The 113,774-nt window shown below is 72.9% G+C and carries 103 protein-coding genes, 1 tRNA gene and 3 pseudogenes (1 of these 107 running past the window's edge); 61 read left to right on the top strand and 46 right to left on the bottom strand.

The window, feature by feature from the left end:
• Nucleotides 1-1,150, bottom strand: partial view of a substrate-binding domain-containing protein gene (locus ACGFRF_RS00535; RefSeq protein ID WP_393735701.1) — the 5' portion only. The gene continues 560 nt to the left of window position 1, outside the view; the window shows 1,150 of its 1,710 coding nt (coding positions 1-1,150); it begins with the start codon at nt 1,148-1,150; its stop codon lies off the left edge, out of view.
• On the bottom strand, nt 1,150-2,331 hold the full coding sequence (locus ACGFRF_RS00530) for an FAD-dependent monooxygenase (RefSeq protein WP_393735699.1): 1,182 nt from the start codon (nt 2,329-2,331) through the stop codon (nt 1,150-1,152). Before ACGFRF_RS00530 ends, ACGFRF_RS00535 begins: the two co-directional genes overlap by 1 nt.
• 930 nt (nt 2,332-3,261) lie before the next feature.
• Here ACGFRF_RS00530 and ACGFRF_RS00525 point away from each other — a divergent pair.
• Both ACGFRF_RS00525 and ACGFRF_RS00520 read left to right on the top strand, forming a co-directional pair.
• Nucleotides 3,262-4,215, top strand: coding sequence for a LysR family transcriptional regulator (locus ACGFRF_RS00525; protein WP_393735697.1), 954 nt, complete (start codon nt 3,262-3,264; stop codon nt 4,213-4,215).
• Nucleotides 4,216-4,364: 149 nt separating this feature from the next.
• Nucleotides 4,365-6,320, top strand: a complete 1,956-nt coding sequence (locus ACGFRF_RS00520; protein ID WP_393735695.1) for a collagenase — start codon at nt 4,365-4,367, stop codon at nt 6,318-6,320.
• 73 nt (nt 6,321-6,393) lie between these two features.
• On the opposite strand, the gene ACGFRF_RS00515 is transcribed toward ACGFRF_RS00520, so the two are convergent.
• Nucleotides 6,394-7,848: a glyceraldehyde-3-phosphate dehydrogenase gene (locus ACGFRF_RS00515; RefSeq protein ID WP_393735693.1), complete on the bottom strand. Its 1,455-nt coding sequence runs from the start codon at nt 7,846-7,848 to the stop codon at nt 6,394-6,396.
• A 242-nt stretch (nt 7,849-8,090) separates the two neighbouring features.
• Here ACGFRF_RS00515 and ACGFRF_RS00510 point away from each other — a divergent pair, with 242 nt between their 5' ends.
• From ACGFRF_RS00510 to ACGFRF_RS00495, 4 genes are all read left to right on the top strand, one after another.
• The gene (locus tag ACGFRF_RS00510) at nt 8,091-9,299 is read left to right on the top strand and encodes a hypothetical protein (protein WP_393735691.1); all 1,209 of its coding nucleotides are present in this window, start codon (nt 8,091-8,093) and stop codon (nt 9,297-9,299) included.
• An 86-nt stretch (nt 9,300-9,385) separates the two neighbouring features.
• Nucleotides 9,386-9,706, top strand: a complete 321-nt coding sequence (locus tag ACGFRF_RS00505) for a hypothetical protein (protein WP_393735689.1) — start codon at nt 9,386-9,388, stop codon at nt 9,704-9,706.
• A 121-nt stretch (nt 9,707-9,827) separates the two neighbouring features.
• Entirely contained in the window at nt 9,828-10,670 is an 843-nt protein-coding gene (locus tag ACGFRF_RS00500) for a PP2C family protein-serine/threonine phosphatase (protein WP_393735687.1), read from the top strand.
• A gap of 60 nt (nt 10,671-10,730) precedes the next feature.
• Nucleotides 10,731-11,750, top strand: a complete 1,020-nt coding sequence (locus tag ACGFRF_RS00495) for an MASE1 domain-containing protein (protein WP_393735685.1) — start codon at nt 10,731-10,733, stop codon at nt 11,748-11,750.
• A 453-nt stretch (nt 11,751-12,203) separates the two neighbouring features.
• Here the strand turns inward: ACGFRF_RS00495 and ACGFRF_RS00490 are convergent, their stop codons facing one another.
• On the bottom strand, nt 12,204-12,485 hold the full coding sequence (locus ACGFRF_RS00490; RefSeq protein ID WP_393735683.1) for a hypothetical protein: 282 nt from the start codon (nt 12,483-12,485) through the stop codon (nt 12,204-12,206).
• Between the two features lie 131 nt (nt 12,486-12,616).
• Here ACGFRF_RS00490 and selA point away from each other — a divergent pair, with 131 nt between their 5' ends.
• Nucleotides 12,617-14,128: an L-seryl-tRNA(Sec) selenium transferase gene (gene selA, locus ACGFRF_RS00485; protein WP_393735681.1), complete on the top strand. Its 1,512-nt coding sequence runs from the start codon at nt 12,617-12,619 to the stop codon at nt 14,126-14,128.
• A gap of 5 nt (nt 14,129-14,133) precedes the next feature.
• Nucleotides 14,134-15,876 (top strand): annotated as a pseudogene (locus ACGFRF_RS00480) (SelB C-terminal domain-containing protein); the annotation flags it as partial.
• Between the two features lie 35 nt (nt 15,877-15,911).
• On the opposite strand, the gene ACGFRF_RS00475 reads toward ACGFRF_RS00480, so the two are convergent.
• A tRNA-Sec gene (locus tag ACGFRF_RS00475) sits at nt 15,912-16,004 on the bottom strand.
• 34 nt (nt 16,005-16,038) lie between these two features.
• On the opposite strand from ACGFRF_RS00475, the gene selD reads away from it, so the two are divergent.
• Nucleotides 16,039-17,046, top strand: coding sequence for a selenide, water dikinase SelD (selD, locus tag ACGFRF_RS00470; protein ID WP_393735679.1), 1,008 nt, complete (start codon nt 16,039-16,041; stop codon nt 17,044-17,046).
• Between the two features lie 6 nt (nt 17,047-17,052).
• Here the strand turns inward: selD and fdh are convergent, their stop codons facing one another.
• Nucleotides 17,053-20,313, bottom strand: coding sequence for a formate dehydrogenase (gene fdh / locus ACGFRF_RS00465; RefSeq protein WP_393735677.1), 3,261 nt, complete (start codon nt 20,311-20,313; stop codon nt 17,053-17,055).
• A 27-nt stretch (nt 20,314-20,340) separates the two neighbouring features.
• On the opposite strand from fdh, the gene ACGFRF_RS00460 reads away from it, so the two are divergent.
• Entirely contained in the window at nt 20,341-20,859 is a 519-nt protein-coding gene (locus ACGFRF_RS00460; protein ID WP_393735676.1) for a cbb3-type cytochrome c oxidase subunit I, read from the top strand.
• A gap of 247 nt (nt 20,860-21,106) precedes the next feature.
• Here ACGFRF_RS00460 and nrfD read toward each other — a convergent pair whose 3' ends face one another.
• The 4 genes and pseudogenes from nrfD to ACGFRF_RS00440 form a co-directional block, all read right to left on the bottom strand.
• Nucleotides 21,107-22,126, bottom strand: coding sequence for an NrfD/PsrC family molybdoenzyme membrane anchor subunit (gene nrfD / locus ACGFRF_RS00455; RefSeq protein WP_393735675.1), 1,020 nt, complete (start codon nt 22,124-22,126; stop codon nt 21,107-21,109).
• A 40-nt stretch (nt 22,127-22,166) separates the two neighbouring features.
• A complete protein-coding gene (locus ACGFRF_RS00450; RefSeq protein WP_393735674.1) occupies nt 22,167-23,192 on the bottom strand; it encodes a 4Fe-4S dicluster domain-containing protein in 1,026 nt (341 codons plus the stop codon).
• A gap of 15 nt (nt 23,193-23,207) precedes the next feature.
• Nucleotides 23,208-23,576 (bottom strand): hypothetical protein, encoded by a 369-nt coding sequence (locus ACGFRF_RS00445; protein ID WP_393735672.1) that lies wholly within the window; start codon nt 23,574-23,576, stop codon nt 23,208-23,210.
• A gap of 176 nt (nt 23,577-23,752) precedes the next feature.
• A pseudogene (locus ACGFRF_RS00440) lies at nt 23,753-24,014 on the bottom strand (ubiquinol-cytochrome c reductase cytochrome b subunit); the annotation flags it as partial.
• Between the two features lie 228 nt (nt 24,015-24,242).
• Here ACGFRF_RS00440 and ACGFRF_RS00435 point away from each other — a divergent pair.
• The 4 genes from ACGFRF_RS00435 to ACGFRF_RS00420 all read left to right on the top strand — a co-directional run bounded on the left by ACGFRF_RS00435 (nt 24,243) and on the right by ACGFRF_RS00420 (nt 32,098).
• Nucleotides 24,243-24,821, top strand: a complete 579-nt coding sequence (locus ACGFRF_RS00435) for a thiamine pyrophosphate-dependent enzyme (protein ID WP_393735670.1) — start codon at nt 24,243-24,245, stop codon at nt 24,819-24,821.
• Nucleotides 24,791-25,135, top strand: a complete 345-nt coding sequence (locus ACGFRF_RS00430) for a hypothetical protein (RefSeq protein ID WP_393735668.1) — start codon at nt 24,791-24,793, stop codon at nt 25,133-25,135. Before ACGFRF_RS00435 ends, ACGFRF_RS00430 begins: the two co-directional genes overlap by 31 nt.
• Nucleotides 25,136-25,362: 227 nt before the next feature.
• Nucleotides 25,363-29,625 (top strand): HAMP domain-containing protein, encoded by a 4,263-nt coding sequence (locus tag ACGFRF_RS00425; protein ID WP_393735666.1) that lies wholly within the window; start codon nt 25,363-25,365, stop codon nt 29,623-29,625.
• Nucleotides 29,626-29,674: 49 nt separating this feature from the next.
• Nucleotides 29,675-32,098 carry a SpoIIE family protein phosphatase gene (locus ACGFRF_RS00420; protein WP_393735664.1) on the top strand — a complete coding sequence of 808 codons (2,424 nt, stop codon included), beginning with the start codon at nt 29,675-29,677 and terminating at the stop codon, nt 32,096-32,098.
• Between the two features lie 19 nt (nt 32,099-32,117).
• On the opposite strand, the gene ACGFRF_RS00415 is transcribed toward ACGFRF_RS00420, so the two are convergent.
• Both ACGFRF_RS00415 and ACGFRF_RS00410 read right to left on the bottom strand, forming a co-directional pair.
• Nucleotides 32,118-32,567, bottom strand: a complete 450-nt coding sequence (locus ACGFRF_RS00415) for an ATP-binding protein (RefSeq protein ID WP_393735662.1) — start codon at nt 32,565-32,567, stop codon at nt 32,118-32,120.
• A 314-nt stretch (nt 32,568-32,881) separates the two neighbouring features.
• Nucleotides 32,882-33,055 carry a CsbD family protein gene (locus tag ACGFRF_RS00410; RefSeq protein WP_393735660.1) on the bottom strand — a complete coding sequence of 58 codons (174 nt, stop codon included), beginning with the start codon at nt 33,053-33,055 and terminating at the stop codon, nt 32,882-32,884.
• 155 nt (nt 33,056-33,210) lie between these two features.
• Here ACGFRF_RS00410 and ACGFRF_RS00405 point away from each other — a divergent pair, with 155 nt between their 5' ends.
• The gene (locus ACGFRF_RS00405; RefSeq protein WP_393735658.1) at nt 33,211-33,381 is read left to right on the top strand and encodes a hydrophobic protein; all 171 of its coding nucleotides are present in this window, start codon (nt 33,211-33,213) and stop codon (nt 33,379-33,381) included.
• A gap of 111 nt (nt 33,382-33,492) precedes the next feature.
• Here the strand turns inward: ACGFRF_RS00405 and ACGFRF_RS00400 are convergent, their stop codons facing one another.
• The 5 genes from ACGFRF_RS00400 to mgrA form a co-directional block, all read right to left on the bottom strand.
• Nucleotides 33,493-34,110, bottom strand: coding sequence for a DedA family protein (locus ACGFRF_RS00400; RefSeq protein WP_393735656.1), 618 nt, complete (start codon nt 34,108-34,110; stop codon nt 33,493-33,495).
• A 39-nt stretch (nt 34,111-34,149) separates the two neighbouring features.
• The gene (locus ACGFRF_RS00395) at nt 34,150-35,403 is read right to left on the bottom strand and encodes a cation:proton antiporter (RefSeq protein WP_393735654.1); all 1,254 of its coding nucleotides are present in this window, start codon (nt 35,401-35,403) and stop codon (nt 34,150-34,152) included.
• 4 nt (nt 35,404-35,407) lie between these two features.
• Nucleotides 35,408-35,893 (bottom strand): cation:proton antiporter regulatory subunit, encoded by a 486-nt coding sequence (locus ACGFRF_RS00390; RefSeq protein WP_393735653.1) that lies wholly within the window; start codon nt 35,891-35,893, stop codon nt 35,408-35,410.
• A gap of 141 nt (nt 35,894-36,034) precedes the next feature.
• A complete protein-coding gene (locus ACGFRF_RS00385; RefSeq protein ID WP_393735651.1) occupies nt 36,035-36,217 on the bottom strand; it encodes a hypothetical protein in 183 nt (60 codons plus the stop codon).
• 108 nt (nt 36,218-36,325) lie between these two features.
• Nucleotides 36,326-37,369, bottom strand: a complete 1,044-nt coding sequence (gene mgrA, locus ACGFRF_RS00380) for an L-glyceraldehyde 3-phosphate reductase (RefSeq protein ID WP_393735649.1) — start codon at nt 37,367-37,369, stop codon at nt 36,326-36,328.
• A 230-nt stretch (nt 37,370-37,599) separates the two neighbouring features.
• On the opposite strand from mgrA, the gene ACGFRF_RS00375 reads away from it, so the two are divergent.
• The 3 genes from ACGFRF_RS00375 (at nt 37,600) to pgm (ending at nt 41,959) form a co-directional block, all read left to right on the top strand.
• Nucleotides 37,600-39,108 (top strand): MFS transporter, encoded by a 1,509-nt coding sequence (locus tag ACGFRF_RS00375; RefSeq protein WP_393737077.1) that lies wholly within the window; start codon nt 37,600-37,602, stop codon nt 39,106-39,108.
• Between the two features lie 146 nt (nt 39,109-39,254).
• Nucleotides 39,255-40,103 carry a chitosanase gene (locus tag ACGFRF_RS00370; protein ID WP_393735647.1) on the top strand — a complete coding sequence of 283 codons (849 nt, stop codon included), beginning with the start codon at nt 39,255-39,257 and terminating at the stop codon, nt 40,101-40,103.
• Between the two features lie 215 nt (nt 40,104-40,318).
• Nucleotides 40,319-41,959 carry a phosphoglucomutase (alpha-D-glucose-1,6-bisphosphate-dependent) gene (gene pgm, locus ACGFRF_RS00365; RefSeq protein ID WP_393735645.1) on the top strand — a complete coding sequence of 547 codons (1,641 nt, stop codon included), beginning with the start codon at nt 40,319-40,321 and terminating at the stop codon, nt 41,957-41,959.
• Between the two features lie 94 nt (nt 41,960-42,053).
• On the opposite strand, the gene ACGFRF_RS00360 is transcribed toward pgm, so the two are convergent.
• Nucleotides 42,054-42,971, bottom strand: coding sequence for an SGNH/GDSL hydrolase family protein (locus tag ACGFRF_RS00360; RefSeq protein WP_393735643.1), 918 nt, complete (start codon nt 42,969-42,971; stop codon nt 42,054-42,056).
• 220 nt (nt 42,972-43,191) lie between these two features.
• Nucleotides 43,192-43,449, bottom strand: a complete 258-nt coding sequence (locus tag ACGFRF_RS00355; RefSeq protein WP_393735642.1) for a DUF5133 domain-containing protein — start codon at nt 43,447-43,449, stop codon at nt 43,192-43,194.
• A 389-nt stretch (nt 43,450-43,838) separates the two neighbouring features.
• Between ACGFRF_RS00355 and ACGFRF_RS00350 the strand changes: the two genes are divergently transcribed.
• The 4 genes from ACGFRF_RS00350 (at nt 43,839) to ACGFRF_RS00335 (ending at nt 49,380) form a co-directional block, all read left to right on the top strand.
• Nucleotides 43,839-45,455, top strand: coding sequence for an adenosine deaminase (locus tag ACGFRF_RS00350; protein WP_393735640.1), 1,617 nt, complete (start codon nt 43,839-43,841; stop codon nt 45,453-45,455).
• 164 nt (nt 45,456-45,619) lie between these two features.
• Complete coding sequence (locus ACGFRF_RS00345) at nt 45,620-46,273, top strand: 1,4-alpha-glucan branching protein (RefSeq protein ID WP_393737076.1); 654 nt, start codon at nt 45,620-45,622, stop codon at nt 46,271-46,273.
• A gap of 264 nt (nt 46,274-46,537) precedes the next feature.
• Entirely contained in the window at nt 46,538-48,394 is a 1,857-nt protein-coding gene (locus ACGFRF_RS00340) for a M1 family aminopeptidase (RefSeq protein WP_393735638.1), read from the top strand.
• Nucleotides 48,395-48,531: 137 nt separating this feature from the next.
• Nucleotides 48,532-49,380, top strand: coding sequence for a lysozyme (locus ACGFRF_RS00335; RefSeq protein WP_393735636.1), 849 nt, complete (start codon nt 48,532-48,534; stop codon nt 49,378-49,380).
• Nucleotides 49,381-49,444: 64 nt separating this feature from the next.
• Here ACGFRF_RS00335 and ACGFRF_RS00330 read toward each other — a convergent pair whose 3' ends face one another.
• Nucleotides 49,445-49,729 (bottom strand): DUF6234 family protein, encoded by a 285-nt coding sequence (locus ACGFRF_RS00330; protein WP_393737075.1) that lies wholly within the window; start codon nt 49,727-49,729, stop codon nt 49,445-49,447.
• Nucleotides 49,730-49,754: 25 nt separating this feature from the next.
• On the opposite strand from ACGFRF_RS00330, the gene ACGFRF_RS00325 reads away from it, so the two are divergent.
• Together ACGFRF_RS00325 and ACGFRF_RS00320 are read left to right on the top strand one after the other, a co-directional pair.
• Nucleotides 49,755-50,270 carry a molybdenum cofactor biosysynthesis protein gene (locus tag ACGFRF_RS00325; RefSeq protein WP_393735634.1) on the top strand — a complete coding sequence of 172 codons (516 nt, stop codon included), beginning with the start codon at nt 49,755-49,757 and terminating at the stop codon, nt 50,268-50,270.
• A gap of 71 nt (nt 50,271-50,341) precedes the next feature.
• On the top strand, nt 50,342-50,998 hold the full coding sequence (locus tag ACGFRF_RS00320) for a hypothetical protein (protein ID WP_393735632.1): 657 nt from the start codon (nt 50,342-50,344) through the stop codon (nt 50,996-50,998).
• A gap of 28 nt (nt 50,999-51,026) precedes the next feature.
• On the opposite strand, the gene ACGFRF_RS00315 is transcribed toward ACGFRF_RS00320, so the two are convergent.
• The 3 genes from ACGFRF_RS00315 to ACGFRF_RS00305 form a co-directional block, all read right to left on the bottom strand.
• On the bottom strand, nt 51,027-52,130 hold the full coding sequence (locus ACGFRF_RS00315) for an aromatic acid exporter family protein (protein WP_393737074.1): 1,104 nt from the start codon (nt 52,128-52,130) through the stop codon (nt 51,027-51,029).
• Nucleotides 52,131-52,455: 325 nt separating this feature from the next.
• Nucleotides 52,456-52,923, bottom strand: a complete 468-nt coding sequence (locus tag ACGFRF_RS00310; protein ID WP_393735630.1) for a GNAT family N-acetyltransferase — start codon at nt 52,921-52,923, stop codon at nt 52,456-52,458.
• A 184-nt stretch (nt 52,924-53,107) separates the two neighbouring features.
• Nucleotides 53,108-54,325, bottom strand: a complete 1,218-nt coding sequence (locus tag ACGFRF_RS00305; RefSeq protein WP_393735628.1) for an AI-2E family transporter — start codon at nt 54,323-54,325, stop codon at nt 53,108-53,110.
• Nucleotides 54,326-54,567: 242 nt separating this feature from the next.
• Here ACGFRF_RS00305 and ACGFRF_RS00300 point away from each other — a divergent pair, with 242 nt between their 5' ends.
• Complete coding sequence (locus tag ACGFRF_RS00300; protein ID WP_393735626.1) at nt 54,568-54,717, top strand: hypothetical protein; 150 nt, start codon at nt 54,568-54,570, stop codon at nt 54,715-54,717.
• Here ACGFRF_RS00300 and ACGFRF_RS00295 read toward each other — a convergent pair.
• From ACGFRF_RS00295 to ACGFRF_RS00285, 3 genes are all read right to left on the bottom strand, one after another.
• Complete coding sequence (locus ACGFRF_RS00295; RefSeq protein WP_393735624.1) at nt 54,711-55,079, bottom strand: ANTAR domain-containing protein; 369 nt, start codon at nt 55,077-55,079, stop codon at nt 54,711-54,713. The genes ACGFRF_RS00300 and ACGFRF_RS00295 overlap by 7 nt on opposite strands.
• A gap of 140 nt (nt 55,080-55,219) precedes the next feature.
• On the bottom strand, nt 55,220-55,651 hold the full coding sequence (locus ACGFRF_RS00290) for a DUF2267 domain-containing protein (protein ID WP_393735622.1): 432 nt from the start codon (nt 55,649-55,651) through the stop codon (nt 55,220-55,222).
• 222 nt (nt 55,652-55,873) lie between these two features.
• Complete coding sequence (locus ACGFRF_RS00285) at nt 55,874-56,365, bottom strand: DUF1360 domain-containing protein (protein ID WP_393735620.1); 492 nt, start codon at nt 56,363-56,365, stop codon at nt 55,874-55,876.
• Nucleotides 56,366-56,733: 368 nt separating this feature from the next.
• Here ACGFRF_RS00285 and ACGFRF_RS00280 point away from each other — a divergent pair, with 368 nt between their 5' ends.
• The 8 genes from ACGFRF_RS00280 to hypE all read left to right on the top strand — a co-directional run bounded on the left by ACGFRF_RS00280 (nt 56,734) and on the right by hypE (nt 65,619).
• Nucleotides 56,734-57,261, top strand: coding sequence for a hypothetical protein (locus ACGFRF_RS00280; RefSeq protein WP_393735618.1), 528 nt, complete (start codon nt 56,734-56,736; stop codon nt 57,259-57,261).
• Nucleotides 57,262-57,689: 428 nt separating this feature from the next.
• Nucleotides 57,690-59,405 (top strand): hydrogenase maturation protein, encoded by a 1,716-nt coding sequence (locus ACGFRF_RS00275; protein WP_393735616.1) that lies wholly within the window; start codon nt 57,690-57,692, stop codon nt 59,403-59,405.
• Nucleotides 59,402-59,980 (top strand): hydrogenase maturation protease, encoded by a 579-nt coding sequence (locus tag ACGFRF_RS00270; RefSeq protein WP_393735614.1) that lies wholly within the window; start codon nt 59,402-59,404, stop codon nt 59,978-59,980. Before ACGFRF_RS00275 ends, ACGFRF_RS00270 begins: the two co-directional genes overlap by 4 nt.
• A 60-nt stretch (nt 59,981-60,040) precedes the next feature.
• Nucleotides 60,041-60,766 carry a hydrogenase nickel incorporation protein HypB gene (gene hypB, locus ACGFRF_RS00265; protein WP_393735612.1) on the top strand — a complete coding sequence of 242 codons (726 nt, stop codon included), beginning with the start codon at nt 60,041-60,043 and terminating at the stop codon, nt 60,764-60,766.
• Entirely contained in the window at nt 60,763-63,117 is a 2,355-nt protein-coding gene (hypF, locus tag ACGFRF_RS00260) for a carbamoyltransferase HypF (protein WP_393735610.1), read from the top strand. Before hypB ends, hypF begins: the two co-directional genes overlap by 4 nt.
• A 3-nt stretch (nt 63,118-63,120) precedes the next feature.
• Nucleotides 63,121-63,411, top strand: a complete 291-nt coding sequence (locus ACGFRF_RS00255; protein WP_393735608.1) for a HypC/HybG/HupF family hydrogenase formation chaperone — start codon at nt 63,121-63,123, stop codon at nt 63,409-63,411.
• Nucleotides 63,408-64,550 carry a hydrogenase formation protein HypD gene (gene hypD, locus ACGFRF_RS00250; protein WP_393735606.1) on the top strand — a complete coding sequence of 381 codons (1,143 nt, stop codon included), beginning with the start codon at nt 63,408-63,410 and terminating at the stop codon, nt 64,548-64,550. Before ACGFRF_RS00255 ends, hypD begins: the two co-directional genes overlap by 4 nt.
• Nucleotides 64,543-65,619: a hydrogenase expression/formation protein HypE gene (gene hypE / locus ACGFRF_RS00245; protein ID WP_393735604.1), complete on the top strand. Its 1,077-nt coding sequence runs from the start codon at nt 64,543-64,545 to the stop codon at nt 65,617-65,619. Before hypD ends, hypE begins: the two co-directional genes overlap by 8 nt.
• 20 nt (nt 65,620-65,639) lie before the next feature.
• Here the strand turns inward: hypE and hypA are convergent, their stop codons facing one another.
• The 9 genes from hypA to ACGFRF_RS00200 all read right to left on the bottom strand — a co-directional run bounded on the left by hypA (nt 65,640) and on the right by ACGFRF_RS00200 (nt 72,603).
• Complete coding sequence (hypA, locus tag ACGFRF_RS00240; RefSeq protein WP_393735602.1) at nt 65,640-65,996, bottom strand: hydrogenase maturation nickel metallochaperone HypA; 357 nt, start codon at nt 65,994-65,996, stop codon at nt 65,640-65,642.
• A gap of 8 nt (nt 65,997-66,004) precedes the next feature.
• Nucleotides 66,005-66,187 carry a hypothetical protein gene (locus tag ACGFRF_RS00235; protein ID WP_393735600.1) on the bottom strand — a complete coding sequence of 61 codons (183 nt, stop codon included), beginning with the start codon at nt 66,185-66,187 and terminating at the stop codon, nt 66,005-66,007.
• Nucleotides 66,188-66,204: 17 nt separating this feature from the next.
• Nucleotides 66,205-66,411, bottom strand: a complete 207-nt coding sequence (locus ACGFRF_RS00230; RefSeq protein ID WP_393735598.1) for a hypothetical protein — start codon at nt 66,409-66,411, stop codon at nt 66,205-66,207.
• Between the two features lie 21 nt (nt 66,412-66,432).
• Nucleotides 66,433-67,029, bottom strand: coding sequence for a DUF5947 family protein (locus ACGFRF_RS00225; protein WP_393735596.1), 597 nt, complete (start codon nt 67,027-67,029; stop codon nt 66,433-66,435).
• Entirely contained in the window at nt 67,026-67,592 is a 567-nt protein-coding gene (locus ACGFRF_RS00220; RefSeq protein WP_393735594.1) for a NifU family protein, read from the bottom strand. Before ACGFRF_RS00220 ends, ACGFRF_RS00225 begins: the two co-directional genes overlap by 4 nt.
• Nucleotides 67,585-69,378 (bottom strand): nickel-dependent hydrogenase large subunit, encoded by a 1,794-nt coding sequence (locus tag ACGFRF_RS00215; RefSeq protein ID WP_393735592.1) that lies wholly within the window; start codon nt 69,376-69,378, stop codon nt 67,585-67,587. The genes ACGFRF_RS00220 and ACGFRF_RS00215 overlap by 8 nt, the downstream gene beginning before the upstream one ends.
• Before the next feature lie 63 nt (nt 69,379-69,441).
• Entirely contained in the window at nt 69,442-70,530 is a 1,089-nt protein-coding gene (locus tag ACGFRF_RS00210; protein ID WP_393735590.1) for a hydrogenase expression protein HypE, read from the bottom strand.
• Nucleotides 70,527-71,072, bottom strand: coding sequence for a hemerythrin domain-containing protein (locus ACGFRF_RS00205; protein ID WP_393735588.1), 546 nt, complete (start codon nt 71,070-71,072; stop codon nt 70,527-70,529). The genes ACGFRF_RS00210 and ACGFRF_RS00205 overlap by 4 nt, the downstream gene beginning before the upstream one ends.
• Nucleotides 71,059-72,603: a hypothetical protein gene (locus ACGFRF_RS00200; RefSeq protein ID WP_393735586.1), complete on the bottom strand. Its 1,545-nt coding sequence runs from the start codon at nt 72,601-72,603 to the stop codon at nt 71,059-71,061. The genes ACGFRF_RS00205 and ACGFRF_RS00200 overlap by 14 nt, the downstream gene beginning before the upstream one ends.
• Nucleotides 72,604-73,092: 489 nt before the next feature.
• On the opposite strand from ACGFRF_RS00200, the gene ACGFRF_RS00195 reads away from it, so the two are divergent.
• The 17 genes from ACGFRF_RS00195 to ACGFRF_RS00115 all read left to right on the top strand — a co-directional run bounded on the left by ACGFRF_RS00195 (nt 73,093) and on the right by ACGFRF_RS00115 (nt 94,616).
• A complete protein-coding gene (locus tag ACGFRF_RS00195) occupies nt 73,093-74,667 on the top strand; it encodes a hypothetical protein (RefSeq protein WP_393735584.1) in 1,575 nt (524 codons plus the stop codon).
• Between the two features lie 164 nt (nt 74,668-74,831).
• Nucleotides 74,832-76,013 (top strand): ROK family protein, encoded by a 1,182-nt coding sequence (locus tag ACGFRF_RS00190; protein WP_393735582.1) that lies wholly within the window; start codon nt 74,832-74,834, stop codon nt 76,011-76,013.
• A gap of 257 nt (nt 76,014-76,270) precedes the next feature.
• A complete protein-coding gene (locus ACGFRF_RS00185) occupies nt 76,271-77,788 on the top strand; it encodes a sugar ABC transporter ATP-binding protein (RefSeq protein ID WP_393735580.1) in 1,518 nt (505 codons plus the stop codon).
• A complete protein-coding gene (locus ACGFRF_RS00180) occupies nt 77,785-78,804 on the top strand; it encodes an ABC transporter permease (RefSeq protein WP_393735578.1) in 1,020 nt (339 codons plus the stop codon). The genes ACGFRF_RS00185 and ACGFRF_RS00180 overlap by 4 nt, the downstream gene beginning before the upstream one ends.
• Before the next feature lie 17 nt (nt 78,805-78,821).
• Nucleotides 78,822-79,862 carry a substrate-binding domain-containing protein gene (locus ACGFRF_RS00175; RefSeq protein WP_393735576.1) on the top strand — a complete coding sequence of 347 codons (1,041 nt, stop codon included), beginning with the start codon at nt 78,822-78,824 and terminating at the stop codon, nt 79,860-79,862.
• Between the two features lie 76 nt (nt 79,863-79,938).
• Nucleotides 79,939-81,159, top strand: a complete 1,221-nt coding sequence (locus tag ACGFRF_RS00170; RefSeq protein WP_393735574.1) for a Gfo/Idh/MocA family protein — start codon at nt 79,939-79,941, stop codon at nt 81,157-81,159.
• Nucleotides 81,160-81,171: 12 nt separating this feature from the next.
• Nucleotides 81,172-82,170 carry a sugar phosphate isomerase/epimerase family protein gene (locus ACGFRF_RS00165; RefSeq protein ID WP_393735572.1) on the top strand — a complete coding sequence of 333 codons (999 nt, stop codon included), beginning with the start codon at nt 81,172-81,174 and terminating at the stop codon, nt 82,168-82,170.
• 95 nt (nt 82,171-82,265) lie between these two features.
• Complete coding sequence (locus ACGFRF_RS00160) at nt 82,266-84,752, top strand: PQQ-dependent sugar dehydrogenase (RefSeq protein WP_393735570.1); 2,487 nt, start codon at nt 82,266-82,268, stop codon at nt 84,750-84,752.
• Nucleotides 84,753-84,764: 12 nt separating this feature from the next.
• Complete coding sequence (locus ACGFRF_RS00155) at nt 84,765-86,084, top strand: ThuA domain-containing protein (protein WP_393735568.1); 1,320 nt, start codon at nt 84,765-84,767, stop codon at nt 86,082-86,084.
• Between the two features lie 137 nt (nt 86,085-86,221).
• The gene (locus ACGFRF_RS00150; RefSeq protein ID WP_393735566.1) at nt 86,222-87,346 is read left to right on the top strand and encodes an inositol-3-phosphate synthase; all 1,125 of its coding nucleotides are present in this window, start codon (nt 86,222-86,224) and stop codon (nt 87,344-87,346) included.
• The gene (locus ACGFRF_RS00145; protein WP_393735564.1) at nt 87,343-88,185 is read left to right on the top strand and encodes an SCO3242 family prenyltransferase; all 843 of its coding nucleotides are present in this window, start codon (nt 87,343-87,345) and stop codon (nt 88,183-88,185) included. Before ACGFRF_RS00150 ends, ACGFRF_RS00145 begins: the two co-directional genes overlap by 4 nt.
• Nucleotides 88,182-89,063: a sugar phosphate isomerase/epimerase family protein gene (locus tag ACGFRF_RS00140; protein WP_393735562.1), complete on the top strand. Its 882-nt coding sequence runs from the start codon at nt 88,182-88,184 to the stop codon at nt 89,061-89,063. The genes ACGFRF_RS00145 and ACGFRF_RS00140 overlap by 4 nt, the downstream gene beginning before the upstream one ends.
• 376 nt (nt 89,064-89,439) lie before the next feature.
• Nucleotides 89,440-90,054 (top strand): EboA domain-containing protein, encoded by a 615-nt coding sequence (locus ACGFRF_RS00135; protein ID WP_393737073.1) that lies wholly within the window; start codon nt 89,440-89,442, stop codon nt 90,052-90,054.
• Nucleotides 90,054-90,902: a TatD family hydrolase gene (locus ACGFRF_RS00130; protein WP_393735560.1), complete on the top strand. Its 849-nt coding sequence runs from the start codon at nt 90,054-90,056 to the stop codon at nt 90,900-90,902. Before ACGFRF_RS00135 ends, ACGFRF_RS00130 begins: the two co-directional genes overlap by 1 nt.
• Nucleotides 90,903-90,904: 2 nt before the next feature.
• Nucleotides 90,905-92,074 carry a metabolite traffic protein EboE gene (gene eboE, locus ACGFRF_RS00125; protein WP_393735558.1) on the top strand — a complete coding sequence of 390 codons (1,170 nt, stop codon included), beginning with the start codon at nt 90,905-90,907 and terminating at the stop codon, nt 92,072-92,074.
• On the top strand, nt 92,071-93,480 hold the full coding sequence (locus ACGFRF_RS00120; protein WP_393735556.1) for an alkaline phosphatase family protein: 1,410 nt from the start codon (nt 92,071-92,073) through the stop codon (nt 93,478-93,480). The genes eboE and ACGFRF_RS00120 overlap by 4 nt, the downstream gene beginning before the upstream one ends.
• Nucleotides 93,477-94,616, top strand: coding sequence for a sugar phosphate isomerase/epimerase family protein (locus ACGFRF_RS00115; RefSeq protein WP_393735554.1), 1,140 nt, complete (start codon nt 93,477-93,479; stop codon nt 94,614-94,616). Before ACGFRF_RS00120 ends, ACGFRF_RS00115 begins: the two co-directional genes overlap by 4 nt.
• Nucleotides 94,617-94,677: 61 nt before the next feature.
• On the opposite strand, the gene ACGFRF_RS00110 is transcribed toward ACGFRF_RS00115, so the two are convergent.
• Nucleotides 94,678-94,878: a hypothetical protein gene (locus tag ACGFRF_RS00110; RefSeq protein ID WP_393735552.1), complete on the bottom strand. Its 201-nt coding sequence runs from the start codon at nt 94,876-94,878 to the stop codon at nt 94,678-94,680.
• Between the two features lie 111 nt (nt 94,879-94,989).
• Between ACGFRF_RS00110 and ACGFRF_RS00105 the strand changes: the two genes are divergently transcribed.
• Together ACGFRF_RS00105 and ACGFRF_RS00100 are read left to right on the top strand one after the other, a co-directional pair.
• Complete coding sequence (locus ACGFRF_RS00105; protein WP_393735550.1) at nt 94,990-97,383, top strand: molybdopterin oxidoreductase family protein; 2,394 nt, start codon at nt 94,990-94,992, stop codon at nt 97,381-97,383.
• A complete protein-coding gene (locus ACGFRF_RS00100) occupies nt 97,380-97,871 on the top strand; it encodes a hypothetical protein (RefSeq protein WP_393735548.1) in 492 nt (163 codons plus the stop codon). Before ACGFRF_RS00105 ends, ACGFRF_RS00100 begins: the two co-directional genes overlap by 4 nt.
• A gap of 17 nt (nt 97,872-97,888) precedes the next feature.
• Here ACGFRF_RS00100 and ACGFRF_RS00095 read toward each other — a convergent pair whose 3' ends face one another.
• The 3 genes from ACGFRF_RS00095 to ACGFRF_RS00085 form a co-directional block, all read right to left on the bottom strand.
• The gene (locus tag ACGFRF_RS00095; protein WP_393735546.1) at nt 97,889-98,971 is read right to left on the bottom strand and encodes a type I phosphomannose isomerase catalytic subunit; all 1,083 of its coding nucleotides are present in this window, start codon (nt 98,969-98,971) and stop codon (nt 97,889-97,891) included.
• A gap of 1 nt (nt 98,972) precedes the next feature.
• Complete coding sequence (locus ACGFRF_RS00090) at nt 98,973-99,386, bottom strand: SRPBCC family protein (protein WP_393735544.1); 414 nt, start codon at nt 99,384-99,386, stop codon at nt 98,973-98,975.
• Between the two features lie 193 nt (nt 99,387-99,579).
• Nucleotides 99,580-100,398 (bottom strand): serine hydrolase, encoded by an 819-nt coding sequence (locus ACGFRF_RS00085; RefSeq protein ID WP_393735542.1) that lies wholly within the window; start codon nt 100,396-100,398, stop codon nt 99,580-99,582.
• A gap of 194 nt (nt 100,399-100,592) precedes the next feature.
• Here ACGFRF_RS00085 and ACGFRF_RS00080 point away from each other — a divergent pair, with 194 nt between their 5' ends.
• The 5 genes and pseudogenes from ACGFRF_RS00080 to ACGFRF_RS00060 all read left to right on the top strand — a co-directional run bounded on the left by ACGFRF_RS00080 (nt 100,593) and on the right by ACGFRF_RS00060 (nt 104,338).
• Nucleotides 100,593-101,630, top strand: a complete 1,038-nt coding sequence (locus ACGFRF_RS00080) for a permease (protein ID WP_393735540.1) — start codon at nt 100,593-100,595, stop codon at nt 101,628-101,630.
• Complete coding sequence (locus ACGFRF_RS00075; RefSeq protein WP_393735538.1) at nt 101,627-102,364, top strand: TIGR03943 family putative permease subunit; 738 nt, start codon at nt 101,627-101,629, stop codon at nt 102,362-102,364. Before ACGFRF_RS00080 ends, ACGFRF_RS00075 begins: the two co-directional genes overlap by 4 nt.
• 147 nt (nt 102,365-102,511) lie before the next feature.
• The gene (locus ACGFRF_RS00070) at nt 102,512-102,976 is read left to right on the top strand and encodes a universal stress protein (RefSeq protein ID WP_393735536.1); all 465 of its coding nucleotides are present in this window, start codon (nt 102,512-102,514) and stop codon (nt 102,974-102,976) included.
• 546 nt (nt 102,977-103,522) lie between these two features.
• Nucleotides 103,523-103,705 (top strand): annotated as a pseudogene (locus ACGFRF_RS00065) (BON domain-containing protein); the annotation flags it as partial.
• A gap of 36 nt (nt 103,706-103,741) precedes the next feature.
• Nucleotides 103,742-104,338, top strand: coding sequence for a hypothetical protein (locus tag ACGFRF_RS00060; RefSeq protein ID WP_393735534.1), 597 nt, complete (start codon nt 103,742-103,744; stop codon nt 104,336-104,338).
• Between the two features lie 68 nt (nt 104,339-104,406).
• On the opposite strand, the gene ACGFRF_RS00055 is transcribed toward ACGFRF_RS00060, so the two are convergent.
• Nucleotides 104,407-104,640 carry a hypothetical protein gene (locus tag ACGFRF_RS00055; protein ID WP_393735533.1) on the bottom strand — a complete coding sequence of 78 codons (234 nt, stop codon included), beginning with the start codon at nt 104,638-104,640 and terminating at the stop codon, nt 104,407-104,409.
• 468 nt (nt 104,641-105,108) lie between these two features.
• On the opposite strand from ACGFRF_RS00055, the gene ACGFRF_RS00050 reads away from it, so the two are divergent.
• Nucleotides 105,109-105,894, top strand: coding sequence for a beta-glucanase (locus ACGFRF_RS00050; RefSeq protein WP_393735531.1), 786 nt, complete (start codon nt 105,109-105,111; stop codon nt 105,892-105,894).
• Between the two features lie 90 nt (nt 105,895-105,984).
• On the opposite strand, the gene ACGFRF_RS00045 is transcribed toward ACGFRF_RS00050, so the two are convergent.
• A complete protein-coding gene (locus ACGFRF_RS00045; protein ID WP_393735529.1) occupies nt 105,985-106,356 on the bottom strand; it encodes an STAS domain-containing protein in 372 nt (123 codons plus the stop codon).
• Nucleotides 106,357-106,594: 238 nt separating this feature from the next.
• On the opposite strand from ACGFRF_RS00045, the gene ACGFRF_RS00040 reads away from it, so the two are divergent.
• Nucleotides 106,595-107,047 (top strand): ATP-binding protein, encoded by a 453-nt coding sequence (locus tag ACGFRF_RS00040; RefSeq protein ID WP_393735527.1) that lies wholly within the window; start codon nt 106,595-106,597, stop codon nt 107,045-107,047.
• A gap of 378 nt (nt 107,048-107,425) precedes the next feature.
• Nucleotides 107,426-108,298, top strand: a complete 873-nt coding sequence (locus tag ACGFRF_RS00035) for a trypsin-like serine protease (RefSeq protein ID WP_393735525.1) — start codon at nt 107,426-107,428, stop codon at nt 108,296-108,298.
• 462 nt (nt 108,299-108,760) lie between these two features.
• Here the strand turns inward: ACGFRF_RS00035 and ACGFRF_RS00030 are convergent, their stop codons facing one another.
• Complete coding sequence (locus ACGFRF_RS00030; protein WP_393735523.1) at nt 108,761-109,024, bottom strand: GlsB/YeaQ/YmgE family stress response membrane protein; 264 nt, start codon at nt 109,022-109,024, stop codon at nt 108,761-108,763.
• A 579-nt stretch (nt 109,025-109,603) separates the two neighbouring features.
• On the opposite strand from ACGFRF_RS00030, the gene ACGFRF_RS00025 reads away from it, so the two are divergent.
• Nucleotides 109,604-111,127, top strand: a complete 1,524-nt coding sequence (locus ACGFRF_RS00025; protein ID WP_393735521.1) for an LCP family protein — start codon at nt 109,604-109,606, stop codon at nt 111,125-111,127.
• Between the two features lie 49 nt (nt 111,128-111,176).
• Here ACGFRF_RS00025 and ACGFRF_RS00020 read toward each other — a convergent pair whose 3' ends face one another.
• The 4 genes from ACGFRF_RS00020 to ACGFRF_RS00005 all read right to left on the bottom strand — a co-directional run bounded on the left by ACGFRF_RS00020 (nt 111,177) and on the right by ACGFRF_RS00005 (nt 113,576).
• The gene (locus ACGFRF_RS00020; protein ID WP_393735519.1) at nt 111,177-111,410 is read right to left on the bottom strand and encodes a hypothetical protein; all 234 of its coding nucleotides are present in this window, start codon (nt 111,408-111,410) and stop codon (nt 111,177-111,179) included.
• 73 nt (nt 111,411-111,483) lie between these two features.
• Nucleotides 111,484-111,702, bottom strand: coding sequence for a twin-arginine translocase TatA/TatE family subunit (locus tag ACGFRF_RS00015; RefSeq protein ID WP_393735517.1), 219 nt, complete (start codon nt 111,700-111,702; stop codon nt 111,484-111,486).
• A 92-nt stretch (nt 111,703-111,794) separates the two neighbouring features.
• On the bottom strand, nt 111,795-112,640 hold the full coding sequence (locus ACGFRF_RS00010; protein ID WP_393735515.1) for a DUF1206 domain-containing protein: 846 nt from the start codon (nt 112,638-112,640) through the stop codon (nt 111,795-111,797).
• 66 nt (nt 112,641-112,706) lie between these two features.
• Entirely contained in the window at nt 112,707-113,576 is an 870-nt protein-coding gene (locus tag ACGFRF_RS00005) for a class II glutamine amidotransferase (RefSeq protein ID WP_393735513.1), read from the bottom strand.
• Between the last annotated feature and the right edge of the window lie 198 nt (nt 113,577-113,774).

The following is a 113,774-nucleotide window of genomic DNA, read 5'->3' as shown; positions in this document are numbered from 1 at the left end:
AGATCACCGCTCCGCCGACGAACAGACCCACTCCCGTGACGATCAGCAGCAGCTGGCCGGTCAGCGCCCGTCGGCGCTCCGGCTCCGGCCCCTCGGGCGCCAGGCGCCACCGCGGTGCCTGCGGGGTCCGGCGGACCGCGGCCACGAACATCGGGAACAGCACGAGGGCGGTGGCCGTGTGCAAGGGTTCCACGAAGCCGGTGGCAAGGAAGTAGAACAAGGTGGGGAAGCCGATCGCCCCCGAGAGCAGATACACCTCGCGGGCCCAGGGCCAGCCGCGTCTGATCCCGCCCACGGCGAGGCCGGTGTAGAGGGCGCCGATCGCCACCATCGTGCCGGCCATGGTGATCCGGTCGTGCTGGAGGAAGTGCACGAGACGGTGGTTGGCGGCATGCAGTTGTTGGAGCATCATGCCGAGGTAGTCGTGGTCGTACCAGAGCAGCACGGGCCCCAGCGTGATCGCCGCGGCGCCGAGTCCGGCACCCGTCATACCGAGCCCGACGAGCAGCGCCCACCACCAGGCGGGCCAGCGGCGGGGATCACGGCCGACGTCCCGCAGCACCGGAGCCTGCGCGGTGGGCGTGGCTGCCTCGGTGACCCGCGCGAACCAGCCGGGTCCGGCCTCGACGAGCACCCCGGGCCGGGCGAGCACGACGGCACCCGGCTCCTCGAGCGCGGTGGCGGCGGCCGTCACCGACGGGTCGGACACACGGACCACCAGCGGCTCGTCGCCGCTGGTGAAACCGTCGACATGGGACTTGAGGGCAGCCTCGGCCTCCGGGTCACCGGCGCGGACGACCAGCGGGATCGAGCGGCCGGCAGCGGCCTCGCGTACCGTCTCCGCGTCGGCCGCCGAGACGGGCGCCACCTCGACGAAACCCGCCCCGAGCGGCGGCATGGCGCGTACCGCCTCGCGGGCGAGCGAGGGCGGGACGGATATACCGAGGCGGACCCTCACGGGCACGCCGGCTACCTCCCCGGCGAGCCGTCGTGGCGGGTGACGGTGGCCGAAGCCCCGGGCGATCAGCCGCGCCCCGGCGGGGCGGGAGCCGATCCACGCCAGCAGCCCCAGGGCGGTGCGCTGGGAACGGCGCCGGCCGAGGACGGCGGCGGCCGCGCCGCGCAGCGGGTGATACGTCCAGTCCGGCATCAGTGGCCCCCGTTGCGCGGCGCGGTCACCCGGTCACCGGGCGGGGTCCAGCCGAGCACCGGCGTCATGGAACGCAGCGCCACCCGCGCCGGCGTCAGCCGGGCGGCCGTGTCACGCAGCAGCACGGCAGGCGGCCAGGACAGCTGGCCGACCGCGCCCAGCCGGGCGGAGCGGCGCGTGACGGCCTGGGTCCGCGGGCGGCGCAGCAGGTCGTACGAGCGGAGCGCGGCGCCCACGCCCGGGGTGCCGTCGAGGCAGTGGGCGAGGGTGACCGCGTCCTCCAGCGCCTGGCACGCGCCCTGGCCGAGATTGGGGGTCATGGCATGGGCCGCGTCGCCCAGCAGCGCGACCCGGCCGCGGACGAAGGAGGGCAGCGGCGGCAGATCGTACAGGTCGTGCCGGAGCACCGCGTCCGCGGGGACGGAGGCCAGCAGGGCGGGGACGGGATCCGGCCAGGACCCGAACCGGCGCAGCAGTTCGGCGTACTCGGACGCGCCGGAGGCCGTCCCGGCCGGCAGCGACGCGGTCGCGAAGCAGTACATCCGCCCGCCCGGCAGCGCCGTGTAGCCGAACCTCGCCCCGCGGCCCCAGATCGCCCCGCCCTCGGAAGGGGGCTCGGCCAGCGGCTCGGTGACCGTGCGCCAGGCGGTGTACCCGGCGTACCGGGGGCCGGCCGCGTCGGGCCACAGCGCGCGGCGGACGGCACTGCGCAGCCCGTCGGCGCCGATCACGAGGTCGGGCCGGGACGCGCCGCCCAGGTGATCGACGGTCAGGTGCCGGCCGTCGTCGCGGACGGCGGACACCTCGCTGCCCGAGCGCAGGCTGTCGGCGGGCAGCGCCTCGGTGAGCGCCCGCAACAGGTCCGCGCGGTGCAGGACCACCAGGGGATGGCCGAAGCGGTGCGTCAGCTCCGCGTTGTCCGTACGGGAGAGCCAGCGGCCCCGGCGGTCGCGTACGCCGCCCGCGGCCTCGACGGCGCCGAGTGCCCGGACGGCGCCGGCCAGGCCGAGCACCTCCAGTGCGCGCAGCGCGTTCGGCCACAGGGAGATCCCGGCGCCGACCTCGGTGAACTCCGGGGCCCGTTCCAGTACCTCGACGCGCCAGCCCCGGCGGTGCAGGGCGATGGCCGCAGCGAGGCCGCCGATACCGCCGCCGACGATGGTCGCGGCACGTTGCGGCATGGGTCCTCGCTCTGGTTCCGGGGGCGCCGCCCCCGGTCAGGCGGCCGTCGATCCGGTGCCCGAACGGCGTGCGACGCGGCGCGGATCCGGCAGGGCAGCGCCTCATAGCAACATGCCGGCAGGTGCCTGTCAACGTACTCAAGGACGGACCGGCCGGCCTGGGCGTTCCGCAGGAGGCAGCACCGAGCCCACCGGCCGCGACACGGCCTGGGCGACCCGGGGCGGGGCCACATCGGGGCGCGCACGATCGGGCCAGGCGGGCGATGTCGCGGTCGTGGCACGCGCCTGCGGACCCGGACTCCAGCGGGGCCGACCCGCCGCGACGCGGATTCCCGCCGGTGCGGCGCCGCCGGACACGCGAGGTGCCCGCGCGTCGCCCTTCGGCCGCGGGCTCCTCCGTGGCGGGGAGCGGGCAGCCACGTCCGGTGACCCATCACGGTGTTCCACTCCCGGCCAGGGCCGGATCACCGTGCGGGTGATCGACGATCCGGCCGGACCGCCTTCGCGATCGACGATCCCGGCGGACCGTCTTCGCGTCCTTCTCCGCATGGTCCGTCCGGCAGGGCGGGCTCCGCCGGGTCCCCACTTTTCTCGGCCGCCACTGAGGACGAAGGCCGCGCCTCGCCGGACCACGGCAGCGGAGGGCGGCCGGCTCGCCGGGCGGTCGCTGAGGGGCGGTCGGGTCCGCCGGGGTGTCGCCGCTGAGCGCGGCGGTCGGGCTCGTCGGGACGTGACGGGGCACTGGCGTACCGGTGCCCGACCGATCGTGGGCGGGTGCGGGCGGCGGGTCCCTGGCTTGTGCGGGCGAGGGCACAATGGAACGCTTCGGTCCGCCGGTCGCGACCACGGCCGGGGTGGCTGTGAGCACCGGTTTCCCGAGGGACGCGCGCTCGTGGGGGACCGGTTGTGGGACGAACGGGGAGTGGACGGATGGAGCTGGAGCTTCGGCACCTGCGGGTGCTGTGCGCGATCGCCGACGCGGGCAGCGTGGGCCGCGCCGCCGCACAGCTCGGGTATTCGCAGCCGGCCGTCAGCACCCAGCTGCGGCGCATCGAGCGCCACCTGGGCGAGCCGCTCTTCGAACGCGGCACGAGCGGGGTGCGCCCGACCCGCTACGGCGCCGAGGTGGTCGCCCAGGCCCGCGACGTCCTGGCCCGGGCCGACGCCATCGGTCACCGCCCGGCGGCCGAGCGACCCCGCCGTACCCTGCGCGTGGCCGCGACCAACTCGCCCATGCTCTCCGGCACGGTCTCCCGGGTCCGCACGCGGTTGCCGGAACTGTCCCTCGCGGTCAACAGCGTCTACGCCTCCTCGCGGATCGTGGAACTGCTGGAGGAGGGCGCGGCGGACATCGCCATCGCAGCCGACTATCCGGGCATGGAGCTGCGCCACTCGAGCGCCGTGCGGCACCGCGGCATCGTCACCGAGCCGACGTTCGTCGCCCTGCCCTCCGGGCACCGGCTCCGGCAGTGCGCCCAGGTCCAGCTCGCCGATCTCGCCGACGACGAGTGGTTCGTGACCCCTGACGACGGCGCGGGCTGGCCCGGGGTGTTCTACGACGCCTGCACGACGGCCGGGTTCGCCCCGGTCACCGTGCACGAGTTCCTCGGCGACCAGACACAGCTGCAGAGCATGATCGCCGACGGTCTGGGCGTGTCGCTCGTGCAGCCGACGCTGCGGCCGATCCCGCACGTCGTCGTGAAGCCCCTGTCCGGCTCCCCGCTGTGGTGCCGTTATGTGCTGGCCTGGCGGCCCGAGACCGTCACCGACGACGTGGTCGAGACGGTGCTCCAGTCCGCCACGGCCGCGTACCGCGACCTCGTCGCCCAGGCTCCGCACCTGCGGACCTGGGCCTCGCGGACCTGGAACGGCACCGGGGCGTAGGACCACGGCACACACGCACCGCGATGTTATGAGCGGTGTGTGTCATGTGCTATGTCACACACCATTGTTGGAGCGGTGGGCGCACTGGGACAGTGCCTCACACGCCTCGACACCCCACCGAGGCGCATCCCTTCGTGGAGGAACCCCAGATGCGCTATCGCTTCGCGCTGTCCGGGCGCGGGTCCGGCCGGACGGCCAGACGCATGGCCGGCGCCACCGCCGTCTGCCTGACCATGGCCGGCCTGCTGTCCGCACCGGCGTCGGCGGCACCACAGCCGCACACCGGCGCGGCGGCGGCCGCACCCCGGAAGACCGTTCCGCCGCCGTCGCCCACCGGTGCGACCACCACGGCCACCGAGCGCCCCACGAGCCCGTCCCAGCGACTCAGCCCCGCCCGACTTGCCCCGCAGCCAGACACGCTGACGCCCCGTCATAGGGGCGAATCCGACGCCAGGGCGTCCTCCTGCGCCCCCGCCGACTTCGGCAGCCGTACCGGATCCGCCCTCGTCTCCTTCGTGAAGGCCTCGTCCACGGACTGCGTCAACACCCTCTTCCCGGTCACCGGCAAGGACGCGCACGACGTCTTCCGCGAGACCCAGATGCTGACCGTGGCGAAGGCGTTCAAGAGCACGGCCGACCGGTACCGCGGCGACAACTCCGGCAGCCTGGAGCAGTTGGTCCTGTTCCTGCGCGCGGGCTACTACGCGCAGTTCAACCACTCCGGTGACGTGGGTGCGTACACCTCCCGGCTCACCACCGCCGTCACCGCCGGTCTCGACACCTTCTTCGGCCGCCCCCACTCGCGTGACGTCAGCGCGGCCAACGGCGACATCCTCGGCGAGACGGTCGTCCTGACCGACAGCGCCGACCAGCAGGGCCGCTACCTGTACGTCTACCGGCGGCTGCTGAGTGACTACGACAGCTCCTACGACTCGGTCGACAGCATGATCCGGGCCGTCAACGACGTCTACACGCCTCTCTGGCGCGGCAACTGGAACCCGGAGTACGTGAAGGCGGTCGAGGCCGACCCGCGCGTCATCGACACCCTCTACGACTTCGCGCTGGCCAACACGGACCTTCTCGGCACGAGTCTGGCCTTCCTGGACTCCAACGCCGGGATGAACGTGGCCCGTTACGTCGAGCATCCCCAACTGCGGGAAACCGTACGTCCGTTGACGAAAGACCTGCTGGACGGGACGGAGATCGTCGGGCCGACGGCCGGGCTCTGGGTTGCCGTGGCCACGCAGGCGCACTCCTACGACACCGCCGACTGCGCGTACTACGACGTCTGCGACCTGCCGGACAAGCTCACCAGGGCCGTCCTGCCCACGATCCACCGCTGCGACGCGAACGTCACCATCCGCGCCCAGGCCCTGACCGCGGCCGACTTCGACGCAGCCTGTGCGAGCGTGCTGCGCCAGGACGCCTACGTCCGTTCCCTGGTGAGGGCCGACGGCCCGATACCCGGCCAGTACGTCTCGACCATCCAGCTCGTGGTCTTCGCCGACCGCGCCGACTACCAGACCTACGCGGGCGCCATCTACGGCATCAGCACCGACAACGGCGGCATGACCCTCGAGGGCGACCCGTCGGACCCGGCCGACCAGGCCACCTCGATCATGTACCAGAAGGACCACGACGACGGCTATGTGGCCCGGATCTGGAACCTCGACCACGAGTACACGCATTTCCTGGACGCCCGCGACGACATGCAGGGCGACTTCGGCCGGCAGATCTCCGTGCCGGACGTGTGGTGGATCGAGGGCCTCGCCGAGTACGTCTCCTACAGCTATCGGGGCCTCGCCGACGACCAGGCGGTCCAGGAGGCCGGGAAGCACACGTACCGGCTCAGCACCCTGTTCGAGAACACCTACGACAACAGCGACGTGACCCGCACCTACGCGTGGGGCTACCTCGCCGTGCGCTACATGGTCGAGAAGCACCCCGACGACATCCAGCGCGTGCTCGCCCGCTTCCGCGTCGGTGACTACGCCGGTGGATACGCCGTTTACCACGACGGCATCGGCACCCGCTACGACGCCGACTTCGACCAGTGGCTCACGGCGTGTGCCGCGGGCGCGTGCGCCGGGCCGGTCTCGGCCTGACCCCACGCGACCCGGCGGTACGGCCGCCGACCGGAACCCCGGTCGGCGGCCGCATGCACGCGGTGGGTCTCCGTCAGACGGCCGTCACCGGGTACGTCGGGTACTCCACGCCCGAGACGTGCTGGACGACCCGGACGACCTGGCAGGAGTAGCCGAACTCGTTGTCGTACCAGAGGTAGAGGATCGCGTTGTCCCCGTCGACCTTCAGGGCGCCGGCGTCCACGATCGAGGCGTGGCGCGAGCCGATGAAGTCGCTGGAGACCGCGTCGGGCGCCGTGATGAAGTCGATCTGGCGCTTGAGCGGCGAGGTGAGTGACACCTCGCGCAGGTAGTCGTGGACCTCCTCGCGGGTGGCCTCGCGGGCCAGCTGGAGGTTGAGGATCGCGATCGAGACGTCCGGCACCGGGACGCGGATCGAGCTGCCGCTGATCTTCGCCTTGAGGTCGGGCAGGGCCTTGGCGACGGCGGAGGCGGCACCGGTCTCGGTGATCACCATGTTGAGCGGCGCGGAGCGGCCACGGCGCTCGGACTTGTGGTAGTTGTCCAGCAGGTTCTGGTCGTTGGTGAACGAGTGAACGGTCTCCACGTGGCCGCGCAGCACGCCGTACTCGTCGTCCATCGCCTTCAGCGGCGGGACGATGGCGTTGGTCGTGCAGGAGGCGCAGGACAGGATCTGCTCGTCCGGCTTGATGGTGTCGTGGTTGACGCCGTGCACGATGTTCGGGACGTCGCCCTTGCCCGGCGCGGTCAGCACGACCTTGTCGATGCCGGGGCGCAGGTGCTTCGACAGGCCCTCGCGGTCGCGCCACTTGCCGGTGTTGTCGATGAGGATGGCGTCGCGGATGCCGTACTCGGTGTAGTCCACGGACGACGGGTCGTCGGCGTAGATCACCTTGATCTCGTTGCCGTTGGCGACGATCGTGCTGCGGCCCTCGTCCACGGTGATCGTGCCCTGGAACTGGCCGTGGATGGAGTCGCGGCGCAGCAGCGAGGCGCGCTTGACGAGATCCTCGGCGGCCCGGCCGCCGCCACCGCGGACGACGATGGCGCGCAGCCGGAGGCCGTTGCCGGAGCCGGCCTTCTCGATCAGCAGGCGGGCGACGAGCCTGCCGATGCGGCCGAAGCCGTACAGGACGACGTCGCGCGGCTCACGGCGCTCGATCTTGTTGGCGCCCGTGGCACCGGCGACGGCCTCGGCGGTGAACTCCGCCACGCTCAGGCCGCGGTCGTCGGCCTGGTGCAGGGTGGCCAGCATGCCCAGGTCGATCTGGGAGGGCCCGAGGTCGAGGGTGGTCAGGGCCTTCAGGTACGGCATGGTCTCGGTGACCGACAGCTCCGCACCCGCGATCTGCCGGGCGAAGCGGTGCGTCTTCAGGATGCTGACCACCGACTTGTTCACCAAGGAGCGGCTGTGCAGCAGGACGGTCACGTCCCGCTCGCGGTGCAGCTTCCCGATGAGCGGGATCATCGACTCCGCGATCTCCTCGCGGATCTTCCAGTTGGTGAACGAGTCGTCGTTGACAGTCACAGATCTATCTTTCGAGCTAGGCAGCGCTCATATGGTAATCACACCCTACTTCGATCATCCGGGCGGTCTGTCGGGGGGGTGCCGGACCGAGGACCGGACACGGACCGGACCAACGGCCGGAGCGAGGGCCGGAGCGAGGATGTGCCCTGGTCTCCGGGCCCGTTCCTGAATCAGGGTGGAAGTGGGTGAGAAACCCGGGTCGCGGATTGCATGTCCCGACAGGCCTGCCCAAGGTCAAGATCGTGAGCACCTCTTCCGTCCCCCGGCCCGAGCCGACCGCCCCGTCCGGTTCCCTCCGCCGCCCGGCCCTGCCACGGATCGTCCGGCGCGGGATCTGCGAGGGCGCGCTCCCGGCCCTCGCCCTGTTCGCGGCCGTCCGGGTCGCCGGGATCCTCGTGGTGATCCTCACGAACGACCTCAGGGGACACCCGCTCGTCAGGAACCTGGCGCACTCCTGGGACTCCCGCTGGTACCTGCACATCGCCACCCAGGGCTACGGCCACCTGATCTGGATCACCCCGAAGGGCGCGATCCAGACCGACTGGGCGTTCTTCCCGCTGTATCCGGCGCTCATCAGGGCGCTCACCGCCGTCGCGCCGCTCACCCCGGGGCAGGCCGCGGTGCTCATCGCCTGGGCCGCGGCGGGCGCGGCCGCGTACGGCGTCTACGTCATCGGCCACCATCTGTACGGGCGGGGCGTCGCCACCGCACTGGTCGCCCTGTGGGCCGTACTGCCGCATGCCGTCGAACTGACCATCGCCTACACCGAGTCGCTGTTCGCCGCGCTCGCCGCCTGGTCGCTGTACTGCGTGCTCAAGGGCCGCTGGTTGTGGGCGGGTTCGCTGGCCGCGGCGGCCGGACTGGCCCGGCCGAGCGGATTCGCGGTGGCGGTCGCCGTCGGCCTCGCGGCCGCGTACGAGGCGCTGCGGCAGCGAGGCCGGGTCCCGGTGAGCCTGTGGGCCGGGGCCGTACTGGCGCCGCTGGGCTGGCTCGGCTATGTGCTGTGGGTGGGCACTCGGACGGGCGACCTGCTCGGCGGGTACCTCACGGTGCAGAGCGCCTGGGACTCCCGCTTCGACTTCGGGGCGGGCTCACTGCGCTTCCTGAGGGCGCTGCTCCTGCACGGTGGCGGCTTCGTCTACCCGGCGGCTCTGGTGATCATCGCGGCGTGCGTCCTGCTGTTCGCGCTGCTGTGCCTGGACCGCGCCCCGCTGGCCCTGGTGGTCTACACGGGGGTCCTGATCGTGCTCGTGGTCGGCGGCTCGGGTTCCTTCTCCTCCAAGCCGCGTTTCCTCCTGCCGGCCTTCCCCCTGCTCATCCCGATGGCCCGTGCGCTCGCCCGCACCTGGCGGCTGCGACCGGCCAAGGCGGTCCTCGTCCACGGCGCCCTCACCGTGGTGTCCCTGCTGTTCGGCGCCTATGTGCTGGCGGTGGCCCACTCCCCGTTGTGAGCCGCCGCGCGGTGCTCACCGATGTCCGAGCCGCTGTGCGAACGCCGTGAATCGGGGTAGGCGAGGGGCCCGAGGAAAGGATCGTCATGACGACCTACGTGATCAGCGTCCCCGGCACCTTCACCACGGGAGTCGCGGCGGACACCCGAACCAGGCTGGCTCGCGCGCTCCGGCCCGCCGATCCGCACGGCACGCGGATGGGCAGCGCCGAGGACCTGGACGTGCTCAGCGTCAACGAGGACAACACCTTCACCCTCCGCCTGACCGTCGAGGCGGACACCGGCCCGCATGCCGAGGAGGAGGCCCGCCGCCTCGCGGGCTCCGCTCTCAGGGACGCGGGACTCGACGAGGGAAGCGCACCCCTGGGGCCGGCCGTCATCACCGGTATCGACTCCGAAGTCCGCTGACCGGGACCGCATCGCGGCCACCCGATGGGGCGAGATCATCCTATATGGGTAAAATCTAGGCATTTGCCGATTGTCCAGGCGGCCGGTCCACCGCGGACCACCGCCCCGCCGGAAGTGATCGATGCCCCGCAAGCGCTCCCCGGACGAAGGCGACGAGCTGCTGGCCAGACTCAGTTCGCTCACCGCCCAGGCGCGCCAGCGCGCGGAGCTGCAACGGAGCCAGGTCGAGCTGGCCCTCGCCCTGCAGCGGGGCATGCTGCCCCGGGACCTGCCCGCAGCACCCGGTCTGCATCTGGCGGTGCGGTACACGCCGGCCAACCTCGGCCTCAACGTGGGCGGCGACTGGTACGACGCCTTCCCCCTGCCCGACGGCCGGGTCGGGCTGTCCATAGGTGACGTCCAGGGACACAACATCGAGGCCGCCGCCTTCATGGGACAGGTCCGGGCCGGCCTGCGCGCCCTGGCCTCCGTCACCGGCCACCCCGGCGAACTCCTCGCCCGCACCAACGACCTGCTGCTCTCCCTGGGCAGCGACCTGTTCGCCACCTGCACCTTCATGCGGCTCGACCCGGCCACCGGAGTACTGGAGAGCGCACGGGCCGGCCACATCCCCTTCGTATGGGCCACGGCGGACGGAAAGTCCGGCGTCGTCGACGACGAGGGAGGACCGCCGCTCGGCATCCAGAAGGGGACGGAGTACCCGGTGACCCGGCACCGGCTGACCACCGGCGGGGTCTTCGTCCTGGTCACGGACGGCGTGGTGGAGGGGCCGTCGCTGACCATCGAGGACGGGCTCGACCAGGTCGTGCGTCTGGCGGGCATCGCCGCGGTCGCCGGTCTGGAGGCCCGTGCCCTGGCCGCCGCCGTTATCAAGGGGGCCGAGAGCGTCGGACACGAGGACGACGCCGCCGTCCTCGTCGTGGGCCTCGACGGACTCCACGGCCGGCCCGGCATTCAGCCATAGGGCCGGACATCCACCTCCCTCGCCTCGCCGACCCGGGGCCATCGGTGTGAGATTGCTGCTGTGGTGGGTTACGAGGATCTGCGCCGGCCGGGCGGCTACATCGTCCAGGTGCTGGCCGTCGCGGCCTGCTACTACGCGGCGAGCCGGCTGGGCCTGCTGCGGGGGCTGTCCGTCGAGGGCGCCGTCGTCACCCCCATCTGGCCGCCGACCGGGGTCGCCGTCGCCGCCCTGCTCATCTTCGGCCTGCGCTGCTGGCCCGGCATCACACTCGGCGCCTTCTTCGCGGTGCTGTCGGTCACCACCCCCCGCCTCGACGTGCTCGCCGTCCTCGTGGGCAACACCGCCGCACCCGTGTGCGCGGCGCTCCTGCTGCGCCGGGCCCGCTTCCGCAACGACCTCAGCCGATTGCGGGACGGCCTCGCCCTGGTGTTCCTGGGCGCCCTGGCCACCATGCTGATCAGCGCCACCGTCGGCGTCGGCCTGCTGTTCGTCACGGACCGGCTGGCCACGCACAGCTTCTGGCCCGTCTGGCTGGCCTGGTGGGTCGGGGACGCGATGGGCGTCCTGATCGTCACCCCGCTGCTGCTGTTGCTGCGGCGTGCCCGCCGGCCGCCACCGCTGGGCCGCTGGAAGGAGGCGACCGCGCTGGCCGTCGTCACCTGCGCTCTGGTACCGCTGGCCGTCCACAGCTCGATCAGCATGCTCTTCCTCGTCTATCCGCTCATCATCTGGGCCGCCCTGCGCTTCCAGCTCGTCGGCAGCGTCCTGTGCGCGCTGTTCACCTCCGTGGTGGCCACCGTCGCCGCGACCGACGGCGTCGGGGCCTTCGCCGGGCTGAGCCGGATCGAGGTCATGGTGAAACTGCAGGCCTTCAACGGCGCCATGGCCCTGACCGCGCTGCTGCTGTCCGCCGTGATCACCGAGCAGCGCACCACCCGGCGCTCGGTGGAGAAGGCCTGCCAGGAGCTGGTCGAGGTGCTGGAACACCTCACCGCGGGCGACGCCCCACCACCCCGGCCGCAGCCGCACACGGTCACCGACGCCACGGACGACCGGCCACGGCCCGGCGGGACGCTGTAAGACCTCCGAAGCGCCCCAGCCGCCCGGAGGGCCGACAGGGTGATCACTACGCGGCGGCGGTGACCGCAGGGCGGGGCGGCGGTACGGCAGTCAGAGGGGCGGCAAGGCGGCGGTACGGCAGGGCGGCGGTACGGCAGGGCGGCGGTACAGACGGCCGGGGACGGCTGGCGTCCGCCGTTCCCCGGCCGGACAGACCGCCCGGGCAGGGCTGTCTCGGCCGCTCACCGACCGGCTCGGGTCTGGGAGCGATCGGCGGCCGGCACGCCGCACGGTCACTGGTCGGTGTCCGGCCGGCAAGCTCTCCGGTCATCGGCCGGCCCCGTTCACCGGCCCTCGTCGTCACCGTCCGGCTCGGGGCTGTGCTCGGCGGGACTGATCGGCGGCCGTGAGCGCAGGGTCGGCACGCCGCACGGTCACTGGTCACTGGTCGGTGTTCGGCCGGCAGGCGTACGGTCACCGGCCCCCGTCGTCACCGTCCGGCTCGGCCGCTCCCGTACCCGACGCGGTGTCCCGGCCGGAGCGGACGGGCGGATGGGCGGAGCCGGTCGTGCCGAAGCCCCCGGGGATGCCCGGCGGCGTGTCCGCGACAGCCGCGGCCTCGCTGACGCGGCGCCGGACCTCCGCCCGGCGCTCCGGGTACGGGTACGCGAACGGCTGGGCCGGCGCCGGCTCGGCGTCTGTGGCCTCCTCGTGCCGTCGGCTGTGGTCGTGGTCGTGCCGGTCGCGGTCACTCATGCGGCGACGGGTACCCGGACGAAAGTCGGCGCCAACGTCCCTCCCGGCGTGTCGAGCGGCGGGCCCGGGGCACTGGGAGACGATGGGCGCAGCCTGTACGGGCAAGGGCCGGACCGGAGGGACAGGGCGGCATGGAGCAGCGGGTGACACCGCGGGCGGCGGCGGAGAGGACCGGGGCGGCCGGACCGCCGGCGCCCGTCGGCCAGGGCGCCGAGCCGGCCCGAGCGGCACGCCCCGCCCCTGCTGAAGGCCCCGCCTCCGGTGGCCCGGGACGCCCCCGAGGCGCCGGGAGCGTACGGCCCGCGGGCGACGGCGACGACGTACGCCGTCGTGTCCCGCGTACCGATCTGCTCCTGCGCGACCCCCGTCTCTCCGGGGCCGTCGACCGGCTCGGCGCGCGGGTCGTGAAGGCCGCCGTCCGGCAGGCGCAGCAGCAGGCCCGGGAAGGAAGCATCGCGCCGGAACAGGTACCCGAGACGGCCCTCGCCCTGCTGCCCGGCACCGCCGGCGGCCTGCGCCCGGTCATCAACGCCACCGGGGTGCTGCTGCACACCAACCTCGGCCGGGCCCCGCTGTCGGCCGCCGCCCGGCAGGCCGTCCAGGAGGCCGCCGGACCCACGGACGTCGAACTCGACCTGTCCACCGGTGTCCGGGCCCGCCGGGGACGCTCCGCCCTCGCCGCCCTGCACGAGCGGGTGCCGTCCGCCGGTGCCGTGCACGTCGTCAACAACGGCGCCGCCGCGCTGGTGCTCGCCGCCACCGCGCTCGCCGCAGGCAAGGAGATCGTCGTCAGCCGGGGCGAGATGGTGGAGATCGGCGACGGCTTCCGACTGCCCGACCTGCTCGGCTCCACCGGCGCGCGGCTCCGTGAGGTCGGCACGACCAACCGCACGACCGCCGCCGACTACGCCGACGTGATCGGCCCGGACACCGGTTTCGTGCTGAAGGTGCACCCGTCCAACTTCCGCATCACCGGTTTCACACGGGCGGCCGAGGTCCCCGACCTCGCCGGCCTCGGTGTCCCGGTCGTCGTCGACATCGGCTCCGGACTGCTCGCGCCGCACCCCGCCCTGCCCGAGGAACCCGACGCCGGCAGCCAGCTCCGCGCGGGCGCCGCGCTCGTCACCGCGAGCGGCGACAAACTGCTCGGCGGACCCCAGTGCGGACTCCTGCTCGGCGACCAGGACCTGGTCCGCACCCTTGCCCGGCACCCGCTGGCCCGCGCCCTGCGCGTCGACAAGCTGACCCTGGCCGCACTCGAGGCCACGCTCACCGGCCCGCCCACCCCGACCGCCCTCGCCCTGACCGCCGACCCGGCCCGCCTGATGACCCGCGCCGACCGGCTCGCCGCCGCCCTCGCCGCCGACGGCATCGACGTACGGGCCGTGGAGTGCGCCGCCACCGTCGGCGGCGGAGGCGCCCCCGGGGTCGTTCTGCCCAGCGCGGCGCTGTCGCTGCCCGAGCCGTACGCCGCCGCGCTCCGCACCGGCAGCGTCCCGGTCGTCGGACGCCTGGAGGCGGGCCGCTGTCTCCTGGACCTGCGGGCGGTGCCGGCGGAGGACGACGAGCACCTCGCGCGGGCCGTCCGCACAGCGGCGCCGGGAACCGGCGGGCGGCCGGCACCGACCGCTGCGGAGAGGTAGGAGCGATGCGGGTCCTCGCCACCGCCGGACACGTCGACCACGGCAAGTCGGCCCTGGTCCGCGCCCTCACCGGCATGGAGCCCGACCGTTACGAGGAGGAGCGCCGCCGGGGCCTCACCCTCGACCTGGGTTTCGTGTGGACCAGGCTGGACCCGGACGGAGAACACCTCGCCTTCGTGGACGTACCCGGGCACGAGCGGTTCGTCGCGACCATGCTGGCCGGCGTCGGGCCCGTGCCCGCCGTGCTGTTCGTGGTCGCCGCCGACCAGGGCTGGCAGCCCCAGTCGCAGGAGCACCTGGCGATCCTCGACGCACTCGGCGTCCGGCACGCCGTCCTCGCGGTGACCCGCGGCGACCTCGCGGACCCCGAACCCGTACGCGCAGACGCCGTCGAGCGCCTGGCCGGCACCTCGCTCGGCAAGGTGCCGTCGGTCGCGGTCAGCGCGGTCACCGGCGCGGGCCTGGACGAGCTGCGCGCCGAACTGGCCCGTCTGGCGGACGAGTTGCCCGTACCCGACGCCGACGCCGATGTCCGGCTGTGGCTGGACCGGGCCTTCACCGTCCGCGGTCACGGCACCGTGGTCACCGGCACCCTCGGCGCGGGCACCCTGCGGGTCGGCGACCGGCTGGTCACCGGGGACGGCGACGCCGTGCTGCGGGTGCGCGGGCTGCAGAGTCTGCACGAGGAGCGGACGGCCGTCAGCGGGGTGGCCCGCGTCGCCGTCAACGTGCACGGCCACGGGGACGACGGCCTGCGCCGCGGGCAGGTGCTGCTGACCCCGGACCGCTGGCTGTCCACCGAGCTGATCGACGTCCGGGTCACCGGCGAACCGGTGGCCGACCTGCCCCGCTCCGTCACCCTGCACATCGGCACCGCCGCCGTACCGGTGGCCGCCCGTCCGCTCGGCGCGGACACCGCCCGGCTCACCCTCGGCCGGGGACTGCCCCTGCGGGTCGGCGACCGCGCGGTGCTGCGCGAGCCCGGCGGGAGCCGTCTGCCCTGCGGGGTCACCGTCCTCGACGTACGGCCGCCCCGGCTGGCCCGGCGCGGCGCCGGCCGCACCAGGGCGGCCGAACTCGCCGGCATGACCGGCCGCCCCGACGGTGCCGCCGAGCTGCGCCGCCGCAAGCTGATCCGAAGCACCGACCTGCGGGCGATGGGCGTCCCGGCACCCTGCGGACCCGTCGCACGGGACTGGCTGGCCGACGCGGCGTACTGGAACTCCCTCGAGGAACGGCTGACGGCCGAGGTCGCCCGACACGCCCGCGCCCATCCGCTCGACCCCGGGCTGCCCACCGAGGCGGCCCGCCGGCTGCTCGGCCTGCCCGACCGCGCCCTGGTCGACGCGCTGGCCGAAGCGGCGCCGCGACTGCACGCCCGGCAGGGCCGGCTGCACCCCGCCGAGAGCCTTGGGCCCGCCCTGCCCCCGGCCGTCGGCGCGGCCGTGGACGCCGTGCGCCGGGACCTGGCCCGGGCACCGTTCCGCGCGCCCGAGTCCGCCCGGCTCGGCGAACTGGGCCTCGACCGCAAGGCGTTGGCCGCCGCGGTGGCCGCCGGTGCCCTGCTGCGCATCGCCGACGGGATCGTGCTGCTGCCCGGCGCGGACGCCGAGGCCGCCGCCGTGCTGCGCGCCCTGCCACAACCGTTCACGCTCAGCGAGGCCCGGCGCGCGCTCGACACCACCCGCCGGGTGGCCGTACCGCTGCTGGAGTTCCTGGACGCCCAGGGCCGCACCGAGCGCGTCGACGACCAGCGCCGACGCTGCCGCACGGACGCGGTGAACGGAGGCGGACAGGAATCGAACCTGCCTGCCCGAGATCCTCGGGCACCTCGGTTTTGAAGACCGGGAGGGCCACCAGGCACCCACACGCCTCCACCGCTCGTCAGGCTACTGCCCCAGGAGACCGGCATGACACCGACCCGCCAAGCGTCCGTACGGCTCACGCAGTTCGCCCACGGCGGCGGCTGCGCCTGCAAGATCCCGCCGGGCGAGCTGGAGGAGGTGGTCGCCGGGCTCACCGTGCCACCGCTCGCCGGGGGCGACACCCCGCTGCTCGTCGGACTCGCCACCGGCGACGACGCGGCCGTGGTCACGCACCGGGGAACGGCGATCGTCTGCACGGCCGACTTCTTCACCCCGGTCGTGGACGACCCCTACGACTGGGGGCGCATCGCCGCCGCCAACGCCCTGTCCGATGTGTACGCCATGGGCGGCCGGCCCGTGCTCGCCGTCAACCTCCTGGCCTGGCCGCGTGACCGGCTCCCGTTCGACCTGGCCCGCGAGGTGCTGCGCGGCGGACTGGACGTCGCCACGGAGGCGGGCTGCCACGTCGGCGGCGGGCACAGCGTCGACGATCCCGAACCCAAGTACGGCATGGCGGTCACCGGTGTCGCCGATCCCGAGCGGCTGTTGCGCAACGACGCCGGCCGGCCCGGGATGCCCCTGTCCCTCACCAAACCGCTGGGCCTCGGCGTCCTGAACAACCGGCACAAGGCCACCGGCGAGCGGTTCGAGCAGGCCGTCGCCACGATGGCGGCTCTCAACCGGGAGGCCTCCGAAGCGGCGCTGGCCGCCGGGGCCGGCTGCGCCACCGACGTCACCGGGTTCGGCTTCCTCGGCCATCTGCACAAACTGGCCCGCGCCTCCGGCGTCACCGCCGTCGTCGACACCGCCGCCGTCCCCTACCTGGACGGAGCCCGGGAGGCAGTCCGGGACGGGTACGTCAGCGGCGGCACCCGGCGCAACCTCGCATGGGTGGCGCCCCACACCGACTTCGGCGACACCGACGCCGACACCCGCCTGCTGCTGGCCGACGCGCAGACCTCCGGCGGGCTGCTCGTCGCCGGCGAGGTACCCGGGGCGCCGGTGGTGGGGGAGCTGGTGGCGCGCGGGAGCCATTCGATCGTGCTCAGGTAGAGGGACTCAGGGCTCCGTGCCCGTGTGCTCGTCGATACCCGCCCGGGTCCGGTACGCCCGCACCAGCTCCACGGAGGCCGGACCCCGGGGCCGGCGCCCCGGACGGATGTCGACGGCGAACGCCTTCGTCTCCTGGATATGGGTGTTCGGGTCCAGGGACAGGTGCAGCAGCTCGTTGGCCGCGTCCCCGGTGGTGTAGCCGTTTGGGCCCCAGTGATAGGGCAGGCCCACCTGGTGCAGCGTGCGCCCCTGCACGGTCAGCGGCGTCATGCGGTCGGTGACCAGCACCCGTGCCTCGATCACGGCCCGCGCGCTGACGATCGTCGCCCACCCGGTGTGCTCCAGGCCCCGCTCCGCGGCCAGTTCCGGGGACACCTCGCAGAAGAACTCCGGTTGCAGCTCGGCCAGGTACGGCTGCCAGCGGGACATGCCGCCCGCGGTGTGGTGCTCGGTGAGCCGGTAGGTGGTGGCCACGTACGGGAACACCTGCGAGCCCGGTTCGTCCCCGCTCGGCTGGTAGCGGTTGTCCGGGTGCGGGGGCAGCAGTTGCCGTACCGGGTTGCGCTGCTGCTCGTACACCAGGTTCGCGAACGGCGAGTCCTGGGGCTCGTAGTGCGCCGGCAGGGGGCCGTCGGTGAGCCCGGACGGCACGTAGAGCCAGGCCTTGCCGTCGGCCTGCATGATGAACGCGTCCGTGCCCGACAGCGCCTCCGGACCGGTCGCGTCCTCGGGCGGCCGGTGGTCGGGTGACTTGTCCTTCTTGAAGTCGGGCACGTCGTGCCCGGCCCACTCACCCTTGTCCGCATCCCACCACACCAGCGCCTTGCGTGCGCTCCACGGCCTGCCCTGCGGGTCGGCGGAGGCGCGGTTGTAGAGGATGCGGCGATTGGCCGGCCAGGCCCACGCCCACTCGGCGGCCACCCAGTCCTGCTCCCGGCCGGGCTTGCGGCGGGCGGCCTGGTTGACGCCGTCGGCGTAGACCCCGCAGTAGATCCAGCAGCCGCAGGCCGTCGAGCCGTCCGGCTTCAGCTCCTCGTAGGAGGACACCGGCCTGCCCTCGGCGTCGTGACCGTTGATCTCGGCGAGTACGGCCTCCGCGTCCGGTTCGCCGTGCCGGCCCTTGACCGGGTAGTCCCAGGCCAGGTCGAGCACCGGACGGTCCATCTCGTCGGTGGACCCGGCCAGCTTCTGCCGGATGCGCCGCCCCAGGTGGTAGGCGAACCACAGGTCGCTGCGCGCCTCGCCCGGCGGCTCGACCGCCTGATGGTGCCACTGCAGCAGCCGCTGGGTGTTGGTGAAGCTGCCGTCCTTCTCGGTGTGCGCGGCGGCCGGCAGGAAGAACACCTCGGTACGGATGTCCTCCGTGCGCAGCTCCCCGGTCTCGATCTCGGGGCCGTCCTTCCACCAGGTCGCCGACTCGATCAGCGAGAAGTCGCGGACCACCAGCCAGTCCAGGTTCGCCATGCCGAGCCGCATCAGCTTGGAGTTGGCGTTGCCCACCGCCGGGTTCTCGCCGACCAAGAAGTAGCCCTTGCAGACGCCCTCCAGCTGGGCCATCGTCGTCTCGTACGCCGAGTGGGAGCCGGTCAGCCGGGGCAGGTAGTCGAAGCAGAAGTCGTTGTCCGCGGTCGCCGCGTCACCCCAGTACGCCTTGAGCAGGCTCACCAGATAGGCGCGCATGTTGCCCCAGTAGCCCTTGTGGGCCGCCTCGGCCTGGATGAAGGCCTCCAGGTCCTGGTTCTGGTGCGCGTGCGGCATCGGGATGTAGCCGGGCAGCAGGTTGAACAGGGTCGGGATGTCCGTGGAGCCCTGGATGGAGGCGTGCCCGCGCAGCGCGAGGATGCCGCCGCCCGGCCGGCCGATGTTCCCGAGCAGGGTCTGCAGCACGGCCGCCGCGCGGATGTACTGCACGCCGACGGTGTGCTGCGTCCAGCCGACCGCGTAGGCGAAGGCCGTCGTCCGGTCCCGCCCGGAGTTCTCCGTGATCAGTTCGCACACCTGCCGGAACAGCTCCCGCGGCACTCCGCAGACCTGCTCGACCAGCTCCGGCGTGTAGCGGGCGTAGTGCCGCCTGAGGACCTGGAAGACACAGCGCGGGTGGGTCAGCGTCTCGTCCCGTTCCGGCTCGCCCTCGCCGATCACCGCCCCGCCCGAACCGTGGGCCTCGCCGCGTGCCGCCTCGGTCACCGAACTCCCGCCGCCGGTGCGCTGCTCGTACTCCTGGTCGCGCTCGCCGGAGGCCGCCTGCGTCTCGGTGCCCTCGTACTGCCAGCTGGTGTTGTCGTAGCTTCGGCTGTCGGTGTCGAGGCCGGAGAAGACACCGGCCAGGTCCTCGGTGTCGCGGAAGTCCTCGCGCAGGATCACCGGGGCGTTGCTGTAGGCCACGATGTAGTCGCGGAAGTACCTCTCCTGTCGCAGGACGTAGTTGATGATCCCGCCGAGGAAGGCGATGTCCGTGCCCGCGCGCAGCGGCACGTGCACATCGGCCAGCGCGCTGGTGCGGGTGAACCGCGGGTCGACGTGGATCACCTTCGCGCCCCGCGCCTTGGCCTCCATCACCCACTGGAACCCGACCGGATGGCACTCGGCCATGTTCGAGCCCTCGATGACGATGCAGTCAGCGTTCTGCAGGTCCTGCTGGAAGGTGGTCGCGCCGCCGCGGCCGAACGAGGTTCCCAGACTGGGAACGGTGGAGGAGTGTCAAACGCGCGCCTGGTTCTCGATCTGGATCGCTCCGAGCGCGGTGAACAACTTCTTGATCAGGTAGTTCTCTTCGTTGTCGAGCGTGGCCCCGCCCAGGCTGGCGATGCCGAGCGTGCGCCGGGTGCGGGTCTCGTCGACCTCCCACTGCCAGCCGGCCCGGCGCGACTCGATCACCCGGTCGGCGATCATGTCCATCGCGGTCTCGAGGTCCAGCCGCTCCCACTCGGTGCCGTGCGGGCGCCGGTAGAGGACCTGGTGCTCGCGGGCGTCCCCGGTCGTCAGCTGCAGGCTCGCGGCGCCCTTGGGGCACAGCCGGCCGCGCGAGATGGGGGAGTCCGGGTCGCCCTCGATCTGGGTGACCCGCTCGTCCTGGACGTACACGTTCTGGCCGCAGCCCACCGCGCAGTACGGGCAGACGGACTTCACGACCCGGTCGGCGGTGGCGACGCGCGGCTGGAGCCGTTCGCTGCGTGCGCTCTTCGCCGCGGCGCCCCGGCCCAGCGGGTCCGTGCCGGTGAGCTGGCGGTAGACGGGCCAGGAATCGATCCAGGTGCGTACGCCCACGGCCACTCCTCCCGCTCGGTCCCCTCATTGTCCCGCAGCCTCGCGGCCACGGCATCTCTCGCCGCACTGAGCCGCGGGGTACCCGCGGTCCTCGCGCCCAAACGGGCTCGGCAGGTGTGGTCGCTGACCCTGCTGCTGGTCATGGGCGTCCTCGCGCTCCTCATGCGCGGCCAGCCGGCCCAGCCCGAGGAGACCTTCCTCACCGCGCCGGTCTACGACCAGCTGTTCACCATCCACGGCTCCGGCATGATCTACATGGTCATGACCCCGTTCGCGATCGGCATGGGCGTCCACCTGGTCCCTCTGCAGATCGGCGCCCCAGGGATCGCGCTGCCCCGGCTGACCCTGCTCGGCCACTGGCTGTACGTGCTCGGCGCGCTCACCATGCTGGCCGGCTTCGCCGCGCCCACCGGGGCGCACGCCGACGGCTGGTTCTCCTACCCGCCGATGGCCGACACCGAGCACTCGCCGGGCGCCGGCACGACCTGTGGATCGCGGGCGTCCTCCTCGCGGTCACCGGGACCATCGTCATATGCGCCGGGGTGATGCGCGACCGAGTCGCTTCGACCTCGCCGACTGCCGGGCCTCCTTCGCCACCGTGATCCGGGACGGACCGCGCGAAGCCGTCCCGGTGTCGGTGCACCCGGACATCGACGGCGCCGCCCGGGCCCGCCTCGCCACCCCTCGGCCGCGGCGCACACCCCGGACCTACCCGGCGGCGACCACGGGGCGCGGGATCCGGCCATGGGGTCTTCTCGACCAGGGCGGGGAGAGGGAGACACCCCGCAGGGCGTCAACGGTCGCGCGCCCGAACCCTCTCCCGCTGCGGCACCACCGTGTACTTGGGGTCCTCGGCCGAGGCCACTCCCGCGTGGAAGACCCCGAACCGCAGGGCCGCGGAGCCGGTCAGCAGAGCCGCGCCCGCGGCCACGGCCAGGCGCCGGTCGCGCAGCCGCCCCGACAGGACGGCCAGCGCCGCCCCGCCCGCGGTCAGCGCCTCCGCCGCCCGCAGCGTCCGGTGCGGCCCGCCCTGCTCGAAGGGCTCGGCGGCCAGGCCCATGCGCCGCTTCATGAGCCGGAAGGCACCCAGCTCCAGCGCGGCCCCCAGCACGGCCATCCGGCGGGCGGGTCCGGCCTCGCCGACCGGGGCGGTGACCAGGGCGAGCCCGGACGCGGCGGTCGCACCGGAGCCGGCGAAGACGAACGGCAGCTGCCGGTAGCCCTCGTGCCAGGACGGCACCGCGGTGTCCGCGAGCAGCACCGCCGTGTAGGTCGCGACCGCCGGACCGAGGACGGCGCCGGCCGCCGTGGCCGCCGAACCCACGCGCCGGTACCGGCCGGCCACGTCCGTCGCCGCGGCGGCCAGCGTCAGCGGCGCGTAACCGGCCAGCACCCACGAGCCCACGCTCATCGGGGAGGTGGGCTTGAAGACCCGGAGCATGTTCAGGAAACGGCCGGGCCGCCCCAGGTCGTGCACCAGTGCCGCCAGCGACAGCGATATGGCCCCGGCGGCCCCCAGCTTCGCCGGCCTGCCCAGGGCGGGCCGGCCGGTCGCCTCGGCCCCCGCCGCGAGCAGCGAGGACGCACCGGCCAGACCACCCAGGTACAGATAGCCGGCGATGTCCAAGGGCTTCCACGTCGGCTTGTTGAGCACGGGTTTGCCGTAGTACGACGAGAACGCGGCGTCCGGCACCATCGGCTGCTCGCCCCGCCCGCGCCGCCGCCGGCGACGGCCCGCGTAAGCGCCCGTCGACGCCTCCCGGCCGGGCCGCGCCCCCTGCACCCCCTCGCGGGTGACATCGGATCCGGTCATCTCGGCCTCCTCGCGCTCCTCCTCGGGACACTGCCGAGCCTCATCGCGGCCTCCTCACGAAGCTGCCGACGGCCAGGGCGGCCAGGGAGACGGCGGCCAGCGCCGCGTGCCGCCACATGTCGGGCAGGTCACGGGTGGTGACCACCGGGTCCGGGGGCAGTCCGTAGACCTCGGGCTCGTCCAGCAGCAGGAAGAACGCCCCGTCGCCGCCGACCCCGTCGTCCGGGCTCTCGCCGTAGAGGCGCGCGTCGGTCACGCCGGCCGCGTGCAGCTGCGCCACCCGGGCCTGCGCCCGCTCGCGGAGTTCCTCCAGCGGGCCGAACTGGATGGAGTCCGTGGGGCAGGACTTGGCGCAGGCGGGCTCCATGCCGACGCCGAGCCGGTCGTAGCACAGGGTGCACTTCCACGCCCGGCCGTCGCCCTTGCGCTGGTCGATGACGCCGTACGGGCAGGCGGGGACGCAGTAGCCGCAGCCGTTGCAGATGTCCTCCTGGACGACGACCGTGCCGAACTCGGTGCGGAACAGCGCGCCGGTGGGGCACACGTCCAGGCAGGCCGCGTGCGTGCAGTGCTTGCACACGTCCGAGGACATCAGCCAGCGCAGCTCGGTGCGGCCGTCGGGGGAGACCGGGGAGATCCGCTCGTCGGCCGCGCCCTCGGGCGCACCGCCCGGCGGGGCAGCGGGGGCCCCCGGGCCGGGTGCCCCGGCGTCGGTGCCGAGGCGGGAGGCGGCCGTGAACACGTCCAAGTCCTCGTGGTCCGGGTGCGCGATCCCGGGCTCCGGCCCGCCGCCGAACGGTCCCCGCTGCTCGATGAAGGCCACGTGCCGCCAGGAGTCGGCGCCCAGCCCCTGCGTGTTGTCGTAGGACATGCCGGTCAGCTCGAGACCGTCCTCCGGGACGGCGTTCCACTCCTTGCAGGCCACCTCGCACGCCTTGCAGCCGATGCACACGGAGGTGTCGGTGAAGAAGCCCATCCGCGGCGGGGCGGACGGATAGCCGGAGGCCCCGGCCACGTCCGGCTGGGGGCCGTACAGAAGACCGCCGCGGTCCTCATCGCCGCTCATCCCGTACCTCCTCGCTCATGACTTCTCGCCGCCCCCGGGTACCTCGCCCGGTGCCGCCCGCACGAACTCCACGCGGCGTTTCTGCCAGGCGGTGGCCGGCATCTCCACGCTCTTGCCGACGTACCAGCGGCTGAGGGCGTTGCGCAGCCGGTGCCGGTGGAACCAGCGCCAGGCCTCCGTGCCCTCCGCACGCGGCCGGGGGGTGTCGCGCACGAGGATGCGGTAGGCCTCCTCGCGGGACAGCAGCGTGTGCGCCTCCTCGTAGCCGCCGCCGGCGGTGCGCCGCACCTCCGCCGTCGGCTCGCCGTCCAGCAGCCGGCGCCGGTCGGCCGCCTGGAGCCCCAGACACGCCCGCTTGGTGGCGTGGTAGGTCAGGGGCGGCACCCGAACGGCTGAAGCCCTCCAGCAGGGCCAGCAGGAACAGCGTCCACGTCCTGCCCGCCCGCCGGCAGCAGTACCGCGTACGCCGAGACGGCCGCCGCGCCCAGGCACCGAGGCGTACGCGTCGGCGCTGGACATCAGCTTCGACGTGCGCGGCGGCCTGCTGGTCAGGTCATCGTGCCGCGCAGCGGCAGGTACGAGCCGGTGTACGGCCGTTCGGCCATGTCCGGGTGGAAGAAGAACGTGAGGTAGACGCCGGTCAGCACGAGCACGAGGAGGCTGTACAGGGCCAACTCGCCCAGCAGGAACGACCAGTGGTCGGGGAATGCCTTGCGCAGGAACTCCTCGCCCGGCGGAGGACACCGGCAGCCGCTGGTCGAGCGCGGTCACCAGGCGTTCGCCTTGCCCTGCGCGCCGCGACGACCGCCGCTCCTCGGACACCGCCACTGCCTGCTCGCCTTCCGCCCGGTGCTGGGTCCCTCACTCCCGGTGCTCTCCTCCGAGCCTGGCACGGGTGCCCCGGCTCCGCGCGCCCGAAACGACCCGGACGGCCGCGCGCACCGGACGCCGGGGGCCGTTTGCGGGGGTCGGCGCACGGCTACCCGGTGCCCCGGACAGGTGTGCCGGTCGAGGAGGTCGCCGTGGTGAACGTCCGCGGACCCCGCCCTGGTGCCCGACCCCGACCGGTGCGGCGTCGTCACGGTGGACCCGGAGCCGGCCGACTGCCCGCTGGACCGCGGGTTTCCGGCCATCCGGGTGACCGGCGGCGTCACCGCGGCGCTCGAAGCGCTCATCCCCCTGCTGCACCGCGCCACCGACCGGACGTGGCGCACCGAGGTCGAGAAGGCGGTGCGGGCCTGGCGGGCCGAGGGGCAGAGCAAGGCGAACCGCTTCTTCGGTACGTCGGTGAATCCGCGCTCGGTCGTCGCCGAGCTGTCCGAGCGGCTGCCCGACCGGGCCGTCGTCGTCACCGACTGCGGCACCTCGCTGGACTGGTGGACCCGCCATCTGCGGCTCCGCAACGGCATGCGCTCCCTGCTGTCGGGCCACCTCGGCGTGCCCGGCGCGGCCGTCCCCTACGCCGTCGCCGCCCGGTTCGCCGCCCCCGACCGGCCGGTGATCGCCCTCGTCGGCGACGGGGCCTTCCAGAGCGGCGGTCCGAACGAGCTCATCACCGTCCGCCGCCGTCTGGAGCGGCTGGCCGAGCGTCCCCGCTGGTGTTCTGCGTCCTCGGCAACGGCGACCTGAACCGGCTGACCTGGCGGCGCCGGGCCGCGGCCGGTGACCCCCTGGTCCCGCTCTCCGCCGAGGTCCCCGCCATGCCGTACGCCGACTGGGCCCGCCTCGCGGGCCTGCCCGCCGTCCGCTGCGACCGGCCGCGGCACGTCGCCTCCGTCTGGGCCGACGTGCTCGCCCTGCGCGGGCCGGTGCTGCTGGAGTTCGTGGTGGACGGGGAGAACCCGCCGGACTGCCCGGACGGCGGGGCCCGGACGAACATCGGGAGGGATGCCGGGGGACCGCTGCCGGGACCCTTGGCCAAACTGCTCCGTCTACCCGGCTGATCCGTTCTCATGCCTGCCGCCCCAGGTGATTTTCATGATCGTCGAGGGGTTGGCCGATTGCTTTGTCCCAAGGCCGGAGCGTGGGTTAGCCTGCGGCGTATTTTTCTCATCATGCAAATCCGTGAACTGCGGAAATGCACACACCAAACGCCGGGTCAGGCCGCGTGCCCGGCAATGGTTCCGAGCCCTCCGCACGAGGGCTCCTGGGGAGCGGAACGAGGGTGCGCATGGCCGGCAAGGCGACCGGGACGACCGACGCGGTCCCGGGTGACCACGAACTGAGAAGACTGCTCGCGGGGCTGACCGCAGTGCGCGACGGGGACTTCGGCACCCGGCTGCCGGACGACTCCACCGGGCTCATGGGCGACATCGCCACCGTGTTCAACGGCATGGTGGACCAGCTGTCCGTCTTCACCTCCGAAGTCACCCGCGTGGCCAGGGAAGTGGGCACCGAGGGGACCCTCGGCGGCCAGGCACAGGTACCGGGCGTCTCCGGCACCTGGGCCGACCTGACCGACTCCGTCAACGCGATGGCGGGCAACCTCACCACGCAGGTACGGGACATCGCGCAGGTCGCCACCGCCGTGGCCAAAGGCGACCTGTCCCAGAAGATCGACGTCCCCGCGCGCGGCGAGATCCTTCAGCTGAAGGAGACCGTCAACACGATGGTCGACCAGCTGTCCGCGTTCGCGGACGAGGTCACCCGGGTGGCCCGCGAGGTCGGCACCGAAGGCCGCCTGGGGGGTCAGGCGCAGGTGCCCGGTGTCGCCGGTGTCTGGCGCGACCTGACGGACTCGGTGAATTTCATGGCCGGGAACCTGACGGCGCAGGTGCGCAATGTCGCCCAGGTGACGACCGCGGTGGCGCAGGGTGATCTGTCGCAGAAGATCACGGTGGACGCGCGGGGCGAGATCCTGGAGCTGAAGAGCACCATCAACACGATGGTGGACCAGCTGTCCGCGTTCGCGGACGAGGTCACCCGGGTGGCGCGAGAGGTCGGTACCGAGGGCCGGCTCGGCGGTCAGGCGGACGTCAAGGGCGTCAAGGGCACCTGGCGCGACCTGACGGACTCGGTGAACTTCATGGCCGGGAACCTGACGGCGCAGGTGCGCAATGTCGCCCAGGTGGCCACCGCGGTGGCGCAGGGTGATCTGTCGCAGAAGATCACGGTGGACGCGCGGGGCGAGATCCTGGAGCTGAAGAACACCATCAACACGATGGTGGACCAGCTGTCCGCGTTCGCGGACGAGGTCACCCGGGTGGCCCGCGAGGTCGGTACCGAGGGCCGGCTCGGCGGCCAGGCGCAGGTGCGCGGCGTCGCCGGCACCTGGAAGGACCTCACCGACAACGTCAACGTGATGGCCTCCAACCTCACCGGACAGGTCCGCTCGATCGCCCAGGTCGCCACCGCCGTCGCCAAGGGCGACCTCTCGCAGAAGATCACCGTCGAGGCCAAGGGCGAGGTCGCCGCCCTCGCCGACGTCATCAACACCATGGTCGACACCCTCTCCGCGTTCGCGGACGAGGTCACCCGGGTGGCCCGCGAGGTCGGCACCGAGGGCCGGCTCGGCGGCCAGGCGCACGTGCCCAACGTGGCCGGCACCTGGAAGGACCTCACCGACAACGTCAACTCCATGGCCAACAACCTCACCGGCCAGGTGCGCAACATCGCGCTGGTGACCACGGCCGTGGCCAAGGGGGACCTGTCCAAGAAGATCGACGTCGACGCGCGCGGCGAGATCCTCGAACTGAAGACGACCATCAACACGATGGTGGACCAGCTGTCCGCGTTCGCCGACGAGGTCACCCGGGTGGCCCGCGAGGTGGGCACCGAGGGCCGGCTCGGCGGCCAGGCCGAGGTCGAGGGCGTCTCCGGCACCTGGAAGCGGCTCACCGAGAACGTCAACGAACTCGCCGGCAACCTCACCCGGCAGGTCCGCGCCATCGCCGACGTGGCCAGCGCGGTCGCCGAGGGCGACCTGACCCGGTCCATCACCGTCGACGCCTCCGGCGAGGTGGCCGACCTCAAGGACAACATCAACTCCATGGTGGAGTCCCTGCGCGAGACCACCCGGGCCAACCAGGAACAGGACTGGCTCAAGACCAACCTCGCCCGGATCTCCGGCCTCATGCAGGGCCACCGCGACCTGCCCGTGGTCGCCGAACTCATCATGGACGAGCTGGTGCCCCAGGTGTCCGCCCAGTACGGCGCCTTCTACCTCGCCGAGGAGGGCGACTCCGGGCCCGAGCTGCGGCTCGTCGGCTCCTACGGCCGGCCCGACGACGACACCCGGCCCGTCCGCATCCCCTTCGGCCGCTCCCTGGTCGGCCAGGCCGCGCGCAGCCGCCGTACCATCGCCGTGGACGAGCTGCCGCCCGGGTACGTCACCATCTCCTCCGGGCTCGGACAGGTCGAGCCCACCGCCCTGCTGCTGCTCCCCATCGTCTTCGAGGAGCAGGTCCTCGGCGTCATCGAACTGGCCTCCGTCACCCGGTTCACCCCGGTCCAGCGGGACTTCCTGCAGCAGCTGGTGGACACCATCGGCGTCAACGTCAACACGATCGTCGCCAACGCCCGCACCGACGAACTGCTCCAGGAGTCGCAGCGCCTGACCAGCGAACTGCAGTCCCGCTCGGCCGAGTTGCAGGCCCGCCAGGAGGAACTGCAGCGCTCCAACGCCGAACTGGAGGAGAAGGCCTCCCTGCTGGCCGACCAGAACCGCGACATCGAGGCGAAGAACCTGCAGATCGAGCAGGCCCGCCAGGAACTGGAGGCGCGCGCCCAGCAGCTGTCGCTCGCCTCCAAGTACAAGTCCGAGTTCCTCGCCAACATGAGCCATGAGCTGCGCACCCCGCTGAACAGCCTGCTCATCCTCGCCCAGCTGCTGGCCCAGAACCCCTCCCGCAACCTCACCCCGAAGCAGGTCGAGTACGCGGGCATCATCCACTCCGCCGGCTCGGACCTGCTCCAGCTGATCAACGACATCCTCGACCTGTCCAAGGTCGAGGCCGGCAAGATGGACGTCACGCCCGAACGGGTCTCGCTGCGCCAGCTGATCGAGTACGTCGAGGCCACCTTCCAGCCGATGACCTCGCAGAAGAGCCTGGACTTCACCATCACCACGGCTCCCGGCGCCCCCGCCGACCTGCTCACCGACGACTCCCGGCTCCGGCAGATCCTGCGCAACCTGCTGTCCAACGCGGTGAAGTTCACCGAGCAGGGCGGAGTCGAACTGCGCGTCGAACCCGCCGCCGACGACGAGGTGCCCGACGGAGTGGTGCGCGGCGGCGCGATCGTCGCGTTCCGGGTGAAGGACACCGGCATCGGCATCCCGGAACAGCAACTGGAGACCATCTTCGGCGCGTTCCAGCAGGCGGACGGCACCACGAGCCGCAAGTACGGCGGCACCGGACTCGGCCTGTCCATCACCCGCGAGATCGCCCACCTCCTCGGCGGCGCCGTCACCGTCGACAGCACCCCCGGCAACGGCAGCACCTTCACCCTCTTCCTCCCCGTGGCCCGGCCGGACTTCGAGGAGGTCCTGCGCGGCGGACGCAGCGTCCCGAAGCCCGCCGAACAGGTGGCGGCGGACGGCACGAGCGGCCACGATCTCGCGGTGGGCGCACCGCTCGTCACCGCCAAGCGGCAGCGCGCGCGCCGCCTGCTCGTCGTGGAGGAGCGACCGCGCGGTCTGCTCACGCTCGTCGCCGAGAGCGTGGTCAGGGACCTCGCGCACGGCCGCGCCGACGGGGGCGTCGCGCCCGTCGACGTCATCACCGCGGTCGGCGCCCAGGAGGCGGCGGGCGCCCTCGCCGCCGAGCCCTGCCACTGCGTCGTCGTCGAACTGGGCATGCCCGACGGGGAGTCCGCCCGCTTCCTGGACGCCCTGCGCGGGGACTCCGCCCTCGCGAGCGTCCCCGTCCTGGTGCACAGCTCGCATCGCACGGAGCAGGTCGCCGACGGCACGGACGGCCCGCTGGAGTACCTGTTCAGCCTCGACGAGCTGCGCGAGCGGATCGCGCTGCACCTGTCGGCCGAGGAGCCCGGCGAGGTGCTCACCCTGGTCCGGGGCGACGAACCGCAGATCACGGCACCGCACCTGATCGACGAGCACACCCGCGGCCGTACCGTCCTCGTCGTCGACGACGACGCCCGGAACCTGTTCGCGCTCAGCGGCATCCTCGAACTGCACGGCTTCCGCGTCCTGCACGCGGAGAACGGCCGCAAGGGCATCGAGACGCTGATGGACAACCCGGACGTCGAACTCGTCCTGATGGACGTGATGATGCCCGAGATGGACGGGTACACGGCCACGGCGGAGATCCGCCGGATGCCGCAGTACGCCGACCTGCCGGTCATCGCCGTGACCGCCAAGGCCATGCAGGGCGACCGGGAGAAGAGCCTCGCCTCGGGCGCCAGCGACTACGTGACGAAACCGGTGGACACCCATGACCTCATCGCCTGCGTCCGGCGCTGGCTCCCCGCATGAGGACACCACGGCGCTTCCGCCCGTCCGCTGGCCGAGGAGTACGGACCCGGTGAACACCCACGAACCCCCCACTGAACCGGACGCGCTCGCCGGCGTGCCCGTCCAACTCCCGTCCCCCGGCATCGTCTCGGCCGACCTCCCGGCCGGCTCGCCGGTGGGCAGGCTCGCCGCGACCGTGGAGCGGCTGCGCCGTGAGGTACGGGCGGCTCAGGCCGAGGCCGAGGGCCGGGCGCTGATCGAAGTGGCCAAGGGCATCCTGGTCGAACGCCTCGGCTGCGGGCCCGCCCAGGCCGCCCGCCAGCTCGCCGAACTGACCGAGCAGGCCCAGGTGACCCCGCTAGAGTTCGCGGTGGACGTCATCAACCAGGCGGCCCGGGACCGCGTCACGGAGGTGACCGAGGCGTTCCTGTCCGTCGCCGCCGATCCGGCCGGGCCCAGCGCGGAGTCCGCCGCCGTACGGCTGCGCGCCGCCGAGAGCGGGGTGCTGGCCGCGGACGACAGCCAGGCGATGGCCGACTCGCTGCTGGAACACGCCCTGCGGCCGCTTGGCGCGGTGGCCGTGGCGATCTGGGCGGCCGGTTCGGACGGCTCGCTGACCCTCGCGGGCAGCGCGGGCTTCCCGGCGGGCGAGGCGGCCCGCTGGCGGTACGTCCCGCCCGACGTGGCCACCGTGGCCCGGCGCGGCCTGACCGAGCCCGACGGGCAGTGGCTGTCCTCGCTCGCCGCCTCCGGGCTGCCGACGATCGGCCGCCGGGAGTACGCCGACGGCGCCCGGATCGCCGTACCCGCCGGTGCCGGCGGCCGGATCCACGGCGTTCTCGAGATCGCCTGGCCCGGCCCCGAGGACCCGTTGTCGCGTCCGGTGATCCGGCAGGTCGAGGCCCTCGCCGAGCTGTGTGCGCACACCCTGGAGACCATCGTGCTGCCGCCGGGGGCAGGACAGGAGCCCAGGGCGCTGCCCGACGTGGTCGAGCTGATGGACCTGGCCGACGGGCTGCACGACCCCGCCCTGGTGCTGGTGCCGCACCTCGACGACACCGGGCAGCTCGTGGACTTCCGCATCGAGCACGTCAACGGCCGCTTCCTCGACCCGGCGGGCCGGCCGCGGGCCGTCGTCAACGGCGCCCTGCTGCTGGAGGCCTATCCGATGGCCGCGGGCGCCAGCGAGCTGTTCCAGCGCGTGGAGCGCGTCTACGCCACGGGCGAGCCGTTCCGCGCCCGCCGCATGCGGCTGACCGCGCTGGTCGACGAGGTGCCGCTGTCGGCCGTCGCGGACATCAGCGTCAGCCGCCACGGCTCCAGCGTGCTGCTCATCTGGCGCATCGAGGACGAGACGGCACGCCTGGCCAGCCTGCTCCAGCACGCCCAGCGGCTCGGCCGGATCGGCGGCTTCGAGGAGAACCTGCTCACCGGCGAGATCACCTGGAACGGCCAGCTGTTCGACCTCTACGGTCGCCCGCCCACCAGCGTCCCGGTCGCCCTGGAGGAGCTGCCCGCGCACGCCCACCCCGACGACGCCGTCTCCATCCGCCGCTTCCTGCGCACCCTGATGCACCACCGCAGGCCCGCGTCCGCCGCGTTCCGGCTGCTGCGCCCGGACGGCGTGACCCGGCACATGCGGGTGGTCGCGGAACCGGTCCTCGACACCGACGGCCAGCTCTTCGTCGTCCGCGGCGCCTACCAGGACATCTCCGCCCAGCACTGGACCGAGGTCGCCCTCGCCGCCACCCGTGACCAGCTGGCCCACACCGAGCAGCAGGCCGACGAACGCAATCGGCTGGCCCTGCAGCTCCAGCACGCCATCATGCCGCCCACACAGGCCCCGCTGCGGGTGCCCGACCTCCAGGTGGCGGTGCGCTACCGGCCCGCCGAGACCGAGCAACTGGTCGGCGGCGACTGGTACGACGCCGTCGTGCTGCCCTCCGGCCTGGTCCTGCTGTGCGTCGGTGATGTCGCCGGGCACGGGATCGAGGCGGCCACCAGCATGGTCGTCCTGCGCAACGCGCTGCGCGGCCTCGCGGTGACCGGGGCGGGCCCGGCCCAGCTGCTGTCGTGGCTGAACATCGTCGCTCACCATCTGACGGGCGCCGTCACCGCGACCGCCGTCTGCGGCCTGTACGACGGCGAGCGGCGGACCCTGCGCTGGGCCCGGGCGGGCCATCTGCCGCCGGTGCTGGTGCGGGAGGCGGAGGCCACCGCCCTGCCCACGCTCAAGGGCCTGCTGCTGGGCGCGCTGCCGGAGGCGGTGTACGAGGAGACCGAGGTGCAGCTCGCCGCCGGTGACACCCTGTTGATGTACACCGACGGCCTGATCGAGCGCCGGGACCGCTCGGTGGAGGAGTCCCTGTCCCACCTGCTGGACACGGCGCGCACGGCGCCCACCACCCTGGACCAGCAGCTGGACCGGCTGCTCACCTACAGCAGGTCGGACACCGACGACGACACCTGCATCGTGGGCATCCGGGTCGGATGAGGCGCCGGCGGCACCGTTCTCACAGGGCCGGTTCGCCGGTGAGCGGGACGGTGGCGGTGACCCGCTTGCCGTGGGAGAGCCGGGTCACCTCCAGGTCGGTGCAGAGCATCGTCACCAGATGCAGCCCGTGGCCGCCGACCCGCCGGGGATCGGGAGGGCGCCGCCGGGGCGGGTCGGTGGAGGTGTCCGTCACGGTGACGCGCACCGCGGACGCGTCGGGCCTCACCTCCAGCTGCAGCGCGCACGGGCCGGGGGCGTGCTTGGTCGCGTTGGTGACGAGTTCGCTGACGACCAGCTGGGCATCCTGCAGGGAGCGCCGGTCCGGTGCGGGCCGCGCCCGGGAGAGCACGGTCGCGACGGCGTCTCTCGCGTCGGCGATGCTGGTGACGCCGGTGTCCCAGGTGCGGCTGTAGCGCAGCGTTGCGGGGCGGTCCTGCGTCGTAGCGTGCGTCCTGAGCGGGATGTCCATACCTCGTTGCCCTTTTCCTCTGGGGTCAGGGTCCCTTCGCGTGAACACGGGGATCGTGCCGTCCTGCTCCGGCTACCCGCTGGACCGTCGATCAAGGGGACGTCCGCCAGGAATCCTCCGGTTGCACACGGAGTCCTGATGAGAGACGCCCGGCCGGGGTGACGGCGGGGGAGAGGCACGCCCCGGGCACGGGCGAGGCGCGTCCGTCGCCGCCGCCCGCACACAGCGGAACGGGTCCGGGAAATCCGCTACGCGACATTTCCCGGACCCGTTCCCAATCCGAATAGCGGCCCGATTCAGTACATCGGACCGATTCAGTGCTTGAAGATGTCCTTCGTCTTCTCCTTGGCCTGCCGGGCGTCTCCGCGCGCGCCTTCCATGCGGCCCTCGGCCTCCAAGCTCTCGTTGCCGACGGCGCGGCCCACGGCCTCCTTGGCCTTGCCCTTGGCCTGCTCCATCTTGCCCTTGGCCTTCTTGTCGCCAGCCATGGGGTTCACATCCCAACGTCGTCGCGGTATCCGTTCGCCATCCGGATTGCCACTGTGCCGCCATCCAAACCCGAAAGCGGGATCCGGCCCGATCGAAAAAAGCGAGGGGTGATCGCGCAATTCGGGGGCACCCGCAGGTCCGGAGGTTGATAAACATGGTTCCTTTGCTTCTGGTTCTCCTGCTGGCGCTGATTCTTTTCGGTGCGGGTTTCGCGCTGAAGGCGCTGTGGTGGATCGCCGTGATCGTGCTCGTGGTGTGGCTGCTGGGCTTCCTCGTCCGCCCGGCCGGGACCGGAGGCCGGCGCGGCCGCTGGTACCGCTGGTAGGTGCGCCCCGTTCACGCAGCGGGCCCCGGCTCCGGCCGGGGCCCGCTGCCGTGCGCCCCCACCCGCCCCTCACCCGGTCCCGGTCGGACAGCCGCGAGCCGTGAGTGACTCCTAGGCGCGCCGCCGTCGTACGAGGTGCCGTACGACGAGCGCCGCGAGCAGGACGGCGGCGGCGAGGAGGAAGTAGAGCTGGTAGCGCCTGATCTCGTCGTAGACGGTCGTGATGTGATCGCCCACCAGGTAGGCCAGGGTCACCCACAGGCCGACCCACAGCGCGGCGCCGAGGGCGTTGAAGGCGAGGAAGCGGCGCCAGCGCATCCCGGTCGTGCCCGCGATGATGCCGTTGGCCTGGCGCAGGCCCTCGACGAATCGCGCCACGGTCACGATCTTGCCGCCGTGCCGGCCGAAGAACGCCTCGGCGGCCGCGAACCGCTTGGGCGTGAGGAAGATGTACCGGCCCCAGCGGTGCACGAAGGCCCGCCCGCCGACCCGGCCGATCAGGTAGCCGATGTTGTCACCGACGATGGCAGCGGCGAACGCGATGCCCGCCACGGCCACGACGTCCAGCCGCCCCGCGCCCGCGTACACCCCCGCCGCGAGCAGGATCGTCTCGCCCGGCGCGGGCACCCCGAAGTCCTCCACGAGGACCACGGCCCCTACGGCCCAGTAGCCGTAGTGGCCGAGCAGCGGCGCCAGATGGGCCAGCGGTCCCGGAAGCGGAGGCGACATGCGTACACGGTACGCGGTCCGGTCGGCGCCGGGCCGAGATCACGCCCGGCCGACCGTGTCCTGATCGCGCAGCACCGCTTCCGGGTCGCCGACCGGGGCGGTGCCCCTGTCGGCTTCCAGCGCCCCGCGTCCGGCGCGTCGGCCGGTCAGCCGCAGCGCCAGGGGTTCGGTGTAGCGGGCGGTCAGCGGGCCGAGGACGACCAGGATCAGCACGTACGCCGTGGCCAGCGGGCCGAGGTCGGAGTCGATGCCGGACGTGACGGCGAGCCCCGCGATGACGATGGAGAACTCGCCGCGGGCCACCAGGGTGCCGCCGGCCCGCCACCGGCCCTTGGCCGAGATCCCGGCACGGCGTGCCGCCCAGTAGCCCGTGACGATCTTGGTGAGGGTGGTGACGACGGCCAGCGCGAGCGCGGGCAGCAGGACCGGCGGGATGCTCGCCGGGTCGGTGTGCAGGCCGAAGAAGACGAAGAAGACGGCCGCGAACAGGTCCCGGAGCGGTGCGAGGAGGTTGTGGGCGCCCTCGGCGACCTCGCCGGACAGGGCGATGCCGACCAGGAACGCGCCCACGGCCGCCGACACCTGCAGTTGCTGCGCGACACCGGCGACCACCAGGGTCAGGCCGAGCACCACCAGCAGCAGCTTCTCCGGGTCGTCGGTGGAGACGAAGCGGGAGATGTGGCGGCCGTAGCGCACCGCCAGCAGCAGGACCAGACCGGCCACCCCGAGCGCGACGGCCAGTGTGGCACTGCCGGCGGCGAAACCGGTCCCGGCCAGCAGTGCCGTGACGACCGGCAGGTAGACCGCCATCGACAGGTCCTCCAGCACCAGGATGCTGAGGATCACCGGCGTCTCGCGGTTGCCGATCCGGCCGAGGTCGCCGAGGACCTTGGCGATGACGCCGGAGGAGGAGATCCAGGTGATGCCGGCCAGCACGACGGCGGCGATCGGGCCCCAGCCGAGCAGCAGGGCCAGCGCGGCGCCGGGCAGGGCGTTGAGGGCGGCGTCGACGAGGCCGGCCGGGTACTGGGTCTTGAGGTTGGAGACCAGGTCGCTGGCCGTGTACTCGAGGCCGAGCATGAGCAGCAGCAGGACCACGCCGATCTCGGCGCCGATCGCCACGAACTCCTCGCTGGTGCCGAGCGGCAGCAGCCCGCCCTCGCCGAAGGCCAGGCCGGCCAGCAGGTACAGGGGGATCGGCGAGAAACGCAGGCGCGCGGCGAGCCGGCCCAGCAGACCGAGGCCGAGGATGATGGCGCCGAACTCGATCAGGAAGACCGCGGAGGAGTGCATCGGATCACTCCCGGCCGAGTATCACGGCGGCCGCGTCGACACCCTCGCGGGTGCCGATCACGATCAGCGTGTCCCCGCCGGCCAGCCGGAAGTCGGGGCCGGGGGAGGGGATCGCCTCGGCGCGGCGCAGCACGGCCACGATCGACACGCCGGTCTCGGTACGCATCCGGGTGTCGCCGAGCAGTCGCCCGTTCCAGTGCGAGGACCTGGACAGCGCGATCCGCTCGGCGACCAGGCCCAGTTCCGTCGTGGACAGCAGGTTGGGGCTGTGGTGCGTGGGCATCAGCGCGTCCACCAGCGCCTCCGCCTCCGCGCCGGTGAGCCGGACCGACAGTGCGCAGGCGTCGGGATCGTCACCGCGATAGGCGCTGAGCGTCCTTGATCCGTCGCGGTGTGCCACCACCGACAGGCGGCGGTCCTCGCGCGTCGTGAGGTCGTAGCGGACGCCTATGCCCGGCAACGGCGTACTGCTCGTGCGTGCTGTGCCCATGACTGCCCCCTGCCCGGCTTGAACGTTTCTTGGTGAAACCATTGCCAGAACCCTAACCCGGCGTCGTTGATCGCACGGGTCGCGGGCCCTGGTCGGGCAGGGGGCTGGGGGGCGAGGGCCGCCAAGTGGCGGAGCCCGGTTCTAGCAGGCGGAGCCGAGGCCGTACTCGCCGTCGCCCGGTTCGGGCTGGCAGGTGTGGCAGAGTTCGTGTTCCCCGTCGCGGGTGACGACGGTGCCCCAGCCGAGGCAGTGCTCGCAGTTGTGGGCGAGACCCAGGTCGGGGTGGGGAGGCAGGAAGGGGCTGTGGTGAGCTCCGTAGGCCATGCGGGGAGCGGCTCCTTGAGGTCTCGGGGAGGTCGCGGTCCGTATGGCTTCCATTATGTCTGACCTTTCCTTTATGTCCAGAGTGTTTGTGTCACTGAGTGCCAGGGATCACCGGAGGTTTCCCAGGCGCGCCTCCTGCCACAGGTCCACGCCGCCCTCGGTGGCGTACGTGTCGATCTCGGCCAGCTCGGCGTCGGTGAAGTGAAGGTTCTCCAGCGCGGCCACGTTCTGCTCCAGCTGCTCGGTGCGCGAGGCCCCGATGACCAGGGAGGTCACCCGCTCGTCGCGCAGCGCCCAGGCCAGCGCCAGCTGGGCCAGGGTCTGCCCGCGCCGGGCCGCGATGTCGTTCAGGGCGCGGAGCCGGCGCCGCATGTCGTCGGTGAGCCACGCCGGGTCGAAGGACGTGCCCCGTGCCGCCCGCGAGTCCCGCGGCACGCCGTCGAGGTAGCGGCCGGTCAGCAGCCCCTGGGCGAGCGCCGTGAAGCCGATCACCCCGAAGCCCTCCTCCCGCGCCGCGTCCAGCAGGCCGTCGGTCTCGATCCAGCGGTTGAGCATGCTGTACGACGGCTGGTGGATCAGCAGCGGTGTCCCCAGGTCCCGCAGGATCGCGGCCGCCTGCCGGGTGCGCTCGGCGTCGTAGGAGGAGATGCCGACGTACAGCGCCTTGCCCTGGCGGACCGCCGTGTCGAGCGCGCCCATCGTCTCCTCCAGCGGTGTGCTCGCGTCCAGCCGGTGGGAGTAGAAGATGTCCACGTGGTCCACGCCCATCCGGCGCAGCGACTGGTCCAGCGAGGCCAGCACGTACTTGCGTGAGCCGCCGCCCTGCCCGTAGGGGCCGGGCCACATGTCCCAGCCGGCCTTGGTGGAGATCACCAGCTCGTCCCGGTACGGCGCCAGGTCCTGCTTGAGGAGCCGCCCGAAGTTCAGCTCGGCCGCGCCGTACGGCGGACCGTAGTTGTTGGCCAGGTCGTGGTGGGTGATCCCGAGGTCGAAGGCGCGCAGGGCGATCTCGCGCTGGGTCTCGAACGGGCGGTCGTCGCCGAAGTTGTGCCAGTAGCCCAAGGACAGGACCGGCAGATCCAGGCCCGAGCGGCCGGTGCGCCGGTAGCGCATGGTGCCGTCGTAGCGAGCGGGGTCCGCGACGTACGTCATCAGGTCTTCTCCGGGTGGTGCCGTAGGGGTGCCCGTGCGTGTGCGCAAGGGCGCCGTCCACCCTCCGTCCTACCGACGCGCAAGTCCAACCACCGTCCCGTATGGGATTGAGCGGTTCCGTTTCTGAATCGGCCCTGGGGGCAGGCGGTGATCGGTGGAGCGAGAGAACGGAGGCGCTCGTGAGCGGTGCGACGTCCGAGGGGGAACAGCACGTCGGGGACGGGCCGCGGGTGCCCGGGGCCGTCGCCCGGCTGCCGCGCCAGGTCCGTGCGGAACTGACCCGCAGGCTACGCCGCAACCGCCGGGCCTTCGGCAAGGACGACGTCCAGGTCATCGAGCCCCCGCTGCTCAGGCGAGCCGTCGGGGCCTCCGCCCTCGGCAACTGCATGGAGTGGTTCGACTTCGGCGTCTACAGCTACCTCGCCGCCACCATCGGCAAGGTCTTCTTCCCGGGCGCCTCCCCGGCCGCCCAGGTCATCTCCTCCTTCGCGACCTTCGCCGCCGCCTTCGTCGTACGGCCCCTCGGCGGCCTGGTGTTCGGGCCGCTCGGCGACCGGATCGGCCGGCAGAAGGTGCTCGCCACCACCATGATCATGATGGCGGTGGGCACCTTCGCCATCGGCGTCGTCCCCGGCTACGCCACGATCGGCATCGCCGCGCCCGTGCTGCTCCTGCTGGCCCGCATGGTCCAGGGCTTCTCCACCGGCGGCGAGTACGGCGGGGCGACCACCTTCGTCGCCGAGTACTCGCCGGACCGCAGGCGCGGCTTCCTCTCCAGCTGGCTCGACTTCGGCACCTTCGTCGGCTACGCCCTCGGTTCGGCCCTGGTCACCGTGCTGAACCTGACGCTGACGGACGATCAGATGCTCTCCTGGGGCTGGCGCGTCCCCTTCCTGATCGCCGGGCCGCTCGGGGTGATCGGCCTCTACATGCGGCTCAAGCTGGAGGAGTCGCCGGCCTTCCAGCAGCAACTGGACGAACACGAGAAGAGCCTCGCGCAGGAGTCGGCGGGCAGTGAGCTCAAGGACATCGTGCGGAACCACTGGCGGCCGCTGCTCGTCTGCATGGGCCTGGTGCTGCTCTACAACGTCACCAACTACATGGTCACCGGCTATCTGCCGACCTACCAGACCGAGACCCTGGACCGCTCCAGCGGCTCCGCCGACCTCCTGGTCCTCGTCGGGATGGTGTGGATCGTCGTGCTGATCACCTTCCTCGGCCGGCTCAGCGACCGCGTCGGCCGGCGGCCGCTCTACGCCGTCGCCGCCGCCGCGATGATCGTGCTCGCCGTACCGGCCTTCCTGCTGATCAAGGCGCACGGCACCTGGCCCCCGATCCTCGGGGTGCTGGTCCTGTCCACCCTGCTGGCCTGCTTCGCGGCACCGAGCGCGGCCACCCTGCCCGCCCTGTTCCCGACCGCCGTGCGCTACGCGGCCATGGGCATCGGCTTCAACTTCGCCGTGGCCGCCTTCGGCGGCACCACGCCATTGGTCACCGCCGCGCTGGTCACCGCCACCGGCGACGACCTGATGCCCGCCTACTACCTGATGCTGGCCGGCGCCATCGGCCTGCTGACCGTCGCCTTCCTGCCCGAGAGCGCCCAGGTGCCGCTCAAGGGCTCGCAGCCCATGGTCGGTTCGCGGCAGGAGCGGCGCGAACTCATCACCACCTCCGAGGAGCTGTACGCCTTCACGCAGGAGCGGGAGAAGCAGGAGCGGGAGAAGGCGCGGCACCGCTGACGCCGGGGGCGGGCTCGCCGGGAGCTGTTCGATCCTACGAACTTCTCGCGTGCCGGGTTACCGGCCCGCACCGCATCTGATAGGAAACTTTCCTACCAGTGCGGTACGGACCAACTCCCCACCCCCCACTCTGACTTGGAGTCCCTGTGGTGCACGCAGACCGCTACACAGCAACCCCCGCCCGCCTCTCCCGCCTCTCCCGCCGGACCGTCGTCGCCGCGCTCGGCGCCGTCGCCACCGGCGCCCTGCTCGGAACCCAGCGCGCCGCCGCCACGCCGGCGGCCGCGCCGGGCCTCGACGACCCGGCGAAGAAGGAGATAGCGATGCAGCTCGTGTCGAGCGCGGAGAACTCCTCGCTCGACTGGAAGGCCCAGTACAAGTACATCGAGGACATCGGCGACGGCCGCGGCTACACCGCCGGCATCATCGGTTTCTGCTCCGGCACCGGTGACATGCTCGACCTGGTCCAGCTCTACACCGACCGCAGGCCCGGCAACGTCCTCGCCCCGTACCTGCCCGCCCTGCGCAGGGTCGACGGCACCGACTCGCACGAGGGCCTCGACCCGAACTTCCCCAGGGACTGGCGCAGGGCCGCCCAGGACACCGCCTTCCAGCAGGCCCAGAACGACGAACGCGACCGCGTCTACTTCAACCCCTCGGTCGCCCAGGGCAAGGCCGACGGGCTGCGCGCCCTCGGCCAGTTCATCTACTACGACGCCATCGTCATGCACGGCGACGGCGACGACCCGACCAGCTTCCGCAACATCCGGGGACGCGCCCTGCGCAGCGCCAAGCCGCCGGCGCAGGGCGGCAACGAGACGACGTACCTGAACGCCTTCCTGGACGCCCGGGTGTGGGCCATGAAGCAGGAGGAGGCGCACAGCGACACCAGCCGCGTCGACACCGCGCAGCGGGTCTTCCTGCGCAAGGGCAACCTCGACCTGAACACCCCGCTCGACTGGAAGGTGTACGGCGACAGTTACCACATCGGCTGACCCGCGGCGCCACGAGGCGTGCGGCAGGCCGGCGGGCGAGGACACCGGTAACCCGGAGTGCGGCCCGGCGGCCTGCCGTGCCGTGGTGCGCCGGACCAGCGGACGCGGCCGGTCCCGGTGGGTCACCACCGGAGGGGCGCACTCGCGTGGCCGGCCCCTGACGAGGAAAGATGGGCGGTGAGCGAACGACTTCACCGATGCGGAGGAACGGACTCATGCCGCACGAGCGAGCCGGCCGGCCGGCCGGTCCCGAGGACCTTGTCGACGTGGCCCGGCTGGTCACGGCGTACTACGCGCTGCACCCGGACCCGGCCGACCCCGGCCAGCGGGTGGCGTTCGGCACCTCGGGACACCGGGGTTCGTCCCTGGCGACCGCGTTCAACGAGGACCACATCGCCGCCACCAGCCAGGCCATCTGCGAGTACCGCGCCGCCCAGGGCACCGACGGCCCCCTCTTCCTGGGTGCCGACACCCACGCCCTGTCGGAGCCCGCGAAGGTGACCGCGCTGGAGGTGTTCGCCGCCAACGACGTGACGGTGCTCATCGACAGCGAGGACGGCTACACGCCCACCCCCGCCGTCTCGCACGCGATCCTCACGTACAACCGGGGCCGCACCTCCGGCCTCGCGGACGGCGTGGTCGTCACCCCCTCGCACAACCCGCCCGCCGACGGCGGCTTCAAGTACAACCCGCCGAGCGGCGGCCCGGCGGCCTCCGACGCCACCTCCTGGATCCAGGACCGCGCCAACCAGATCATCACCGGCGGCCTGAAGGACGTACGCCGGGTGCCGTACGCCCGCGCGCTCGCCGCGGACACCACCCAGCGCCACGACTTCCTCGGCACCTACGTCACCGACCTGCCGAGCGTGCTGGACCTCGACGCCGTCCGGGCGGCCGGCGTGCGCATCGGCGCCGACCCGCTCGGCGGGGCCTCCGTCGCCTACTGGGGCCGGATCGCCGAACAGCACCGCATCGACCTCACGGTGGTCAACCCGCACGCCGACCCGACCTGGCGGTTCATGACACTGGACTGGGACGGCCAGATCCGCATGGACTGCTCCTCGCCGTACGCCATGGCCTCCCTCATCGAGCAGCGCGACCGGTTCCGCATCTCCACCGGCAACGACGCCGACGCGGACCGGCACGGCATCGTCACCCCGGACGCCGGCCTGATGAACCCCAACCACTACCTCGCGGTCGCCATCTCCTACCTGTACCGGCACCGCGAGCAGTGGCCCGCCGACGCGGGCATCGGCAAGACGCTGGTCTCCTCCACGATGATCGACCGCGTGGCCGCCGACCTCGGCCGCCGACTGGTCGAGGTGCCCGTCGGGTTCAAGTGGTTCGTGGACGGACTGGCCGACGGCGCCCTGGGATTCGGCGGCGAGGAGTCGGCCGGCGCGTCCTTCCTGCGCCGGGACGGCTCGGTGTGGACCACCGACAAGGACGGCATCATCCTGGCCCTGCTCGCCTCGGAGATCACGGCGGTCACCGACAGGACGCCGTCCGAGCACTACGCCGAGCTGACCGCACGCTTCGGCGAACCCGCCTACGCCCGCATCGACGCGCCCGCCACCCGGGAACAGAAGGCCTTGCTCGCCAAGTTGTCGCCGGCCCAGGTCACCGCGGACACGCTCGCCGGAGAGGCGGTCACGTCCGTCCTCACCGAGGCGCCCGGCAACGGCGCCGCCATCGGCGGCATCAAGGTCAGCACCGAGAACGCCTGGTTCGCGGCCCGCCCCTCGGGCACCGAGGACGTCTACAAGGTGTACGCCGAGTCCTTCCTCGGCACGGACCACCTCGCCCGGGTACAGGAGGAGGCCCAGGCCGTGGTGCTGGGCGCGCTCGGCGGCTGACGGCACCGAACGGCGGCCCCCGGTACCACGGTTCCGGGGGCCGCCGTCGGATCGGCCGCGTCGTGTTCCGCCCGTCCCGGCGGCCGACCTCGGCTCAGCCGCGTCCGCGTCCCGAGTCCAGCCGGTCAAGCACCGCCTGCGCCATGGCGGCCTCTCCCTTGGCGTTGGGGTGGGCCGGGGCCGCGGGTGAGGCCGGCTGCAGCGGCTCGATCCAGCGGTCCGCGGGCGCCTTGCACATGTCGTGGCCGACGGTGGGGCCGTAGGTGTCCACGTATTCGGCCCGGTTCACCCCCGCCACCAGGCGCAGCATCAGGTTCAGCCGCTTCTCGGTGTCGCGGAGGTAGCCGAAGTCCCGCTGAGCGAACGGCACCTGCGGGTAGCAGCCGCTGCCGTCGTCGGGCAGCAGATCCGGATAGCCTACGACGATCACCCGTGCGTGCGGTGCCCGGGCGTGCACGGCGCGCAGCACCCGGTCGACCTTCGGCGCGGTCCGCACGACGGCGAGGGCCAACTGGTCGTAGCCGGAGGCGTGGTAGGAGCGCTCGCAGGGGTTGCCCGCCGGATCCTGGGAGGCCAGGCGGGCACAGGTGCCGATGATGGATCCGAACCCGGCGTCGTTGCCGCCGATCTGCAACGTCACCAGGTCCGTGTCGCGCCGTAGCGCGTCGAGTTGAGGGGCGTGGGTGCCCTGCGCCTGCCACATCTGCGCGGTCGTGGCCCCGCCGCAGCTGACGTCGGTGAACCCGGTCACCTGCCGGGCCGCCGCCACCAGGGAGGGGTAGTTGTGGTCGGAGCGGCCGCAGTCGGCGTCCACCTGCCGCGGAATGCCGGGGCCCGAGGTGTACGAGTCGCCGAGGGCGACGTAGGAGACGTCGCGGCCGTGTCCGCCGGAGTGCGCGGCCGCCGGAGTCGTGGAGGCGGCGACGAGGGCGCATCCGCCCAGCGCCGCTCCCAGTACGGCGGCCCGCCGCCGGCCTCTCGCCCCGCCCGCCGGACGCGTGTCGTTCGCCATGGTCCTCCCCCTGAGGCCGGTACATCGCGCACGGGCGGCACCGGAGAGCGGCCCTCGCGCGTTCGACTGGGTCTGTATACCGTCCGGTAGGTCTCGCCGACCAGAAGCGGGAGGCAACGACTTCAGGGGGAGTCCGCGGTCGACCGGCCCGGGACGCGGGCTGCTTCACGGGGATCGGCGCACCGGCCGGTCCCTCGGCCGGCCGGTGCGCCGATCCCCGTCACACTCCGGACACCGGTTCCGCCGAAGCGGCCGCCTGGAGCAGGGAATCGTCCTCCGGGCGGGCCCCGGAGAGGCGGTGCCGGGCGGCGATCAGGGCCATGTCGACGTCCTTGGTGCCGGTGGCCACGCACAGCGTGTAGGAGATGTCCGCGAGCCGCTGCCGTGCCTGCGGGGTGCTCTCCTCGGCCCCGAGCAACGTCAGGGCCTCGTACTGGGCGATGAGGTCCTTCAGTACTGCGGGGTGTGCCATCAGCATGCGTTCCGCCTCCCTGGTGAGTCGCCGATCTACGAAGTCGCAGCGCGAATACCCGCGCGAGCGTCCCGCATGCCACCTCGTGTCGGCGGGTGACGGCCGGCATCCACGGCTCCTGGATTGCGGACGGCGCGCTGGAGGGGGACGGCCCGCTGGAGGGGGACGGCACGGAGGGCTGAGCGGCCGGGCGCGGCTCCGGGGAGTGACCCCCGGGGTCGCCGACTGCCCGGGCTGCGCGGCCGCGGGGCGACCGGCACAGCGAGGGGCAGGGCGTCCAGGAGAGCCTCCGGCGCCCCGCCGGCCCGACCGGCACGTCACCCGGTCGGGTGCTCTCCGGGCGCCGCCCGCCCGGCGCAACCCCGCGACCGTGATCCTTCCGTGATCATGCCCCTGTGAGTCTGCAACCTCGAAACGCCGTACGCCGCCGCGTCGTTCCCGCCGCGCTCGGCGCCCTCAGCGTCCTGTCCCTGCTGTCCGCCCTGCCCGCCGCCGCGCAGCCCGCGGACGGCGCCACCCGGCACGCCGTGCCGCCGCCGCGGCAGGTCACGGCCGCGGAAGCGCGCACCGACGCCTACCTCCGGTCCGTGCACGACCGGCCCGCCGCCCTGCGCGACTTCTTCCGGCAGCTGCCCAAGGGCGGGGACCTGCACAACCACCTCTCCGGCGCGGTGTCCACGGAGTACCTGATGGAGCTGGCCGCCGAGGACAGGCTGTGCGTCGACACCGCGACGCTGACCGCGGTCACCCCGCCCTGCGGCGCCGGCACCCGACCCGCCGCCGACGCGCGCACCGACCGCGCCTTCCACGACGCGATCCTCCGCGCCTGGTCCATGCAGGACTTCCCGCCGGACCGGAACGGCCACGACCACTTCTTCGCCGCCTTCGGCAAGTTCGGCGAGGTCACCTGGCGGCACCGGGGCAAGCTGCTCGCCGAGGTCGCCGACACCGCCGTACGCAACAACCAGTCCTACCTGGAGACGATGGTCACCCCCGCCTCCGACGGCGCCAAGACGCTCGCGGACCAGGTCGGCTGGGACGACGACCTCGCCGCCCTGCACCGCAGGCTGCTCGCGGGCGGCAGACTGGACAAGCTCGTCGCCGACGCCCGCTCGGAGGCCGACGAGGGCGACGCCGAGTTCCGTGCCACCGAGCGCTGCGGCACACCGCAGGCCCGGCCCGGCTGCGGGCTCGTAGTCCGCTGGATCTCCCAGGCCTCCCGGGGCAGTGCGCCGGAGCGGGTCTTCACCCAGCTCGCCCTCGGCATGCGACTGGCCGAGGCCGACCCGCGCTTCGTCGCCGTCGACCTCGTCCAGCCCGAGGACTGGGACAGCTCCCTGCGCGACTACAGCCTGCAGATGCGCATGGTCGGGTATCTGCGCACCCAGTACCCGAAGGCCCACGTCACCCTGCACGCGGGCGAGTTGTGGCCCGGACTGGTCAAGCCCGAGGACCTGCGATTCCACATCAAGGAGGCCGTCGACGTCGCCCGCACCGAGCGCGTCGGACACGGTGTCGACCTCGTCCACGAGGAGGGCTGGCAGCGCACCGCACGCACCATGGCCGCCCGCCAGGTGGCCGTCGAGGTGCCCTTCTCCAGCAACGCCCAGATCCTCGGCGTCAAGGGCGCCGACCACCCGTTCCCCACCTACCGCCGCTACGGCGTCCCGGTCGTCCTGTCCACCGACGACCCCGGTGTGTCCCGGACCGACATCAGCCACGAGTACCGGTACGCGGCCGCAACCTACGGCCTGCGCTACCCCGAGCTGAAGGACCTGGCCCGCGCCTCGCTGGAGTACGGCTTCCTGCCCGGCGCGAGCCTCTGGCAGGGCAACCCCACCACCGCGGGCTACCACCCGGTCCAGGCCTGCCGCGGTGAACACCCCGAGCTGCCCGTGCGCCGCGCGGCCTGCCGGCACCTCCTCGCGAACAGCCCCAAGGCACGCCTCGAGTGGCGTCAGGAGGCCGCCTTCACCGGCTTCGAGCACAGGCACGCCCGCGCGGCCCACTGACCGGACCCGGATGACGCCAGGGCGTGGAGCCGGCGCCCGCCCCGGCGTCGTGTGTGGCGAACCACCCGACCTCTCCGCCGCGTTGGGGCCCGGCGCCGACCGGCGGGGAGGGTGTGGAAGGCTGAGGAGGGTCCGTGTCCGCGCAACGGGAGGCAACCACCGGCATGGCCGTCATCCACCACACCACCCTCAAACCCACCAAGCTCGAACTGCTCACCGACTGGCTGCCCACCCGCCCCTGGTACCGGGGTGCCGCCGCCCCGGTACCGGCGAAGTCCGGTGGTTTCCGGCTGGACGACCCCGAGGGCGAGGTCGGTATCGAGTTCATGGTGGCCACCGACACGGCGAGCGCCGAACGGACGGCCTACCTGGTACCGCTCACCTACCGCGGGGCCCCGCTGGAGGGGGCCGGGCACGCGCTCATCGGCACGGCGGAGCACGGGGTGCTGGGCAAGCGCTGGGTCTACGACGGCTGCCACGACCCGGTGCTGGTCACCGCGTTGCTGTCGCTGATCGGGGGCACGGCACAGGCCATGGCCCAGAGCATCACCGACACCCCCGACCACGAGGTGACCCGCTCGTACGCGGGAGCGCCCTTCACCCCCGGCGTCTTCACGCCCGAGCCGGCCGACGACCGGGACGGCACGCGCGTGCCCACACCGCACGGCGCGGTCCTCCACGTCCACCGCGTGCTCAGCCCCACGGCCGAGAACCCGCCGCTGCCGCCCCAGGGGGCCCTCGGCCATGTCGCCACCGGCTGGGCGGGCCCGGACGACACCCGTCTGCGGGCCGTCCTCATGACGCTGCGCACCGCCTGAGCCTGATCCTCATCCGGCGCCGCCCGCCCGGACGGCGGGCGGCGCCGACCGCACCGTCCGGGCGGACGCCCCACGTCTCGGTCTGGCATGTACTGGTCAGATCTGCCACTCTTTCGGCAGTCGTCGCCCTGACCCATGAGGGCGCGGCAGGCACCTCGGCACGACGAACGCGCAAGCCCCGTCCGCAGCCGCCCCGGCGCACCCCAGCCGACCGGGCGGCCCTCGAGCAGGCCGGGACCCCGGCCGCCGCAAAAGGAGTAGCGTGTGAGACCGACCCCCCACAAGGCCCTCGGCGCCGGTGCGCTCACCGTTGCCGCGGTGGCCGCGCTCGTACTCCCCGGCACCCCCGCCGCCGCCCGCCCGGCCGCGGCCCCCGCCGCCTGCACCCCGGCCCAGACGGTCACCAACGGCGGCTTCGAGAACGGCACATCACCCTGGACGGCGTCCTCGCCCACCGTGATCACCAACCGCTCCGGACAGACCGCGCACGGCGGCAGCTCCTACGCCTGGCTGGACGGAGCGGGCAGCACCCGCACCGACACCCTCACCCAGAGCGTCACGATCCCGTCCGGGTGCAGCACCGCGACCCTGACCTACTGGCTGCACATCGACACCGCCGAGACGACCTCGTCCACCGCGTACGACAAGCTGACGGCCAAGCTCGGCAGTACGACGCTGGCCACCTACTCGAACCTGAACAAGAACAGCGGCTACGTCCAGAAGTCGATCGACGTGTCCTCGTTCGCCGGCCGGACGGTGGACCTGTCCTTCACCGGCACCGAGGACTCCAGCCTCGCGACGAGCTTCGTCCTCGACGACATCGCCCTCGACACCTCCGGCGGCAGCACGCCACCACCGGCCGACTCCACCCGCACCCCGGCGACGCCCTCGTACACCGTCAGCCTCAGCAGCGACACGAGCGGCACCGTCTGGAACGGCCACGAGAGCGTCACCTTCACCAACGCGTCCGCCACCGCGCTCAGCGAGGTCTACCTGCGGCTGTGGGACAACTACCACGGCAGCTGCGACGCGATGCCGATCAAGGTCGGCAACGTCACCGGCGGCACCGCCGGCGCCCTCTCCGTGGCCTGCACCGCCCTGAAGATCGACCTGCCGTCCCCGCTGGCCCAGGGCCGGAGCGCCACCGTCGGATTCGACCTCGGCATCACCGTGCCCAGCGGCGCCGACCGCTTCGGACACGACGGCGCGTTCAGCTTCATCGGCAACGCCCTGCCCGTCCTCGCGGTCCGCGACAGCGCCGGCTGGCACCTGGACCCGTACACCGACAACGGCGAGTCGTTCTACTCCCTGGCCGCCGACTTCAAGGTGACCCTCGATCACCCCAGCACCCTGCTGGTCCCGGCCACCGGCACCTCCACCGACACCCCCGGCTCCAGCGGGCGTACGGTCACCACGGCCACCGCCACCAAGGTCCGTGACTTCGCCTGGGCGGCCGGCCCCTTCACCAAGATCTCCGGCAGCTCGGCCGCCGGCGTCCCGGTCAACGTCTACTCCGTCTCGGGCATCAGCTCCTCCAGCGCCCAGTCGATGCTGAGCACCGCCAGGACCGCCGTGGACGCCCACGCGTCCCGGTTCGGTGCCTACCCGTACGGCGAGCTGGACGCGGTCATCGACAACAACTACTGGTTCGGCGGCATGGAGTATCCCGGGTTCGTCCTGGACGTGGTCAGCACCACCGCGCTCACCCACGAGATCGCTCACCAGTGGTGGTACGGCATCGTCGGCGACGACGAGTACACCAGCCCCTGGCTGGACGAGTCGTTCACCGACTACGCCACCGACCTCGCCCTCGGCAAGACCGGCAGCAACTGCTGGAGCAGCGTCTCCTGGGCCTCCAGTGCCGAGAAGATCACCAACTCGATGGCCTACTGGGACGCCCACTCCTCGCGCTACTCCACCGTCGTCTACGGGTACGGCAAGTGCGCCCTGCACGACCTGCGGCGCCTCATCGGCGACACCGCCATGACCAAACTGCTGAAGGACTACGCGAGCGCGCACTGGTACGGCGTGTCGACCACGGCCGAGTTCAAGGCGGCGGCCCAGGCCGCCACGAGCACGGACCTCACCTCCTTCTGGAGCCTGCACCGCATCGACGGCTGACCGGAGGGGGCCGGCCGGCGGAGGCGCCCTGGGCGTCCCCCCCGGCCGGTCACGAGCCACCCGTATGGCCCAAACCCGGCCCCACATGGCTTCGTTGGGCGGTACCCGGAGTGCGGTGCCGCCCGACCGCGGGTCAGATGGATTCCGTGCGACCTTCCATACGCCTTCACCGCAGCCGCTCACGCCCGGCCGTCACGGCCGCCCTGACCGGCCTCATCCTCTCCCTGTCCACACCGGCGGCCCTGCCCGCGTCGGCCCCGGACACGCCCGAGCGGGGCAGCGCCTACATGGGCATGGGCGTCCTCGCCCACGACGGGGACGGCACCGGGTCCGACGCCCCGGTCACCGGCAGCCGCGTGACCCAGACCGAAGGCGTGGACGTCTCCAGCCACCAGGGCGACGTCGACTGGCCGACGCTGTGGAGCAGCGGCACGAGGTGGGCCTACACCAAGGGCACGGAGGGGACTTACTACACCAACCCCTACTTCGCCCAGCAGTACGACGGCTCGTACGACGTCGGCATGATCCGCGGCGCATACCACTTCGCCACCCCGGACACCACCGGCGGCGCCGCACAGGCCGACTACTTCGTGGATCACGGCGGCGGCTGGTCCAAGGACGGCAAGACGCTGCCCGGTGTCCTCGACATCGAGTGGAACCCTTACGGGGACGCCTGCTACGGCAAGACCAAGAGCCAGATGGTCGGCTGGATCCGCGACTTCCTGGACCGCTACAAGTCCCGCACCGGCCGCGACGCTGTCATCTACACGGCCACCAGCTGGTGGACCCAGTGCACCGGCGACCACGCCGGTTTCGGCGCGACCAACCCGCTGTGGATCGCCCGCTATGCCGCCACGGCAGGAACACTCCCGTCGGGCTGGTCGACGTACACGATGTGGCAGTACACCTCCACCGGGAAGACGGTCGGGGACCACGACCGGTTCAACGGCTCGGAGTCCCAGCTGCGGGACTTCGCCACCGGCTGACCCCGGTCCACCTCCACCTCGTCGAACAGCGCGTGCGTCGCGCCGAGCAGGGCTCCGGCTGAGGTCACTCGGCCAGGCTTCCGACGACCGTCACGAACGCGCCGGCGCGGGCGGCGGCCACGGCCGCCACGAGGGCGAGCGCACCGACTCCTCCCGCGGCGGCCAGGTAGCCCCACGGGGAGTCGGCCTCCACCGTCGTGCCCGGGTCCTGGTGAAACCCGGACGGGAGCCAGAGCGCGAAGACGACCGTCAGGACCGTCAGCTCCAGCAGCACCAGCCCGCACCCGGCTCCGATGTCGGCACCCGTGTCGGCGCGGCGGCGCCCCGGGCCCCTGCGGCTGACGCCGATGCGCTGCGCTGGTTAGGCTCGACACGTGCCGCACGTCGACATACACGTGGAAATACTTCAGCTGCTGGTCTCCCCGGTGCACCGGCTCGCGGGCCGGCCGGCCGACGGCATGCCCGAGCTGCCGCGCGAGGAACTGGTGACGACGGCCGAGGTGCGCGCGGGTCTCGGCATCGTCGGCGACCGGTACTTCAACCACCCCGCCCACCGCAACGCGTCGATCACCCTCATGGCGACCGAACGCATACCGCGGCAAGGGCCGCACGAGGCGGACCTGCTGCGAACCCGGCGCAACGTCCTGCTGCGCGGCATCGACATCGACGCCTACATCGGCGCGACCGTCTTCCTCGACTGCGGCACCGGGCCGGTCGAACTCGCGGTACGCACCGCGGCCCGGCCCTGCGCCTGGATGAACACCACCCTCGGCCCCGGCGCGCAACGCGCGCTGCGCGGCGGCGGAGGAGTCCGCTGCCGTCCGCTGACCGACGGCATCCTCACCGTGGGCCCGGCCGTGTTCGGAGTACGGGAACCAGGCCCGACGTAGGGACACGACGCACGGCCGGATGAGTACGGCTACTCAGGTGCCGCACTCCGAAGATCGTCAAGGCTGAGGGCATGACAACGCCTTCGCCGATGACCCACCCGCCCCACCCCTACCCCGCACCGCGGCCCGCGCCTCCCCGGTCGCGCCGCGGCCCGGTGGCCGGCCTCGTGGCGCTGCTCCTCGTCGGCGCAACCGCGGTGGCGGCCTTCGTGTGGACGCGCGGCGGGGACTCCGGTCCGCTCGCAGGCCGCCCCCGGGTCACGGACACCCGGGCCGGCCTCTCCTACGGTGTCCCGGAGGGCTGGACGCACGATCCGGCCGAGGACAAGGGGCTGATCGACGCGTTCTCCTCGCAGATCACCAGCAAGGCGCACGGCGCGTCCACGTCCGCGGGTGGCACCGTGCTCACGGGCCGGGCGGGGCAGACCGTGGCCCGCGCCGACCTGCGCCGGGTGACGGAAGCCGCCGCCCGGTCCAACGCCGAGTTCTTCTTCCCCGACCGGCCCGCCACCCTGGAGGAGTCGCACGCCGCCGTCGTGGACGGCCGGCCGGCGCACACCGCCGTCCTGCGCATCGAGGGCGACGGCGACGGCACGCGCCTGGAGATGACCCTGGTGACCATCCACGCGGAGCGCACCTCCTTCCTGCTCGGGCTCACCACCGGCACCTCCGACCCGACGCTCACCGCCGACCTCCACGACGTCCTCGCCAGCACCACCGTCTCCTGACCGGAGGCCGTCTCGTGACCGGGCGCGGTCAGGTTTCCGAGGTGACCAACTGGTCGGCCAGCCGGTGGGCCTGCGCGAGCAGCGCGCCGTAGGTGGCGACCTCGTCGGGGTCGTCCGTCGTGGACCCGGCCAGGTCCCGGCGCAGGTCCTGCAGCGTGCCGCGCAGCTCCGCCACGGCCTCGTGCAGTGCGTCGTCGCACTCGTCGGCGAACCGGCTGTGGCTGTAGAGCCGCAGTGCGCGGGCGGTCTGGCACAGGAACTGCGCGTAGCGGCGGGCGAGTTGGGGGTGCGGTCGGGGCGCCGGGCGGTCGTCGGCGGCGGCCTCCAGCACCGTCCGGGTCACCCCCGCGGTGTGTACGGCCGCGTAGTCCAGGACGACGACCGCGTCGTCGTACTCCTTGCCGACCGGCGGTGCGGTGCCGGTGCGGCGGCGCAGGTTCGCGCGCAGGCTCTCCCGGGTCCACTGGACCGTCGAGCGGGCCTGCTCCACGAGCCGGTGCAGCCGCAGGGCCCGCCCGTGCCAGGCGTCGGCCTCCTCGGCGTCCCAGCGTCCCTCGGCCAGCCCGTCCGCCACGTCCCGCAGGATGTCGTGGGCCTCCTCGGTGGCGTCCCGCAGCACGGTGCGGCTGTCGCGCAGATACAGCGGCGGTCGCACCAGCGCGTTGACGGTGATGCCGACCACCGCGCCGAACAGCGCCTCGGCGAGCCGGGCCGCGGAGGTGGCGACGCTGACGGACCCGTTGGTCAGGACGAACAGGGCGCCGGTGGCCGCGTAGATGCCCTGGCTGCCGAGGCGCCCCCACTGACCGAGCAGCATCGCCAGGGGCAGCACCACCGCCATCGCGAGGACCGTGTCGTGCAGCAGCAGCCCGACCGCCGTGGCCGCGATCGTGCCGGCCGCGATCGCCCCCAGCTGCTGGAGGCCGTGCGCGATCGACCGGTACACGGTCGACTCCACCAGCACCACCGCCACCCACGGCGCGACGAACGCCACCGGCGCGTGCAGCCACCAGCCCGCCACCGCCCAGGCCACCCACGCGGCCAGCGCCGCCTTCACCGCCTGGACGGTCAGGTCCCGCTCCCGGCAGGGCCCCGCACACGCCCTGCGCACCCCGTTCACCGCGGCGGCCAGATCACGCCGCACCGCCTGCCATGTCACTCGTATCCCACGCACGCCGACCCGGGTGCCACCCAGGACACCGCCCCATGCCGCCGCCCGCGTCACACACCGCCCCGGGTGCCACCGGCAACCGGGACCACGCCCCGGCCCAGCGACCTGCTGCCCAACCTCGGACCGGTCGTCGGCCGCCGTCAGGGCCGTTGGCCCACGCCCTGTACGACGGGCATGTCGCCGGACTGCTCGACCAGGCCGTCCACCACATCGGGCACCCGCGCCTCGGTCTCGGCGACACCGCGGACGCCGACGGCCCGGAGATGTCACCGCTCGGCACCGCCCGCTACGGCGCGTCCGGCACCCCGGCGGGAACGGCCGGCTCGCGGACCATGAACACGTCCACCGGGTCCTCGGTCTCGAGGGTGAACCCGTGCCGCTCGTACAGCCGCCGGGCCGGGCTGCCCTGCAGCACGTTCAGCCGGACCGGGGTGCCGTCGCGGTCGCACTGCTCGAGAAGCCCGCGCAGTACGGCCGCGCCGATGCCGCCGCCCTGCAGGTGCCGGGCCAGGTAGAAGTGTTCCAGCCAGTGGGCGTCCTCGGCCGGCCGCAGCGAGACGCAGCCGGCGAACGCGCCGCCCGCCTCGATCACCCAGGTGTGCGCCGGCGCGAAGCCGTCCCGCAGCCGTTGCCGGACCCGGTGCTCGTCGTACCGCCCGAGCCGCTCCAGATCGGCCCGCAGCACCACGGCCCGCAACTGGGCCACCGCCTCGACGTCCGCCGCCGAAGCCCGTCGGATCTCCCAGTCCACCATGATCGAGCCTACGCGCCCGACATCCGCACGGCGGCGCCGCCTCCTTGGGACGAGGAGACGGCGCCGCTTTCCGGCGACCTGGTGAACGACGACCACCTGTTCGAGGGAACAGGTGGTCCCGTGTTCGGGTCGACGTAAGTGCCGTTCAGTGGACGGTCGTCGGAGGTCGAGGGACGTCGATCCGTCATGGCGGTGCCGGGCGCAGGGCGCTCAGCACCGCCCAGGCCACCGAGACGAGCGGGACCGCCACCACCGCGCCGATCACCCCCGCGAGGATGCTGCCCGCGATGACGGACACCGCGACCACGAGCGGATGCAGCCGTACCGCCCAGCTCAGCACCAGCGGATGCAGCACGTGCCCCTCCAGCTGGCCGATCACGACGATGAGCGCCAGCACGGCCAGGGCCGTGAGCGGCCCGCGCCCGGCGAGCGCGACGATCGTGGCGACCCCGAGCGCCACCGGCGAGCCCACCAGCGGTACGAACGTCGCGAAGAACTCCAGCAGGGTCAGCGGCAGGGCGAGCGGCACCCGCAGCACGAGCAGGACCACACCGACCAGCACGGCGTTGGTGGCGGCCACGATGATGATGCCGCGCGTGTACCCGGCGAAGGTCCGCCAGGCCACGCGTCCCACCCGGTCCCAGGCCGGGCGGGCACCGCTCGGCAGCAGCCGGTCGCGCGTCCAGTCCCACAGGCGGTCGCCGGAATGGATGAAGAACACCGAGGCGAACAGCGCGAGCACGCCGCCCGTGACCAGCTCGACCACCCGGCCGAACTCGCTGACCGCACTGCTGAGCAGAGCCGACCGGTGCGCGGAGACATAACGCGTCACCTGGTCCTGCAGATGGGAGAGCCTGCCGGGACCGAGCCGGAACGGCGGCCGTTGCAGCCACTCCTCGATGCGGTGCACACCGCCGCGGAAGTCACCCACCAACCGGGCCCACTCACCCGCCACCGCGTTGCCCACCAGCGCGAGCAGGGCCAGCAGAAGCAGCAGGCTGCCCACCAGGGCCACGGCCACGCTCAGCGGCCTCGGCAGCACCCGGTCCAGCTGATCGGCCAGTGGCCGCAGCACGGACGTCACGACCAGCGCGAGGAACAGGGCGACCGCGATGAGCTGGAAGCTGCCGAGGACGCTGAAGACGCCGTAGACGACGATGCCGACGAGGATGAGCCGCCAGGCGTAGGCCGCGCCGATCCGCAGCCACGGCAGCGTCCGCTCGGCCGCCGCCGCCTTCGGTTCGGGGCGGCGGGAGGCCGGGAGGCGCACGGAGTACGCCGGCCGGCTGCCCAGCACCGCGCGCCCCGTCCGGCGTCCGCCTCCCGGCCCGGCCGCCCGCCGACGCGCATCGCCCACCACTGCTCCCGCCTGCTCTCCGTCCCGTTCCTGACGGTCGGTCACATCCACAGAACGGTAAGCGCAAGCCGGGGGAGCGGCCCGCACAACGCGCCCGCGCACGCTCCCATCGGACGGCGAATCGCGGCGGCACGTTCCGGCACGGGCGGCGTGCGAACCGGCGGCTCACGACCCGGTACCCCCGCAAGGCGGCAAGCGGGCGGTCACAGGAACTTCACAGAGGCCGAGGGTGGGCGGGGCCGGGTCGGGCACCCGGAAGGAGTCGTCGCACGGAGGGGGAACCTCCAGTGATCACCATCGCGGTTCTGCTGCTTCCCGTCCTCAGCATCCTGCTGTACGGACTGGACCAGGTCGAGGACCGGTGGGTCGTCCGGCCCCCGACCTCCCGGCACGCGCGTCCCCGCCGACGCCGCCGCTCCGGGGCGGGCCGTCACTGACCCGGCCGCGCGCCCTCCTCGCGGGCGGCGCACCGGCGGTAGCGGGTGACGGCCTTGCCGAGTTCGATCCGCTCCGGTTCGGGCAGCGTGCCGCCCTGCGCGTAGTCGAGGATGTGCTCGGCGACCGTGCGCAGTTTGGTGTTGGTGTGCTGGGAGACGTCCCGCAGCGCCCGCCACGCCTCTTCCGGGGCTATCCGCCCGAGGACGACGACGGCTCCGATGGCCTGGTCGATGACGGCGTGCGAGGACACGGCCCGCTGCAACTGCTCGTTCTCGTCCGTCAACCGCTCGCATTCCGCGGCGAGATCGGTGGCGGACAGCAGGAGCAGCGGGTGATGCCGCGAGAGGGCGAAGAAGGCCATGGAGCACCTTTTCGGGGTGGGGGCGTCAGTGCTACGTCTGCCCCCGGGTGAGCGCTTGCACACGAATTGAACCAGCAACGCGGAGCACGGTCACGCCGTGCCGGTCCGCGCCGTCCGGAACGTGCCCGTACCCCCGGCGCTCAGCCGGCCTCCCCGGTGTTCTCGGTCGCGCGGGCCACCGGCAGCAGCTCGCGGATGTCCGCGGGCAGCGCGCCGGCCACCCGCTCGGTCAGTTCCGGGGCGAGGGCGGCGTCCAGCACCTCCAGCACGGCGGCGGCGTCTCGCAGCGCCGTGTCCTCGTCGGTGCCCGCCCGGTCGGCGATGCGTCCGGCGAAGGCCGTCAGGCCGAACCGCTCGGCCGCCGTGCCGGAGTCGGCACCGGACGCGTCCGCCGCCTCCCGCATCGCCGCCGCCATGTCGGGCGGCAGCTGGGCGGCGACATGCCTGGCCAGCCCGGCCGGCAGCCGTTCCGACAGGGTGGACACGACCGCGTGCGCGGCCCGCTCGGCGGAACCCCGGTCGGGCAGCTGGGCGAGCGCCTGCACCTTTCCGATCATCTCGTCGTGATGCATGAGGCCGGTCCCTTCGTCAGGATGTCCTCTCGACGCGTGCACCGAGTACCCCGTGGCCGACCCCCCGTGCCGCCCCGGCCGCCGCCTGGTCCGCCGACGATGCCGACCGGCTGGAGGGCACCGGCCCGCGGCCGGCCTCGGCGCGGTCCCGGGCCGAGGGTGTGCCGGACGTCGAGCCGACCGCGGCCATGGACGCGCAGCCCGCCGTCGCCGCCGACCGGCTCAGCTCTCGGTCGTCTGCTGGGTCCACGTCCAGGCGTACTGCAGCCAGTCCGCCACCGTCAGTGCGCCGAGGCCGCCGCAGACCAGCCGCGTGAACCGGGGCGCCGTCGCGTAGGAGCACACCAGGGCCCCGGCGGCCCAGGCCGCGATGCAGAACGGACAGGACACCAGGTCACCGACCGCCCGCCGGACCCCGCTGCCCCGGGGCTCGTCCATGACCTCGCTCGCCTCGCCGTCGCCCGCGCGGCGCGTGAACGGCGCCCGGACAAAGCTGGTGATCTTGTCCCTGGCCAGCAGCCGCGACGTCTTGTACGTCGCCGCGCCCAGCAGTGCCACGTCCCACGGCGGCACCTCCTGCGGCAGCCGTACGCCCCGGTGCCGGGCCAGCAGCGCGAAGGCGCCGACGCTCGCCCCGAACACGGAAGCGAGGGCGGCGTAACCCCCCAGCGGGACTTCGCCCTGGTCGTCGTAGCGTGCGGCGTCCGTCGTCATGAGACCTCCCAGACCCTCCCCGGTGCGTGCCCGGCCCTGCCCCGGGCGCGGACCGAGTTCCCCGGGGCGAGGGGGCGACACACGACCGGCGGCCTGGGGGCCGGGGCCGGCCGGGGGCCGGGATGCCGCGGCTGCCCGCGGCCCCGGCGGGTTGGCGGGGGACATGAGGTGGGGCCGGCGAGGAACGGGGCTCGCGGGTACATGGGGCGGGGACATGGGGCGGGGGTCGGCAGGGAACGTGGGGCGGGGGTCGGGGGAACGTGGGGCAGGCCACATATGACCTGGTTCGCACTCCCTCCCCGACCGGCCGTGTGCCGGGCTACGGTTGCGTGGAGCCCTGTACCCCTCGCACCTCGGACGGCCCGGCTGTGCTCACTGATCTGTCCCCCCTCATCGCCGCGACGGCGCGCTGGCTGACGGTCGCCTACCCGCCGTGCGGTGGCGCGCTGGCCTCCGCCCTGTGCGAGGTGCAGGCGCGGCAGGCCGTGACCGTCGCCGCGTGGCTGCGGTACCCGACCGAGATCGACGCGGCCCTGGTCACCATGGCGGGGCCCGGAGGCACGGCCCGCCTCGACTGGATCACCGGAGCCGAGCCGGTCGGTGACGAGCCGGCCGAGGAGTGGGCCTGGCGCACCTGGGTGGACGAGGTCGTGGCCAGCTGGGCGGCGGGTCTGCTGACCGACCCCGAGCTGGCCGGACTGGCCGTCGACGCACTCGCCGACGGCGAGCACGCCGCGGGCGGCGCCGTCGAGTTCCGGCGGCTGATCGACCCCGACGACGGTGACCGGCACGCCGCCGCCCTGCTGCGCCACCCCGACCTCCTCGCCCCCGTGACGGGACTCCACCACGAGCAGCTCCTCGACCGGCTCGGACCGGGCAGGGCCCTCGCCGCCTGACCGCCCGCCTCGCCCGAGCCGTCGCAGGACGCCCCGGACGGCGGCCGACGCACCGGCCGCCGCGGCGGCAAGGCTCGGCCACGACCTCAAGGATCCCGTCCACCGCGGCAGCCCGAACTGCTGCTGCTCGCGGGCGAGGCCGCGACCGCTGCGGCACTGCCGCTGCCGGCCGCGCTCGAGAACGCCGAGATGCGAGCACGCCGGCCGGCGCAAGAACGCCGAACGCCGAGATGCGTGCCGAGCACGCCGGCCGGCGCACGCTCGGCGCGATCGCCGGGGCCCTGCTGGAAGCGCACGCGGACGAGCGGGCCCGGGCCTTCCCGGACCTGCGGAATGCGATCCGGATGGAGGAAGAGACCTGTCCTGGGCGGACGAAACGCCGCCGCGGTTCTTCACGTCGCCCCGTACAGGGACGAACATGCCGTGTCATGGACATTCTGCTCGTCGCCAGTGCGTTCAACAGCCTCTCCCAGCGCCTGTACGCCGAACTGTCGGACCACGGGCACCGTGTGGACGTCGTACTCGCCTCGCACGGCCCCGAACCGGTCCGGGCCGCCGTGCGCGAGCTGCGGCCGGAACTGGTCGTCGCGCCGATGCTCAAGACGGCCCTGCCCGAGGACGTGTGGCGGGAGCACACCTGCCTGATCGTGCACCCGGGACCGCCCGGTGACCGCGGCCCGTCCTCACTGGACTGGGCCATCGCCGAGCAGGCACCCCGCTGGGGCGTGACCGTGCTCCAGGCGGAGGGGGCGATGGACGCGGGCGCGATCTGGGCGGCCGAGCCGTTTGTCGTGCCCCCCGTCGGCAAGAGCGACCTCTACCGCAACGAGGCCTCCGACGCCGCGGTGACCGCCGTCCTGACCGCCGTACGACGCTATGCCGAAGGCTCCCACAAGCCCCTCCCGCAGACCGACGAGTCGATCAGCGTCGTGTGGCGCGATCCCTTCCGGCAGGAGCGGCGGCGCATCGACTGGCAGCGCGACGACACCGCGACGGTCCTGCGCAAGCTGCGCGGCGCCGACTCCCAGCCGGGCGTCCTGGACGAACTGGAGGACCGGGAGGTCTTCCTGCACGGCGGGCACCCCGAGGACCGGCTGCGCGGCCGCCCCGGCGAGCTGCTGGCCCAGCGTGCGGGAGCCGTCTGCCGGGCCACCCGGGACGGCGCGGTCTGGATCCCGGAACTCCGTCCCCGCAAGAACTCCGGCGACCCCGCCCCCTTCCGGCGCCCGGCCGCCTCCGTCGTCGCCGCCCGCACGGGCGCGCGTACCCCGCGCCTGCCGGAAGCCCCCGTCCCGTTCGAACTTCCCCCGGACCGGCGCACCTGGACCGACATCCGCTACCGGCAGCGCGCCGACGTCGGCTTCCTGACCTTCTCCTTTCCCGGCGGCGCGATGAGCACCGAGCAGTGCCGCCGGCTGCTCGCCGCCTACGAGTTCGCGCTCACCCGCCCCACCCGCGTCCTCGTGCTCGGGGGAGCCCGCGACTTCTTCTCCAACGGCATCCACCTGAACGTCATCGAGGCGGCCCCCGACCCGGCCGAGGAGTCGTGGACCAACCTCAACGCCATGGACGACCTCGTCGAGGCGGTTCTGCGCACCACCGACCGGCTGGTGGTGGCCGCGCTCGCCGGCAACGCGGCCGCCGGCGGCGCCATGCTCGCCCTCGCCGCCGACCAGGTCTGGTGCCGCACCGGCGCCGTCCTCAACCCGCACTACCGGCGCATGGGCCTGTACGGCTCGGAGTTGTGGACCTACACCCTGCCCCGTCGCGTCGGCCCGGAGCACGCCCGGCGGCTGACCGGCGACGCCCTGCCGGTCAGCGCGGCCACCGGCGAACGGCTCGGGCTCGTGGACCGTCTCGTACCGGCCGCACCGCAGGACTTCATGGGCGAGATCGAGCGACGGGCCGCCGGACTCGCCGGCGACCCGGACCTGGACCGGCGCATCGCCGCCAAGGCCGCCGCGCGTGCGTCGGACGAACGGGAACGCCCCCTCGCCGATCACCGGAAGGACGAGCTGGCCCGCATGCACGCCATCTTCTTCGACCCCCAGGCCCCCTACCACGCCCTGCGCTCGGCCTTCGTCCGCAAGACGCCGAGCGGCTCACCCCGGCCCCTCGCCGCACCCGCCGGGGACCTCCGTTGACGCCGCGCCTGCTGGTCGCGGGCGTCGGCAACATCTTCCTCGCCGACGACGCCTTCGGCCCCGAGGTGATCCGCGCCCTCGAGCACCGCCCGCTGCCGCCCGAGGTCCGGGTGCACGACTACGGCATCCGCGGCATGGACCTCGCCTACGACCTGCTGGACGGCTACGCCACCGCCGTCCTGGTCGACGCGGCCCCGCGCGGCCACCGTCCCGGCACCCTCTCCCTGATCGAAGCGGAACCCCCCGACGGCACCGTCCCGCCCGAGGCCCACGGCATGGACCCGGCGAAGGTGCTGGCCCTGGCCGCACATCTGGGGGACGAGCCGCTGCCCCGGGTACTCGTCCTGGCCTGCGAGCCCGAGGCCCTGCCGAGCAGCGACGACGACATCCTGCCGGGCCTGAGCGCACCGGTTCGGGAAGCCGTCGACCGGGCCGTGGACGCGCTGCACTCGCTGATCCCGGCCCTGCTCGCTCCCGCTGGTCCCGTACCCCCGTTGGGCCGCCCGGTGGAATCCGGGACCCCGCGCACGGCTGCGCTGCCCGCCACAGCGCCCGCGGGAGCCGAAGATCGGTGAGACCCCGGGCCGTACGCGACGCGGCCCGGGCTCCACCGCCGCATCCTAGGAGCAGCGCCCATGTGCCGGTCCGACGTCAGACAGGCCGTCCTGGCGAAGAACGACGACCTGGCCGCGAACCTGCGCGGCGACCTCGCCCGGCAGGGCGTGACCGTGGTCAACCTGCTGTCCAGCCCCGGCAGCGGCAAGACCGAACTCCTCGGCCGGGTCCTGGCCCGCGCGGTGGAGCGCGGTGTGCCGGTGGCCGCGCTGACCGCGGACCTGGCCACCGAGAACGACGCCGTCCGGCTGGCCCGGTCCGGCGCCCCCGTCCAGCAACTCCTCACCGACGGCCTCTGCCACCTGGAGGCCCGCCAGGTCCGCGCCCGGCTGGCGGACTGGCTGCCGCCGGACACCTCCGTGCTCTTCGTGGAGAACGTCGGCAACCTCGTCTGCCCGGCCGCCTACGACCTCGGTGAGACCCTGCGGATCGTGCTGATGGCCGTCACCGAGGGCGAGGACAAACCGCTGAAGTACCCCACCGCCTTCGGCTCCGCCCACCTGGTCGTCATCACCAAGACCGACCTCGCCGAGCCGGCCGGCTTCGACGAGGCCGCCTTCCGGGCCAACGTGCACCGGGTGAACCCGGGCGTGGAGATCGTCCGGTCCTGTGCCCGCACCGGCGTCGGCGTCGGCACCCTGCTGGACCGCGCCCTGGCCGCCCGGGACGGAGCACCGCCGCACCGGCCGCCGCTCGCCCCGCATCCGCACGGCCATCACCACCCCACGTCCGCGCCCGTCGTATGACCGCCCCCGCCACCGGCCGGGTCCGCCGCCGGCTCACCGTGCACGGCACCGTGCAGGGCGTCGGTTTCCGCCCGCACGTGCACCGCCTGGCCGCCGGTCTCTCACTCGCCGGATTCGTCGGCAACACCGGCGAGGGCGTGCTCATCGAGGTCGAGGGCCCGGCGCAGGAGGTGGACCGCTTCTGCGACCTGCTCGCTCGCGAAACGCCGCCGCTGGCCGCCGTGACCGGCATCGCCGGGCAAGTTCTCCCCGCCACGGGCGACACCGGCCCCTTCACCATCCGCTCCACCGAGCGGGCCACGGGACGCACCCAGCTCCCGCCCGACACCGCGACCTGCGCCGACTGCCTGCGCGAACTGTCCGATCCGGCCGACCGCCGCCACCGGCACCCCTTCGTCACCTGCACCCACTGCGGCCCCCGCTTCACCATCGCGACCGGCATGCCGTACGACCGGGCGGCCACGACCATGGCCGGGTTCCCGATGTGCCCCGCCTGCGCCAGGGAGTACGGCGATCCCGCCGACCGGCGCTTCCACGCCCAGCCCGTCGCCTGCCCAGACTGCGGCCCGCGGCTCAGCCTCGTCCCGGCCGACGGCACCGGCGTCCGTCCGGCCCGCGACGCGGACGCCCTCGCCACGGCCCGGGCCCTGCTCGCCGCCGGACGGATCGTCGCCGTCAAGGGCGTCGGCGGCTACCACCTGGCCTGCGACGCCACCGACGCCCGGGCCGTCACCACCCTGCGCGGCCGCAAGGAGCGGGGCGGCAAGGCCTTCGCGGTGATGTGCGCGGACCTGCCCACGGCCGAGGGGATCGCGGTCCTCACCGACGCCGAACGGGCCGCACTCACCAGCGCCCGCCGCCCCATCGTCCTGCTGCGCCGCCGCACACCGGCGTCCGGCCCCCCGCTCGCCGCCCAGGTCTGCCCGGGCAGCCCGCACGTCGGCGTCATGCTGCCCTACACCCCGCTGCACACCCTCCTCTTCGGGCTGCCCGGCGATCCGCCAGGCCCCCGGGTGCTGGTCATGACGAGCGGCAACCGCTCCGGCGAGCCCATCGTCACCGACGACGCCGAGGCGCTCACCCGGCTGGCCGGCCTGGCCGACGCCTGGCTCCGCCACGACCGGCCCATCGCCTCGCCCTGCGACGACTCCCTGCTCCGGATCCGCCCCGACGGCACCGGACAGGTACTGCGCCGCTCCCGCGGATACGTCCCCCGCCCGCTGCGTCTGCCGATCCCGGTCCGGCCCACGCTCGCGGTCGGCGGCGACCTCAAGAACGTGCCCTGCCTGGGCGAGGGCGACCACGCCTGGTTCGGGCCGCACATCGGCGACATGGGCGACCTGGCCACGCTGGAAGCCGCCGAGCGGGCCGAGCGGCACCTCACGCGCCTCACCGGAGTCACCCCACGGCTGCTGGCCGCCGACCGGCACCCCGGCTACCACTCGACCGCCCGGGCCCGCAGCCGCGCCTCCCGACTCGGCCTGGCACCCCCGGCCCTGGTCCAGCACCACCACGCCCACATCGCCGCCGCGATGGCCGAGCACGGCCTCGACGGCAGCACGCCCGTGATCGGTGTCGCCTTCGACGGCACCGGGTACGGCGACGACCGTACGGTGTGGGGCGGCGAGATCCTGCTCGCCGACTACACCGGCTACCGGCGGTTCGCCCACCTCACCCCCGCCCCCCTGCCCGGCGGCGACGCCGGGGTGACCAACCCGTGCCGGCTGGCGCTGGCCCGGCTGTGGGCGGCCGGGTTGCCGTGGGAGCCTGAGGTGCCGAGCGTCGTCGCGTGCACCGACACCGAACGCGCCGTGCTGCGCAGGCAGTTGGAGCGACAGGTGGCCTGCGTCCCGACGTCCAGCATGGGCCGGCTCTTCGATGCCGTGTCGTCCCTCGTGGGCCTCTGCCATCGCGCGGGACACGAGGCGCAGGCCGCGATGGAGCTGGAGGCGGCGGCGACGGAGGCCAGGGACGCGGACGCGGTGGCGTACCCCTTCGGTCTCGGCGGTGCGGGCAGCCTCGTGTGCAGTCCCACGCCGATGCTGCAGGCGCTGCTCGCGGACCGGCGCCGCCATGTCCCCGCCCCCGTACTCGCGGCCCGCTTCCACCGTGGCGTCGCACGGGCCGTGGCCGAGATCTGCCGGCGGGCCCGCGCGGCCACCGGACTGACGGCCGTCGCCCTCACCGGAGGCGTCTTCGCCAACGCCCTGCTGGAGGAGGAGTGCGCCGCGCTGCTCGCGGCGGACGGGTTCACGGTGCTGCGGCACGGCGAGGTCCCGCCGAACGACGGCGGATTGGCACTCGGCCAGCTGATGGTCGCGGGAACAGCAACCAACCACGAGACGGAGTGACCCATGTGTCTGGCAGTGCCCGGCAAGGTCGTGTCCATCGACCATGGCGCCGACCCCCTGACCGGGCTGATCGACTTCGGCGGGGTGCAGAAACAGGCGTGTCTGGAGTACCTGCCCGACGTCCGGGTGGGGGAGTACGTGATCGTCCACGTCGGGTTCGCGCTGCAGCGCCTGGACGAGGAGTCCGCCCGGGCCTCCCTGGAGCTGTTCGAGCAACTGGGACTCCTCGAGGAGGAGTTCGGCGACGCCTGGGAGCAGGCGGCGCGGCAGGAGAACGGGAGTGAGGCCCGGTGAAGTACATCGACGAGTTCAACGACCCGGACCTGGCGCGCCGGCTGCTGGACGAGATCCGCGCCACGGTCACCCGGCCGTGGGCCCTGATGGAGGTGTGCGGCGGCCAGACCCACTCCATCATCCGCCACGGCATCGACCAGCTCCTGCCGGAACAGGTGGAGTTGATCCACGGCCCCGGCTGTCCGGTGTGCGTCACGCCCCTCGACGTCATCGACAAGGCCCTGGAGATCGCCGCCCGGCCCGACGTGATCTTCTGTTCCTTCGGGGACATGCTCCGCGTGCCCGGCACCGACCGGGACCTGTTCCGGGTCAAGGGCGAGGGCGGTGACGTACGGGTGGTGTACTCGCCGCTCGACGCCCTGGAGCTCGCCCGGAAGAACCCGGACCGGCAGGTCGTCTTCTTCGCCATCGGTTTCGAGACGACCGCCCCCGCCAACGCCATGGCGGTGCACCAGGCCCGCCGCCTCGGCCCGGACAACTTCAGCCTGCTGGTGTCCCACGTCCGGGTCCCTCCGGCGATCGAGGCCATCATGACGGCACCCGGCTGCCGGGTGCAGGGCTTCCTCGCCGCCGGGCACGTGTGCAGCGTGATGGGCACCGCCGAGTACCCGGACCTGGCCGACAAGCACCGCGTACCGATCGTCGTGACCGGCTTCGAGCCGCTGGACATCCTCGAAGGCATCCGCCGCGCCGTCCACCAGCTGGAGCGCGGTGAGCACCGGGTGGAGAACGCCTACGCGCGTGCCGTACGCGACCAGGGCAACCCGGCCGCCGTGCGCATGATCGAGGAGGTCTTCGAGGTCACCGACCGCAACTGGCGCGGCATCGGGCGCATCCCGGCCAGCGGCTGGCGCCTGACCGACGCCTTCCGCGCCTACGACGCCGAGCACCGCTTCGACGTCACCGGCATCCGCACCGAGGAACCCGCCGTGTGCCGGGCCGGCGAGGTGCTGCAGGGGCTGATCAAACCGACCGAGTGCGCCGCGTTCGGCACGGCCTGCACCCCGCGCACCCCGCTCGGCGCCACCATGGTCTCCAGCGAGGGGGCCTGCGCGGCCTACTACCTGTACCGCCGTATGAACGCCCCGGCAGCGCAGGGATCCCGCATCCCGCAGGAGGAGATGAACCCCGTTGGCTGACCTCGCGACCCCCGATGCGGCTGTCGACCCCGCCGACTGGACCTGCCCCGCACCCCTGCGCGACCAGCCGGTCGTCGTCATGGGGCACGGCGGAGGCGGTGCCCTGTCCGCCGAGCTGATCGAGCAGGTCTTCACCCCCGCCTACGGCAACCCCACCCTGGCCGCCCTGACCGACTCGGCCGTCCTCGACCTGGGCGGCGCGCGGCTGGCCTTCTCCACCGACTCCTACGTCGTACGACCGCTGTTCTTCCCCGGCGGCAGCCTCGGCGACCTCGCCGTCAACGGCACCGTCAACGACCTGGCGATGAGCGGCGCCCGGCCCGCGTACCTCTCCACCGCCTTCATCCTCGAGGAGGGCGTGGAACTGGCCGTCGTCGAGCGCGTCGCACAGGACGTCGGTGCGGCGGCCGAGGCGGCCGGTGTCACTGTCGCCACCGGCGACACCAAGGTGGTCGAGTCCGGGCACGGCGACGGCGTCTACGTCACCACCGCCGGCGTCGGCCTCGTACCCGACGGAGTCGACATCCGCCCGCAGCGTGCCCGGCCGGGCGACGCCGTCATCGTCAGCGGTCCGATCGGCCTGCACGGCGTGGCCATCATGAGCGTCCGGGAGGGCCTGGAGTTCGGCATCGAGATCGCCTCCGACACCGCACCCCTGGCGGACCTCGTCGCCGCCATGCTGGCGGTGACCAAGGACATCCACGTGCTGCGCGACCCCACCCGGGGCGGCCTCGGCGCGTCCCTCAACGAGATCGCCCGCGCCTCCGGCACCGGTGTGCGGCTGCGCGAGCGTGCCGTGCCGGTCCCGGACGAGGTCGCGAACGCCTGCGGCTTCCTCGGCCTGGACCCGTTGTACGTGGCCAACGAGGGCCGGCTCGTCGCCTTCGTGCCCCCGGAGCACGCCGAGGCCGTCCTCGCGGCGATGCGCGCGCACCCCCAGGGCGCCGGCGCGGCCCGCATCGGGGAGTGCGTGGCGGACCACCCGGGCATGGTCGTCGTCGCCACCGGACTCGGCGGCACCCGGGTGGTGGACCTGCCCCTGGGGGAGCAGCTCCCCCGTATCTGCTGAACCGCCCCCCGGCCCCGCCGTCAGGCAGGGGCCGGGACCGGTTCGACCTCCGTGATCTCCAGCTCCCGTCCGCTGCGCAGCTCCTGCGAGGGCCGGTCGCAGCGCGGGCACCAGAAGAACGGCGGCATGCCGACCGCGAACTCCTCGGCACACCCACCGCACCAGGCCCGCGCGGTGACCTGCTCGACGACGAGCCGCGCCCCGGCGAGCGCCGTGCCGTCGCGAGCCACCTCGAAGGCGAAGAGCAGCGCGTCGGGCACGACACCGGCCAGCTCGCCGACCCGGACGGTCACCGACGACACACCGTCCGCGCCGTCCGAGCGGGCGATCTCCTCCGCCTGGTCCACGATCGCGGTCGCGATCGACAACTCGTGCACGGCCGGACTCAGGGGTAGCGGCGGTGCGCGCGGAGCCCGCCGGTCATCCGGTAGATCCTCAACTCCCGCACCACGCCGGGAAACTCCTTGACGAACAGAGCCAGCAGCAGACCGCCGACCAGGCCGGCCTGCGCGATCAGCACCTGACGTCCGGACAACGCCGACCTCACGGTCGTAGAGCGCTTCTTCACGGTCACTCCCTGCTTCCTCATCCCGGTGAGATGCTCGGCATGGCCTTCAGCAGGGCGTCATGCCGCTTCCAGTGGATCCCCGTGGAACGGCGCGCGTCGGAGGTGCCGTCCTCGTGGTGTCCGGTCTGATGCGCGTACGGGCCCCTGTTGCCCTGATGCAGGCCACGTACGTGCGTGGGCGTGTCGGGCTTCGCCTGGGGGCGGCCCACTCGGATGGTGCCCATGATCGATCTCCTTCCAGGTCCTCACGACCGCTCGGTGAGCTGCGCGAAGAACCGCTCCACGGCCGGCCATACCCGACCGCCACCGGACAGGCCCCGCCACTCGCGGCGGACCAGGGCGACCATCCGGTAGCAGTCGTCGACCGGCACGATCCAGTGCTCGTCGAGGCCGCGCACGGTGTTCACCAGCAGCGCCTCCACCTCGGGTGCCACGGAAGCGAGCTGCGGACACGTCCCGGCCAGCCGCTGCCAGGCCGCCGCGTCCACCTCCCACCGCATCGCGCCTGCCGGGCTCGGGCCCTGCGCGGTGACCGTGCCGTCGTCGCGCGGCACGAAGAACACCAGCCCCACCGGCACGCCCAGCACCCCGGTGTCCACGGACGGCAGCCGGACCCGGCGCCGGGGCACGAGCCGGTACCGGCCCTGGCCGGCGCCGTCCTCGGCGAACAGCACCGAGCACGGCCCGCACACACACCGCACCTCGGCGGCCCCGGTGTCGTACAGGTGCGGGTGGTCGCCGGGCACGGGGGCGGCGCACAGCTCGCAGCGCTCGGCCTCGGCCGCCGCCGCCCGGTCGGCGGCCGAGCGGATGACCCGGGCGAGTGCGCCGTCCACGGTCACCGCGCCTCCTGCGGCTGCGGCGCGGCTCGGCGGGTCAGTGTGGCCAGCGGCACGAACGCCGGAGCCGGCCGGCGCTCGTCGGCGCCCGGCAGCATCTCCACCGCCGTCAGCTCCGGCGCCGCGGCCAGCACCGCCGCCCGGACCGCCTCGGCGGCGTCGGCGGACCCGCCGCCGCACCCGCCCCCGCATCCGCCGCCCGTGCTCAGCCGCACCCGCGCCACCTGCCCGTCGACGCCCGCCCACTCCAGGTCGCCGCCGCGCTCGCGTACCGCGGGACGCAGTCGCTCGACCGCGCGGGCGGCCCGCCGCTCCGGAGGCTCGGGATGGACGGCGTGCAGGACCAGCAGATGCCCGAGCAGCTCGTCCTCGACCAGGCGTTCCCGCAGCGGCGCGTCGGCGCCGTCCAGGACCCGGGCGAGCGCCTCGCCGTAGACCTCGGTCAGCAGGGCGACCGCCTCCAGCGCCGGGCCGCGTACCGGCTCCAGCTCGGCCAGCAGCTCGTCGAGCCGGGCCAGCCGGGCCTCCACGGCTGGATCCGGGAGCCGTACGGCGGTGTCAGCCATGGTTGGCTCCGTACGTCGGCGAGTGCACGGTGGTCAGCGTCTTGCCCTTGCCCATGTACATGTGCACCCCGCACGGCAGACACGGGTCGAAGCTGCGGACGGTACGCATGATGTCGACGCCCTTGAAGTCGTCGGGCCCGTTCTCCTCGAAGATCGGCTGGCCCTGGACGGCGTCCTCGTACGGGCCCGGGGTGCCGTAGATGTCGCGGGGGCTGGCGTTCCACGGGGTGGGCGGGTACGGGTGATAGTTGGCGATCTTCTTGTCCCGGATCACCAGATGGTGGGAGAGCACACCGCGCACCGCCTCGTGGAAGCCGCAGCCGATCGCCTCGTCCGGCACCTCGAAGTTCTCGAACACCTTCGTGTCCCCGGAGCGGAGCATCTGCATCGACTCCTCCAGGAACTGCAGGGCCATGGCGGCCGCGTAGGCGACGAAGTAGGGCCGGGCGCGGTCCCGCTCGATGGTGTTGCTCCACTTCGGGATCCGCCACTCCAGGGTGGTCTCCGGCAGCGACTCGCCCTTGGGCAGGGAGATCCGCACGCTGTCGCCGGTGGCCTTCACGTACGGCGTGTCGACCAGGCCGCTCAGCGCGGTCGACCACAGCCGGGCGAGCGGCCCGCCACCGGTGTCCAGCGCCAGGTGCTGACCCGTCTCCGGGTGGTACCAGCGCGGGCTCATCACCCAGCTGTAGTTGCCGTCGAAGTTTCGCTTCTGCGGCACCGGGACGGTCGTCTGGTTCCACGGGTGGCGCATGTCGACGGGGTTGCCGAGCGGGTCGTGGGTGACGAACGGCTCCTCGTTGACCCAGTCCTCGTAGAAGGAGCTGCCCAGCATGATGCGCAGCCCGAGGTTGATGTCGATGAGGTCGTTGGTGACCAGCTTGCCGTCCACGATGATGCCCGGGGTGACGTACATCGCCTTGCCCCACCGGTTCATGTTCTCGTAGCGGTAGTCGACCACGTCCGGGTTCTGCCAGGCACCCCAGCAGCCCAGCATGATGCGGCGCCTGCCGACCTCCTCGTAGCCGGGCAGGGCCTCGTAGAAGAAGTCGAAGACGTCGTCGTTCATCGCCACCGCCTTCTTCACGAAGTCGATGACGCGCATCAGCCGGGCGAGGTAGTCGGTGAAGGTGTTCGGCTGCGGCATCGTGCCGACGCCGCCCGGGTACAGCGTGGACGGGTGGACGTGCCGCCCCTCCATCAGGCAGAACATCTCCCGGGTGACACGGCTGACCTTCAGCGCCTCCTTGTAGACCTCGCCCTCGAAGGGGTTGAAGGCCTTCATGATGTCGGCGATGGTCCGGTAGCCGTGGAGGTCCCCGCGGGGCGCGTCGGTGCGCTCGGCACGGGCCAGGACACCGGGGTTGGTCGCCTTGACCATCGCCTCGCAGAAGTCCACGAACACCAGGTTGTCCTGGAAGAGCGTGTGGTCGAACATGTACTCGGCGGCCTCGCCGAGGTTGGTGATGTGCTCGGCCAGCTTGGGCGGCTTGACGCCGTACGCCATCTGCTGGGCGTAGTTGGAGCACGTGGTGTGGTTGTCGCCGCAGATCCCGCAGATGCGGGAGGTGATGAAGCCGGCGTCGCGGGGGTCCTTGCCCTTCATGAAGACCGAATAGCCGCGGAAGAGCGACGAGGTGCTGTGACACTCGACGACTTCCTGGTTGGCGAAGTCGATCTTCGTGTAGATGCCCAGGTTGCCGATGATCCGGGTGATCGGATCCCAGGACATGTCGACGATCTGGGCGGGTTTGCGCCCTGTGGGCCGGGACTCGGTGGTGGTCATGTGCGGTGGTGCCCCTCGCTGTTTCGGGTCGAGCGGTCGGTCGGGGAGGCGGGAAGGACGGCGTCAGGCACGCCAGTGCGGGTCGTAACCGCTGGTCAGCTTGCGCTTGTTGTGACGCCACTTCGGTTCGTGGTTCACCATGTCGTTGGTCATCCCGCGCAGTCGGCGGATGACGGCGCCGTACGGCTTGATGACCATGGACGACAGCGTGCCCCCGGGCGGCTCGTCCATGAACGGCATGAACGCGTCGGGGAAGCCCGGCATGGTGCAGCCGATGCAGATACCGCCCACGTTGGGGCAGCCGCCGATCCCGGCCATCCAGCCCCGCTTGGGCACGTTGCAGTTCACGACCGGCCCCCAGCAGCCCGTCTTCACCAGGCACTTGGGCGAGTTGTAGTCGAGGCCGAAGCTGGCCTGCTCGTAGTACGAGCCCCGGTCGCAGCCCTCGTGCACGGTCTTCCCGAACAGCCACTGCGGGCGCAGCATGTGGTCCAGCGGAGGAGGGGGAGCGGCACCGGCCGCGTGCTGGAGCACCCAGACCAGGGTCTCCATGAAGTTCTCCGGCTGGATGGGGCAGCCGGGCACGTTGACCACGGGCAGCCCGCCCTGCGACGTGAAGTCCCAGCCCAGATAGTCCGCCAGCCCCATGCAGCCGGTCGGGTTGCCGGCCATCGCGTGGATGCCGCCGTACGTCGCACACGTCCCGGCCGCCACCACCGCCCAGGCCTTCGGCGCGAGTTGGTCGATCCACCAGTTCAGGGTCTGCGGCTCACCGGTCTCCGGGTCGTTGCCGAACGACGTCCAGTAGCCGTCGCCCTCGATGATGTTCTGGTTCGGGATCGAACCCTCGATGACGAGGATGAACGGTGCCAGCTCGCCTCGGGCGGCCGCCCGGTACGGCGCCAGGAAGTCCTCGCCGCCCAGGCTCGGCGACAGCACCTTGTTGACGAGGTTCACCTTGGGCAGGCCCGGGATGAGACCGAGCACCACGTCCTCGATGGAGGGCTGGCCGGCGGCGGTCAGCGACACGGTGTCGCCGTCGCAGCTCATGCCCTCCGAGATCCAGAGGATGTGGATCTCGTCGAATCCTTTCCGCGCCTCGGCCCTGCTGGGCTCGCCGCGGACCTCGGTCGTACCGCTCTGTGTGGTCATGTCTGCGGCCTCCGTTGCAGCCGGTCTCGGAGTCGGTCGTAGGCCGCGGCCGACGGGGCCGCGAGGGTCAGTGCCGGGGGTGTGTCGGGCGCGTTGGGGTGCGGACGGGTCGGCGCGCCCTTCTTCGCCCGGCCGATCAGCTCGCCGAGCCCGTCCAGGTCCTGCGGGGAGGCGGCCCCGCGCGACCGCGGCATGAAGACGCCCTCCTCTACGCGGATGTGCTCCGCCACCTCGCGCCGCAGCTCGGCCACCAGCTCGTCGGTGCGCCGATCGCCTTCCTCCAGCCGGTCGAGCGCGAGCAGTGTCTTCTGCACCGCCGGGTGCTCGTCCCGGTGCTCGTCGACCTCCCGAGCGCCGTCCGGCAGCACCTTCCGGGCCGTCGGATGGACCAGCATCTCCTCCGGCGCCGCGTGCCGGGCCGGCTCGCGCACGAGCAGCTCCACCACCCCGCGCCGCTGCCGGTCGGACGCGGCCGCGTCGTAGTCGCGGAACAACTGCTCGACCACCCGGTGGTCGTGCGCCGGCAGCTCAGGAGCGTCCATCGAACCGTCCCTCCTCCGACCGGTCGGCCGGACGCGCGGGCCGCGGGGACTGCGGCCGGGGTGGCCGGCCCGGACCCGGAGCGTCCGCGCTCGCGAGCGGTTCGATCTCGTCGGGCCGGAAGTAGTGGAAGCGGCCGTACCAGCCGTGGAGTTCGGCCGCGGGGTCGTCGTCCACGGTGACGGCCAGGTGCACGCTGCCGTCCACGTCGTGGAAGACCGCGGTGACCTGTGCGGTCCGCCCGTCGAGGAACATGTCCTGGGCGTCGGCGCCCCGGCCGCGCGGACGCAGCCGCACCCGGCTGCTGCCGCCGACGCGCACCCCGTCCACCAGCACCGTGTCGGTCGTCGGGGACAGTCCGTCGTCACCGCCCTCCTGCCACCAGGCGGGCCGGCCCGAAGCAGGCGTCTGTGCCGGGGTCAGGGAGCGGATCGTGCCGTGCAGCCGGGCGAAGACCTCCTGGGGCATGGTCTCCACCCGGTCGAGGATCCGCGCGGCCCGCGGATCGGTGGCCCGCGCCTCGGCCTTCTCCTCGTCGGTCAGCAGCATCGTGCGCAGCGTGAGGATCTCGTCGATCTCGGCCGCGTCGTGCAGATCGCCTGGGCTCTCCGGCGCCACCTGCGGATGGTCCGGGAGGATGATCGGGGCGGAGAGCATGACGGCACCGGTCCCGCTCTCCTGAGGCGCGCCGCCGAGTACGGGGAACGTGAAGGCGTTGCGGCAGTCGCGCACCTGCTCCGCGTACGCCGCGGGCGGATCGATCAGCGACACGAACTCCACGCCGTCCCCGCCGACGAGGGTGTGCGTGGCGATCAGCGCATGCCGCAGCGCCTCACCGCGGGGTGCCGAAGGATCCGCCGCGTCCCCGGAGTTCTCGGTGCGCACCCGCAGCCGGTACAGGTCCGGTGCGAGCGGCTCGGCCACGACGGTCGTACCGGCCCGCACCTCCCGGCGCCGCCGTACCGTCCGCCCCGCCCCCGACGGCAACGACTCGTACTCGGCACCGGCGGGCGCCCCCACCGCGACGGTACGCCCGCCCCGCAGCAGGTCCGCCAGTGGCAGCGCCAGCCCGGTCTCGCGCGGCACCGCCTCCTCGAACGACAGGTGCGTGACGCCGTCGTCGGTCCGCAGGGATTCGACCGGGCGGTGCCTCCCCTCCCCGTCGGCCGCCTCCACCTGCTTGTCCTGCGTCTGCAGATACCGCACCCGCACCCGTACGACCGCGTCGTCGCGCCGGACGCGCAGGAGGCACTCCGTCTGCTGGTACCACGAGTCCGCGGAGCCGGAGATCCCGGGTGTGACCGGCCCGTCCCGCTCCACCCAGTTCCGGGGCAGCAGCACCCCGAACTGCCAGCGGACCCGGTTCTTCGGCGAGGACCGGCGATAGGGGTAGAGCAGGTAACCCTCGTACAGCACGGCGTCCGCGACGGCACCCACCTGCGCGAAGGCACCGTCGGGCTGCCCGTACGCCGTGTCGGCGCCGTCCATCACGGCAGCGCCCGCCGTGCCTGTACCGCCGGCTCCGTCCGCCATGCCGCCTCCTCGCCATCGGTGCACCCGGCATTCCTTCCACCACGGTCACACCCCTCACCGACCCTCGCCCCTCCGGCGCACCGGCATTGCGCCGCCCAGGGGACAGGGGCGGGCCGGGGCCACCGGAGAGCACCGGGTCGGCGCGGCCCGGATGCCATCGGCGGCGACCGGCGCGGTGGGGCGGGTGCAGGGCCGGACGAGGCAGACACGGAGGTCACGGCTGTTCCTGGTCCAGCCCGGCGGGCGCCTGCCGTACAGCGGTCGTTGCCCGGGCGGGGCCGCCGGCCGTGCCGTCCCGGGCAGCGGCCCGCCGCGCCGAGGCCCGTGGGGCGCGGTCCCCGCGGCCGACTCATGGCGCGACACCGGGACGGGCGGCCTGTCCCCACCCCAAGAGGCGAACCGGTGTTCGGTCCTCTGTCCGGTGTGGGGTCGTGCCCGTAAACTGCGGGTCCGCGGTCACGGGGGGCGCGGTCGGTGGGGGGAGCCATCATGTCCGGAAGTCCGTACGGTCCGAGCCAGGGTTTCGCGGGGCCACCGCTGCCGCCCATGCCGTCGAGCCCACCACCCGCGCCGCCGGACGCCCTGCGGGCCGTCGCGGTCGCGCTGCTGAACCTGAGCGGTCTGGGTCTCGGGTACGCGCTCGTGCGGCGATGGCTGCCGATGGCCGCCTGCTGGGTGGCGACCGGCGTCCTGCTGCTGGTGGCGCTGCCCGCCGATGCCGACGGCGCCCCAGGAGCCGCGGTCGTGGTCTACGCCGTCCTCGTGCTGTCGGCGGCCGTCCACGGCGGGTTCGTGGGCCTGCGCACCCGGCTCACCTGGCCGGGCAACGCTCCCCTGGCGGCACTGCTCGGCGTGGTGCTGCTCGCCCTGCCGGCCGGTGGCGCCCTCTGGTACCGGGACGCCCACGACGAAGCCGTGGAGCAGGCGCTGCTGGACCGTCTGGACGAGGCCGACCGGCTGGTCGCGAAGAGCGGCCGGCAGTCGTTCCCCTCAGCCTCCTCCGACTACCGGACGGCCCTGGACGTCTACCGCGACCTCGCGGTGAACCACTCCGGCTCCCGTGCTGCCCGGCAGGTCCCCGACAGCCTGCGGACCTACTACGCGACGGTCGGCGCGGCCTACGGCCACCAGGACTACTGCGAGGCCGTAGCGCCGCTCAAGTACCTGCGCTCGGTGCCCCGCACCATGCCGAAGGAGCAGCTCGGTTCGCTGGCCAGGTGGCCCGACGACCGGCTGGCGACCTCGCTGTACGAGTGCGGGACGCAGAGCCTCGGGACCGGCGAGGCGGACTGGGTCACGCGCTTCGGCGACCTGCTGGACACCTTCCCGCGGTCCGGACCGGCGACCAAGGTGGTGCCCGCCGTCGACGCGGCGGTGAAGAAGGCGCAGAAGGCGGTCGGCGGGGACGAACCCTGCGCGGCCGTCGAGCGGTTGCGCGACCTGAACACCCGGATCGGCGACCTGTCGAGGTCGTCGGGCGACACGGACGGCGGCCTGGCGAAGGCCGCGGGACGCGCGGAGAAGAGCGGCGACGCCGGGCAGTACGAGTGCGGCGTCGACCAGTACGAGGACGGCGACTTCGACGCGGCGCAGAAGACCATGGAGCAGTTCGTCTCGGACGGCGAGCACGGCGGGAACCGGGAACGCGCCAAGAAGATCGCCATAGCCGCCGAGGTCGCGCAGACCCTCCCGGCGGCCGGCAAGAAGCTGCCCACCACCGCCTCCGGCGGCAGCATCTCCGTCACCGTCAAGAACGACAGTCCGGACGCCGTCACCGTGCTCTACACCGGCCCGGTCACCGGCAGCTTCACCCTCAAGGGCTGCGGCGGCTGCACGTCCTACTCGCTCGCCGACACGCTGCGCATCGGCTTCAAGCCGTGCGACGACAGCAGCAAGCACTACCCGCAGCGCACCGTCAACCTCCCCGTCGGCACCACGTACTTCGTGCACAAGCCGAACGGCAGCAGCACCGCCGCCCCGGCCTCGGACACCGCCAAGCTCCGGTCCGGCTACATCTACACGGAGTGCGCCTACACGACCCGGACCCTGGGCTCCACTTCCTGACAGCCGACGTCTTCGGTCTCTCGAGCCGCTCCTTTGTCCTGCGAGTGGAAAAAGTCAGCGGCAATCCGTGCGCAACTTCTTCCCAGGTTCGGCGGCCACTGCTACGTTCCCTTCGAAAGCCGACACCGGTGGCCGAAATTGGCGGGGAGGGGCTCGTGAGACGCATGACAGCTCGACCGGCGAACGCGCACCAGGCCCGGCTGCTGCGGCTGCTGCGTGACGGTGGCCCCAACTCCCGTGCCCAGCTGGGCGATCAGATCGATCTGTCGCGGTCCAAGCTGGCCGTGGAGGTGGACCGCCTGCTGGAGACGGGGCTGGTGGTGGCCGACGGACTCGCCGCCTCGCGCGGCGGCCGCCGCTCCCACAACGTCCGGCTCAACCCGGAGTTGCGGTTCCTCGGCGTCGACATCGGCGCGACCTCGGTCGACGTCGCCGTCACCAACGCCGAACTGGAGATCCTCGGGCACCTCAACCAGCCGACGGACGTCCGTGAGGGTCCGGTCGCGGTCTTCGAGCAAGTCCTCGACCTGGCCGGGAAGTTGAAGGCCACCGGCCTGGCCGAGGGCTTCGACGGCGCCGGTATCGGCGTGCCCGGACCGGTGCGCTTCCCCGAGGGCGTACCGGTGGCTCCGCCGATCATGCCGGGCTGGGACGGCTTCCCCGTACGGGAGGCGCTCAGCCAGGAACTCGGCTGCCCGGTCATGGTCGACAACGACGTGAACCTGATGGCGATGGGGGAGCAGCATGCCGGAGTCGCCCGGACCACGGCGGACTTCCTGTGCGTCAAGATCGGCACCGGTATCGGCTGCGGCATCGTCGTCGGCGGCCGGGTCCACCGCGGCACCACCGGCAGCGCCGGGGACATCGGCCACATCCAGGCCGTACCCGACGGCCGGCCCTGTGCCTGCGGCAACCGGGGCTGCCTGGAAGCCCACTTCAGCGGTGCGGCACTGGCCCGGGACGCGGTACAGGCGGCCCAACAGGGCCTGTCCACCGAACTCGCAACCCGGCTGGAGGCGAACGGCACCCTTACCGGCGTCGACGTCGCCGCCGCTGCCGCCGCGGGCGACGCCACCGCGCTCGAGCTGATCCGCGAGGGCGGCACGCGCGTCGGCCAGGTCATCGCCGGACTCGTGTCCTTCTTCAACCCCGGCCTGGTGGTGATCGGCGGTGGGGTGACCGGCCTCGGCCACACCCTGCTCGCCGCGATCCGCACTCAGGTCTACCGCCAGTCGCTGCCCCTGGCGACCGGCAACCTGCCCATCGTCCTCGGGGAGTTGGGCCCCACCGCCGGCGTGACCGGCGCGGCCCGGCTGATCAGCGACCACCTCTTCTCACCCGCGTAAGTCCCGGTCGGCCCAAGCGGCCGGCTCGTTCCACCCGCGTAAGTCCCGGTCGGCGCAAGCGACCACCTCGGCTCAGCCCGTAGTCCCCGGTCAGCACAAGCGACCTCCGGTTCACCACGCCCACTGACTCGTGTAACGCCACCTCCTGCCCGTACGGTGCTCGACCCTGCCCTGCCCTCCCACGCGCACAGCGCCTGTCCACCCGCAGGCGTGGCACGCCCTGACACCGGCCCGCACGTCCGCCGAGGGGAACCCACATGGCATCAGAACCACCCTTGCTCAGCATGTCCGGGATCACCAAGTCGTTCCCCGGTGTCCGCGCCCTGGACGGCGTCGACCTCGACGTCCAGGCCGGTGAAGTGCACTGCCTGCTCGGTCAGAACGGCGCCGGGAAGTCCACCCTGATCAAGGTCCTGGCCGGCGCCCACCAGCCGGACGGCGGCACCATCCGCTGGCGCGGCGAGCCCGTCACCCTGCGCTCGCCGATCGCCGCCATGCGCCTCGGGATCGCCACCATCTACCAGGAACTGGACCTGGTGGAACACCTGTCCGTCTCGGAGAACGTCCACCTCGGCCACGAGCCGACGGCCGCCGGATTCGTCGTACGCGGCAAGGCGGCGCGCACGTCGACGGCCGCGCTGCTCGAGCGACTCGGGCATCCGGAGATCGATCCGGCCCGGCTGGTGGGGGAGTTGTCCGCGGCCCAGCAGCAGATCGTCTCGATGGCCCGGGCCCTCTCGCACGACGTCCGGCTCATCGTGATGGACGAGCCGTCGGCCGCGCTCGACCCCGACGAGGTCGACAACCTCTTCCGGATCGTCGCGGGCCTGACGGCCGACGGTGTCGCCGTCGTCTACATCTCGCACCGACTGGAGGAGATCCGGCGCATCGGCGACCGGGTGACCGTGCTCAAGGACGGCCGGGCGGTCGCGGGGGGACTGCCCGCCAAGACCACCCCGACCCGGGACGTCGTCGCCCTGATGACCGGCCGCAACGTCGAGTACGTCTTCCCGGAGCGGCCCGCGCGGACGTCCGCCGCGGAGCCTGTCCTGCAGGTGCGGGGCCTGGCCCGCGACGGCGAGTTCGCGCCGCTAGACCTCGACCTGCGGCCGGGGGAGATCGTCGGCCTCGCCGGACTCGTCGGCTCCGGGCGCTCCGAGATCCTGGAGACGATCTACGGCGCGCGCAAGCCCACCGCCGGCCGGATCACCGTCGGCGGGCAGCCGCTGCGGCCCGGCAGCGTCCGCTCGGCCGTACGCGCCGGACTCGGGCTCGCGCCCGAGGAACGCAAGGCACAGGCACTGCTGATGCTGGAGTCCGTCACCCGGAACGTGTCGGTGTCCTCCCTGTCCCGCTACGCCCGGGTCGGCTGGATCGACCGGCGCGCCGAGCGGGGCGCCGCACGGGCCGCGACCCGCGAACTGTCGCTGCGGCCCGACAACCCGGACGTGCCCGTGCGCACCCTGTCCGGCGGCAACCAGCAGAAGGCCGTCCTCGCCCGCTGGCTGTTGCGCGGCTGCCGGGTGTTGCTGCTGGACGAGCCCACCCGCGGCGTCGACGTAGGCGCCCGCGCCGAACTGTACGCGGTGGTCCGCCGCCTGGCGGACCAGGGCCTCGCCGTGCTCCTCGTCTCCAGCGAGGTGCCCGAGGTGCTCGGCCTCGCCGACCGCGTGCTCGTGCTCCGTGAGGGCCGGGTCGTGCACACGGCACCCGCCCGGGAGCTGGATGAACACCGTGTCCTCGATCTCGTCATGGAAGGAAGCCCGGCGTCATGACGCAGCCCGTCTCCCCGCCCCGGGACACCGCCGGCAAGACCCCGCCGATCGGTCGACTCCCCGCCTGGCGCGGCCTGCTGGCCCGTGCCGACGTCCGCACCCTGTCGTTGCTCGGGGTGCTCGCCGTACTCGTCGTCATCGGCGGTGCCACCAAGCCCGACGAGTTCCTCGACACCCGCAACCTGCAACTCGTGCTCACCCAGGCCTCGGTGATCGGCGTGGTCACCGTCGGCATGACCTTCGTCATCACCTCCGGCGGCATCGACCTGTCCGTCGGCGCCATCGTCGCCCTCTCCTCCGTCTGGGCGACCACCGTCGCCACCCAGGAGTACGGCTTCGCGGGCATCCTCTTCACCGCGATGATCGTCGGACTCGGCTGCGGACTGGTCAACGGGCTGCTCGTCGCCTACGGCCGGGTGGTCCCCTTCATCGCCACCCTCGCCATGCTGGCCTCCGCGCGCGGACTCGCCCTGCAGATCACCGACGGCAAGACGCAGATCGTCACCGTCGACGGCGTCCTGAAGCTCGGAGAACGCGACTCCTATGTGCTGGGTGTCCCACCGCTGGTCCTGGTGTTCGCGATCGTGACGATCGTCGGCTGGCTCCTGCTCAACCGCACCACCTTCGGCCGGCGCACCGTCGCCGTCGGCGGCAACGCCGAGGCCGCCCGGCTCGCCGGCATCGACGTCCGCCGCCAGCGGCTCTACCTGTACCTGCTGTCCGGGCTGTGCTGCGGCATCGCCGCCTTCCTGCTGATCGTGCTCGCCGGCTCCGGCCAGAACACCAACGGCAACCTGTACGAACTCGACGCCATCGCGGCCGCGATCATCGGCGGCACCCTGCTCAGCGGAGGCCGCGGCACCATCACCGGCTCCGTGCTCGGCGTGCTGATCTTCACGACGATCACCAACATCTTCGCCCTGAACAACCTCCAGAGCGACGTCCAGCAGATCGCCAAGGGCGCGATCATCGTCGCCGCCGTCCTGGTCCAGCGCCGCGCCCCGAGCACGACCTGAGGAAAGGGTTCACCGCCATGTCGCACATCACCAGTCGCAGAGGACTGCTCTTCGGGACCGCGGCGGTCTCCGCCGGCGCCCTGCTCACGGCTTGCACCAGCAACGAGACGAACGACGACAAGCCCGCCGCGAACGAGCAGCCGGCCGCCGACGACAAGCCCGGCAAGCACGTCACGATCGGCTTCGCCGGACCCCAGGCCGACCACGGCTGGCTCAACGCCATCAACGACAACGCCAAGAACCGGGCGAAGAAGTACTCCGACGTCACCCTGGAGATCACCGAGGGCTCCAACGACACCGCCCAGCAGATCGGCCAGATCGAGACCCTCATCAACAAGAAGGTCGACGTCCTGGTCGTCCTGCCCGCCGACGGCAAGGCACTCACCCAGGTCGGCCTGAAGGCGATGCGCGCCGGCATCCCGGTCGTGAACCTCGACCGCATCTTCAACTCCGCGCAGGCGTACCGCTGCTGGATCGGCGGTGACAACTACGGCATGGGTCTCAACGCCGGGCACTACATCGGCGAGAAACTCAAGGACAAGCCGAACGCCCGCGTCATCGAACTCGCCGGCCTGGACAACCTGGAGCTCACCAAGCAGCGCACCCAGGGCTTCGACGACGCCCTGAAGAACTACCCGAACATCAAGAAGGTGGCCCGCCAGGCCGCCGACTTCACCGTCGAGTCGGGTCAGGCCAAGATGGCCCAACTGCTCCAGGCGCAGCCCAAGTTCGACGCCCTGTGGAACCACGACGACGACCAGGGCGTGGGCGCGCTGCGCGCCATCCAGCAGGCCGGGCGGGACGACTTCCTGATGGTCGGCGGGGCGGGCGCGCTCTCGGCCTTCCAGGCCATCAAGCAGGACGACGGCGTGCTCAAGGCCACCGTCCTGTACCCGCCCACCATGGCGGCCTCCGCCATCGACCTCGCCCGCGCCCTCGGCCAGGGCAAGGGCGTCGGCGGCCTCGCCGAGTTCGAGATCCCGGCATCGATCACGCTCTACTCGGCCGTCGTCGACAAGACCAACGTCGACCGGTACATGCCCACCGGCTTCCGGTGAGCCACCCCGCCCGCACCCCCCACCGCGCGATGACGAAGACCCCCCACCGCGCCACGACCAAGAGGAGGACGAGCGCATGGAACAGCCGCAACAGTCGGCCGCCCCGGAGGCGGCACCGGAGACCGGGAAACCCCCGCTGCGCGTCGGCATGGTCGGCTACGCCTTCATGGGCGCGGCCCACTCCCAGGGCTGGCGCACCGCGGGCCGCGTCTTCGACCTGCCCCGGCAGCCCGTGCTGGCCGTGCTCTGCGGCCGCGACGGCACCGCCGCGCGGGCGGCGGCCGACCGGCACGGCTGGGCGGCCGTGGAGACCGACTGGCGTGCGCTGATCGACCGGGACGACGTCGACCTCGTGGACATCTGCACCCCCGGCGACAGTCACGCCGAGATCGCTGTCGCCGCGCTGGCCGCGGGCAAGCACGTGCTGTGCGAGAAGCCCCTCGCGAACACCGTCGCCGAGGCCGAGACCATGACCCGGGCAGCCGAAGACGCCTACGGCCGCGGCCGACTGGCCATGGTGGGCTTCAACTACCGCCGGGTGCCCGCCACCGCGCTCGCCCGCCGGATGGTCGCCGCCGGCAGGCTCGGCACCCTGCGCCACGTCCGGGTGACCTACCTCCAGGACTGGCTGGTGGACCCCGAGTTCCCGCTGACGTGGCGGCTGCGCAAGGAACTCGCGGGCTCCGGCTCGCTCGGCGACCTCGGAGCCCACATCGTCGACCTCGCCCAGTACCTGGCGGGCGAACGGCTGGCCGGGGTCTCCGCGCTGACGGAGACCTTCGTACGGCAGCGCCCGCTGCCCGGCGGACCCAGCAGCGGCCTGACAGCGGTGTCGGCGGCCGGCACCGGCACGGTCACCGTCGACGACGCCGCCCTGTTCACCGGCCGCTTCGCCTCCGGCGCCCTCGCCTCCTTCGAGGCCACCCGGTACGCCACCGGACGCAAGAACGCGCTGCGCATCGAACTCAACGGGGAGCGCGGCTCGCTCGCCTTCGACCTGGAACGGCTCAACGAGCTGTGGTTCCACGACGCCACCGAGCCCGGTCCCGAGGCCGGCTTCCGCCGGATCCTCGTCACCGAACCCGACCACCCCTACCTGGACGCCTGGTGGCCGCCGGGTCACGGCCTCGGCTACGAGCACACCTTCGTCCACCAGGCCCGCGACCTCGTCCACGCCATCGCCGAGGGCCGCCGACCCGAGCCCTCCTTCGCCGACGGACTCCAGGTCCAGCGCGTCCTCGCGGCGGTGGAGGAGAGCGCCGAGAAGAACTCCGTCTACACCCCCGTCGGGGACTGAGGAGGCCCGCCCATGCCGCGCCCGTTCACCCTCTTCACCGGCCAGTGGGCCGACCTGCCCCTGGAGGAGGTCTGCCGTCTCGCCCGCGACTTCGGCTACGACGGCCTCGAGCTCGCCTGCTGGGGCGACCACTTCGAGGTCGACAAGGCCCTCAGCGACCCCGACTACGTGAAGTCCCGCCATCGGCTGCTCGACAGATACGGCCTGAAGTGCTGGGCCATCTCCAACCACCTCGTCGGCCAGGCCGTCTGCGACGCCATCATCGACGAACGCCACCAGGCCATCCTCCCGGGCGAGATCTGGGCCGACGGCGACCCGGAAGGTGTACGGCAGCGCGCCGCCGACCGGATGAAGGACACCGCCCGCGCGGCCGCCGCCTTCGGCGTCGACACCGTCATCGGTTTCACCGGCTCCGCGATCTGGCACCTGGTCGCGATGTTCCCGCCCGCGCCCGAGTCGATGATCGAGCGCGGTTACGAGGACTTCGCCGCCCGCTGGAACCCCATCCTCGACGTCTTCGACACCGAGGGCGTGCGGTTCGCGCACGAGGTCCACCCCAGCGAGATCGCCTACGACTACTGGACGACCCACCGCGCCCTCGACGCCGTGGACCGGCGCCCGGCCTTCGGCCTGAACTTCGACCCCTCCCACTTCGTGTGGCAGGACCTCGACCCGGTCGGCTTCCTGTGGGACTTCCGCGACCGGATCTACCACGTGGACTGCAAGGAGGCCCGCAAGCGCCTCGACGGCCGCAACGGCCGTCTCGGCTCCCACCTGCCCTGGGGCGACCCCCGCCGCGGCTGGGACTTCGTCTCCGCCGGACACGGCGACGTGCCCTGGGAGGACGTTTTCCGCATGCTGCGCTCCATCGACTACGGAGGCCCGATCTCCGTCGAATGGGAGGACGCCGGCATGGACCGGATCCAGGGCGCCCCCGAGGCCCTCACCCGACTGAAGGCCTACGACTTCGAGCCGCCGTCGGCCTCGTTCGACGCGGCCTTCTCCAGCTGACCGACCCCCGGTCGGCTCCCCACCGCTCCGGAATGACGGCGCATTCCGGCGTACCCACCCGCCCCGTACAACCAGCCCCACTCTGGAGGCCTTTCGTGCACGGGAACGACCGCACCACCAGAACCGGAACTCCCCGACCACGCCTGCGCAAGGCGCTCGCCCTGCTCAGCGGCGCCCTGCTCGCGGGCGCCACCCTCACCCTCACCACCCCCCAGGCCGGCGCAGCCGTCGCCGACCAGGACACCACCGCGGCGGCGGAGGACTTCCAGCAGGTCACCCTCGCCAAGGGCGAGCCGGAGGTCGGCGAGCCCATGTCGCTCGCCGTCCTCCCGGACCGCTCGGTCCTGCACACCTCCCGCGACGGCACACTCCGCCTCACGGACGCCGCCGGCAACACCCGCGTCGCGGGCAGGCTCGCCGTCTACTCCCACGACGAGGAGGGCCTGCAGGGCGTCGGCATCGACCCGGACTTCACCCACAACCGGTTCGTCTACCTCTACTACGCCCCACCGCTGGACACGCCCGCGGGCGACGCCCCGGAGACCGGCACCGCCGCCGACTTCGCGCCCTTCGACGGCGTCAACCGGCTCTCCCGCTTCGTGCTGAACACCGACGGCACACTGGACACGGCCAGCGAGAAGAAGATCCTCGACGTGCCCACCACCCGCGGCCTGTGCTGCCACGTCGGCGGTGACATCGACTTCGACGCGGCCGGCAACCTGTACCTGTCGACCGGCGACGACTCCAACCCCTTCCAGTCCGACGGCTACACCCCGATCGACGAGCGCGCCGACCGCAACCCCGGCTTCGACGCCCAGCGCACCGCCGGCAACACCAACGACCTGCGCGGCAAGATCCTGCGCATCAAGGTGGGCGCCGACGGCTCCTACTCCATACCGGACGGCAACCTCTTCCCGCCCGGCACCGACAAGACGCGCCCCGAGATCTACGCCATGGGCTTCCGCAACCCGTTCAGGTTCAGCGTCGACAAGGAGACCGGCATCCTCTACGTCGGCGACTACGGCCCCGACGCCGGCGCCGCCAACCCCGACCGCGGCCCGGCCGGCCAGGTCGAGTTCGCCCGCGTGACAGGGCCCGGCAACTTCGGCTGGCCGTACTGCACCGGCGACAACGACGCCTACATCGACTACGACTTCGCGACCAAGACCTCCGGCGCCGCCTTCGACTGCTCCGCGCCGAAGAACAACTCCCCGCACAACACCGGCCTGACCACCCTGCCTCCGGCCCAGCCTGCCTGGATCCCGTACGACGGCCCGTCCGTACCGGAGTTCGGCGACGGCTCCGAGTCCCCGATGGGCGGCCCGGTCTACCACTACGACCCCGCCCTCGACTCTCCGGTGAAGTTCCCCGAGGCGTACGACGGCGACTTCTTCGCCGGTGAGTTCGGCCGCCGCTGGATCAAGCACATCACCAGTGACAGCGACGGCACGGTCCAGGCGATCAACGACATCCCCTGGAGCGGCACCCAGGTGATGGACATGGCCTTCGGGCCCGACGGCGCGCTGTACGTCCTCGACTACGGCGTCTCCTGGTTCGGCGGCGACGAGAACTCGGCCCTGTATCGCATCGAGAACGCCACCGACGGCCACTCGCCCGTCGCCCAGGCCGCCGCGAGCCGCACCTCGGGCCAGGCACCGCTGAAGGTCCAGTTCTCCTCCGAGGGCACGACCGACCAGGACGGCGACGCGCTGACCTACAGCTGGGACTTCGGCGACGGAACGCAGTCGACCGAGGCCGCCCCACGGCACACCTACCGCAAGAACGGCACCTACACGGCGACCGTGACCGCGAAGGACGCCTCGGGCCGCACCGGCAGCGCAAGCGTGCAGATCGTCGTCGGCAACACTGCACCCACCGTGGTGCTGCAGACCCCCAAGGACGGACAGCTCTTCAGCTTCGGTGACGCGATCCCCTTCACGGTGAAGGTCACCGACCCCGAGGACGGCCGCGCGATCGACTGCTCCAAGGTCACCGTCACCTTCGTCCTCGGCCACGACACCCACGGACACCCGCTCACCTCGGCCAACGGCTGCACCGGCACCATCCAGACCAGCGCCGACGGCGGCCACGACGAGAACGCCAACATCTTCGGCGTGCTGGACGCCGAGTACACCGACGGCGGAGGCGGCGGCCAGGCCGCACTCACCTCCCACGACCGGAGCGTCCTGCAGCCCCGCCACCGCCAGGCCGAGCACTTCGGCAACGGCTCCGGCGTCTCGGTGATCGCCAAGGAGGCGGCGCACGGTGGCAAGACCGTCGGCGACATCGACGACGGCGACTGGATCTCCTTCACGCCGTACGTCCTGAACAACGCGAAGAAGATCACCGCGCGCATCTCCTCCGGCGGCACGGGCGGCACCCTGGAGATCCGGGCCGGCTCGGCGAGCGGCACCCTGCTCGGCACGGCGACCGTGCCGGTGACCGGCGGCTGGGAGACCTTCCAGGACGTCAGCGCCGACCTGTCCCGCGCACCACGCGGCACCACCACGCTCTACCTCGTCTTCAAGGGCGGCAGCGGTGCGCTGTTCGACGTCGACGACTTCACCTTCACGACCGGCTGAGGGGAGGACCGCATGCGTACAGTGACAGCCGTCGCGGCGGCCGCGCTGCTCCTGGGCTGCGCCACGGCACCGGCCGCGTCGCACGACGCGGACGACGGCAAGCGGGTGCTGGTCTTCTCCAAGACGGCCGGCTTCCGGCACGACTCGATCCCCGAGGGCGTCGCCGCGGTACGGCAGCTCGGCGAGAGCGGCGGCTTCACCGTCGACGCCACCGAGGACGCGAGCACGTTCACGCCGTCGACCCTGCGGCGCTACGACGCCGTCGTGTTCCTGTCGACCACGGGAGACGTCCTCGACGACGCCCAGCAGGACGCGTTCGAGGACTACATCCACCACGGCGGGGGCTACGTCGGCGTCCACGCGGCCGCCGACACCGAGTACGACTGGGCGTTCTACGGCGGTCTCGCCGGCGCGTACTTCCAGTCGCACCCGACCATCCAGCCGGCCACCGTGGACGTCGAGGACCGCGCCCACCCGGCGACCTCCGGACTGGCCCGGACCTGGAACCGTACCGACGAGTGGTACAACTACCGCTCCGATCCCCGGGACCGGGCCCATGTCCTCGCCTCGCTGGACGAGTCGTCGTACACCGGCGGCACCATGAACGGCGACCATCCGATCGCCTGGTGCCAGGAGTACCAGGGCGGCCGCGCCTTCTACACGGGCGGCGGCCACACCAAGGAGTCGTACGCGGATCCGGCATTCCGCCGGCACCTGCTGGGCGGGATACGGTACGCGATCGGCGCCGTACAGGCCGACTGCCGACCGGAGACCGGATACACCGCCCTGTTCGACGGTGACTCCCTCGACGGCTGGCAGCAGGCGGGCCCCGGCTCCTTCACCCTGTCCGACGACGGCACCCTGACGTCGTCCGGCGGGATGGGGCTGCTCTGGTACGCCGGCCGGAGCTTCGGGTCGTACTCGCTGAAGCTCGACTGGAAGATGGCCGGTGACGACAACTCCGGTGTGTTCGTGGGCTTCCCGCCCTCTGACGATCCCTGGTCGGCCGTGGACAACGGCTACGAGATCCAGATCGACGCCACCGACGTACCCGAGAAGACCACCGGATCCGTCTACGGCTTCCGCTCCGCCGACCTGAAGAAGCGCGACCGCGCGCTCAACCCGCCGGGGGAGTGGAACACGTACGAGATCCGGGTCGAGGGCGAACGCCTTCGGGTCTGGCTCAACGGCGTGAAGATCAACGATTTCACCAACACCGATCCGGCCCGGAGCCTCACCGACGGACACATCGGCCTCCAGAACCACGGAACCGATGACGAGGTGTCCTTCCGGAACGTCCGGATCAAGGAACTGCCCGGCAAGGGCCACTGAACGGCGGCGGGCGGGAGACGCCGGACTCCCGCCCGCCGTCACCCTCCCTCCCCCCTGCCGCCCCCCACTCCCTCTCATTCCCCGGCGTCTTCCCCCCCCACCGCTAGCGGTGTCCGCGCCCGACAAGGAGGCTGCCCATGTCCGCGCCCCCCTCCCGTTCCCCGCGTGTCGGCGTCTGGCTGATCGGGGCCCGTGGCTCCGTCGCCACCACCGTGGTCGCGGGCTGTGCCGCGCTGACCGCCGGGCTGCGCCCGCCGACGGGCCTGGTCACCGAGGAGCCGACGTTCGCCGACTGCGGCCTGCCCGCGCTGTCGTCCCTCGTCTTCGGCGGCCACGACACCACGGACTGCCCCCTGCCCAAGCGCGCCGAACAGCTCGCCGCCGGCGGTGTCCTGCCGCCCGGCCTCCCCTCGGCCGTCGCCGCCGAACTCACCGCGGCCGACGGCGAGATCCGAACCGGCGGCCCCCTCCCCGGCGACACCCGCGGCGAGGAGGAACTGATCACCGCCTTCACCGCGGACATCCGGGACTTCGTCCGACGGCGTGGGCTGGCCCGCGCGGTGGTGGTGAACGTGGCCTCCACGGAACCGGCCGCGACCGGCACCGCCCTCCCGCCGAGCTCGCTCTACGCCGCGGCCGCCCTGCGCGCCGGCTGCCCCTACGTCAACTTCACGCCCTCCACGGGCCTGCACCACCCCACGCTCGCCGGCCTCGCCGAGGCCGCCGGGCTGCCGTACGCCGGCCGGGACGGCAAGACCGGGCAGACCCTGCTGCGTTCCGTCCTCGGGCCGATGTTCGCCCAGCGGGCGCTCACCGTGCGGGCCTGGTCCGGGACCAACCTCCTCGGCGGCGGAGACGGCGCCGCCCTCGCCGACCCGGCCGCCGCCGCGGCGAAGAACGCGGGCAAGGAACGCGTCCTCGCCGACACCCTCGGCACCGCCCCCGAGGGCGAGGTCCACATCGACGACGTACCGGCGCTCGGCGACTGGAAGACCGCCTGGGACCACATCGCCTTCGACGGCTTCCTCGGCACCCGCATGATCCTGCAGACCATCTGGCAGGGCTGCGACTCGGCGCTCGCCGCACCCCTGGTTCTCGACCTGGCCCGCCTGGTCGCCCGCGCCCAGGAAACGGGCCGCACCGGCGCGCTCGCCGAACTGGCCTTCTTCTTCAAGGACCCGGTGGGGGACGCACCGGCGGGCCTGGCGGAGCAGTACGAGCAACTGGCGCATTTCGCCGACGCGTTGAGGGCAGCGAGGTGAGCCGGCTGCGCGCCTGGGCCGAACTCCTGCGCCTGCCGGCCCTGTTCACCGTCCCCGGGGACGCCCTGGCCGGAGCGGCGGCCGTGTCCGCCCGCCCGGGCCGGCGCACGGTGCTCGCGGTCGGCTCCTCGCTGTGCCTGTACGAGGCCGGGATGGCGCTCAACGACTGGGCCGACCGCGCCGAGGACGCCGTGGAACGCCCGCACCGGCCCCTGCCGTCCGGCAGGATCCGCCCCGCCGCCGCGCTCACCGCGGCCTGCGCCCTCACCGCCTCCGGCCTCGCGCTGGCGGCCCGCGCCGGCCGCCCGGCACTGACGGTCGCCCTCCCGCTCGCCGCCACCGTGTGGTCGTACGACCTGCTGCTCAAGCACACCCCGGCGGGTCCCTTCGCGATGGCCGCCGCCCGCGGCCTCGACCTGCTCCTCGGCGCCGCCGCCACCACCGGACGGCTCCGCCCCGCCCTGCCGTCGGCGGCCCTGCTGGGCACCCACACCCTCGCGGTCACCGCCGTCTCCCGCCAGGAGACCCGCGACGGCTCCCCGCTGCCGCCGCTGGCCGCATTGGCCGCCACGGCCGCCGTGACCCGGCTCGTCCCCGACCGCCCGCTCACCACCGCCCTCGCCCTCAGTTACGCCGCGACCGCCGCCCGCCCCTACCTCCACGCCTCCCTCAACCCCTCGCCCCCGCTCACCCAGCGCGCCGTCGGCGCCGGCATCCGCGCCACCGTCCCCCTGCAGGCCGCGCTCGCCGCGCGCGCCGGAGCCACCGCCACCGCACTGGCCGCGGCGGCCCTCGGCCCGCTCGCGGCGCGGTGCGCCAGGAAGGTGAGCGTCACATGAGCGCCCTCCGCTTCGGCTACGGCACCAACGGCCTCGCCGACCTCCGGCTGGACGACGCCCTCGCCCTGCTCGCCGACCTCGGCTACGACGGCGTCGGCCTGACCCTCGACCACATGCACCTCGACCCGCTCGCCCCCGGCCTCGCCGACCGTACCCGCCGGGTCGCCGAGCGCCTGGCCGAGCTGGGGCTCGACGTCACGGTGGAGACCGGGGCCCGGTACGTCCTCGACCCGCGCCGCAAGCACGGCCCCTCGCTGCTCGACCCGGACCCCGAGGCCCGGGCCCGCCGCGTGGACCTGCTGCTGCGCGCGGTGCGGGTGGCGGCCGACCTCGGTGCGCACGCCGTGCACTGCTTCAGCGGAACCGTTCCGCCGACCGTCACCGACCCGGCCACGGCCTGGCAGCGGCTCGCCGCCTCCCTGACCCCTGTCCTCGACGCGGCGGACGCCGCCGGCGTCCCCCTGGCCATCGAGCCCGAGCCCGGCCACCTCGTCGCCACGCTGGCCGACTTCCACCGTCTGCGCCGCCTTCTGGGTGACCCGCCCGCTCTCGGCCTCACCCTCGACATCGGCCACTGCCAGTGTCTGGAACCCCTGCCGCCCGACGAGTGTGTGCGCGCCGCCGCGCCCTGGCTGCGGCACGTGCAGATCGAGGACATGCGGCGCGGTGTCCACGACCATCTGCCGTTCGGCGAGGGCGAGATCGACTTCCCGCCCGTCCTCGCGGCCCTCGCCGCCACCGGCTACCAGGGCCTCACGGTCGTGGAACTGCCCCGCCACTCCCACGCGGGCCCGCACCACGCCGCCACCTCCCTGCCCTTCCTCCGCCACGCCGCCGACGGCGTCCGGGCCGCCGTACCGGAAGGGAGCAACCTGTGACACCCCACCGCCCCACGTTCTCCCCGCCGCTCCTTCGCCGCGGGCCGGGTGTCGGCCGGGTGGCGCCGGGTGGGGAGTGCCGGGTGAGTCTGCGCCGCGCCGTGGTCTGCTCGCCGTTCCTTCGCAGCGCGCTCGGTGTCGGCCGCGTGGCGCCGGGAGGGGAGTGCCGGGTGAGTCTGCGCCGCGCGGTGGTCTGCCCGTTCCTTCGCCGCGGGCCGGGTGTCGGCCGGGTGGCGCCGGGTGGGGAGTGCCGGGTGAGTGCGTGCCGGGGCGAGGCCGCCCTGTCGTTCCGCCGTCGTGCGGTCGGTGTCGGCCGCGTGGCGGTCGCCGTGACTGAAGGGAGCACCCCGTGACCCGTTCGACCGTCGCAGCGGCACTGTCTCTCGGTGCCCTGCGTGAGGACCTCGACGCGCACCTCGAGCCGGCTGCCCGAACCTGGCTCCAGCGGGCCCTGGGCGAGGCCGCCGACCACCCCGGCGGGCATGGGCCCATCTCCGTGTGGGAGCTGCGCCTGGCGGAGGCCGGACGCCGGTGCGGCGGCCGACACGCCGACGCCGCCCGCGTCCTGATCCTGCACGCGGCCCGCGCGGACACCGCCGCCCTCACCCGTGTCTACCGGCAGGGCACCGCCGCCGAACGCCGGGCCGTGCTGCTTGCCCTGCCCCACCTGGTGCCCGGTGCCGACGCGATCCCCCTGGTCGAGGACGCCCTGCGCACCAACGACACCCGGCTGATCGCCGCCGCCGTCGGCCCGTACGCGGCTCGTCACCTGGACGCCCACGGCTGGCGGCACGCCGTCCTGAAGTGCCTGTTCACCGGCGTCCCCGTCGACGCGGTGGCCGGCCTCGCCGAGCGCGCCCGCGCCGACACCGAACTCGCCCGGATGCTCGGCGACTTCGCGGCCGAACGCACCGCCGCCGACCGTCCCGTCCCCAGCGGCCTGTACCGCGTACTGGCCCTGGCCACCGCGGAGACCCGCAAGGAGTCCTGATGCGCCTGTTCGACCCGCACATCCACATGACGTCCCGGACCACCGACGACTACGAGGCCATGCGGGCCGCCGGGATCCGCGCGGTGGTGGAGCCCTCGTTCTGGCTCGGCCAGCCCCGCACCTCGCCCGCCTCCTTCCTCGACTACTTCGACTCCCTGCTCGGCTGGGAGCCGTTCCGCGCCGCCCAGTACGGCATCGCCCACCACTGCACCCTCGCCCTCAATCCCAAGGAGGCCAACGACCCCCGCTGCGTGCCCGTGCTGGACGAACTGCCCCGCTATCTCGTCAAGGACCAGGTGGTGGCGGTGGGCGAGATCGGCTACGACTCGATGACCCCGGCCGAGGACGACGCCCTCGCCGCACAGCTCCAGCTGGCCGCCGCCCACGGCCTGCCCGCGCTCGTGCACACCCCGCACCGGGACAAGCTCGCGGGCCTGCGCCGCACCCTCGACGTCGTCCGCGAGTCGGCCCTGCCCGCCGACCGCGTCCTGGTCGACCACCTCAACGAGACCACCGTCAAGGAGGCCAAGGACAGCGGCTGCTGGCTGGGCTTCTCCGTCTACCCCGACACCAAGATGGACGAACGGCGGATGGTGGAGATCCTACGCACCTACGGGCCCGAGAAGGTGCTCGTCAACTCCGCCGCGGACTGGGGCCGCAGCGACCCGCTGAAGACGCGCAGGGTCGCCGACCTGATGCTGACCGAGGGCTTCTCCGACGACGACGTCGACCTGGTGCTGTGGCGCAACCCCGTCGCCTTCTACGGACTCAGCGGCCGCCTGGACCTGGAGGTGGTCCCACCGGACGCCACCCATGAGGGCAACTCCCTGGCACGCGGAGGGGAGTGAGGATGCGTTTCCGGCACCCCGACGGTACGACCGTCCACCTCGCCTACTGCACCAACGTCCACCCCGCCGAGACCCTCGACGGCGTCCTCGCCCAACTGCGCGACCACTGCGAGCCCGTCCGGCGCCGGCTCGGCCGCGACCGCCTCGGCATCGGCCTGTGGCTGGCCCACCGCGCCGCCCGCGCCGTCGACACCGACCCCGCCGCACTGCGCACCCTGCGTCGCGAACTCGACCGGCGCGGCCTGGAGGTCGTCACCCTCAACGGGTTCCCGTACGAGGGGTTCGGGTCCGACGAGGTCAAGTACCGCGTGTACGAGCCCGACTGGGCGGACCCCGCGCGCCTGGCGTACACCACCGCCCTGGCCCGGACCCTGGCCGCACTGCTGCCCGACGACGTCACCGAGGGCAGCGTCTCGACCCTGCCGCTCGGCTGGCGCACCACCTGGACCGCCGACCGCGCCCGCACGGGCCACGCCGCCCTGCGCACCCTCGGCGCACGCCTGGACGCGCTGGCGGAGCTGACCGGGCGCTCGATCCGCGTCGGCCTGGAACCCGAGCCCGGCTGCACCGTGGAGACCACCCAGGACGCCCTGGCCCCGCTCACCGCCGTCGGCCACGACCGCATCGGCGTGTGTGTCGACACCTGCCACCTCGCCACCTCCTTCGAGGACCCAGAGACCGCGCTGGACGGTCTCGCCGCGGCACGGACACCCGTCGTGAAGGCCCAGCTGTCGGCCGCCCTGCACGCCGAACACCCCGACCGGCCGGAGGTCCGCGAAGCCCTCGCCGCGTTCGCCGAGCCCCGCTTCCTGCACCAGACCCGCACACCCATACCCGCCGGCCTGCGCGGCACCGACGACCTGGCCGAGGCGCTCACCGGCGACACCCTGCCCACGACGGCACCGTGGCGCGCCCATTTCCACGTCCCGCTGCACGCGGACCCCGCCGCACCGCTGACCGCCACGCTGCCCGTCCTGCGAACCGCCCTCACCCGGCTGGTCGGCGGCCCCCGCCCGCTCACCCGCCACCTGGAGGTCGAGACCTACACCTGGCAGGCGCTCCCGCCCGGCCTGCGCCCCCGCGGCCGGGACCGGCTCGCCGACGGCATCACCGCCGAACTCTCCCTGGCCCGCGACCTCCTGACCGACCTCGGCCTCAAGGAGCTGCCGTGACCGCCCCCACCCCGCTGCTCGTCCTCGACGTGGTCGGCCTCACCCCTCGGCTCCTCACGCACATGCCGCACCTCAAGGCCCTCGCCGACACCGGCTCCCGGGCCCACCTCGGCACCGTCCTGCCGGCCGTCACCTGCGCCGCCCAGTCCACCTTCCTGACCGGCACGCTGCCCGCCGAGCACGGCATCGTCGGCAACGGCTGGTACTTCCGCGAACTCGGTGACGTCCTGCTGTGGCGCCAGCACAACGGCCTCGTCACCGGTGACAAACTCTGGGACGCCGCGCGCCGCGCCCACCCCGGCTACACGGTCGCCAACATCTGCTGGTGGTACGCCATGGGCGCCGACACCGACATCACCGTCACCCCGCGCCCGGTCTACTACGCCGACGGCCGCAAGGAACCCGACTGCTACACCCGACCGCCCGCCCTGCACGACGAACTCACCGAGAAGCTCGGTACGTTCCCCCTGTTCCACTTCTGGGGGCCGGGCGCGGACCTGGTCTCCAGCCAGTGGATCATCGACGCCACCCGCCACATCCTGCGCACCAGGCAACCGGACCTGACCCTCTGTTACCTTCCCCACCTCGACTACGACCTGCAGCGCCACGGCCCCGACGACCCCCGCTCGCTGAAGGCCGCCACCGACCTCGACACGGCCCTGGCCCCGCTGCTGGACGACGCCCGCGCCGAGGGCCGTACCGTCGTCGTGCTGTCCGAGTACGGCATCACCCGCGTCAACCGGCCCGTCGACATCAACCGGGCCCTGCGCCGGGCCGGCCTGCTGGAGGTCCACACCCAGGACGGCATGGAGTACCTCGACCCGATGGCGTCCCGCGCCTTCGCCGTGGCCGACCACCAGATCGCCCACGTCTACGTCCGCCGCCCCGAGGACCTGGCCGCCACCCGCGCCGCCCTCGACGGCCTGCCCGGCATCGAGCAACTCCTCGACGAGGAGGGCAAGAAGGAGCACGGCCTGGACCATCCGCGCTCCGGCGAGCTGGTGGCGGTCGCGGAGCCGGACGCCTGGTTCACGTACTACTACTGGCTGGACGACGCCCGCGCCCCCGACTTCGCCCAGCTCGTGGAGATCCACCGCAAGCCCGGCTACGACCCGGTCGAGCTGTTCATGGACCCCCTCGACCCCTACGTCAAGGTCAAGGCGGCCGCCGCGCTCGCCCGCAAGAAGCTCGGCCTGCGCTACCGCATGGCGGTCGTCCCCCTCGACCCCGCACCGATCCGGGGCAGCCACGGCCGCCTCCCCGCGAGCGACGACGACGGTCCGCTCCTCCTGTGCTCCACCCCCCGCGCCGTCGGCGACCGCATCGCGGCCACCGACGTGAAACCGCTCCTGCTGCACCTCGCCGGTCTCACCGCCGACGACCCGTCCAGAGAGAGGCACCCGTGAACAGCACCCAGCACACCGACGAAGACCTGCGCCGCAGCCTCGGCATCGGCCGCCGCCGCTTCCTGAGCACGTGCACCGCCGTCGCGGCCGGCGCCATCGCCGCCCCCGCCTTCGGCGCGAGCCCCGTCCAGGCCGCACCCCGGCCGGCCGGCACCGGCCACGGACACGCCCTCGTCCCCGCGGACAAGCGGGGCATCATCCTCTACACCGTCCGTGACGCCATCGGCCGCGACCCGCTGTCCACCTCGCTGCCGTCCGGCTTCCGCGCCGTGTTCGCCCAGCTCGCCCGCTTCGGGTACCGCCAGGTCGAGTTCGCCGGTTACGGCCAGCACGCCAACGCGCCCGGCGGGGCGAGCATGGAATCCGTCGAGGGCGCCAAGCTGCTGCGCCGCTGGCTGGACGACTACGGCCTGCGCGCCCAGGGCAACCACGGCTTCATCCCCGGTTCCTGGCCACTGACCACCGCCGACCTGGACACCTTCAAGAAGCACCTGGAGATCGCCAACATCCTCGGCATGGCCCACATGGGCACCGGCGGCGACCCCACCAGCAGCTCCTACAAGGCCGACTGGGACGTGGCCGCCGACAAGTGGCACGCCCTCGGGGACATCGCCCGTCGCGCCGGACTGAAGCTGTACACCCACAACCACGACGCGGCCTACGGCTTCCTCCTCGACGGCGGCCCGCTGGACGCCCAGGGCCGGCCCACCCGCAGCTCCGGCATCCGCAAGCTGGAGTACTTCCTGTCCATCACCGACCCGAAGCTGGTCTGGCTGGAGATGGACGTCTTCTGGGCACACGTCGCCCAGTACAAGTTCCGCACCTACACCGCCCACGACGGCTCGACGCAGACGAACGTCTTCGACCCGGCCGGCCTGGTCACCCGCCACGACAAGCGGTATCCGCTCTTCCACGCCAAGGACGGCGTCGTCAACACGACCAACGGCATGGGCTACGACATGGTCCCGTTCGGCACCGGCGTCATCGACTACCGGACGTTCTTCTCCCGCGTCGGCCACCGGAACTACCACAACCCGATGGTCGAGCAGGACAACGCCCCGAGCGCCACCGCCCCGGCCCAGTCGCTGGAACACGCGGCCATCGGCTACCGCAACCTGGCGGCGCTGCGCCGCTAGCGAGCACCGCCCCGCACGAGGGCCTCCCCGTTCGGGCACCGGGGAGGCCCTCGCCGCTGTGCTACGCGTTCTCCGGGCGTTCGCCCTTCGGGCCGCGGCCACGCTCCGTCCTCGGGTCCCGGCTCCGCCCCTCGGGCTCCTGCTGCAGTGACTCGTCGGCGACGGTGTTCGCGTCCTGGTCGGAGATCCCCGAGCGCTCGGCCTCCTTGCGCCGCCGCGCCCGCTGGGTGTCGTACTTCTTGCTGCCGGGTTCGGGCACCACGATCACCTCCTGCCCCCGGCTCCCCGCCGCTTCCGGGCGGCAAACGCGGGTATCCGGGGCTGACTGGGTACTCGCGTGCGCAGGCCGAGGAGACCACCCGGAGGTGTGACCGTGAGCACGGAGCCCGATCGCATCGCAGATCCCTGGGGTGAACGCACCCCCTACGACCGAGGTGCCCCCTGGCCGGCCCGCACCGACCAGCACCTCGCGCCAGGACTCACCGAGGACGACGTCGAGCGGTGGGTGCAGTCCGTCTCCCTGCTGCACTCCAACGGCGACGCCATGGACATCGCCGTACGGCACGGACGCATCGTCGGCGTGCGCGGGCGGACCGGTGACCGGGTCAACCGCGGCCGGCTCGGCCCGAAGGACCTGTACGGCTGGCAGGCCAACAACTCTGCGGACCGGCTGACCAGGCCGCTCGTCCGCGAGGGCGGCCGGCTGGTCCCGACCGACTGGGACACGGCCATGGACCGGATCGTGACCCGCACCCGGCACCTGCTCGACGAGCGCGGACCCGGCTCCCTCGGCTTCTACACCACCGGCCAGCTCTTCCTCGAGGAGTACTACACCCTCGCCGTGCTCGCCCGGGCCGGCATCGGCACCAACCATCTGGACGGCAACACCCGGCTGTGCACGTCCACCGCCGCCGAGGCGCTCAAGGAGAGCTTCGGCTGCGACGGGCAGCCCGGCTCGTACGAGGACATCGACCACGCCGACGTCCTCGCCCTGTTCGGACACAACATGGCCGAGACGCAGACCGTGCTGTGGGCGCGCGTACTGGACCGGCTCGCCGGCGGCGACCCGCCGGCACTCGTGTGTGTCGACCCCCGGACCACGCCGGTGGCGCGGCGGGCCACCGTCCACCTGGCGCCCCGCCCGGGCACCAACGTGGCACTGCTCAACGCCCTCCTCCACGAGATCATCCGCAGGGGCCGGATCGACCGTGCCTACATCGACGCGCACACCGTCGGCTACGAGGAACTGGTGGCCCGGGTCGAACCGTGCACGCCCCGCTGGGCCTCCCGGATCTGCGACGTACCGGCCCCCGCGATCGCGCGGGCCGCGGAGATCCTGGGCGACGCCGAGCGGCTGACCTCGACCGTGCTGCAGGGCTTCTACCAGTCCCACCAGGCCACCGCGGCCGCCGTCCAGGTCGACAACCTGCACCTGATCCGGGGCATGCTCGGCCGCCCCGGCTGCGGTCTGCTGCAGATGAACGGCCAGCCCAGCGCGCAGAACACCCGGGAATGCGGCGCCGACGGCGACCTGCCGGGCTTCCGGAACTGGCAGAACGACCGGCACGTGGCCGAACTGGCCGAGCTGTGGAACGTGACCCCGGACCGCATCCCGCACTACGCGCCGCCCACCCACGCGATGCAGATGTTCCGGTACGCCGAGCAGGGCACGATCCGGATGCTGTGGATCACCGGCACCAACCCGGCCGTCTCGCTCCCGGAACTCGCCCGCATCCGCTCGATCCTGGCCCAGGAACGCCTCTTCGTCGTCGTCCAGGACCTGTTCTTGACCGAGACCGCCCAACTCGCCGACGTCGTCCTGCCCGCCGCGACCTGGGGCGAGAAGACCGGCACCCTCACCAACGCCGACCGCACCGTGCACCTGTCCGACAAAGCCGTCGACCCGCCCGGCGAGGCCCGCGCGGACCTGGACATCTTCCTCGACTTCGCCGCACGCATGGACTTCCGCGACAAGGACGGCGGCCCGCTGATCACCTGGCACGACCCCGAGTCGGCGTTCGCGGCCTGGCAGCGGTGCAGCGCCGGCCGGCCCTGCGACTACACCGGCCTGAGCTACCAGCGGCTGCGCGCCGGCACCGGCATCCAGTGGCCCTGCACCGCGGACGCCCCCGACGGCACGCCGCGCCTCTACACCGACGGCATCACCTTCGCCCACCCCGACACCTGCGAGAGCTACGGCAAGGACCTGGTCACCGGTGCCGCCGACGAACCCGTCGAGTACCGCTCGCTCAACCCGGACGGCAAGGCGGTCATCAAGGCGGCCGAGTACCTGCCACCGCACGAGGACACCTCACCGGACTTCCCGCTCCAGCTGATCACCGGCCGCACGGTCCACCACTTCCACACCCGCACCAAGACCGGCCGCGCCCCCGAACTCAACGCCGCCGCCCCCGACGTCTGGGCCGAACTGTCCGGCGCGGACGCCGCCGCCCTGGGCCTGCACGCCGGCGACCTGGTCGAGGTCGGCACCCCGCGCGGCGCCGTACGGGCCCGGCTGCGGATCGCGCCGATGCGGGACGGCGTGGTGTTCGTGCCCTTCCACTACGGCTACTGGGACACCCCGGCCGGTCACCGCCCCGCCGACGACGGCGCGGGGCGGGCCGCCAACGAGGGCACGATCACCGAGTGGGACCCCGCCTCCAAGCAGCCCCTGTTCAAGACCTGCGCGGCACGCGTCACACTCGTCGAGCCCGGCACACGGGCGGCGCGGGACCACACCGGAAGCACCGCGAGGAGCGCCCGATGAACGCCCTCAGCCTGACCCTGCGCACCCTGCACCACGGCGAACGCCACCTGGAGAAGGCGCTCCTTGCCGCGGCCGAACGGCACCGGACCGAGCACGAGATCCACCATGTGGCCACCGACCTGGCCCGCTGGTCGCACGAGCACAGCGCCCGCCTCGCCGACACGGGCCACCATTACGGCCTCGACCTCGCCGGACCGCCCGACGACTACTCGCCGGGCCCGCTCGCCGCCCTGCGCGCCAAGGCGGCGGAAGCCGTCGGCCGCCGCCCGGAACCCGGCCTCGCCCTCCTCCACGACCTGCTCGACCTGCACCTGGCCGCCGCCCGCAACTCCGTCCACTGGGAGATGCTCGCCCAGGCCGCACAGGCGAGCCGCGACACACGGCTCCTGGGGCTCGCGACCGCCTGTCACCCGCAGTCGTTGCGCCAGGCCCGCTGGACCAACACCCTGATCAAGGAACTCTCGCCACAGGCGCTGACCAGCGTCTGAGCACTCACTCTGAGCACTCAGCCCGCCTCCGGGCCCGCACCGAGAGCGGCGATCGCGGCAGGCCCGTGGCCGGCGGCCGCCAACGGGGCCCGGACGTCGGCCTCGAGATCGGGGAGGTAGCCGAAGAGGACGTCGGCGGGCCCGTCCACCCGCACCGCGCCGAGCGCGGCGGGCAGCAGCAGAGTCCGTGCGCGGTCGAGCCGACCGGTCCAGCCGCCGGAGGTCACCGTGACCGGCGCACCGGCATTGCTGAGGATGTGCGCCGTGGAAAACGCACGCCTGACCTGGGCGGTGCGGCCGGCGGTCCAGCGCTCCAGGGCGAAGTACGGACCCGCGCACAGCACCGTCCGCACCACCGTGTCCTCCACGGGAACGCTCAGACCCGGCTGGAACTCCGGCCGCGGCGCGGGCCGCCACTCGTCGAGCAGCCGCGCGATGTTCGCCTCGCGTTCCCGCTCGTCGACGGGGGCACCGTCCTCCATGCGCCAGGGCATCGCGTGCTGCTGGATGTCCGAGGTCTGCTCGATCTCGTACACCAGCGTGCCGGGCCCGAAGCTGTGCAGGGTCCCGCCGGGGACGTAGACGGTCTGTCCGGCGCGCACCGGCAGGCGGCGCATGACCGCGTCGAAGTCCTGCGCGAGCAGCGCCCGGCGCAGTCGCTCCCGGTCGACACCGGCCCGTACCCCGACCAGTGCGGTGGCTCCGGGTACGGCGTCGAGGACGTGCCAGGCCTCGGTCTTGCCGTTGGGCTCGCCCTCCAGGCGCCGCGCGGTGGCGTCGTCGGCGTGCAGATGGACGGGCAGCGCACGGGTGCCGTCGATGAATTTGGTGAGCAGCGGGAAGCGCGGCCCGTTCGGGCGGGCTCCCAGCAGCTCGCCGGGGTGCTCGGTGATCAGCTCCCGCAGGGCCCGCCCGGCCAGCGGGCCCTCGGCCACGGCCGCACCCTCCCCGTCGACGTCGCTGACCTCCCACGTCTCGGCGACCGGGCCGTCCGGCAGACCGGTCCGGCCCAGCCGGTCGGCCAGGGCCCGCCCGCCGAAGACGTGCTGCTTGACGGGCGTGGTCAGCCTGAGGGGATACCAGGTCGCGGGGCCCGGCATCTCAGCCGGCCGCGTTGTCGACGCGCATCCGCACCTGCTCCTCCAGGCGCCGCAGACTGCCCTCGAGCGCGTCGTTCACGGCCTGCTCGCCCGGGTCGTGGCCGTCGTCGAAGAAGGACAGGTGCACCGTCACCTCGCTGGCGCCGCTGCCGATCCCGGCCACCTGCAGCCAGCCGGTGTAGCCGCCCTGCTCCCGGGTGCCCCACTCCAGGCGCATCTGGTCCGGCTCGGACCGCAGCAGGGCCGGCATGTCCTCGCCGGAGCGGTCCTCGTGCACGGTGACGGCGGGCGGGTCGCCCACATCGACGTGCACGGCGTCCGGGAGCCAGGCGTCGAGCTGGCCGAGGTTGGCCGCCTGGTCGAAGACGTGCTCGGGCTGCGCGGGCATCGTGCGGGAACGTTCGTACTCGGCCATGGGTCGTACCGTCCCTCCGGTCGGAAGTCGTACCCCGACCGCGTGCCCCGTTGGCGGCGACCGAAAAGCCCCACCGCTGCCCTCGGCCGACGCGGCCGGTGGACGCTGCGGCTCCCGTGCGGCGAGGATCGTCACAGGGCCAGGGAGAGTGGTGTGCGGCTCTCCTCCGCCCCTGTGCGGTGCCGGTCCGCCGTCACACCATGGCCGTGCGCGCCGTCCGCTCCACCAGTGCGATGCCGTCGGTCATGGACGCGCTGCCGTTCGACAGGACCGCGACGAGATACCGGTGTCCCTTCACGGTGACCTGTCCGACGCTGTTGACGTCCCACCGCCCGGACGTGTTGCGCTGCAGCCAGCCGTTCTTCAGTGCCCGCTGGGAGCCGGGGCCGCAGAGCGCCGAGACTCCCCAGGTCTGCTCGGGTACGACACGGCTCATCAGGGCGCGGATGTAGGCGCGGGACCCCGCGTTCAGCGCGGTGGACCCCGCGTCCGCCGTCCTGCCGCCGTCGAACACGGCACGCAGCAGCCGTATCTGGTCACTGGCCGTCGTCCGGGTCAGCCCCCACTTGGCGCCGGGGCCGCCGGTGGTCGAGGTCAGCCCCAGCCGCCGGTTGGCCGCGGCCAGACCGGAGGACCGGCCGATCTCCCGCCACAGGGCGTTGGCCGCCGCGTTGTCGCTGCGCATGATCATCGGCTCGGCGCGTCCGCGTTCCTGGGTGGTGAGCTGCCGTCCCGCGTCCTGCGCCTTGAGCAGCAGCGCCGCGAGGATGTCGACCTTGACGATGCTGGCCGTGTCGTACGCCGTGTCCGCGCCGTGGATCACGGGGGCGCGGCCGGTGCCGTCCAGGTCGAGCACGGCCGCCGTCGCGTGCGCCGCCTCCCCCCGGTCGGGTGCGGTGTCGGCGGCCGCCGCCGGTGCCGGGGCCGACAGGCCGAGGGAGAGCAGGGCTGCCGCCGACGCCGCGAGGGCGCCTGCCTTGGCGCGTGCAGTGGGGGAGGGGTGGGACGACATGGGTCATGAACGTAGACAAAATGTGCGCCCGGCGACGTGGCTCCCGTCACTCCGACCCCTGTTCGACCCGAATTGTGACCAGAGCCACCGTTGGGGCGCATCGCGGGACCCGGTCGTCACCGCGGCGGCGTGTACGCGCGGCCGGGTCGCCTGCCTCGCTTATCGTCGGCCAGACACCGACATCCGGAGTGATAATGGAAAAATCGGATGAATTGGTTCGTGTGGCCGAGAGTGCGGCGGTCGTCCCCGTCACTCCGCCCCTGCGCCGCGTCAGGCCGTGGCCGTTCGGCGCCGCTCTCACGACGGCGGCCGGTGCCACGGCCGTGCTCCTCCTGGCGGGCACTGAGTGGCTGGACCAGCCGGCCGTCCAGGCCTGGCGCACCGTCTGCCTGGCGATCACCGTCCAGGCGCTCCCCTTCCTCCTCCTCGGCACCGCCCTGTCCGGCGCCATCAACGCCTTCGTACCGGCCGACCTGTTCACCAGGGTGCTGCCGAAGCGGCCGGCACTCGCCGTGCCCGTCGCCGGAGCCGCCGGCGCGGTGCTGCCGGGCTGCGAGTGCGCCTCGATTCCCGTCGCCAACAGCCTGATCCGCCGGGGCGTCACCCCGGCCGCCGCCTTCGCCTTCCTGCTCTCCGCGCCCGCCGTCAACCCCGTCGTGCTGACGGCCACCGCCGTCGCCTTCCCGGGCAACCCCGCGATGGTGGCCGCCCGACTGCTCGCCTCGCTCGCCACGGCGGCCGTCATGGGCTGGCTGTGGCTCTGGCTGGGCAAGGAGGAGTGGCTGCGGCCCCTCGTGCGGCACCCGCACAGCGGCCACCAGCACGGCCACAGCCGCTGGAGCGAGTTCCGCCTCGGCTTCCAGCACGACTTCCTGCACGCCGGCGGCTTCCTCGTACTCGGCGCCATGGCCGCCGCCACCTTCAACGTCACCGTGCCGCGCTCCGTCCTCGACACCTTCTCCGGCTCGCCCTGGTTGTCGGTGCTCTTCCTGGCCGCGCTCGCCGTCCTGCTGGCGGTCTGCTCGGAGGCCGACGCGTTCGTCGCGGCCTCGCTCACCGGCTTCTCGCCCACCGCGCGACTGGCGTTCCTGGTCGTCGGCCCCATGGTCGACCTGAAGCTCATCGCCCTGCAGGCGGGCACCTTCGGGCGCGCCTTCGCCTGGCGGTTCTCCACGGCGACCACCGTGGTGGCCGTCGCCGCGAGCGTCCTGATCGGAGGTGCGCTGCTGTGAAACGCCCCGTACAGACACTGCTCCTGACCCTGACGGGTGTCGGCCTGCTGCACGCGACCCTCTTCACCGACACCTACCTGCGCTACGTCAAGGCCGGACTGCGTCCCCCGCTGATCGCGTCCGGCGCGGTCCTGCTGCTGCTCGGCCTGGCGGGAGCGGCCGCCCGGGGCGGGGCCGTCGCCCCGGACGCCGGCCATGGGCACGGCCACGCTCACGACCACTCCGGCACCCCGCGCATCGCCTGGCTGCTCTTCCTCCCGGCAGTAAGCCTGCTCTTCTACGCCCCGCCCGCCCTCGGCGCCTACACCGCAGCACGCTCGAGCAGCCGGCCGATCACTGTGCAGAAAGGATTCGCTCCGCTGCCCGCCACCTCCCCGCTGCCGCTGACCCTCACGGCCTTCACCAAACGCGTCCAGCAGGACCGCAGCCTGGCCATCAAGGGCCGCACCGTCCAGCTGACGGGCTTCGTCACCCCCTCCGAGGAGGACGACGGCTGGTACCTCACTCGGATCGTCTTCACCTGCTGCGCCGCGGACTCACAGACCGTCAGGGTGCGGATGTACGGCACCGACGCGCCACCCGCCGACACCTGGCTCGCGGTGACCGGCACCTGGCACCCCCAGGGCACCCTCGGCACCCGAACCGCGGACGCGGCGCTCGACGTCACGGCCGCCCGCCCCATCGCCCAGCCGGTGAACGCCTACACCGACGACCTGCCCCTGCGGCCGAACTGAACCCCGGCCGGCGGCGTCCGCCCGCCGCGTCACCGCCGTCATGCCGCCGGACGCTCTTCTCTGGCGGTACGGCGCCGCCGCGCGCAGCGTGGAGACGACGGAACGACGGGCGAGGCAGACGCTTCCACCACAGGAGAGGTGACACACATGGACAGGGATGTCTCCAGGCCCCGGGTGGTGGTCGGCGTCGACGGCTCGCCGTCCTCGTACGAGGCGGTGCACTGGGCCGTACGCTACGCCGCCCTCGTCGGGGGCACCGTGCACGCGGTCGCCGCCTGGGAACTGCCGGGTCTGTACGGATGGTCGGCGCCCGCCGTGGACATGGACCTGGACCAGGACGAGGCCCGGCAGCGGATGGCCCGGGAACTGACCGAGACGCTCGGCGCGGACGCGGCCGCCACGCTCAGCACCCATGTGGCACACGGGAACCCCGCCGAGGTCCTGCTGCGGGCCGCCGAAGGTGCCGAGGTCCTGGTCGTCGGCAGCCGGGGCCGAGGCGGCTTCGCCCGCGCTCTGCTCGGTTCCGTCAGCCAGCATGTCGCGCAACACGCCGGCTGCCCGGTGGTGATCGTGCGCGGCACGGGGGCGCGATCGACCACCACGGGGTCGTGATGGTGCGCATCACGAGGTCCTGACCTCGCTCATCACTGGGGGCGTGATCGTTTCCGCCACACGAATGCGACCGTGCGTGCCGCAGGGATGCGACCGTGCGTGCCGTGAGGGGGTGACCGTGGGCTCGTGCCGGCGCAGGTGTTCTGCGCCACCACCCCGTGCGTGGCGTTCCGGCACGGGGGTGCACAGCCGCCGGGTCGGCCGCGGCGGACCGGTGGGCGTCGGGCCAGAGCGCTGGCTGAGGCCAGAGGGCGGCCCCGACTGGGCACCCGCACGCACCGTTACCGAGCGGAGCCACTCGTGCTGCCGCTCGGCGAAACCCTGATGGGCTGTCCCTGACCACCGCCGTCCCGGTCACCAGCGGCGGGTCCCGCTGCCCCGGGTGTAGGCACTCCCCGCCGGACGAGGGGGCGGTGGCGCAGCCGGTCGGACCCACGCTCGACGGTCCCCGTTCGGGCCGCCCGGTGTTCGTGCGGGACGACGCGGCAGCGCCGACGCGGTCCGCGCGAGGTCGTCGTACGCCTTTTCGGCCCTGACACGGCCACGCTCCGGCTGGAGGTGCACGATGGTGTTGTGACCCTCGGTGGCCGGGCCCGGGAGCCGTCCCGGTACCCGCTCACCGTCCGTCTCGCGCGCTCCGTACCGGGCGTGGTGCACGTACGGCGCGCGCTGACCGGCCCGCCCCGGCACCCGGACCTGCCGGACGCCGGGTGGACCGGTCCGCCGTGAGGCGGAGCCGCCGGCGCACGAGAGGAGGCGGTGACGATGACCCGGACACCTCCCACCACGGTCACCCCGGTACGGCTGTGGCGATGGCGGCGCAACCCGCTGCGACGGCACAGTGACCTCATCGAGGCCTGGATCGTCCTGGCCACCTGGGTGCTCGTCGTTGTCGGCGGGGCCTTCGCGGGCGTCGTGGCGGCCCACGCCTCCGACGCCGCGTTCTCGGCGCGCCGGGCCCAACTGCACGCCGTGTCCGCCGTCCTGACCGACGACGCGGCGAGGACACCGCCTGCCGGGACCGGATATGACGACGGGCGGGTGTGGGCCACCGTGCGCTGGACGGACGCGGACGGCTCGGTGCACACCGACCGGGCCAAGGTCTCACCGGGCGTTCCCGCCGGAAGCCGGATGACGGTGTGGACGAACCAGGCGGACCGGGTGGTCACGGCACCCGTCACCGGAGCCGCGGCCGACCTGCAGGCGGCCCTCACCGGCGCCCTGGTGGCCCCGTCGGCCGGTGCGGCCGTCTGGGTCGCGGGCTGGGTCGTCCGCAACCGGCTCATCCGGCGGCGCATGGCCGAGTGGGACGAGGAGTGGAAGCAGATCGGGCCCCGGTGGGGCAACCTCAGCGGTGCCTGAACGGCACGCGTCTTTCGGACCGGACCGCCGCTGCCGTACGGGGCGTACAGGTCGAGCAGCCGGACCCGCTAGGCGTGCAGCCGCTGGGCGAGCGCGTGCCCGACCCGGACCGCGATCGCCCGCCCGAACGCCGGGTCCTCGACGCACATCCCGCGCACGGACCCGGCATGGAACTTCGGTCGGCGCGCCGACCCTCCGAACAGGCGGGCACCGGCGTCGAAGGAGACCTCACCGGCGAGGCGCGTCAGCCGCTCGCGGTGCACTGGCTCAAGGGCCGTGGTCGTGGCGGTGGCGGAGGTCATCGCACCGGCTCCGTTCGGGCCTACTGGTCACGACGTGGGCGTCCTGCCCCGCTGGTCCAGCGTCGGTGCACCCGGCGCCCGGCACCACGAGCACGCTCGGACCCGACCGGGGCCCTTCGGCCCACGACCCGGTGCGCGGCACGGCGTGAACGGCGGAGAGCGGAAGCGCAGGAAAGGACGGGAAGGGCCATCCGCTTCTCGCGGATCCTGATTGCGCGGTGCGCGGTTCCCGTCCGCTTCCCCGCGTCTGTCTCGGGTCCTTCCCGCCACTACCAGCACACCACGGAAACCGCCGGCCCACCAGGGCCGACGAACCCGGATTCCGCAGCCGTACGCGCGCTGCGGGCGGCGGCGGCCCGCGCGCCCAGCCGGATCCGCCCCTCTCCGGCGCGTCCCCCGAAAGGGTTGTTCCGGCGGCTCCGCGGGTCCTCGGCGCATGACCGGAGCGGAGCCGGTGAGACATCCGGCATGCAGCAACCGACTCCGGGCAGCCCGCTCCCGGCTCAGCGCCCCCCGTCCCCGACACCGACCGAGGCCGTCCTCACCGCGGACTTCACGGACACCGGCCAGTGGGTGGCGGGCCACTCATGGGCCTATCCCGACGGGGGCCCGGTCAATCCGGGCGACGACAAACTGGACCACCTCGTGCCCGACCCCTCCTACTGCCGCTCCGGCGTCTTCAAAGCCGTCCGGCGGCCGGACGGCAGGTGGAACACGGGCCTGCTGACCACGGAGGGCAGCGACCAGGCCTTCCAGCTCCGGCCGGGCGACGTGCTGGAAGCCCGGGTGCGACTGCCCCGCGAGGTCGGGGCGTGGCCGGCGATCTGGACCTGGCGCGACGGCGACCAGGAGATCGACGTCTTCGAATACCACCCGGACCATCCGGACCTCCTGGAGTTCGGCAACCACGTGCGCGGCACCGGCTCCTCGTTCCGCGACGACGCCATCGGCCCCGGCGCCTGGGTGGACCTGCGGACCGAGTTCGGGGCCCGTTCCGTCGTCTGGTGGGTGAACGGCTCGAAGGTCTTCTCGGACGGGAGGGGCGTGGGACGCGGCTGGCACGCCTACCTCATCGTCAACCTGTCGGTCTGTGCGGGCCGCTATCACCCCGCCCCCGCTCCGGGGACGGCCGAGATGTCGTTCGAGGTGAGCGGTCTCGTCGTACGCCGTCCGGCAGCGGACGGGAGCAGGCCGGGCGGGGCGGTGGCCGCCGAGTCCGGGGGGACGGCGGCCCTGGACGGCGCCGCCGGATGAGCGGGCCTCGAGCCCACCCCCTCCCGGGCGCACTCGGCGGGCCCCTCGGGCCACTCTCGGCTTTCCCGGGTGTCCTCGGCGCCGGCCCCCTCAGGCCTCGAGGGCGTCGCGGACGTTCGGATGGCAGTCGATGAGAGTGGTGAGGCCGACGATCTCCAGGGTCCGCAGGACGGGCCTGCGGACACCCGCCAGCCGCAGCCGGCCGGCCGGGCCGTGGGCCTGGTGGGCGGCGATGAGGGCGTTGATGCCGCTGGAGTCCATGAAGGCAACGCCGGTGAAGTCCGCGACGGTGCGCGCCGCCGTCCCCTGCTCCGCGGGCGCCAGGGCCTGGCGGAGCAGGCCGGAGGTGTGGTGGTCGATCTCGCCGGTCACCGTGACGACGGTGACGCCGTCGACGACGGCACGGCTGATCGCCAACCGGTCCGGTTCTGCCGGTTCCTTGGTGTCCGCAGTGTCTGCCACGCATCCCTCGACAACGCTCGACGATCCTCGACCAGAGCTTTCGCCCATGGGGTAGCTGCCCAGGATCGCCCGGAGGATGCATGCCCGGCCGCGCGCGTCACCGGTACCCGGTCCCGCACCGAAGCCGGCGCGTCCTGGATCGACAGGCGTGCGAGGCGCGAACACGGGTACACGTGCCTGCGTGAACGGGGTGACGAAGCATGTCCGAAGGGAATCGGGTGCCCTTTACGAGGGGCCCATGGCGCCGAACCACGAGCCGCCGCACCTCGCGGTCGAGCTCGACGGCGGCGACGGCGGATGCATCGCCGAGGCCCGCGACCGGGCGGGAGCCTTTCTCGCCCGGGTGCAGGCGGTCCACGGGGCACCGGTGACGGCTCGCACGATGCATCTGACGCAATTGGTGGTCAGCGAGCTGGTCACCAATGCCTGCAAGTACGCGCCCGGCCCGGTGCTGCTGCGGGTGCGGGTCGCGGGCGGGGCGGTGGAGCTGGAGGTCTGGGACAGCGATCCCGTCCTGCCGGTGGCCAGGGCCGCCGACCCGGGCCGGGTGGGCCAGCACGGTCTGGAGATCGTGATGGCCGTCGTCCAGGGCTTCGAGGTACGACGGGAGCCGGTCGGCAAGCGCATCACCGCCCGGATCGCCCTGTGGGACGATCCCGTCGGGGGCCTCACCGCCCCTGGCTCCCACTGACGCACGTACCGCGCAAGACCGTCGGGCGGCCACGCCCGCGGTGACCCCCGCCCGACGGCGACTTCACACGAGGCTGCTCCCAGGAACCGGCCGCACGCTACGCGGAGGGCGGGGGTCCCGTGGCGGGCCACCGGGGCATCCACCGGGAGTTCCTCCGGAGCCCGGCGGTGTTCGCGGCGGTGCTGCGGGCGCCGGCCGGCCGGATGCTCGGCGACGGAGGCCGCGTACGCCAGCTGAAACCAGGCCCCGCCGAGACCCACCGAGCGGTGCCTGGCATCTCACGGTGCCGTCTTGTCGTGGAGCGCCGCACGCACTTCAATGCTCCCTACCTCCCACAGGAGAACACCTGTCCCTCAACACCCGGTGAAGAGGTTCTTCTTGACAGCCGTACGCGCCACCGCCGTCTCCGCCGTCGCCTGCGCCGCCGTGCTCGCCGCCGCGCTGCCCTCCTCCGCGATCAACTCGTACAACGCGACGCCCGCACCCGAACGCACCGAGGTGGGTGCGCTCGTGGCCACCTGGGACGACGACAACGACCCGGCGACCCCGGACCGCGTCGACTGGGTGTGCTCCGGCACGATGATCGATGCCAGCACCTTCCTGACCGCCGCGCACTGCACCAGCGACTGGCCGGCCGGCGTCCGCTTCCACGTCTCGCTGGACCAGGACGTCCAGGCGGGACTCGACGCCGCCGCGAAGAAGTACCCGGGAGATCCGGCCGCCCAGGCGAACGCCGTCGCCGTCCAGGGCACCGCGCACACCCACCCCGACTACCCGGGCCCCGCCTCCGATCCGCACGACATCGCGGTCGTCGAACTGCCCGCGGCGAAGGTGGCGTCCCGCTGGTCCTTCACCCCGGCCGCCCTGCCGACCGCGAACCAGCTGGGCGCCCTCGCCCCGCAGGGACTGAACTCGACCGACTGGTTCGTCGCCGGGTACGGCACTCAGGAGGCCGCCAACGGACCCGGTGGCCAGACCCATCCCGGCGGAGGCGTCCGCATGAAGGCGCCCGTGACGTTCGACGCCCTGAACGGCGCCTGGGTCCGGCTGGGCATGACGGCACCTCAGGGCAACGGCGGGGCTTGCTACGGCGATTCCGGCGGGCCCAACTTCGCCGTCGTCGACGGCAGGAACGTCCTCGCCTCCACGACCGTCACCGGCGACGCGCCCTGCTACGCCACCAACGTCACCTACCGCCTGGACACTCCGGGGGCCCGAGCCTTCCTGGCCCCCTTCGTGAAACTGCCGTAGGCAGCGGACGGCTCGCTACCTTGCCGTCATCGGCGCCGGCCAACTGCTGCGGAGGTGTCGCCCGTCCACTCCGTCCACCCGCCTCACGCCGGACCACCTGCTGCCGGCGACGGGCACGGACGCCGTGGTGGCGGCGGTGAACGCCTGGCCGGCCCGGCATCCCGGCACCGCCACTGCGCCAACTACACCTACGACCAGGCGCTGCTGCACTGCGACGCCGACCTCGGCGACCCCGCGTACCACCCCCGGTCCGACGGCCGGCCCTGGCGCCGCCTCTACTGCCGGGACAACTACGCGCGGCTGCCGCGCACCAAGGCGCGCTGCGACCCCCGCACGTCTTCCTCCACCGCCGGTCGGCGCGCCTCCCCGGCACCTCCGGACGCAGAGGGCCCCCACCGGACCGTCTTGTCCGATGGGGGCCGCTGTGCCGGGTCGGCCGCTGACGGGCTCCGCCCGGCGGCGTCAGTGCCGCACCTTCACCCGGCTCAGCGCGGCCACGCCGAGTGCCGCGAGGGCGATCTGGATGAGCCATTCGATCCAGTCGACGCCCTTGGTGTCCCCGACCCCGACACCGGCCGCGACGGCGGTTCCGATGAAGGCGGCGACGATACCGATCACGATCGTCCACAGGATGCCGATGTGCTGGCGACCGGGGACGACGAGCCGGCCGAGGACGCCGATCACGATGCCGATGACGAGCGCGCTGATGATGCCGGATATCTCCATGGCTGGTAGGTCACCCCTCTGTCGTTGGTGACATACGAGTTCCCGTTCGAAATCGCGCCACGCCTGCCCGTGTACGGGTCAACCTGAATGCGTGTCAGCCGCACATGATCAGCGGCGGCACCTTCTGCGGACCGGTGGCGCAGGCGGGGTTCCGGGTCGCGCGCCCGCGCCGGATCGGCGGCCGACGGAAAAATCCGGTGGGACGTTCCATGAGATGCCTCACCTGTGAATTGTGTGTGGGTCTGTGCTCCTCGGCTCCGGGGTTTGTTACATTGCGCAACTACGCAACCAAGGTGAACCGCTGCTTCACCTGCCTGTACACCGCCGCGCAAGCCTGGTGTCCACCCGACGCCCCGGCCTGACGGGCCCTACCGTTCATGGGAGTGGGAGATGAGCGACCCGTGGGACGGGCCCGCAGGTCAGGCCACGAGACACCCTGGCGCGCGGGTGCCCGGACAGCGCACGGCCGGAACAGATGAGACGCGTCCACCCGGCGGCCGGGCCGCGGTCCGGGCGGCCGCCCGCTCACGCGGCGGCCGGCGGGCGCACCGGGGCCTTCCGGTCCGCCGGGGCAGGCGGGTGCTGAAGACCCTCGCGATCTGCCTGTCCGTGCTCATCGTGGTCACCGCCGGCGCCGGCTGGTGGTTCTACCAGCACCTGAACGGCAACATCCACAGCGTCTCGCTGGACGGCAAGGGCGGCACGGAGAAGGCCGACGCCTTCGGCCGTACCCCGATCAACATCCTGGTGATGGGTTCGGACGGCCGCACCAGCAAGGCGGACTGCAAGCTCGGCGGCGGATGCTCGCGGACCGGCGTGCAGACCGGTAGCAACGCAGACGTGGAGATGGTCCTGCACATATCCGCGGACCGCTCCAACGCCACGGTGATGAGCATCCCGCGCGACACCATGACCAAGGTCCCGGCCTGCAAGGACCGCGAGTCGGGCCAGTCCACGAACGGCTACTACGGGCAGATCAACAGCGCACTGCAGTACGGCCCCGCCTGCCAGGTGGCCACCGTCCACCAGCTCACCGGCATCCCCGTCGACCACTTCGTCAAGCTCGACTTCTCCGGCGTCGTCAAGATGTCCGACGCGGTCGGCGGCGTCTCCGTGTGTGTGAGCGACGACGTCTACGACACCTACTCGCATCTGAAGCTGTCCGAGGGCACCCATACCCTGAAGGGCGTGGCGGCCCTGGAGTTCGTCCGTTCCCGGCACGGTTTCGGCGACGGCAGCGACCTGGGCCGGACCATCTCGCAGCACATCTTCCTCAGCGCGATGATCCGCAAGTTCAAGAGCGCGGGCACGCTCACCGACCCCACGGCCGTCTACGCCCTCGCCGACGCCGCCACCAAGGCACTGACCGTGGACGACGGACTGGGTACGGTGAAGAAGCTGATCGGACTCGCCGCCGACGTGAACAAGGTGCCCACCAAGCGGATCACCTTCACGACGATGCAGACGGCCCCCGACCCGGACGACAACGACCGTGTGGTGGTGGGCGCGGGAGCGAAGTCCCTGTTCTCCACGATCGCCAACGACCAGTCCCTGACCACCGGATCCGGCAAGAAGTCCGCGGAGGCCTCCGCGACCGAGAAGGCCACGGCCACCGCCTCGGCCGTGCCCGCCTCCGAGATCGCCGTGACGGTGGAGAACGGCACCACCATCACCGGCCGCGCGTCCGCCGTCGCCACCGCCCTCACCGACCAGGGCTTCAGCCCCGCCACGACCACGGCCAACGCCCCGAGCCCCGCCACGACCACCACCCTCACCTACGGCACCGGCCGGCAGGCCGAGGCCCGGACGGTCGCCAAGGCACTCGGCCTGTCCGCCTCACGGCTGAAGCAGGGCACCGGCACCGGCCTCACCCTTGTGGTCGGCAGCGACTGGCCCAGCGGCACCAGCTACCCGGGCGGCCACTCCTCGCCCGCGCCCGCCGACACCGGGGCCGCGGTCTCCGACGCCCACGCCTCCACCGCCGACCAGGCCAAGACCTGCGCCAAGGTCAGCCCTTACCGGACGGTCGAACTCAACGGCGTACCGATGACCCCGTCCCAGGCGTACGCGGCGGCACGGAACAAACCCGACTCCGACGCATGACGAGCACGTCCCGGACCGGCGGCCGACGCTCCGGCCGGGGCCCGGCCGATCAGGGGCTGGCGATGTCGAAGCCGTACCGCACAGCCCCGTCGGTCACGGTGTAGTCGCGCCGGTAGAGGTACACCGCTTCCACGCGCAGCCCGTCGGGGGACTCGGCCTCCACCTGGCAGGGATACGTCACCTGGATCACGCGCGGCCGGTCGGAGACCTTCATCCGCAGCCCGTCCGCGGGCCCTCCGTCGAGCACCGCGATCTCCCAGCCGGTCACCTCGGTCGTCTCCACGGCGACAGTTTAAGGGTTGCGCAAGTTTCCGCCGCGTGAGACCGGTCCGACGGCCGACAGACGTCGTGGCGGGTCAGGACCGCGGGGCGGTGTCGTGCCGGTCGACGACGGTGCCGACGATGACGCGGTCCGCGCCGGGCGCGGCCTCGTCCCGATCCCCGAGTGCCCCGGCCTCGCTCTTGAAGATGCGGGCGGCCTTGCCCGCCGACCGCGCCAGCTCCGGCAGTTTCCTGAAACCGAGAACCACGGCGACGACCACCAGGATCATGGCCAGCTCGCTCAAGCCGAACATCAGATGTGCCCTCCGTGTGCCCTCAGCAGTGTCGGGGAAGTCTCTCCCGCCGGGTGATCGTCCGACAAGCCCGGCCGGAGGGCGCGGGACGCTCAGATCTTGCGCCAGCGCGCGTTGCACCACGAGAAGACACCGAACGCGGCCAGGCCGATGGCGATCACAGCCAGCAGCCATGGCCCGGCGGGCAATTCCCGGAAGGCGCGCAGGGTGTCGTCCATGCCCCTGGCCTTGCCGGGCCGATGCTGGACGGCCGCGACCAGGGCGAACACCCCCGCGACGGCGAAGACGACCCCGCGCGCCGTACCGCCCGTCACACCGAGGACGTCGGAAACCTGCTCGGTCCGCCGTGACATGGCCGAGGTCCGCAGGTGCTTGCGGAACTTCTTCCGCGCGGCCCGCACCGCGATCCACAGCCCGGCGATCACCACGGCCGCGCCCGCGATCCCGACGATCCACTGGCCGCCGGGCCACTTGAGCACCAGGGCGGTGACATCGTCGGTGTGCTGGTCCGAGGAGCCACTGCCGCTGCCCCGGTCCCCGGCCGCATAGGACAGCACCGAGTACGACACGAAGGCGTAGAAGAGGAAGCGGCCCGCGGCCGCCGCCCGCTTGGTGAGCTTGGAGCCGTCGGGGCCCGTCCCGCCGAAGACCGCCTCCGACAACCGCCACAGGCCCATCCCGGCGAGCGCGATCCCCACGATCCACAGCATCACCGCCCCGAACGGCTTGCCGGCCAGCTCGTCCAGAGCACCGCCGCGGTCGGCCTGCTTCCCGCCGCCGTCATCGCTGAAGGCGATCCGCAGCGCGATGACGCTCACGAGTACGTAGATCAGTCCGCGTGCGGCGAACCCCGCCCGGGCCGCGGCGGCCATCGCCGTGCTGTCGGCCGCCTGGCGCGCCCGGAACCGTCCCTGCAGTGCCCACGAATCTGTGCCCATACATCGCCGATGCCCCCGCGCCCCCGTCCGACACCTGGTCGACGGCCGCCGGCCGGGTACGCCCCGCTACCCGGGCCGCTGCGAGGCGGCCGCGGTGGGACGCAGGTCGGCGAGGGTGAGGGGATGGGCGGGAGGGTCGGGCAGGGCGAGGCGTGATGTGGTGTGCAGGCGGTTGTCCACGTGGAGCAGTTCGCCGGCGTCCATGAGCCGCCAGTGCGGGTTCTCGTCCATGGGCTCGCTGGCCACGACGACCGCGGGACGGTCGCCCAGGCCCGCCGAGCGGACGCGCAGCCGACCGTGGCGGCCGCTGTGGTCCAGTTGCCGCGAGCCGTGATGACCGCCCGCGGGACGCTGGAGCACATAGAGCTCGTGGGTGGCGGGATACCGCAGGGCCCACAGCCCGTCGGCGGTGGCGAGGATGATGTTGAGGGCGTACAGGGGCAGGTTCTCGGCCGTCCAGCGTGCGGCGGAGACGATGCCCGAGGAGACGTCGCCCCCGTGGGCCGCGGTCTCGCGGGTCACCAGGGCGAAGAAGCGCTCGGAATCGGTGTCGCCGTGCACCAGTGAGCGGTCCGGACCCAGGTGGCGGTCGAGCACGTCGAGCCCCTCGATCACACCGTTGTGCGCGAACAGCCGCCCCTCCTGCTCGAAGGGGTGGGTGTTGCGCACGTCCAGGCCCCCGGTCGAGGCGTAACGGATGTGAGCGAGGAAGGTGGCCGACTCCACCTGCCGGGCCTCCTGGGCGAAGACACGGTCCTCGTAGGCGGCGATCGGTGCCTTGTGCACCTCGGGGGTACCGTTCCCGGCGAAATAGCCCAAACCGGTGCCGTCGGGTTCGCGGTGACTCTGCGCGCTGAGACTGTCGGGGGCGTCCAGCAGCCAGAACGTGGCGTACGTGCGCAGGGGAGAGCTGCTGAGCCCGAAAAGGCGGCACACGGCATCCTCCTTGGTCCACGGTCTCCCGCCGGAGACCCGCGACCGTGCAACGGCCGGATGACCATGGTCCCGCGCTCGGGGCGGCCCCGCATGCGGCGCGCGTGGCGACACAGAGGCGGGGGGCGGGGGGGGGGGGGGGGGGGGGGGGGGGGGGGGGGGGGGGGGGGGGCGCGGGGGCGCCGGGGGGGGGGGCGGCCC

Source organism: Streptomyces sp. NPDC048521 (assembly GCF_043199855.1).
Lineage (GTDB): Bacteria > Actinomycetota > Actinomycetes > Streptomycetales > Streptomycetaceae > Streptomyces.
The sequence above is the reverse complement of the archived record's forward strand: the minus strand, read 5'-3'. Positions and strand labels throughout refer to the sequence as shown.

What these genes read in the sequence shown, in the direction of transcription:
- ACGFRF_RS00060 (WP_393735534.1), top strand. Translation starts at nt 103,742, where the DNA reads ATGACCCGGACACCTCCCACCACGGTCACCCCGGTACGGCTGTGGCGA.
- ACGFRF_RS00080 (WP_393735540.1), top strand. Translation starts at nt 100,593, where the DNA reads ATGGAAAAATCGGATGAATTGGTTCGTGTGGCCGAGAGTGCGGCGGTC.
- ACGFRF_RS00095 (WP_393735546.1), bottom strand. Translation starts at nt 98,971, where the DNA reads ATGCCGGGCCCCGCGACCTGGTATCCCCTCAGGCTGACCACGCCCGTC.
- hypB (WP_393735612.1), top strand. Translation starts at nt 60,041, where the DNA reads ATGTGCCGGTCCGACGTCAGACAGGCCGTCCTGGCGAAGAACGACGAC.
- ACGFRF_RS00415 (WP_393735662.1), bottom strand. Translation starts at nt 32,567, where the DNA reads ATGGACATCCCGCTCAGGACGCACGCTACGACGCAGGACCGCCCCGCA.
- ACGFRF_RS00230 (WP_393735598.1), bottom strand. Translation starts at nt 66,411, where the DNA reads ATGGGCACCATCCGAGTGGGCCGCCCCCAGGCGAAGCCCGACACGCCC.
- ACGFRF_RS00400 (WP_393735656.1), bottom strand. Translation starts at nt 34,110, where the DNA reads ATGTCGCCTCCGCTTCCGGGACCGCTGGCCCATCTGGCGCCGCTGCTC.
- ACGFRF_RS00320 (WP_393735632.1), top strand. Translation starts at nt 50,342, where the DNA reads ATGACAACGCCTTCGCCGATGACCCACCCGCCCCACCCCTACCCCGCA.
- ACGFRF_RS00150 (WP_393735566.1), top strand. Translation starts at nt 86,222, where the DNA reads ATGTCCGCGCCCCCCTCCCGTTCCCCGCGTGTCGGCGTCTGGCTGATC.
- ACGFRF_RS00130 (WP_393735560.1), top strand. Translation starts at nt 90,054, where the DNA reads ATGCGCCTGTTCGACCCGCACATCCACATGACGTCCCGGACCACCGAC.
- pgm (WP_393735645.1), top strand. Translation starts at nt 40,319, where the DNA reads ATGCCGCACGAGCGAGCCGGCCGGCCGGCCGGTCCCGAGGACCTTGTC.
- ACGFRF_RS00085 (WP_393735542.1), bottom strand. Translation starts at nt 100,398, where the DNA reads ATGTCGTCCCACCCCTCCCCCACTGCACGCGCCAAGGCAGGCGCCCTC.
- ACGFRF_RS00180 (WP_393735578.1), top strand. Translation starts at nt 77,785, where the DNA reads ATGACGCAGCCCGTCTCCCCGCCCCGGGACACCGCCGGCAAGACCCCG.
- ACGFRF_RS00210 (WP_393735590.1), bottom strand. Translation starts at nt 70,530, where the DNA reads ATGACCACACAGAGCGGTACGACCGAGGTCCGCGGCGAGCCCAGCAGG.
- ACGFRF_RS00335 (WP_393735636.1), top strand. Translation starts at nt 48,532, where the DNA reads ATGGATTCCGTGCGACCTTCCATACGCCTTCACCGCAGCCGCTCACGC.
- ACGFRF_RS00410 (WP_393735660.1), bottom strand. Translation starts at nt 33,055, where the DNA reads ATGGCTGGCGACAAGAAGGCCAAGGGCAAGATGGAGCAGGCCAAGGGC.
- ACGFRF_RS00345 (WP_393737076.1), top strand. Translation starts at nt 45,620, where the DNA reads ATGGCCGTCATCCACCACACCACCCTCAAACCCACCAAGCTCGAACTG.
- ACGFRF_RS00395 (WP_393735654.1), bottom strand. Translation starts at nt 35,403, where the DNA reads ATGCACTCCTCCGCGGTCTTCCTGATCGAGTTCGGCGCCATCATCCTC.
- ACGFRF_RS00525 (WP_393735697.1), top strand. Translation starts at nt 3,262, where the DNA reads ATGGAGCTGGAGCTTCGGCACCTGCGGGTGCTGTGCGCGATCGCCGAC.
- ACGFRF_RS00275 (WP_393735616.1), top strand. Translation starts at nt 57,690, where the DNA reads ATGGACATTCTGCTCGTCGCCAGTGCGTTCAACAGCCTCTCCCAGCGC.
- ACGFRF_RS00505 (WP_393735689.1), top strand. Translation starts at nt 9,386, where the DNA reads ATGACGACCTACGTGATCAGCGTCCCCGGCACCTTCACCACGGGAGTC.
- ACGFRF_RS00155 (WP_393735568.1), top strand. Translation starts at nt 84,765, where the DNA reads ATGCGTACAGTGACAGCCGTCGCGGCGGCCGCGCTGCTCCTGGGCTGC.
- hypF (WP_393735610.1), top strand. Translation starts at nt 60,763, where the DNA reads ATGACCGCCCCCGCCACCGGCCGGGTCCGCCGCCGGCTCACCGTGCAC.
- ACGFRF_RS00255 (WP_393735608.1), top strand. Translation starts at nt 63,121, where the DNA reads ATGTGTCTGGCAGTGCCCGGCAAGGTCGTGTCCATCGACCATGGCGCC.
- ACGFRF_RS00070 (WP_393735536.1), top strand. Translation starts at nt 102,512, where the DNA reads ATGGACAGGGATGTCTCCAGGCCCCGGGTGGTGGTCGGCGTCGACGGC.
- ACGFRF_RS00290 (WP_393735622.1), bottom strand. Translation starts at nt 55,651, where the DNA reads ATGCATCACGACGAGATGATCGGAAAGGTGCAGGCGCTCGCCCAGCTG.
- selD (WP_393735679.1), top strand. Translation starts at nt 16,039, where the DNA reads ATGACACCGACCCGCCAAGCGTCCGTACGGCTCACGCAGTTCGCCCAC.
- ACGFRF_RS00010 (WP_393735515.1), bottom strand. Translation starts at nt 112,640, where the DNA reads ATGGGCACAGATTCGTGGGCACTGCAGGGACGGTTCCGGGCGCGCCAG.
- ACGFRF_RS00285 (WP_393735620.1), bottom strand. Translation starts at nt 56,365, where the DNA reads ATGACGACGGACGCCGCACGCTACGACGACCAGGGCGAAGTCCCGCTG.
- ACGFRF_RS00520 (WP_393735695.1), top strand. Translation starts at nt 4,365, where the DNA reads ATGCGCTATCGCTTCGCGCTGTCCGGGCGCGGGTCCGGCCGGACGGCC.
- ACGFRF_RS00015 (WP_393735517.1), bottom strand. Translation starts at nt 111,702, where the DNA reads ATGTTCGGCTTGAGCGAGCTGGCCATGATCCTGGTGGTCGTCGCCGTG.
- ACGFRF_RS00355 (WP_393735642.1), bottom strand. Translation starts at nt 43,449, where the DNA reads ATGCTGATGGCACACCCCGCAGTACTGAAGGACCTCATCGCCCAGTAC.
- ACGFRF_RS00425 (WP_393735666.1), top strand. Translation starts at nt 25,363, where the DNA reads ATGGCCGGCAAGGCGACCGGGACGACCGACGCGGTCCCGGGTGACCAC.
- ACGFRF_RS00310 (WP_393735630.1), bottom strand. Translation starts at nt 52,923, where the DNA reads ATGGTGGACTGGGAGATCCGACGGGCTTCGGCGGCGGACGTCGAGGCG.
- ACGFRF_RS00215 (WP_393735592.1), bottom strand. Translation starts at nt 69,378, where the DNA reads ATGACCACCACCGAGTCCCGGCCCACAGGGCGCAAACCCGCCCAGATC.
- ACGFRF_RS00090 (WP_393735544.1), bottom strand. Translation starts at nt 99,386, where the DNA reads ATGGCCGAGTACGAACGTTCCCGCACGATGCCCGCGCAGCCCGAGCAC.
- ACGFRF_RS00220 (WP_393735594.1), bottom strand. Translation starts at nt 67,592, where the DNA reads ATGGCTGACACCGCCGTACGGCTCCCGGATCCAGCCGTGGAGGCCCGG.
- ACGFRF_RS00295 (WP_393735624.1), bottom strand. Translation starts at nt 55,079, where the DNA reads ATGGCCTTCTTCGCCCTCTCGCGGCATCACCCGCTGCTCCTGCTGTCC.
- ACGFRF_RS00170 (WP_393735574.1), top strand. Translation starts at nt 79,939, where the DNA reads ATGGAACAGCCGCAACAGTCGGCCGCCCCGGAGGCGGCACCGGAGACC.
- ACGFRF_RS00530 (WP_393735699.1), bottom strand. Translation starts at nt 2,331, where the DNA reads ATGCCGCAACGTGCCGCGACCATCGTCGGCGGCGGTATCGGCGGCCTC.
- ACGFRF_RS00055 (WP_393735533.1), bottom strand. Translation starts at nt 104,640, where the DNA reads ATGACCTCCGCCACCGCCACGACCACGGCCCTTGAGCCAGTGCACCGC.
- selA (WP_393735681.1), top strand. Translation starts at nt 12,617, where the DNA reads ATGGAGCAGCGGGTGACACCGCGGGCGGCGGCGGAGAGGACCGGGGCG.
- ACGFRF_RS00500 (WP_393735687.1), top strand. Translation starts at nt 9,828, where the DNA reads ATGCCCCGCAAGCGCTCCCCGGACGAAGGCGACGAGCTGCTGGCCAGA.
- ACGFRF_RS00385 (WP_393735651.1), bottom strand. Translation starts at nt 36,217, where the DNA reads ATGGCCTACGGAGCTCACCACAGCCCCTTCCTGCCTCCCCACCCCGAC.
- ACGFRF_RS00030 (WP_393735523.1), bottom strand. Translation starts at nt 109,024, where the DNA reads ATGGAGATATCCGGCATCATCAGCGCGCTCGTCATCGGCATCGTGATC.
- ACGFRF_RS00405 (WP_393735658.1), top strand. Translation starts at nt 33,211, where the DNA reads ATGGTTCCTTTGCTTCTGGTTCTCCTGCTGGCGCTGATTCTTTTCGGT.
- ACGFRF_RS00390 (WP_393735653.1), bottom strand. Translation starts at nt 35,893, where the DNA reads ATGGGCACAGCACGCACGAGCAGTACGCCGTTGCCGGGCATAGGCGTC.
- ACGFRF_RS00040 (WP_393735527.1), top strand. Translation starts at nt 106,595, where the DNA reads ATGGCGCCGAACCACGAGCCGCCGCACCTCGCGGTCGAGCTCGACGGC.
- ACGFRF_RS00200 (WP_393735586.1), bottom strand. Translation starts at nt 72,603, where the DNA reads ATGGCGGACGGAGCCGGCGGTACAGGCACGGCGGGCGCTGCCGTGATG.
- ACGFRF_RS00165 (WP_393735572.1), top strand. Translation starts at nt 81,172, where the DNA reads ATGCCGCGCCCGTTCACCCTCTTCACCGGCCAGTGGGCCGACCTGCCC.
- ACGFRF_RS00100 (WP_393735548.1), top strand. Translation starts at nt 97,380, where the DNA reads ATGAACGCCCTCAGCCTGACCCTGCGCACCCTGCACCACGGCGAACGC.
- ACGFRF_RS00050 (WP_393735531.1), top strand. Translation starts at nt 105,109, where the DNA reads ATGCAGCAACCGACTCCGGGCAGCCCGCTCCCGGCTCAGCGCCCCCCG.
- ACGFRF_RS00450 (WP_393735674.1), bottom strand. Translation starts at nt 23,192, where the DNA reads ATGAGCGGCGATGAGGACCGCGGCGGTCTTCTGTACGGCCCCCAGCCG.
- eboE (WP_393735558.1), top strand. Translation starts at nt 90,905, where the DNA reads ATGCGTTTCCGGCACCCCGACGGTACGACCGTCCACCTCGCCTACTGC.
- ACGFRF_RS00360 (WP_393735643.1), bottom strand. Translation starts at nt 42,971, where the DNA reads ATGGCGAACGACACGCGTCCGGCGGGCGGGGCGAGAGGCCGGCGGCGG.
- ACGFRF_RS00490 (WP_393735683.1), bottom strand. Translation starts at nt 12,485, where the DNA reads ATGAGTGACCGCGACCGGCACGACCACGACCACAGCCGACGGCACGAG.
- ACGFRF_RS00195 (WP_393735584.1), top strand. Translation starts at nt 73,093, where the DNA reads ATGTCCGGAAGTCCGTACGGTCCGAGCCAGGGTTTCGCGGGGCCACCG.
- ACGFRF_RS00140 (WP_393735562.1), top strand. Translation starts at nt 88,182, where the DNA reads ATGAGCGCCCTCCGCTTCGGCTACGGCACCAACGGCCTCGCCGACCTC.
- mgrA (WP_393735649.1), bottom strand. Translation starts at nt 37,369, where the DNA reads ATGACGTACGTCGCGGACCCCGCTCGCTACGACGGCACCATGCGCTAC.
- ACGFRF_RS00190 (WP_393735582.1), top strand. Translation starts at nt 74,832, where the DNA reads ATGACAGCTCGACCGGCGAACGCGCACCAGGCCCGGCTGCTGCGGCTG.
- ACGFRF_RS00205 (WP_393735588.1), bottom strand. Translation starts at nt 71,072, where the DNA reads ATGGACGCTCCTGAGCTGCCGGCGCACGACCACCGGGTGGTCGAGCAG.
- ACGFRF_RS00175 (WP_393735576.1), top strand. Translation starts at nt 78,822, where the DNA reads ATGTCGCACATCACCAGTCGCAGAGGACTGCTCTTCGGGACCGCGGCG.
- nrfD (WP_393735675.1), bottom strand. Translation starts at nt 22,126, where the DNA reads ATGACCGGATCCGATGTCACCCGCGAGGGGGTGCAGGGGGCGCGGCCC.
- ACGFRF_RS00185 (WP_393735580.1), top strand. Translation starts at nt 76,271, where the DNA reads ATGGCATCAGAACCACCCTTGCTCAGCATGTCCGGGATCACCAAGTCG.